The 115,343-nt window shown below is 58.9% G+C and carries 83 protein-coding genes and 4 pseudogenes (1 of these 87 running past the window's edge); 48 read left to right on the forward strand and 39 right to left on the reverse strand.

The window, feature by feature from the left end; all coding sequences use genetic code 11:
• Positions 1 to 30: 30 nt before the first annotated feature.
• A pseudogene (locus AC07R0_RS20690) lies at positions 31 to 330 on the reverse strand (IS3 family transposase); the annotation flags it as partial.
• Positions 331 to 894: 564 nt separating this feature from the next.
• Here AC07R0_RS20690 and AC07R0_RS20695 point away from each other — a divergent pair.
• From AC07R0_RS20695 to AC07R0_RS20785, 19 genes are all read left to right on the forward strand, one after another.
• Positions 895 to 2,256 (forward strand): PLP-dependent aminotransferase family protein, encoded by a 1,362-nt coding sequence (locus AC07R0_RS20695; RefSeq protein WP_495106252.1) that lies wholly within the window; start codon positions 895 to 897, stop codon positions 2,254 to 2,256.
• Positions 2,253 to 3,494 carry a TIM barrel protein gene (locus AC07R0_RS20700; RefSeq protein ID WP_495106253.1) on the forward strand — a complete coding sequence of 414 codons (1,242 nt, stop codon included), beginning with the start codon at positions 2,253 to 2,255 and terminating at the stop codon, positions 3,492 to 3,494. The genes AC07R0_RS20695 and AC07R0_RS20700 overlap by 4 nt, the downstream gene beginning before the upstream one ends.
• A gap of 4 nt (positions 3,495 to 3,498) precedes the next feature.
• The gene (locus AC07R0_RS20705) at positions 3,499 to 4,254 is read left to right on the forward strand and encodes an AzlC family ABC transporter permease (protein WP_495106254.1); all 756 of its coding nucleotides are present in this window, start codon (positions 3,499 to 3,501) and stop codon (positions 4,252 to 4,254) included.
• Between the two features lie 2 nt (positions 4,255 to 4,256).
• Positions 4,257 to 4,595 carry a hypothetical protein gene (locus AC07R0_RS20710; RefSeq protein ID WP_495106255.1) on the forward strand — a complete coding sequence of 113 codons (339 nt, stop codon included), beginning with the start codon at positions 4,257 to 4,259 and terminating at the stop codon, positions 4,593 to 4,595.
• A gap of 20 nt (positions 4,596 to 4,615) precedes the next feature.
• The gene (locus AC07R0_RS20715; RefSeq protein ID WP_495106256.1) at positions 4,616 to 5,821 is read left to right on the forward strand and encodes an ATP-grasp domain-containing protein; all 1,206 of its coding nucleotides are present in this window, start codon (positions 4,616 to 4,618) and stop codon (positions 5,819 to 5,821) included.
• 77 nt (positions 5,822 to 5,898) lie between these two features.
• The gene (locus tag AC07R0_RS20720) at positions 5,899 to 7,140 is read left to right on the forward strand and encodes an ATP-grasp domain-containing protein (RefSeq protein ID WP_495106257.1); all 1,242 of its coding nucleotides are present in this window, start codon (positions 5,899 to 5,901) and stop codon (positions 7,138 to 7,140) included.
• Positions 7,137 to 8,756 (forward strand): FAD/NAD(P)-binding protein, encoded by a 1,620-nt coding sequence (locus tag AC07R0_RS20725; RefSeq protein WP_495106258.1) that lies wholly within the window; start codon positions 7,137 to 7,139, stop codon positions 8,754 to 8,756. Before AC07R0_RS20720 ends, AC07R0_RS20725 begins: the two co-directional genes overlap by 4 nt.
• A gap of 32 nt (positions 8,757 to 8,788) precedes the next feature.
• Entirely contained in the window at positions 8,789 to 9,913 is a 1,125-nt protein-coding gene (locus AC07R0_RS20730) for a M14 family metallopeptidase (RefSeq protein ID WP_495106259.1), read from the forward strand.
• Positions 9,914 to 9,942: 29 nt separating this feature from the next.
• On the forward strand, positions 9,943 to 11,151 hold the full coding sequence (locus tag AC07R0_RS20735; protein WP_495106260.1) for an ATP-grasp domain-containing protein: 1,209 nt from the start codon (positions 9,943 to 9,945) through the stop codon (positions 11,149 to 11,151).
• A 379-nt stretch (positions 11,152 to 11,530) separates the two neighbouring features.
• A complete protein-coding gene (locus tag AC07R0_RS20740; protein ID WP_495106261.1) occupies positions 11,531 to 12,430 on the forward strand; it encodes a nitrilase family protein in 900 nt (299 codons plus the stop codon).
• A 90-nt stretch (positions 12,431 to 12,520) separates the two neighbouring features.
• Positions 12,521 to 13,642, forward strand: a complete 1,122-nt coding sequence (locus AC07R0_RS20745; RefSeq protein ID WP_495106377.1) for a substrate-binding protein — start codon at positions 12,521 to 12,523, stop codon at positions 13,640 to 13,642.
• A 275-nt stretch (positions 13,643 to 13,917) separates the two neighbouring features.
• Positions 13,918 to 15,615 carry a methyl-accepting chemotaxis protein gene (locus AC07R0_RS20750; RefSeq protein WP_495106262.1) on the forward strand — a complete coding sequence of 566 codons (1,698 nt, stop codon included), beginning with the start codon at positions 13,918 to 13,920 and terminating at the stop codon, positions 15,613 to 15,615.
• 20 nt (positions 15,616 to 15,635) lie between these two features.
• Positions 15,636 to 16,799 carry a substrate-binding protein gene (locus AC07R0_RS20755; protein ID WP_495106263.1) on the forward strand — a complete coding sequence of 388 codons (1,164 nt, stop codon included), beginning with the start codon at positions 15,636 to 15,638 and terminating at the stop codon, positions 16,797 to 16,799.
• Between the two features lie 619 nt (positions 16,800 to 17,418).
• Positions 17,419 to 18,252 (forward strand): branched-chain amino acid ABC transporter permease, encoded by an 834-nt coding sequence (locus tag AC07R0_RS20760; protein WP_495106264.1) that lies wholly within the window; start codon positions 17,419 to 17,421, stop codon positions 18,250 to 18,252.
• 49 nt (positions 18,253 to 18,301) lie between these two features.
• Positions 18,302 to 20,071, forward strand: a complete 1,770-nt coding sequence (locus AC07R0_RS20765) for an ABC transporter permease subunit (protein WP_495106378.1) — start codon at positions 18,302 to 18,304, stop codon at positions 20,069 to 20,071.
• Positions 20,068 to 20,778: a branched-chain amino acid ABC transporter ATP-binding protein gene (locus AC07R0_RS20770; RefSeq protein WP_495097873.1), complete on the forward strand. Its 711-nt coding sequence runs from the start codon at positions 20,068 to 20,070 to the stop codon at positions 20,776 to 20,778. Before AC07R0_RS20765 ends, AC07R0_RS20770 begins: the two co-directional genes overlap by 4 nt.
• A gap of 22 nt (positions 20,779 to 20,800) precedes the next feature.
• Positions 20,801 to 21,796 carry an asparaginase gene (locus AC07R0_RS20775; RefSeq protein WP_495106265.1) on the forward strand — a complete coding sequence of 332 codons (996 nt, stop codon included), beginning with the start codon at positions 20,801 to 20,803 and terminating at the stop codon, positions 21,794 to 21,796.
• Between the two features lie 9 nt (positions 21,797 to 21,805).
• Positions 21,806 to 22,954 carry a transporter substrate-binding domain-containing protein gene (locus AC07R0_RS20780; RefSeq protein WP_495106266.1) on the forward strand — a complete coding sequence of 383 codons (1,149 nt, stop codon included), beginning with the start codon at positions 21,806 to 21,808 and terminating at the stop codon, positions 22,952 to 22,954.
• Between the two features lie 4 nt (positions 22,955 to 22,958).
• Complete coding sequence (locus AC07R0_RS20785) at positions 22,959 to 23,585, forward strand: ANTAR domain-containing response regulator (protein WP_495097870.1); 627 nt, start codon at positions 22,959 to 22,961, stop codon at positions 23,583 to 23,585.
• Between the two features lie 420 nt (positions 23,586 to 24,005).
• On the opposite strand, the pseudogene AC07R0_RS20790 reads toward AC07R0_RS20785, so the two are convergent.
• From AC07R0_RS20790 to AC07R0_RS20805, 4 genes and pseudogenes are all read right to left on the reverse strand, one after another.
• Positions 24,006 to 24,122: pseudogene (locus tag AC07R0_RS20790) on the reverse strand (P-type conjugative transfer protein TrbG); the annotation flags it as partial.
• A 68-nt stretch (positions 24,123 to 24,190) separates the two neighbouring features.
• On the reverse strand, positions 24,191 to 24,400 hold the full coding sequence (locus AC07R0_RS20795; protein ID WP_495106267.1) for a hypothetical protein: 210 nt from the start codon (positions 24,398 to 24,400) through the stop codon (positions 24,191 to 24,193).
• Positions 24,397 to 24,612 carry an H-NS histone family protein gene (locus AC07R0_RS20800; protein WP_495106268.1) on the reverse strand — a complete coding sequence of 72 codons (216 nt, stop codon included), beginning with the start codon at positions 24,610 to 24,612 and terminating at the stop codon, positions 24,397 to 24,399. Before AC07R0_RS20800 ends, AC07R0_RS20795 begins: the two co-directional genes overlap by 4 nt.
• Positions 24,613 to 24,736: 124 nt before the next feature.
• Positions 24,737 to 25,174: an HU family DNA-binding protein gene (locus tag AC07R0_RS20805; RefSeq protein ID WP_495106269.1), complete on the reverse strand. Its 438-nt coding sequence runs from the start codon at positions 25,172 to 25,174 to the stop codon at positions 24,737 to 24,739.
• Positions 25,175 to 25,982: 808 nt separating this feature from the next.
• Between AC07R0_RS20805 and AC07R0_RS20810 the strand changes: the two are divergent.
• From AC07R0_RS20810 to AC07R0_RS20830, 5 genes and pseudogenes are all read left to right on the forward strand, one after another.
• Positions 25,983 to 26,120: pseudogene (locus AC07R0_RS20810) on the forward strand (IS3 family transposase); the annotation flags it as partial.
• An 85-nt stretch (positions 26,121 to 26,205) separates the two neighbouring features.
• The gene (locus tag AC07R0_RS20815) at positions 26,206 to 27,438 is read left to right on the forward strand and encodes a D-alanyl-D-alanine carboxypeptidase family protein (RefSeq protein WP_495106270.1); all 1,233 of its coding nucleotides are present in this window, start codon (positions 26,206 to 26,208) and stop codon (positions 27,436 to 27,438) included.
• 1,149 nt (positions 27,439 to 28,587) lie between these two features.
• Entirely contained in the window at positions 28,588 to 36,243 is a 7,656-nt protein-coding gene (locus AC07R0_RS20820) for a DUF7933 domain-containing protein (RefSeq protein WP_495106271.1), read from the forward strand.
• Entirely contained in the window at positions 36,233 to 39,583 is a 3,351-nt protein-coding gene (locus AC07R0_RS20825; RefSeq protein ID WP_495106272.1) for a porin family protein, read from the forward strand. Before AC07R0_RS20820 ends, AC07R0_RS20825 begins: the two co-directional genes overlap by 11 nt.
• A 28-nt stretch (positions 39,584 to 39,611) precedes the next feature.
• The gene (locus AC07R0_RS20830; protein ID WP_495106273.1) at positions 39,612 to 40,679 is read left to right on the forward strand and encodes an OmpA family protein; all 1,068 of its coding nucleotides are present in this window, start codon (positions 39,612 to 39,614) and stop codon (positions 40,677 to 40,679) included.
• A 26-nt stretch (positions 40,680 to 40,705) separates the two neighbouring features.
• Here the strand turns inward: AC07R0_RS20830 and AC07R0_RS20835 are convergent, their stop codons facing one another.
• From AC07R0_RS20835 to AC07R0_RS20935, 21 genes are all read right to left on the reverse strand, one after another.
• The gene (locus tag AC07R0_RS20835; RefSeq protein WP_495106274.1) at positions 40,706 to 42,964 is read right to left on the reverse strand and encodes a CHASE2 domain-containing protein; all 2,259 of its coding nucleotides are present in this window, start codon (positions 42,962 to 42,964) and stop codon (positions 40,706 to 40,708) included.
• Positions 42,965 to 43,099: 135 nt separating this feature from the next.
• A complete protein-coding gene (locus AC07R0_RS20840; protein ID WP_495106275.1) occupies positions 43,100 to 44,689 on the reverse strand; it encodes a FecR domain-containing protein in 1,590 nt (529 codons plus the stop codon).
• A gap of 104 nt (positions 44,690 to 44,793) precedes the next feature.
• Positions 44,794 to 45,522 carry a response regulator transcription factor gene (locus AC07R0_RS20845; RefSeq protein ID WP_495106276.1) on the reverse strand — a complete coding sequence of 243 codons (729 nt, stop codon included), beginning with the start codon at positions 45,520 to 45,522 and terminating at the stop codon, positions 44,794 to 44,796.
• Positions 45,523 to 46,028: 506 nt separating this feature from the next.
• Positions 46,029 to 46,415, reverse strand: a complete 387-nt coding sequence (locus tag AC07R0_RS20850; protein WP_495106277.1) for a SirB2 family protein — start codon at positions 46,413 to 46,415, stop codon at positions 46,029 to 46,031.
• A 7-nt stretch (positions 46,416 to 46,422) separates the two neighbouring features.
• A complete protein-coding gene (locus AC07R0_RS20855) occupies positions 46,423 to 47,616 on the reverse strand; it encodes an NnrS family protein (RefSeq protein ID WP_495106278.1) in 1,194 nt (397 codons plus the stop codon).
• Between the two features lie 10 nt (positions 47,617 to 47,626).
• Positions 47,627 to 48,034 (reverse strand): ribonucleotide reductase subunit alpha, encoded by a 408-nt coding sequence (locus AC07R0_RS20860; RefSeq protein WP_495106279.1) that lies wholly within the window; start codon positions 48,032 to 48,034, stop codon positions 47,627 to 47,629.
• A 53-nt stretch (positions 48,035 to 48,087) separates the two neighbouring features.
• Complete coding sequence (locus tag AC07R0_RS20865) at positions 48,088 to 48,849, reverse strand: carbonic anhydrase (protein ID WP_495106280.1); 762 nt, start codon at positions 48,847 to 48,849, stop codon at positions 48,088 to 48,090.
• A 31-nt stretch (positions 48,850 to 48,880) separates the two neighbouring features.
• Positions 48,881 to 49,822, reverse strand: a complete 942-nt coding sequence (locus tag AC07R0_RS20870) for a peptidylprolyl isomerase (protein ID WP_495106281.1) — start codon at positions 49,820 to 49,822, stop codon at positions 48,881 to 48,883.
• A 39-nt stretch (positions 49,823 to 49,861) separates the two neighbouring features.
• Positions 49,862 to 50,593: a respiratory nitrate reductase subunit gamma gene (narI, locus tag AC07R0_RS20875; RefSeq protein ID WP_495097820.1), complete on the reverse strand. Its 732-nt coding sequence runs from the start codon at positions 50,591 to 50,593 to the stop codon at positions 49,862 to 49,864.
• The gene (gene narJ, locus AC07R0_RS20880; protein ID WP_495106282.1) at positions 50,590 to 51,288 is read right to left on the reverse strand and encodes a nitrate reductase molybdenum cofactor assembly chaperone; all 699 of its coding nucleotides are present in this window, start codon (positions 51,286 to 51,288) and stop codon (positions 50,590 to 50,592) included. Before narJ ends, narI begins: the two co-directional genes overlap by 4 nt.
• A gap of 1 nt (position 51,289) precedes the next feature.
• Complete coding sequence (gene narH / locus AC07R0_RS20885) at positions 51,290 to 52,813, reverse strand: nitrate reductase subunit beta (protein ID WP_495106283.1); 1,524 nt, start codon at positions 52,811 to 52,813, stop codon at positions 51,290 to 51,292.
• Positions 52,810 to 53,178: a cupin domain-containing protein gene (locus tag AC07R0_RS20890; RefSeq protein WP_495106284.1), complete on the reverse strand. Its 369-nt coding sequence runs from the start codon at positions 53,176 to 53,178 to the stop codon at positions 52,810 to 52,812. Before AC07R0_RS20890 ends, narH begins: the two co-directional genes overlap by 4 nt.
• Positions 53,179 to 53,200: 22 nt before the next feature.
• Positions 53,201 to 57,115 (reverse strand): nitrate reductase subunit alpha, encoded by a 3,915-nt coding sequence (locus tag AC07R0_RS20895; RefSeq protein ID WP_495106285.1) that lies wholly within the window; start codon positions 57,113 to 57,115, stop codon positions 53,201 to 53,203.
• Positions 57,116 to 57,214: 99 nt separating this feature from the next.
• A complete protein-coding gene (locus AC07R0_RS20900) occupies positions 57,215 to 58,843 on the reverse strand; it encodes an MFS transporter (protein WP_495106286.1) in 1,629 nt (542 codons plus the stop codon).
• A 24-nt stretch (positions 58,844 to 58,867) separates the two neighbouring features.
• The gene (locus AC07R0_RS20905) at positions 58,868 to 60,124 is read right to left on the reverse strand and encodes an MFS transporter (protein WP_495106287.1); all 1,257 of its coding nucleotides are present in this window, start codon (positions 60,122 to 60,124) and stop codon (positions 58,868 to 58,870) included.
• 190 nt (positions 60,125 to 60,314) lie between these two features.
• Entirely contained in the window at positions 60,315 to 60,980 is a 666-nt protein-coding gene (locus tag AC07R0_RS20910) for a response regulator (RefSeq protein ID WP_495106288.1), read from the reverse strand.
• Positions 60,977 to 62,872: a type IV pili methyl-accepting chemotaxis transducer N-terminal domain-containing protein gene (locus AC07R0_RS20915; RefSeq protein WP_495106289.1), complete on the reverse strand. Its 1,896-nt coding sequence runs from the start codon at positions 62,870 to 62,872 to the stop codon at positions 60,977 to 60,979. The genes AC07R0_RS20910 and AC07R0_RS20915 overlap by 4 nt, the downstream gene beginning before the upstream one ends.
• Positions 62,873 to 63,676: 804 nt before the next feature.
• The gene (locus AC07R0_RS20920) at positions 63,677 to 64,483 is read right to left on the reverse strand and encodes an oxidoreductase (protein WP_495106290.1); all 807 of its coding nucleotides are present in this window, start codon (positions 64,481 to 64,483) and stop codon (positions 63,677 to 63,679) included.
• A 51-nt stretch (positions 64,484 to 64,534) separates the two neighbouring features.
• Positions 64,535 to 67,603: an efflux RND transporter permease subunit gene (locus AC07R0_RS20925; protein ID WP_495106291.1), complete on the reverse strand. Its 3,069-nt coding sequence runs from the start codon at positions 67,601 to 67,603 to the stop codon at positions 64,535 to 64,537.
• The gene (locus tag AC07R0_RS20930) at positions 67,600 to 68,709 is read right to left on the reverse strand and encodes an efflux RND transporter periplasmic adaptor subunit (RefSeq protein ID WP_495106292.1); all 1,110 of its coding nucleotides are present in this window, start codon (positions 68,707 to 68,709) and stop codon (positions 67,600 to 67,602) included. Before AC07R0_RS20930 ends, AC07R0_RS20925 begins: the two co-directional genes overlap by 4 nt.
• A gap of 84 nt (positions 68,710 to 68,793) precedes the next feature.
• Positions 68,794 to 69,411, reverse strand: coding sequence for a TetR/AcrR family transcriptional regulator (locus tag AC07R0_RS20935; protein ID WP_495106293.1), 618 nt, complete (start codon positions 69,409 to 69,411; stop codon positions 68,794 to 68,796).
• A 99-nt stretch (positions 69,412 to 69,510) separates the two neighbouring features.
• Here AC07R0_RS20935 and AC07R0_RS20940 point away from each other — a divergent pair, with 99 nt between their 5' ends.
• Positions 69,511 to 70,968, forward strand: a complete 1,458-nt coding sequence (locus AC07R0_RS20940; protein ID WP_495106294.1) for an efflux transporter outer membrane subunit — start codon at positions 69,511 to 69,513, stop codon at positions 70,966 to 70,968.
• Between the two features lie 339 nt (positions 70,969 to 71,307).
• On the opposite strand, the pseudogene AC07R0_RS20945 reads toward AC07R0_RS20940, so the two are convergent.
• Positions 71,308 to 71,459: pseudogene (locus tag AC07R0_RS20945) on the reverse strand (3-oxoadipyl-CoA thiolase); the annotation flags it as partial.
• Positions 71,460 to 71,960: 501 nt separating this feature from the next.
• Here AC07R0_RS20945 and AC07R0_RS20950 point away from each other — a divergent pair.
• Positions 71,961 to 72,707, forward strand: coding sequence for an SDR family NAD(P)-dependent oxidoreductase (locus AC07R0_RS20950; RefSeq protein ID WP_495106295.1), 747 nt, complete (start codon positions 71,961 to 71,963; stop codon positions 72,705 to 72,707).
• A 93-nt stretch (positions 72,708 to 72,800) separates the two neighbouring features.
• Positions 72,801 to 72,974: a hypothetical protein gene (locus tag AC07R0_RS20955; protein ID WP_495106379.1), complete on the forward strand. Its 174-nt coding sequence runs from the start codon at positions 72,801 to 72,803 to the stop codon at positions 72,972 to 72,974.
• Between the two features lie 441 nt (positions 72,975 to 73,415).
• Here AC07R0_RS20955 and AC07R0_RS20960 read toward each other — a convergent pair whose 3' ends face one another.
• A complete protein-coding gene (locus AC07R0_RS20960; protein ID WP_495106296.1) occupies positions 73,416 to 74,045 on the reverse strand; it encodes a response regulator in 630 nt (209 codons plus the stop codon).
• Positions 74,042 to 75,616, reverse strand: coding sequence for a PAS domain-containing sensor histidine kinase (locus AC07R0_RS20965; RefSeq protein ID WP_495106297.1), 1,575 nt, complete (start codon positions 75,614 to 75,616; stop codon positions 74,042 to 74,044). Before AC07R0_RS20965 ends, AC07R0_RS20960 begins: the two co-directional genes overlap by 4 nt.
• Before the next feature lie 384 nt (positions 75,617 to 76,000).
• Here AC07R0_RS20965 and AC07R0_RS20970 point away from each other — a divergent pair, with 384 nt between their 5' ends.
• The 18 genes from AC07R0_RS20970 to AC07R0_RS21055 all read left to right on the forward strand — a co-directional run bounded on the left by AC07R0_RS20970 (position 76,001) and on the right by AC07R0_RS21055 (position 99,983).
• Positions 76,001 to 79,672, forward strand: a complete 3,672-nt coding sequence (locus tag AC07R0_RS20970) for a PAS domain-containing protein (protein WP_495106298.1) — start codon at positions 76,001 to 76,003, stop codon at positions 79,670 to 79,672.
• 247 nt (positions 79,673 to 79,919) lie between these two features.
• Complete coding sequence (locus tag AC07R0_RS20975; RefSeq protein WP_495106299.1) at positions 79,920 to 81,089, forward strand: methyl-accepting chemotaxis protein; 1,170 nt, start codon at positions 79,920 to 79,922, stop codon at positions 81,087 to 81,089.
• A 9-nt stretch (positions 81,090 to 81,098) separates the two neighbouring features.
• Positions 81,099 to 81,467 (forward strand): response regulator, encoded by a 369-nt coding sequence (locus tag AC07R0_RS20980; RefSeq protein ID WP_495097802.1) that lies wholly within the window; start codon positions 81,099 to 81,101, stop codon positions 81,465 to 81,467.
• A 35-nt stretch (positions 81,468 to 81,502) separates the two neighbouring features.
• Positions 81,503 to 81,826, forward strand: a complete 324-nt coding sequence (locus tag AC07R0_RS20985) for an STAS domain-containing protein (RefSeq protein WP_495106300.1) — start codon at positions 81,503 to 81,505, stop codon at positions 81,824 to 81,826.
• A gap of 4 nt (positions 81,827 to 81,830) precedes the next feature.
• Entirely contained in the window at positions 81,831 to 84,038 is a 2,208-nt protein-coding gene (locus AC07R0_RS20990) for a chemotaxis protein CheA (RefSeq protein ID WP_495106301.1), read from the forward strand.
• An 85-nt stretch (positions 84,039 to 84,123) separates the two neighbouring features.
• Complete coding sequence (locus AC07R0_RS20995) at positions 84,124 to 86,592, forward strand: methyl-accepting chemotaxis protein (RefSeq protein ID WP_495106302.1); 2,469 nt, start codon at positions 84,124 to 84,126, stop codon at positions 86,590 to 86,592.
• Positions 86,593 to 86,717: 125 nt separating this feature from the next.
• Entirely contained in the window at positions 86,718 to 87,284 is a 567-nt protein-coding gene (locus AC07R0_RS21000; RefSeq protein WP_495106303.1) for a chemotaxis protein CheW, read from the forward strand.
• A 23-nt stretch (positions 87,285 to 87,307) separates the two neighbouring features.
• Entirely contained in the window at positions 87,308 to 88,846 is a 1,539-nt protein-coding gene (locus AC07R0_RS21005; protein ID WP_495106304.1) for a methyl-accepting chemotaxis protein, read from the forward strand.
• A 102-nt stretch (positions 88,847 to 88,948) separates the two neighbouring features.
• Positions 88,949 to 90,466: a methyl-accepting chemotaxis protein gene (locus AC07R0_RS21010; RefSeq protein ID WP_495106305.1), complete on the forward strand. Its 1,518-nt coding sequence runs from the start codon at positions 88,949 to 88,951 to the stop codon at positions 90,464 to 90,466.
• Positions 90,467 to 90,507: 41 nt separating this feature from the next.
• The gene (locus tag AC07R0_RS21015) at positions 90,508 to 92,148 is read left to right on the forward strand and encodes a methyl-accepting chemotaxis protein (protein ID WP_495106306.1); all 1,641 of its coding nucleotides are present in this window, start codon (positions 90,508 to 90,510) and stop codon (positions 92,146 to 92,148) included.
• A 10-nt stretch (positions 92,149 to 92,158) separates the two neighbouring features.
• Positions 92,159 to 92,725, forward strand: coding sequence for a chemotaxis protein CheW (locus AC07R0_RS21020; RefSeq protein ID WP_495106307.1), 567 nt, complete (start codon positions 92,159 to 92,161; stop codon positions 92,723 to 92,725).
• Positions 92,726 to 92,881: 156 nt separating this feature from the next.
• Positions 92,882 to 93,742, forward strand: coding sequence for a CheR family methyltransferase (locus AC07R0_RS21025; RefSeq protein ID WP_495106308.1), 861 nt, complete (start codon positions 92,882 to 92,884; stop codon positions 93,740 to 93,742).
• Positions 93,742 to 94,263 carry a chemotaxis protein CheD gene (locus AC07R0_RS21030; protein ID WP_495106309.1) on the forward strand — a complete coding sequence of 174 codons (522 nt, stop codon included), beginning with the start codon at positions 93,742 to 93,744 and terminating at the stop codon, positions 94,261 to 94,263. Before AC07R0_RS21025 ends, AC07R0_RS21030 begins: the two co-directional genes overlap by 1 nt.
• Positions 94,251 to 95,327 carry a protein-glutamate methylesterase/protein-glutamine glutaminase gene (locus tag AC07R0_RS21035; RefSeq protein ID WP_495106310.1) on the forward strand — a complete coding sequence of 359 codons (1,077 nt, stop codon included), beginning with the start codon at positions 94,251 to 94,253 and terminating at the stop codon, positions 95,325 to 95,327. The genes AC07R0_RS21030 and AC07R0_RS21035 overlap by 13 nt, the downstream gene beginning before the upstream one ends.
• Positions 95,328 to 95,959: 632 nt before the next feature.
• On the forward strand, positions 95,960 to 98,035 hold the full coding sequence (locus AC07R0_RS21040; protein ID WP_495106311.1) for a putative bifunctional diguanylate cyclase/phosphodiesterase: 2,076 nt from the start codon (positions 95,960 to 95,962) through the stop codon (positions 98,033 to 98,035).
• A 58-nt stretch (positions 98,036 to 98,093) separates the two neighbouring features.
• Positions 98,094 to 99,320, forward strand: a complete 1,227-nt coding sequence (locus AC07R0_RS21045) for an ABC transporter substrate-binding protein (RefSeq protein WP_495106312.1) — start codon at positions 98,094 to 98,096, stop codon at positions 99,318 to 99,320.
• 40 nt (positions 99,321 to 99,360) lie between these two features.
• Positions 99,361 to 99,549: a hypothetical protein gene (locus tag AC07R0_RS21050; RefSeq protein ID WP_495106313.1), complete on the forward strand. Its 189-nt coding sequence runs from the start codon at positions 99,361 to 99,363 to the stop codon at positions 99,547 to 99,549.
• A 227-nt stretch (positions 99,550 to 99,776) separates the two neighbouring features.
• The gene (locus tag AC07R0_RS21055) at positions 99,777 to 99,983 is read left to right on the forward strand and encodes a hypothetical protein (protein WP_495106314.1); all 207 of its coding nucleotides are present in this window, start codon (positions 99,777 to 99,779) and stop codon (positions 99,981 to 99,983) included.
• 299 nt (positions 99,984 to 100,282) lie between these two features.
• Here the strand turns inward: AC07R0_RS21055 and katG are convergent, their stop codons facing one another.
• The 4 genes from katG to AC07R0_RS21075 form a co-directional block, all read right to left on the reverse strand.
• Positions 100,283 to 102,451, reverse strand: a complete 2,169-nt coding sequence (gene katG, locus AC07R0_RS21060) for a catalase/peroxidase HPI (protein ID WP_495106315.1) — start codon at positions 102,449 to 102,451, stop codon at positions 100,283 to 100,285.
• Between the two features lie 218 nt (positions 102,452 to 102,669).
• Positions 102,670 to 104,676, reverse strand: coding sequence for an acetyl/propionyl/methylcrotonyl-CoA carboxylase subunit alpha (locus AC07R0_RS21065; RefSeq protein WP_495106316.1), 2,007 nt, complete (start codon positions 104,674 to 104,676; stop codon positions 102,670 to 102,672).
• 10 nt (positions 104,677 to 104,686) lie between these two features.
• Positions 104,687 to 105,475 (reverse strand): enoyl-CoA hydratase/isomerase family protein, encoded by a 789-nt coding sequence (locus AC07R0_RS21070; protein WP_495106317.1) that lies wholly within the window; start codon positions 105,473 to 105,475, stop codon positions 104,687 to 104,689.
• Between the two features lie 16 nt (positions 105,476 to 105,491).
• Positions 105,492 to 107,099: a carboxyl transferase domain-containing protein gene (locus AC07R0_RS21075; RefSeq protein WP_495106318.1), complete on the reverse strand. Its 1,608-nt coding sequence runs from the start codon at positions 107,097 to 107,099 to the stop codon at positions 105,492 to 105,494.
• Between the two features lie 109 nt (positions 107,100 to 107,208).
• Here AC07R0_RS21075 and AC07R0_RS21080 point away from each other — a divergent pair, with 109 nt between their 5' ends.
• A complete protein-coding gene (locus AC07R0_RS21080) occupies positions 107,209 to 108,243 on the forward strand; it encodes an AraC family transcriptional regulator (RefSeq protein ID WP_495106319.1) in 1,035 nt (344 codons plus the stop codon).
• Between the two features lie 51 nt (positions 108,244 to 108,294).
• Here the strand turns inward: AC07R0_RS21080 and AC07R0_RS21085 are convergent, their stop codons facing one another.
• From AC07R0_RS21085 to hmgA, 5 genes are all read right to left on the reverse strand, one after another.
• Positions 108,295 to 108,825 carry an SRPBCC family protein gene (locus tag AC07R0_RS21085; protein WP_495106320.1) on the reverse strand — a complete coding sequence of 177 codons (531 nt, stop codon included), beginning with the start codon at positions 108,823 to 108,825 and terminating at the stop codon, positions 108,295 to 108,297.
• A gap of 143 nt (positions 108,826 to 108,968) precedes the next feature.
• On the reverse strand, positions 108,969 to 109,772 hold the full coding sequence (hpaI, locus tag AC07R0_RS21090) for a 4-hydroxy-2-oxoheptanedioate aldolase (protein ID WP_495106321.1): 804 nt from the start codon (positions 109,770 to 109,772) through the stop codon (positions 108,969 to 108,971).
• Positions 109,773 to 109,790: 18 nt separating this feature from the next.
• Positions 109,791 to 110,429 (reverse strand): maleylacetoacetate isomerase, encoded by a 639-nt coding sequence (maiA, locus tag AC07R0_RS21095; protein WP_495106380.1) that lies wholly within the window; start codon positions 110,427 to 110,429, stop codon positions 109,791 to 109,793.
• 10 nt (positions 110,430 to 110,439) lie between these two features.
• The gene (fahA, locus tag AC07R0_RS21100; RefSeq protein WP_495106322.1) at positions 110,440 to 111,762 is read right to left on the reverse strand and encodes a fumarylacetoacetase; all 1,323 of its coding nucleotides are present in this window, start codon (positions 111,760 to 111,762) and stop codon (positions 110,440 to 110,442) included.
• Positions 111,759 to 113,093: a homogentisate 1,2-dioxygenase gene (gene hmgA / locus AC07R0_RS21105; protein WP_495106323.1), complete on the reverse strand. Its 1,335-nt coding sequence runs from the start codon at positions 113,091 to 113,093 to the stop codon at positions 111,759 to 111,761. Before hmgA ends, fahA begins: the two co-directional genes overlap by 4 nt.
• Positions 113,094 to 113,304: 211 nt before the next feature.
• On the opposite strand from hmgA, the gene AC07R0_RS21110 reads away from it, so the two are divergent.
• Both AC07R0_RS21110 and AC07R0_RS21115 read left to right on the forward strand, forming a co-directional pair.
• Complete coding sequence (locus tag AC07R0_RS21110) at positions 113,305 to 114,090, forward strand: IclR family transcriptional regulator (RefSeq protein WP_495106324.1); 786 nt, start codon at positions 113,305 to 113,307, stop codon at positions 114,088 to 114,090.
• A 315-nt stretch (positions 114,091 to 114,405) separates the two neighbouring features.
• Positions 114,406 to 115,029, forward strand: coding sequence for an outer membrane lipoprotein (locus AC07R0_RS21115; RefSeq protein ID WP_495106325.1), 624 nt, complete (start codon positions 114,406 to 114,408; stop codon positions 115,027 to 115,029).
• Here the strand turns inward: AC07R0_RS21115 and AC07R0_RS21120 are convergent.
• Positions 115,026 to 115,343: the 3' portion of a hypothetical protein gene (locus tag AC07R0_RS21120; RefSeq protein WP_495106326.1), read on the reverse strand. The gene runs 57 nt beyond the window's last position; only the last 318 of its 375 coding nucleotides appear in the window; the start codon falls outside the window, past its right edge; the stop codon is at positions 115,026 to 115,028. The two genes, AC07R0_RS21115 and AC07R0_RS21120, sit on opposite strands and share 4 nt — an antisense overlap.

Below are 115,343 nucleotides of genomic sequence, written 5' to 3' on the forward strand. Positions count from 1 at the left end.
TCACGAAACTCGATCTGCGCACAGGGCAACGCCATAGTTGCGCGTGTGGGAACCGGATTTTTTTACAGCCTCGTTAGCCCGGCGCAGCTCCTTGACCTCACGCTCCAGCTCCTTCACTCGCTGCGCTTCGCTGATCGCGACGCCTTCTCCAACGCTTGTCTCTAGCTCCGCGCGCTTGATCCGTCCGTTCAATGTCTTCGGTACACAACCAGTCTTGGGGGCAATCGATTCAATGGCAGCCCACAGAGATCGGCGCTCGCCTCGGTGCGCTGGCACCGTGTGCACGGCACGCTCGCGTACCTCGGGTGAAAACTTGTTTGACTTCGTCATGGCTCAATCCTCTCAGAATTTTGAGCCACCTCAAACCTGAGGCGATTCAGTAATCTTTGCCTAGCCGAGTGCATGTTGTTTTTTTGCTCAGAGTAGCAAGAGCTATTAGTTTCACTGGCTGCTTCAATTGCGTCTAGTACTTGTAGAAATGGCGCTTACGGCGAACACATCTTGATGTAACAAACTCCGTCTCGCACATCGTGTGCGCGGAACGGTATTCCCCAGCAATGGATTACTGACCCCGGTGCCAATGGCCAAGTCCTCTGCTACTTCTCATTACATAAAGTTCTGTAAACACCCCCAGTAATCCACCTTTGTGAGGATGGCCAAATTCTCCATCACCACTACGATGGAATCTTCTATCTGCGGGCTCTTTCAACCCAGCTTTGTCTGCACTTTGGGGACTGCATTTGGAATTGCGTGCGTCGTACTCTCTATGAGTTTCTATGCATGGAATTGGGGTGTCGATGGATATCAAATCGCCAACGACATATCAAATGCAGCAGGCTTGATGGCTTCACAGTCATTTGGGTCAACTGCTCAGTTTTAACGCATCAGGGAAACATGCTTTCAAATAAAAATATGTATGCAATGTCAACCGCATTGCGGGACTTGCTGTACGGCCTCAGGGACGAAGAACGTCGTGTGGAAAATTCCATTCCGCTGACGGCGAATGAAAACAGAATGTCTGCCCTGGCTTGCGGTATCCAGAGTACATCTCTATCCCATCGATACCTCCTGGGGGTCGAGGGTGAGCGCAGAGAACAGGGTCTGGACTTCGTCAAAGGTGACCTCATGCTGGACGGACTGCCGGCCGTGACTGCGCTTGAGCGGCGTGCAGCGTGTGCAGCGCGCGTGCTGTTCGGAGTCGAAGCGGTCGAGTTCCGACCGTTGTCGGGGCTGCACGCGACGCTCGGAACACTGCTGTCGCTCTCGAAGCCAGGCGCCGTCGTGCTATCGATCTCTCCATCGAACAACGGCCATTTTGCGACAAGTGGTCTGGTGACCGCACTCGGTCGTCGCTCGATGCATTTTGCTTGGGACGAAGCCGCATGCACGATCGATGCGGAGCACGCGGCGCGCCAAATTGAAGCGCTACCTGACGGTTCGCTCGTTTTCCTAGATCACAGCGCTCCATTGTTTCCGCAACCCGTGAGTGCACTGCGCGCCGCCGTGCGCAGCGACATTAAGATCGTCTATGACGCGTCACATACGCTGGGTCTCATCGCTGGCGGTCAATTCCAGGATCCCGTTAGGGAAGGTGCTGACGTTCTCCAAGGCAATACTCATAAGACCTTTCCCGGCCCGCATAAGGGAATAATCATGTCCGCCCGGTGGTCGGTCGGTCGGCTCGTCGAGCAGGCGATGTGCAACTACGTAGTCTCCAGTCAACATACGCATCATTCATTGGCGTTGCACGTGACATTGCTTGAGATGGAATCTCATGCGAAGAATTACGCGCGACAAGTCGTCGCCAATGCGCGCGCATTAGCTGATGCGCTTTCCGACTTGGGTTTTTCCGTCAGGCGGCGTGCAGATGGACAAGCTACCGCGTCGCACATGGTTCTGATCGGCGGCTTTAAGAATGGCGAAGCCTATAAGTACTGCGCACGCTTGCGAGATTGTGGAATTTCGGCAAACGCACGAACAGACAGCCAGGGAGAGTTGATCCGCATTGGCGTGCAAGAGCTGACTCGCAGGAGCCTTACCGAATCCGACATCCCTGTCTTGGCTGACCTGTTACGTCGCGCGTACAAGACCACCGAAGCGTCAGAGCATATCAATGCCGATGCGAAGGAGTTCCTCGGCAAATTTGAGACCGTCGGATATTCGTTCTCCGAGGCGACGAACCTTCATATTGCACAGTGTTCCAGTGTCAGCCGCTCCCTTGATCGCGTCTTACTTGCAGAAGGAGTTCATCTATGACGCCAACCTCCATCCCAGATGCCGCTATGCGAACCTACATGCCTACTATTGGTTTTTCAACAAACGTTCTACACCACCCGACCAACACCGCCATCGCAGTAGCCGATGTGGCGGCGGCCGTCGCGTTCCTCTGTGAGCGCTTCGATGCCGTTGAGATCGAATTGTCAGAGGACGCCCAGTCAGCTGTGTTCGAGTGCGACGATGCACGCTACGGACAAATCGTCGCCAGCATTCGTGAGACAGCTCGCCGCACTGGGGCTAGGCTGAGCGTGCACGCGCCTTGGTTCGGCGACGCGACGAACCTCGCTGCGAAAAGTGAGGAGGAGCGCCGCCAGTCGATCGAGTTACTCGGACGTGCCGTGCAGTTCACGGCAGACATCGGTTCCCGCCTCGTCACGTGTCATCCTGGCTATCACGAAGGGCAGACTGCGGAAATATTTAACCGCCATTTACACGACTCGCTATGTGTGGTCGTGCTTGACGCGGCCTCGAAGGGCGTGCAGGTCTGCCTAGAAAATATGGGCGACGAGCGTCCCTCCTACATAGTCCATTCCGTCGAGGAGCAGATCGCACTGTGCCTAGCCACCGGCGCGAAGGTGACTCTCGACGTTATCCACTTGCGCTCGCGTTACGACAATGAATCGGACTTCCTTGACTCGCTGGTCCGTATTGCACCGCATGTGGCAAACGTACACATTGCCGACATGAAGGGCCGCAACCACGCACACGTGCCCATCGGCGATGGTGATTTCCCGCTCGAGGAAGTCCTGCGGCGGCTCGGTGAGGCGGGCTACATTGGCGCGGCGATAGTCGAGGAGTTTGTTCGCACCTGTGATTTTCAACGTTTCCTGGACAAAGCGATCGATTTCCGCGGCCGCTACGACAGTAGCGAGCGCAAATTCGTGGATAGTACTCTGACAGTCGGTTCGGCCTGTTCGCAAATAAGGGGCGACGTTCGTACGGTCTCGCTCGGTACGGCGAACGGTGCCGGAACGATCATTGTCACTGGCCCCGCTGGTTCTAAAACCTTCGTCAACTCATGCCCGCACAACGGTGCCCGTCTGGACGCGTTGTCGCCGCTCAGTACGGAAGGCGACTATCTGGTCTGCAGCGTGCACGGCGCGCTTTTCGACGCCTCCGGCTTGTGCGTAAAGGGGCCGTGCGCCGGGCGTTCGTTGACGCCGTCGAGAGCTGAGGCGGCCGACGAGTCGTGGCTCAACGAGCCGGTTTCGTTCTGACGCCATGCGAACGACGCGGGCTCAATCTCGCTTCGATCTCGCCACGCTGCGCTCGGCGACTGAGCCGACGCTGCCACTGCTCGGCTCGATCATCGTATCGTTCATGACCGTGGGTGCGACCGCGCGCGGAGCGGGGTTTGGCTTGTTCGACGCCGTTGCGACGACTGCGCTGGTATTCGCGGCACCAGCGCAGCTTGTCATGATCGCCATGCTCAAGGCCGGAGCGGGCCTCTTGCTGGTCGGGTTGGCCGTATTGATCATCAACTTGCGGCTGCTGTTCATGTCCTTCTGCGTCGTCAGCTATATGCACGAGGTGCCGACACGCCGGCTTGCGATCTGGTGTTCTATGCTCAGCGGGTTGTCATTCAGCGGCTTCAAACTGCGACGTCAGACCGACATAGAGACTATAGACCCGGGTCGCGAGGAATTCGAACTCGCGGTGTCGTGCATCCTGCTGTATGGTGCCGCCGTCGTCTCCACGGCGATCGGCAACCTGTTGGGAAGTTTCGCCACTCCCGTTTGGGTCGACGGACTGGACGTGATGGTCGCAATGCTGTTAGTGGGCCGTATCTTTGACGCCAAGGGCGATGCCGCCTTTATAACGGCTGCGCTGATTTGCGCGACGATGACACCGATCGCCGCTGGCCTGAACAGCAGTTTCGGGCCATTGTTGATGGTGCTCGCGCTCTCCGGTCTGTTCGCTGTATTGCCTCGGCTTGCGGCGGTCGGACTGCGCCTGCGGCAAGCGAGGGAGCAGTAGTGATGACGGATCACCTCGCCGTATGGGCCGCGATCTGTCTCGCCGGAGGGCTGACGCTGGCGTTGCGCCTGATACCGCTGCTGGGACGACGTCGCAGGGATAGTGAGATCTCGCCCACCATGGATCGTTTCAACCGGGCATTCCTTGCATGCTGCATCGCCTCGATGGTGGTAGGGATGCTGTTTCCGGGCGGATTCTCGTCGTTGACGAATGGGCATCGCGAGGTGCTCATTGTCGCAATGCTTGCGGTTTATCTCGTCATCTCGCGCTTCTATACAGGCTTGCTGCTGGCGCCCGCGCTGGCACTGGTCTTTGTCGCCATTCGAAGCAATTTGTTCTGATCCGTTTTTTGACCCAATACATGACTACAAACGGCAAAATTCTTATCCTCGGAGGCCGTGATTCCAGCGTGGAATGGCTGGCCGAATTCGACTGCCGCGCTGACCTGATTCAGAGCACCAAGGGTCTTACAGAATGTCAGCGCGCATCTGTGAGCAACGTGTTCCTGGCGGAACATGACGATATCGAAAGCATCGTCGCCATCGCCCGCAACGCGCACTGTCACGAGCCGTATGTAAGCGTTGTGACGTTCCAGGAGCCCTGGCTGATCGCCGCTGCGGCGGTCGGCGAGGCCTTGGGTGTGTGCTGGAATCCCCCGGCCGTGATCCGCATCGCAAGCGACAAGGCTGCGACACGCGACGCCCTGAGCATCGCTGGGTGCAACGGCGTGCGCTACAAACGCTGCGCTAGCCTCGACGACGCGCGGGAGTTCCTAGAGCAGATCAATGGCCCGATTATCGTCAAGCCAGTAGGTGCAAGCGGCAGCCGCGGCGTGGCGCTCGTGTGTGCGGTTGACGAACTGGCACCCGCGTGGCGGCGTGCGTCCGACGCCCACGGCGGCGAAATCCTCGTCGAAGAGTTCGTTGAGGGACCCGAATTTAGCGTCGAAACGCTGAGCGCGGACGGTGTACACGAAGTGCTCGCTGTTACCGAGAAGCTAACGACCGGTGCACCGCACTTCATCGAACTCGGGCACGTAGTCCCGGCCCCACGCTCGCCAGCGGAGCTCGCTACGCTCGGCGCCGCAGCGGTCAACGTTCTCGATGCTATCGGACATCGGAACGGACCTTGCCACTCTGAATTCCGCCTGACTCCGTTCGGGGCGAAGGCCATTGAAACGCAGACCCGTCCGGGAGGCGACCAGATATGGGAACTTGTGCACCTCGTGACCGGCCGCAATGTCTATCGTGAAACGTTCGCGCGACTGCGCGGACAGCGTGTTGATCCGTTGTCGGTAAAAGCCGCGGCCGCGGCGATTCGCTTTCTGTCGAGCCCAAAGATTGGGGTAGTCGTGGAGATTGCGAACGTAGATCGCGCTGCGGCGCTGCCGGGCGTCATCTCGGTGCATGTCGACGCCAAGGCGGGCAGCCGCGTGGCGCCAGCTATGAGTTCCAGCCAGCGACTGGGCTATTGCCTGGCCGTCGGCACCTCCGCGCAAGAAGCAGTAAGCGCTGCTGAACAAGGACGCGACTTAATGCAAATTGTGCTTGAAACCGTCGAATCCTGAAATCAATGCGCTGAACGACCTGATTGACCTTGACCTATACACACTTTGGAAAGCGCGTCCGTTGACGCTGGATCGTTATGAGCAATCTTCTTTTCGTCACCCCGAAAGTCCTGATGTCTACCCCGGCCGCCGAATGGCGGCGTTCTGTGGGGCCGGCTGCCATTCTGTTTACTGGCGCCGACAACGACGAGGCTCGACGTCGCATCGAGGCGCATGCCAACGGCGCATTTGGTCGGGTTGAGACCTTCCGCAACTACGAGCATAGTGACTTGCCGGAAAAGCGTGCGCTCGAAATACACGCGACGACGCCGCTGCGTAATGTCGTTTCGCTTTCGGAAGTCGACGTGCTGCGTACGGCGCGTATCCGTGAACGCTGCGGCATCCCGGGTCACTCCGAAGCTAACGCTTGGGCTTGGCGCGACAAGCTGCTAATGAAGGAGCGAGCTCGTGCTGCCGGGCTGGGCACGCCGCTATTCGCACGTGTCGAGAATGCTTTTGACTTGCTGGACTTCGTCCGTGCTAACGGACTACCGGTCATTGTGCGGCCGATTTCAGGACGTGGCTCTGCGCAAGTCGGCGTATTACGGAGTGACACTGAACTCGACGAATATCTCGCCAGCGGCGCCATCGCCGCGACGGATTTCCGACCTCAACTTTTCGTTGAAACGTTCTGCGACGGTCGGATGTTTCGTATCGACGGACTCGTGGTGAAGGGCCGCCCGGCCTTCATGCAGGTAGCTAAGTACATCAACACGACACTTGATTTCATGAAAGGCCTTCCAGTCGGCACGTACTCTCTAGCGGCCGATGATCCGGAGCGCCAGGCGGTCGAAGCGTTTGTCTCGCGCCTGGTCGCGCTTGCACTACCTGCCGCACCGACGATGATGTTTCACGCGCAGTTGCTGCAGGACGGCGGCGATCTTCTGTTGTGCGAGGTGGCTGCGCGTATCGGCGGCGGCGCGATCAATGACGAGATCATCGCCGCCACGGGAATAGATCTGAAGATGGAATATGTCCGCTGCTGTTGTCTGCCCGGCTATGCAGACAACTGGAAGCCGCAGCGACAGGAGAGGATGGCCGGACGGATACTCATGCCGCCGCAGCACGCTGTGCTCAAGGCGATGCCACGCTCATGCGATATCCCTTGGGTGGTCAAATACACTCCTTACGGGGAGTCCGGCCGCGCTTATGCCGGCCCGGCGATGACAAATGCTGAGGTCGCGAGTTTCGTCTACCACGCTGACACCGCCGAAGAATTGCAGTCGCGCTGCGATGAGCTGGTGGCTTGGCATACCCAACGCACGGTCTGGGCTTCGTGAGCGCTGGACTGATCGAGCGAGAAGTCGGCGCTCGGCGCGAATTGTGTGACATCGTGCTCGTCGGTTGCGGCGCCGTGGGCGTGTCGTTTCTCGCGAACCTCGAAGCATCTTCCCGCTCATTTTGCGGCAGCATTGTCATCGCCGACCCGGCTGCGGAGCCAGGTCGGGGTATCGCCTACGGGCGCGACGCCAGCAGCAACCTACTCAATCGCTCAAACGCCTCGATTTCGGTGCGTGCCGACGACCTACAAGAATTTTTCAGATGGTTTGCCGATGAACGCGCCGCAGGTCGGCTCGCGCCGTGCCATGCCGGGGTGCCACTCGATCCGGACGGCTATGCACCACGGCCCCTGTTCGGCGACTACCTCGTCAGTCGCCTTCGACGTACAGTCGCCGCGCTGAAGGTCCAAGGGTGGAGTGTGCGGGAGGTGCGCGCTACGGTCATGGAAGTCGCGGAATCGGGTGATGCATACGCCGTGGAGCTGTCTACTGGCAAGAGCTTTCTGAGTCGTTCGGTCGTTTTCGCCACAGGCAACGGACCGTCAGCTACTTATCGTCGTTTCGAAGGACTTCCGGGCTATATCGCGTTGCCATATCCGAACGAAGGACTCTCCTGCCGCATTGGACCTGACGCACCGGTTGCGCTATTGGGCAGCCGCCTGAGTGCGGTCGATACCGCCATCGCTCTGTCACAACAGGGCCACCGGGGCCCGATCTTCATGGCGTCGCGCTCGGGGCAGCTGCCAATGGCCGGTGGCGGAAAGGGCGACCACGTGTTGTCGCCATCGACGCTCGAGGCCGCCCGCCTGGCGCGCATGGGCGGCGCGGGTACCCTTACGTTGAAGCGACTGATGCGGATCATGCTGCGGGAAGTCGCTCGCGCTGTAGGCGGAAGACTGCCTGTGAGTAGGATCACACGGCCAGAGTTATCACCCACGCAGGCATTTCTCGCATTCGTTGAAGAGCGCGAGGCCGGTCTGCGCAAGTCGTGGCAGGACGCACTCATTCCCTTCAACGACTACGTCTCCGATTTTTGGAACGCGCTGCCGGAAGGTGACCGGCGAACGCTGATGCGTGGCGCGTACGGCGCCTACATGGGATACCGCGTTGCCATTCCGATTGAGAACGCCCGCAAGATGGCCGACCTGCTGAATGCCGGTCGTATCAAGAATCTATGGCCGCTGGAGGACGTGCGACACGACCAACACAGTTTCGAGCTGCGATTCGGGTCTGAATTGCGGTCATTGACCCCATCGCGCATCCTGCGTGTGCCCGTGCTGGTTAATTGCACCGGTCTGGTCGGCGGCCCCGACACCAGCGGTAGTGACCTCTACCCTCGGTTGCTGGCCTCCGGTCTGGCACGACGGCACCCATTCGGCGGCGTCGACGTCGATCCGCGCACCAACCGCCTGCGCGGCGAACGCGGTATAGCACGGCGACTATTCGCAATCGGCAACAGTACACAAGGTGTTTTTCTATTGACAAGCAACCTGGTGCTCAATGCAGCGCATGCAGCGCGCGTTGCGCAACTGCTCTTGGACGATCTGGAAGGTACCGCGAGAGCAGCACAGGATATCCGGACATTGCGTGCAGAGACTCCAAACGTGGGGCTCTGACATGTTCACTCTAACCCACTAAACATCTTTTTATGCACATAGAAACAGACTTCGAAGCTGCGGCCATCGAACAGATCGGCGATACCGACGGCCCTGTGCTTCGCTTGCGCCTGCGCGCCGATAACGCCGCCGACATTACCCAATGGTTTGCCTTCGAGCTCGCAGATATCCCGGAACAAGGCATCGACGTTCGTATCGAAGGATTGTCCAAGTCGTCATACCCGAAGGGCTGGATCGACTACCGCGTCTGCATGAAAATAGACGAACAGATAAGCTCGGCATGGCATCGCATAACGACAGATGTCGAGGACGATGCATTGGTTTTCCATGCACCGGGCTCGCTCGGTCGTCTTCGCTTCGCTTACTACCCAACCTTTGATAGTGCTGCAGAAGATGCCGCCATTGCGCTGGCGACCGCTGTCGGAGCGCGTGTCGAATCACTCGGGTCGTCAGCGCTGGGTGAATCGATCCGAATGCTGACGTTCGCTCCCGCCGCTCCGCGCGCGCGCCTCTGGTTCATGGCTCGCCAGCACCCGGGCGAATCGCAGGGCGGCTATTGTGTCGAGGCCATCGTGCGCGCCTTGTGCGGAAATCTGCGCTCGGCTTGGGCAGATGGCGGTGTCGCGGTACACGTGGTACCAAATATTAATCCGGATGGTGTGCGCTTGGGCAATCTGCGCACCAACGCCCGCGGCGCCAACCTCAACCGATGTTGGGACCGTGACTACACCGAAGCCCCGGAAACAGGCTTCGTGCGCGCACGCATGCAAGCACTCGGAGTCGATCTGTTAGTTGATTTCCACGGCGACGAAGTCCTGCCTCACATCTTCTCCGTAGGTGCTGATGGAAGCCCAGCCTGGACACCTCGGCTACAGGCGCTGCGCCTTGCGTTCGACAACGCGCTGCTCGAGCGCTCGCCAGATTTTCAGACTGAACGCGGCTACCCCGTCGACCGGCCCGATCACGCCAGCTTACGTAAATGCATTCCGTGGGTAGTACAGCAGTTCGATGCACTGGCCTTGACCATCGAATTGCCTTTCAAGGAAATCGCCGATAGACCGCGCGTGGACGGCACCGACGCTACGGCGGCCACTCGAGCCTTCGGGTTAGCCGTGCTCGACGTAGCGCTGGCCCTGGTGCCCGACCTGCGCGGCTGACGTTGTCTTCCGTTTTCCACAAAGCAGCCATGTCCAAAACCATAACACGTCCTCTCCGTCTCCTCAGCATTGGCTGCAGCCGTGCTTTGGCCGAGCGTGCCCTCGCGCTTGGCGTCGACCTTTTCGTCGTTCATCGAGAATCGAAAATTCAGCAACTCGTGGGACTCGGCATTTCCAAGATGCTGGTTTGGAACTTCGAAATAGATGACGGTCATCTCGACATCCTCGAACTCCTACATGCTGCGGAGCCGTTCGACGGCATCCTCACGCTTGCCGAGACAGCGTTGCTGCCCACGGCGCGCGCCGCAGCTCGACTGGGCTTACGTTGCAATCCGGTCGACGTCGTGAGTGCGACCATTGACAAGGCGACGATGCGTGAACACTTGCATTCGCGTGGCTTTAGTCCTTTGGCCACGTCGCTTGGGTGTGGAATCGAGCATGTGCGGTGCTTTGGCCGGGCGCATGGGTATCCCATCGTCGTTAAACCTCGCGATGGCTCGGGCAGCGCTGGTGTCAGAATTCTGCATAACCCCCCCGACGACGCACAGGCCGCGCAGTACGAGGCAGAGCTGCTGCTGGAGGAGTTCGTTGACGGGCACGAATTTTCGGTGGAGGCCATCAGCCGCAACGGTCATGCCCGCACCTTCGGAGTCGTACAGAAGGGATTGTTCGGCGATCACGTCGGCGCCAACGTGCATGTGGAGCTCTCGCACCAGTTCCCGGCTTCCCTGAATGCGGAGCAGACGCGCGAGATTGAGATCTTCGTTGAGACCTTCCTCCTGGTGATGGGTATCACCGAAGGCCCCACACACACCGAACTGAAATGGGGGGCGAGCGGACCGCGAATCATAGAGACGCACACGCGCCTGGGCGGCGACTTTATCCAGGAGCTCGTGCGGCGCTCGACTGGCGTCGATCTTATAGGCGCCGCCGTGGCGGGAGCGCTGGGACTGCCCACGCCGGAACTTGATGTTGCGCCGACTCTGCGGGGCGGCGCAGCGATCCGATACTTCTCGCCTCGCCCTGGAACCGTGCGCGCGATCGTTGGGCTGGAGCGCTGGCAAGGCGAACAGGGTATTGCGCGTATAGAACTCCATCTCGCTCCGGGTGACGTGGTGGCACGGGTTGAAAGCTCTGCCGACCGCGTGGGCTACGTCATCGCCACAGCGGAAAACGGCGAGGACGCATTGCGCCTGTGCGAACGCGTGACGGACGGTCTGCAGATCCAGATGGGATGATGCGGCCTGCGCGCAACCTAGCGAATGAAAGGGGCCTCCATATTCGCCTCGGTGCTCTGTGTCATTCGGACAGTACGTTTGCAGACCTCGGTAGAAAATATTTTCGACTTCTTTATGGCTTAATCTTCACAGAGATTTGAGTCTGCTCAAGAGCCGGGGCGGTTAATCTCTCCATTCCTGCTGATGGCGTAGAAATTCTGAATATTTAAATACCCCTTGCAATTTGTTGACGCATTTTTTTTACGCTGTCATAATTCTTAGCACTTCCCAGGTTTAGCCAGAGAAGCCCTCAGCAATATTGCTGATTACATACCGGCTATGAAAGCCCCTGACATGCGCATACAGCGCGGTCAGGGGCTTTTTGCTTTTTGGAGTTTGAATGTCTGATTTGGGAACCACTCCCGCGCTGAATTCGGCTGAGCATCTCATCACCGTGGGGAGCGTTCAGATGGAGCCGCGTATCGGCTACAAGGATGCGAACGTGGCGCGCTCCGTAGCGTTGATCGAGCGCGCGGCCGCTGGTGGTGCAGCGCTCGTAGTGCTGCCGGAACTGGCCAACACGGGCTACGTCTTTACCAGTCGGGCAGAGGCCTTTTCGCTGGCGGAGTCTGTGCCGGAAGGTCCGGCCACTAGGGCATGGATAGATGTGGCACAGCGATGCAAGGTGCACATCGTCGCAGGCATTGCTGAGCGAGACGGGGATCGTCTCTACAACTCGGCAGTGATCATTGGCCCTAAGGGTTGGCTGGGCACCTACCGCAAGCTGCACCTGTGGGGTGACGAACATCTTTACTTCGAGGCTGGCAACAGAGGTCTGCCTGTGTTTCACACAGAGTGGGGGCGCCTGGGCGTAGTGATCTGCTACGACGGTTGGTTCCCTGAGGTGTATCGCCTATTGGCAATGCAAGGTGCCGACATTGTGGCCATGCCTACCAACTGGGTGCCAATGTCCGGACAGCCGGCTCACCGTCCAGCCATGGCCAATACGTTGGCCATGGCCAGCGCCCACAGCAATGCGCTGAATATCGTTTGCGCCAACCGGATAGGCAATGAGCGCGAGCAGCTATTCATAGGCCAGAGCCTGATCGTCGACTCCCAGGGCTGGCCAATAGCTGGCCCTGCATCAATAGACGCAGAAGAGGTACTCCTGGCACAGATCCGCCTGAAGGCTACGCGCCGGGAACGGCAACTCAATGCCTTCAACCACGTACTTCGAGACCGCCGCGACGACCTTTACGACCCGATGCTTGGCACCGGCTGGCCGTTGCCTAGGCATTGAAGTTGATGCCGACCTGTTTCTTTCACCCCCAAACCAAGGAGTCTTTTTATGAAAAAACTAACTTCCACTGTGCGCTTCGGTGCCATTGCGATGGCAGCTTCGCTTGCGCTGCAAGCCCAAGCGGCAGATCCGATACGCATCGGTGTAGCCGTAGGCCTGTCGGGCGCCAACAGCGTCGTGGCTCCTGCCGTCGTGCAGTCCTCGCAATTGGCGATCGAAGAAATCAACGCTGCTGGCGGTATTCTCGGACGCAAGGTAGAGCTTGAGATCGTGGACGATGCTTCGGGCGCAGTCGGTGCGCAGAAGGCATTTGACACCCTCGTCTTCCAGAAAAAGGTGGACGCCATCATTGCTATGGAAACCAGCGCTGCCCGCAATGCCGCGTTACCCATCGTATCGCGCGGCAAAGTGCCGTACATCTACACATCCTTTTATGAGGGGCGCTCGTGTAACGCCTGGATGTACGTAAACGCCTGGGTGCCGGAACAACAGGTCGCCCCCGTCGTTAACTATTTTTGGTCCAACCTCAAAGCTCGTAATTTCTTTCTCGTGGGCAATGACTACGCCTTTGGGCGCGGCATGTTGGACTTCACCAAGAAGTACATCGAAAAGAACGGCGGCAAGGTCGTAGGCGAGGAATACTTACCCATAGATGGCTCCGACTGGACCTCGGTGTTGAGCAAGATCCGTGCGGCCAAGCCCGATGCTTTGATCAGCGCCACGGCTGGCGGTGCACCTAATGTCTCGCTGGCTAAGCAGTTGCAAGGCTCTGGCCTTAACCTCCCGTATGGCAACTTGGCCATCGACGAAGCCACCGCGAAGAATATGGGCGATGTGGCATCCGGCATGTACATGTCGGCTTCGTACCTCACGACAATTGATACGCCGGAGAACAAGAAATTCATGGATGCCATGACGAAGAAATTTGGCACCGACCTGAAGACTCCGAATGAGCTTTCCGAGCCACAGTACGAGGCGTTCTATCTCTTCAAGGCGGCGGTAGAGAAAGTGGGATCCGTGGATAAGGACAAGATCATCAAGGCGCTGGGTGAGGTGTCCTACACCGGTCCCCGCGGCGAGGTCAGCATGAATAAGAGCCGCCACGCGCCGCTCGCTATGCGCCTGGGTCAGATTCAGACCGGCAGCACGATCAAGATTTTGCAGACTTTCAAGGGCGTCGATCCTGGTGCTCAGTGTCCTGACCTGAAGTAAGGCGGTTGCCGTCAGTGGTGTTCGCGCGCGAACGCCGCTGACTGGCCAGTGCCTATCGTAGGACTCAGTAGTCCAATACAAATCCATTTCCTTTTGGGTTCCCTTGGAACTCACAAGAACAAGACACAACCATGGCACGAGCCTGTAGCGCTATGTCTGCTTGCTTGGATCCGTGTATTCCACTACCCAGGACCATAGTACGCAGTAAGCGGTGCAAAGCATTGATGCGCACACTCGGCGCAGCAACGCAGCGTAGCCCAACCGAAGGATCTCCCATGCTGCCAACATACACCCACTCCATTGCGGCTCGACTAACCCTTGGCTTTGGATGTTTGTTGGCGTTGATATTGACGGTTGCAACTATGGATGCATGGTCCTCACATCAGGTAGGTCAGCAGGTAAAACAGATCGTTGAGGTGAACAATCAACGTGCCGCATTAGCCCGTGAGTTGCTAGACAACATTAATCTGATGACCGTGCAGGTTCGCTCCATCGTGCTGCTGACCGATGTTGAAGAACTCAAGGCAGAAGGTGCCACTCTAGAGAAGGCCCGTACGGAGTACATCCGCGCCGAGCAAGCGCTTTCGATGTCCATGACCGATGCCCAGGCAGACGAGCGCCAGCTTGCGGTCGCTATCGTTGAGTTGGGTGCACGGGGCATAGCGTTGGTGCAGCAGGCAGCCAAGCAAGGGCTAGCTGGTGCCAACATCGACGCCACTACAACGTTGACCCAGGAACTCCGTCCTGCCGAAGCCCAGTGGCGGGGCAAAGTCAATCAGCTCATTTCACTGCATACCCAGCGGAATGTCGCACTGGCTACGGAGGTAGGTAAGAATATCCAGCGCGCCACAGTCGTCGGCGCACTGCTCGCTCTGGCGGCCGTGGTAGTTGGCGTATTTGTCGCTTGGCGGATCGCACGTAGCATTCAGCGGCCGGTGGAGCGAGCGATGAGAATCGCCGAGCGCATCGCGGATGGTGCGCTGGACAACGTGATCGAAGACGCAGGTAAGGGAGAGATCGGTCGACTGCTAGAGGCCATTGATACCATGCAGCGCAGGTTGTGTAGCTTGGTTGCCGACATCCGTGACGCAGCCGTCAGTATCGAGACGGCCAGCTCCGAGGTCGCTGCCGGTAACCTCGATCTTAGCCAGCGGACTGAACAAGCGGCCTCGCAGTTGCAGGCGACTGCAAGCTCTCTCGATCACTTGGCGGGCAACCTCCTAAATAGTGCACAAGCGACGGAGCAGGCAAACCGATTAGCGGGCGATGCTGCTCAGGTTGCGCAGCGCGGCGGCAAGGCAGTGGCTCAGGTAGTCGCTACCATGCGTGAGATCAACGGCTCTTCCAAGCGGATTTCCGACATCATTGGTGTGATTGATGGGATCGCGTTCCAGACCAACATCCTTGCGCTCAATGCCGCGGTAGAAGCGGCACGCGCAGGGAATGCCGGCCGTGGTTTTGCAGTAGTCGCCGGCGAGGTACGCGCTCTGGCACAGCACAGTGCATCTGCCGCTAAAGAAATCAAGGAACTGATCTCAGAGAGCCTTTCACATGTGTTGACGGGCTCGCGGCTGGCCCAGGGCGCGGGTGACACTATGACGGAGATACTGACCAGTGTCGAAAAAGTGTCTGGCCTGATTGGCGAGGTAACTGCCGCATCCACCACGCAAAGCAGCGGCATCCGCAGTATTAATCAGGCGATTGCAGAACTCGACAACGCTACACAGCAGAACGCAGCCCTGGTGGAGCAGGGGGCTGCCGCCGCAGATAGTTTGCAAGACCAGGCTCGGCGACTGATCGGTTTGGTGTCTAGCTTTCATTTAGGGTCGAGTTCAGATGACCTCTCACATGCGCCCGATACTGGAATGGCCACCAGTAAGGCGGTGGTGGTTTCAGGTCATCAGCAGTTATGGCCTCACTCCCCCATCGCGCCTGAGCATGCACCACGGCTGCAAACCTCTGCGCAGCGCTAAGTCCGACACAGCTCATCCTCATGAACACACTTCGCAGCCTTCTTCTCATCGCGATAATGGTAAATTTGAGGGGGGTGGCGGCACAGTCCCAACCCGACTATCCCATCAGGATTGGCGTGGCCGTCGGTCTATCTGGTGCCAACAGTGTTATCGCTCCTGCGGTAGTGCAGTCTTCGCAACTGGCTGTCGAAGAGATCAATGCCGCCGGTGGCATCCTGGGGCGCAAAGTTGAACTAGTGATCGTAGACGATGCCTCTGGAGCCGAGGGTGCAGAGAAAGCAATCAACACATTGGTATTCCAAAAGAAGGTGAACGCCATTATTGCAATGGAAACCAGTGCAGCCCGAAGTGCCGCGCTACCCATCATTTCGCGCGGGAGGTTGCCGTACATCTATACCTCGTTCTACGAGGGACATTCATGTAACCCATGGATGTATGTGAATGCTTGGGTGCCGGAACAGCAGGTGGCACCTGTGGTTGACTATCTCGCCCGACATAGAAATGCAAAGACTTACTTTCTGGTGGGCAGTGACTATGCATTCGGACGCGGGATGCTTGAGTTCGCCCGACAGTACATACGGCGCAATGGGGGGCAGGTGGTGGGCGAAGAATACCTGCCGGTGGACAGCAGCTACTGGGCACCCATCATTGCGAAGATTCGAGCGGCCCGGCCTGACGCGTTGATTAGCGCCACTGCCGGCGGTGCGCCGAACGTAACGCTCGCCCAACAGATCAAGAACGCTGATCTCAGGATGCCTTTCGGCAATCTCTCCATAGATGAAAGTACCGCCTGGACAATGGGCGATGCAGCCAAGGGAGTCTTGATGGCGGGCTCTTACTTCCCATCTATCGATACTGCAGAGAATCGGTCGTTTCGCATGCGCATGCTGGTTCGATTTGGTGCGGAGCTGAAGGCTCCCAACGAACTTTCCGTGCCCCAGTACGAGGCCTTTTTCCACTACAAGGCAGCTGTTGAAGCAGTGGGCACAACGGATTCCATAAAAGTCATCAAGGCGCTGGGCGAGGTATCAATCACCGGCCCGCGCGGAACCCTACGCATGGGAAAGAGTCGGCACACACCGCTTCCCATGCGTTTAGGTCAAATTCGATCAGACGGAAGTGTTCGTATCCTGGAGACTTTTTCGAGCGTCGATCCAGGAGAACAGTGCCCCCAGATAGAGTGATTGAAGGTAAGAAAAAGCGAATGGAGGACACGCATGTTCGGCTCTGCGAAACTCACTTAGCGATGGCAGTAATGGGCTATTGAAAGTGCAACACTACAGCTATCTTGTCCTGGTTTGATTGTAGAAATTGCGAAGAATACACCTTCGCCATTGGTTGACGCCGGTGTGAACGGCTGTCATAATTCAGCGAGCTGTTCTGGTTTGACCACTGCAGTTTCTCAGCAACATTGCTGATTACATACCGGCTATAAAAGCCCCTGACATGCGTTCATAGCGCAGTCAGGGGCTTTTTGCTTTTTGGAGTTGAAATGTTTTCGGTGAAAACCCCGTACTTATCCGATCGTCAGGTCTGCACTCTGGTGGAGAACGTGGAGACGATGCCAAGCTGGAGGTACCCGGCGGGACGTCACCTGCATTCCTTGAGCCAAGCGCTCAAAGACCACTGGAGCCATTGCAGTGACCTGATGCCAAGCGCAGGCAATACGCGGTATGGACATATGCGTTGCTATCCATCCATTGTTTTTTAAAACCAAGGAGACTTTCAATGAAACAACCCGTTGCTGCGGCGCCTGCTGCCGCTGATTCCATCTGTCTTTTTCATCGTCGCTAGGAGTACGCCATGGTGCTATTGCTAGATTTACTCACAACGGCCGCAATGCTGTTTATCGTGACAGCAGGACTTATGATGATCTTCGGGGTGATGAAGATAGTCAACTTTGCGCACGGTGCGCTACTGACTCTTGGTGGCTACGCTAGCTATGTAGTTACACAACTCCATCTCACCCCATGGCTAGCCTGGCCCCTTGCTGTAGTGGTGGGCATTGCCGTAGGGATGCTCGTGGAGGGTCTTATCGTGCACCCACTCTACAAGCGGCCGCTCGATGCCATCCTGGCGACCTGGGGTCTAGGTATTGTGATCGGGCAAGTGATAGTGATTGCCTTCGGGCGCGAGGTGCAGTTTGTCAAGGCACCGCTGTCGGGCACTTGGTCGGTGTTAGGTGTGGACTATTCGGCCTACCGACTGGCGCTCGTTCCCATAGCGGCATTGCTGTGTCTGGCACTCACCGGCTTGCTCAATGGCACGCGCTTTGGTGTGCGCACCCGTGCTGTGATCATGAACGAAGATCTGGCAAGCAGCCTGGGCATCCACTCGGGAATGGTGCGTTTCATTACCTTCAGTCTTGGTGCCGGACTTGGCACGCTGGCCGGCGCCATGATCACACCGCTGTCCAGTGTGGACCCGAACATGGGTTTGCCGTGGCTTGTAAGCGCCTTCATGTTGGTCATGGTATCTGGCCATTCAATGGTCAGCTTACTGGTGACCTGCATCGTTTTTGGTGCGGCTCAAGTCCTTGTCAGCACCTACGCCAACCCGGTTCTCGGCGGGCTGACCATCGCTGTCCTCGCTGCTGTCACGTTGCGCATCCGTCCTAAGGGGTTTTCCCGTGGCTAACACTACCGCCACCAATATCGATCCGGAACGGCATGCCGGTGGACCCGCACTGCGCGGCCGATCCTTCAAAGGCATCATCTTGCTAGGGGGACTCGGGCTGCTGCTGATAGCGGTTGGCCCTTGGGTTTTCGACACCTATTTGCTGAACATACTCGTCAAGGCCTTCTTTTTTGCCGTTGCGGCCATCACGGTGGATATCTTGTGGGGCTACACCGGCTACCTGACTTTCGGCCAGTCGGCTTTCTTTGGTATTGGCGCATATGCGGCCGGCCTGGTATTCACACATGCCGGATTCAGTACGTACACGGTGCTGCTGGCTATCGGCGCAACGGTTCTAGCCAGCGCGGCCGTGGGTCTCCTGGTCGGGTGGCTGTCGTTCTATCGCGGTGCGTCGCCATTTTTTGCCACGGTGATTTCGCTGGTATTGCCCATCGTGCTCACGCAGTTGCTGCTATCCGGCGGCAACTGGACGGGATCCAGCTCGGGACTGACTGGGTACCAAACTTTTGACCTTTCCATCGAGGCCTGGTACTGGATTGCAGCGGGCATGCTGCTCGTTGCTGGCCTAATCGGCTGGGTGCTGGTACGCAGCGATGCGGGACGCATGCTGGCAGCCATACGCGACAACGAAGTTCGTTGTACCTACCTGGGCATTAACACCTCGCTGATCAAAATAGCGCTTCTGACGGCGATGGCTGTCATGGCCGCTTTAGCGGGTTTTGGCTACGGGTCTTTCAGCGGCGTAGTGGCCCCCGAACTCGCGGGCTTCGCGCTAGGCACCGAGCTCATCATCTGGGTCGCACTGGGCGGCCGGGGTACCTTGTGGGGGCCACTGGTTGGTGGCGTGCTGATCAATGTGGCCACCGCCTATCTCAGCAGCAGCATGCCCTTCGCCTGGCAGCTGATTCTGGGGGCGGCATTTGTCGTAGTCATTGTGCTGTTCCCTCAAGGTTTGATCCCTTTGCTGCTCAAGCCTTTCGGCATGGCGCAGGTCGCTGCTCGCAGCCCTGTATTGGAGGAACGTCAAAGCCCTGCGCTATCAGTTGCGGGCACCGCAGGTGTTGTGGCGATCCGCATGCAGGGCGTAACCAAGAACTTCGGTTTTCTAAAGGTCCTGCAGGGTATTGACTTGGAGGCCCGCTCAGGCGAACTGGTCGGACTCATCGGGCCGAATGGTGCCGGGAAAACCACGCTAATGCGCTGCATGAGCGATGGCGCGGAACGAAGCGGCGGCACGGTGGAGTTGTGCGGTCGCGACATCGGCAAGTTACCACCGGAGGCCTGCGTGCATCTAGGACTGGGGCGCAAGTTCCAAAATGCCAATATCTTTGAATCGCTGACAGTGGCGGAATGCCTGCGTATTGCAGGTGCGCGGTTGGAGCATCCCTCGATGGTGCGGCAGGAAAACGTTCTGCGTCTACCTCCCTACGCACTGCACGTAGTTCGTGCTACGGCGCTGGAAGACAAACTGACCACCGTTGCACGGGATCTGTCGCATGGCGAGCAACAGGCACTGGAACTGGCCATGGTGCTAGCCCTGGAGCCGCGCGTTGTACTGCTCGACGAGCCTACGGCAGGCCTCACCAAAACCGAGCGCATGCAGATTGGCGAGGTGCTTTCCTCTCTGGCGCACCAGTACGGACTGTGCTGCCTGCTGGTGGAGCATGACCTCGACTTTGTGGAGATGATCTCCACCCGCATCGTGGTGCTGCACCAGGGGGCTATCGCCATGCAAGGCAGTTTCCAAGAGGTGGTGAATTCGCCACTGGTGAAGACTATTTATTCGGGTAGTACCCACGCGACGAAGGAGGCAGCATGAATCCATCATCAGCCTTGGTGCTGAACGGCATTACCAGCGGCTACCGCGCATCCGTGGTGTTACGCGACCTGACTCTGAATATAGAAAAGGGCGAAGCGGTGGCCCTGCTGGGCAAGAACGGCATGGGCAAAAGCACCCTGCTCAAAACGGTGATGGGTTACCTCTCCAAAACGGCTGGCGTAATCCACCTGCACGGCGTGAATATCACCCGTATGCCGCCACACCGCATTGCGCGACAAGGTATGGCCTATGCTTCTCAGGAGCAGCCGTTATTTGCAGACCTCAGCATACGTGACAACCTGCGCCTGGGCTTGGCGCAGGAGTCCTTGTTTCACGAGCGTTTCGCTGCCGTTGAGATCCTGTTCCCTGTCTTTAAAAGTCGGCTGCAACAGTACGCCGGAACGCTGTCGGGCGGTGAACAGAAAATGCTGCTGCTGGCGCGTGCGCTGATGATGCGGCCTTCGGTCATCCTACTCGACGAAATCACGGAAGGCCTGCAGCCTTCGGTGATTGATAAATTGGCCAATGCACTACTGCAAGAGCGCGAACAGCATGGCACTACGATGCTGATTGTGGAACAAAACGTGCCTTTTGCTCTAAAGGTAGCAGACCGCTACGTGATCCTCAAGCAGGGCGAGCTGGTCGATGAGGGTGCGGCCAAGACCGATGGTGCTCTTGAATCTGTGTTCAACCATCTGCGCGTGTGACATGTCGCTAATTGGAGAACCGATGTCTACCTTGGCACCCTTACCCTTATGCCAGCTGATTTCGACCGGTGGCACCATCGCCATGAAGGTCGACCCCCATCGAGGCGGCGCGGTGCCCGCGCTGTCGGGTGACGATCTGCTGGCCGCGGTGCCTGCGATGTCTCGCTGGGCTCGGCTGGAGGTGCTGGATCTGTTCAACATACCCTCCGATTACATGGGGCCAGAGCGCTGGGTGGAGCTCAAGCACGCAGTGGAAGCTGCGCTGGAGCGCCCCGAAATCGTGGGGATAGTCATATCGCACGGCACAGACACGCTGGAGGAAACTGCTTGGTTTCTGGATCTGACCATCGCAAGTGACAAACCGGTGGTGCTGGTAGGTGCGCAGCGCAACGCGTCGGTGCCCGACTTCGATGGTCCGCGTAACCTTCTGAATGCGGTGCGGGTGTGCATTGCGCATGAGGCGCGTGGCCAGGGCGTGTTGATCGCTATGAACAACCAGATAAACGCGGCCCGCGAGGCAAGCAAGACTCACACAGCCGATGTCGAAACATTCAAGTCCGGCGACTTCGGCTTGCTCGGCGTGATCGACGAGGACCGGGTGGTGTTCTCGCGCAAGTGCACACGCCGCCACCATGTGCCGTTATGGGTAGGGGTTTTACCCCGGGTGGAGATCGTTCCCATGTTTGCGGGCGCCACTGGTGATCTGATGCGGACTGCGGTCTCGTTAGGCGCGCAAGGAATTGTGGTTCAAGCCCTGGGCTTTGGCAACGTAAACGCAGCCATGTTCAAGGCTATCAGAGAGAGCATTGCGCAGGGAGTACCTGTGGTCATATCCACTAGGGTTCCTAATGGGCGTGTGCAGCCGGCCTACGGCTTTGACGGTGGTGGCAGCACCCTCAAAGCTGCTGGTGCGGTTTTCGCCGACAATTTGAGTCCCTACAAAGCGCGCATTCTTTTGATGCTGTCGCTGCAAAATACGGTCAGTTCCCGGCAGTTGCAAGCCATTTTTGATCAGTGAAGGAATGCCATGTCTGACGACACATCCCTAGCGCAGGACGACGGCTGGCGCGTAGGCGTTCTATTCTCCCGCTCGGGCGCTACGGGCGTCACCGAGTCCGAACACTTCTACGGTACAGCTTTGGCCATAGAAGAGATCAACCAGCTCGGCGGTGTGCTCGACCGGCCACTCATTCCCATCGCATATGACCCTAAGGGAGACATCGCGGAATACCGTAAGCTGGCCACGCGGCTATTGCTGGAGGACGAGGTCATCGTGGTGTTCGGCTGCTCCCGATCATCGAGCCGGAAGGCCATCCTGCCGGTGATCGAGCGCAACAATGCACTGCTGTGGTACTGCTCCTTTTACGAGGGCTTTGAGTATTCACCCAACGTAATCTACACCGGGGCGGTGCCGAACCAGAATAGCGTGCAGCTGGCCGCCTACCTGATGCAGAACCGGGGTAAGCGATTCTTCCTGGTCGGGGCAGACTACATCTACCCGCGTGAATCGAACCGCATCATGCGCGATATGGTCGAGCAGCATGGCGGAGAGATACTCGAAGAGGTCTACCTACCCATCGAGGCCGGCGCGGCCGAACTAAAGGAAGTGCTGGCCGACATCAAGGCACAGCAGCCAGATGTGGTGTTCTCCACGCTGGTGGGGCAATCGGCTCGCCTGTTTTATCAACTGTACCGGGACTTCGGGCTCGACCCCAAAACCATGCCGATTGCCAGCCTGTCGATGGCCGAGGAAGAGATTAGGCTGATTGGCCCTGCGCTGTGCGAGGGACATATTACCTCGGCCACGTATTTTGGGTCGGTGCAGAACGAGAGCAATCGGCGCTTTGTGGAGCTGTGGCGCCAGCGCTTTGGCGACCGACCGACCAGCACCTGGTCAGAGATGGCATACACCCAGGTGCACCTGTTTGCCCGTGCCCTGCAGCGTGCGGGCAGTATGGACCGACGCAAGTTGGTGGAGGCCGTGCGGGCCGTTTCCTTCGATTCTCCCGAGGGATGTGTCACAGTGGACGCAGAGAACAACCACTGCGCGCTCACGCCCCGCATCGGCATCTGTCGTGCCGACGGACAGTTCGACATCGCATGGGAGGCATCAGAACCGGTGAAACCCGACCCATACCTGTCTACTTTCGGGTTTTCCGAATTCTGGTTGAGGTGAGGTCATGAGCTCCAGCCTTCGTCGCCTCTATGAGGACCTGCGCAGCATCAGCGTCACCGTCGTCTACCCGCCCGGGGAAGACCGCGACGTGGTCGTACAGCAATTGCAGCGCATCGGCTGCCGACTCAAGGTGGTCTGGCCATTCCCGGCCGAACCGCCCACTGGTATGGACGTGATCTTCTTCCAGGTCTCCCAAGACCTCGAAGGCAGCAGCGCCTGGAACGCCAGCGCGGTGGATGCCGCCCTCGTGGCGCTCTCGGACTACGAAAGTCCAACAACGCTAAAGTTGCTGCTGGATACAAAGTCCCATGGCGTCATCACAAAGCCGTTTCGATCGTCGGGCATTCTCAGCACTCTGGTACTGGCCAGGGCATCGCAGGGGTTTCAGCAACGCCAGCAGGGAAAGATCGACAAGCTCGAGTCCACCATCAAGTCACGCCGCCAGATTGAAAAGGCGATCCGCGTGCTGGTGGATTACCAGCGCATGACCGAAGCTCAGGCTTATGAGCACATGCGTGAACGTGCTACCGGCCTGCGAGTGACGGTGGCCGAGGTGTCCGCAATGCTTCTTGAAACCCATGAAGCTATGGAGAAACTCGGGTTTTCAAAGTCAACGCCGCGAGGTAAGTAGTACTGATGTTCTGGATGCACTCATCCAGCAAGGGGAGCGATGCTGCTGCCGCCGACTTAAGGCTGAAAAGTTGGACGGCGGTAGAAATATTGGACTTGTTTATGACTTTAAATTCAACTGTTGTGAAATCGTAACGCCGTAAACCCGCGTGGATGCTGGGTGGCCGTTTACGACTTTAATTGCACAGAACAATAGCACAAACTGCATATTCCATAAGCGATAGAGGTATTTATATACGGGAAAATACAGTTCGTCGAGGGCTTGCAAAAAAAGGGGCTACTGGCCCCTTTTTTGCGACGCTTGTATTCAGTGAGGAACCCACGTTCTACATCCTGAATGTGGCGGCTGGCGGATAGGCTGCATCTGGAGTCGATTGACTATCGGGCGTCATTCCGGCGCTTGGTGGGGTAGCGGCTTTCACGGCGGGTTGCTGCCACTGACCGCGTAGCGAAAGCGAATCTTCTCCAGCGATAGGCCCGACTCCACCCGTGCGGCAGCATTGGCCGCCTGCGCCTGATGCTGTAGGGCCAGCACCTGCCCTTCGGGTTGGGTCCAGTTGGGGGAAGTCGCCAAGGACCGGTGCAGGGAAATAGGCGGAATACTCATCAATCCTTGAGACTCACACCCAAGGCATCCAGCTTCTTTGCGTAAGAGTCCCTGCGTTTTGCTGCTTTTGTCGCTGCGTCGACGGCAGCTTCGATGGCCTTGGGCCCCTTTTTCGCAGCTGCTTTGATCAATCCGAATTTGTGAGCGGCATCTGCCTCCGCCCGCTTGAAAGTGGCGATGATTTCGGCATGGGCAACAGATGGATTCACAGGTGTACGGGCGGACGCGTCCGTGGCCCTTTGCTCTTGCGCTTACCCTTCGCGGTAGCGTTCCCAAAGAGGTCCTCTGCGGTGAGTCCATAGAAATCTATGGCAACCTTGATCCGCTCGATCACACCTCCGACTTCCCTCGTCCGGATGAGCGCGGCTTCTTTTTGCAGACTCTCAATTTTCTTGTGGATGCTAAGCAGAGTCTTTGTCATAGGGTTTCCAAAAGGGGAACGTTGAAGCATAAGAGAAAGGACGCTCAAGGCGTCCTTTGCGTGGGGCGAGTTCCCTGCCGCCTATGCCGCTGGCCATGCGGCAAGGGCAGTAGGGGCAGTAGGTTTAAATCGCTGCGTCCTTGAGCTTCTTGAAGAAAGTCGCGCGCAGTTTCACCGTGGCAGGCTTGGCTTTGAACACCTGTTCTTCCTTAGTGAAAGGATTGATACCCTTGCGGGCCTTCTTGGCCGGCACCTGGATGGCCGCTACACGTACCAGGCCGGGAATGGCGAATTCTCCAGCGCCCTTCTTGTGCAGCGATGCCAGCATCGTCGCTTCCAAAGCGGCCAGCACGGCACGTACGCCTTTGGGTTCCACACCAGATACTGCCGCCAGGTGCGCGGTCAGCTGGGTTTTGTTCAGCTTGTCTTTGAAAGGCTTGGCCTTGACTGGTTCGGCGGCGGCTTTGGCGGTAACCGCTTTTGCCGGCACGGTCTTCTTGGTTGCGGTGGTTTTCTTGACAGGTGCCGCGGTCTTGGCGGGCGCTTTTTTGGTGGTTGCCATGTGATTTCACTGGTTGTTGGAGGACACCGACCCGGTTGGGCCGTGAAAATATTTTAGGGGTAACGCATAGGAGCACCTGTTCGAGGCCAGCGGCACGGATTCGCCCATGGCCGTTGATGGACGCAATCTTGCCCTATGCCTGGGACAGAAACGACCTTGATTCCAATGCGAGTGAACGCTACGCTGGATGTATTTGCAGGAGTCTCGTGCTATATCCATCGATCGCTCTCACTACCCCGGTGTGCCAGACGACTTTCCCATCCACGCTACGCCCTCGGGCTTGGCCGGTGCACAGCCAAAGATGGATTTGGTGGAGGAAGACGGCAAGTACTATGTCCTGGGCACTTCGCCAGCAGAGGTACTTGAAATACTCCAAATGTGCGATGACTTGGTCGATTAGATGGGCGCGTACTGCACACGCAAATTGCCTGCTTCCAGGACAACCATGCACAGGTTATGGCGGCGGCATTCCAAGGGTTGCTGCACAAGCATTGGTGCACGGCGGAACAGTCCGTGTGGGTCATACTGGAGACTGTGAGGCGCTTGGGTTGGGACGTGCCACCCGAGACTTTCAGTGTGAAATAGTGGGGGCGAAATGGTCGACTCTGACAAATACAGCTTGCTTGGCGTCGTTTGTCGAAGCGTTGACGCGCGCCAAGGGGATCTGAACCACTGCCCCCGGTTTTGTTCGCAATTTCCAGCTGGATGGGTATGTGCGTTGGAAGGACGAGGATAAGCCGCGACGATCGATTGGGCTGGGGGCGAATATCTATCGCAGTGGGTCACCATTGAATCCATGGCTCCCAAGATTTGCAGGATCTTGCAGGTCGCCCCATCCGGCTACTGGCGATACGCAGCGCAGCAGCTGGATGCCACGCTGCTGAGCCGGTGCGCCAAGCGCGATGCAGAGCTGAAGCCGCACATCGTACGTGTCTGGCAGGCCAACTAGCAGGTTCCGCCGACGAAAATCTCCCCCATGCAAGAAAGCGGGGTACGCTCCGCCACAATGAACGATCACGACCATAAATCCCATGCAATCCACGAAATCTGCCCTCCTGCCTCTTGTATTCGCCATAGCCGCAGGTACCCTGGTACCCAGCTTGGCGACTTTTGCAACTGATCGCCCAGCAGCCAAGCTTGCTGCGCACAAAAAGTCCGCAGACGAAGTGCCAGCCCCAGCGCCGTTGGCCGGGCAATCCGTCGTGGCCGGTGGCGCGCCGGCCATCCCCGCCAAGGCATGGCTGCTGATGGACTTCGACTCCGGAGAGGTACTTGCCTCAGCCAACCCCGACGAACCGTTGCCACCAGCGTCACTGACCAAGATGATGACCAGCTTCCTGGTTGAGCAGGCCCTTCGCTCAGGCAAACTCAAAAAGGACGAGCTCGTTTCGGTCAGCGAGAACGCCTGGTGCCGGGGCTCGAGCACCGAGTCGTGCATGTACCTGCCGCTGAACAGCCAGGCCACGGTGATGGACATCCTGCGTGGCATCGTTATACAGTCGGGTAACGATGCCTCCAAGGCGATCGCCGAACACATGGCGGGCTCCGAAGAGGGCTTCGCCAAACTTATGAATGCCGAAGCCAAGCGCCTTGGGATGGCGAACACGAATTTTGTGAACCCCACAGGCCTGCCCGACCCGGCGCACAAGTCGTCTGCCCGCGATCTCGCCATCCTCGCGCGTGCAATCATCCGCGACAGCGCCGATTACTACCCGATTTACGCCGAACGCGAGTTCAAGTACAACGGCATCAAGCAAGGCAACCGCAACGCCTTGCTCTACACCGACCCCACTGTGGATGGACTGAAGACGGGCCACACCGAGGAAGCCGGCTACTGCCTGGTCACCTCAAGCAAGCGCAACGATATGCGCCTCATCACGGTCATCCTCAACACCAACAGCGCAAAGGCGCGTGCCGATGAGACCCGCACGCTGCTGGGCTGGGGATTCAGCCACTTCGAGAAGGCCACCCCCATTCAGCCGAACGCCGTGGTCACTAATGCCAAGCTCAGGTTTGGCAAGGCCGACACAGTCGCCGCAGGCCTGGGATCGCCATGGACGTTGACCGTCCCGCGCGGTCAAAAATTGCAGACCTCGGTGCAGGTAAAGCCCGACCTGGAGGCGCCGGTCGCCAAGGGTGCCGTGATCGGCAAGGTGATCGCAGAATCGAACGGAAAGCCGATTGGCGAGACACCGTTGGTCGCGCAGGCGGATGTGGAGCGCGCAAGCTTCATGCTGCGCATGTGGCAGCACTTGGTCAAGTAACTCGGGAGCGCCCCAATGGGGCTTCAGCCAAGACGACGGACACACAGGTGTGCATCGGACCGGTGTCCAGCAGGTCAGTGAGTTGGGCTGCTAGGAGTAAGAGTGATTGCATCGAGGTGCTGCTGCACGGAGCTGTTGGCCGGACAATGCGGTCTGTGAGGGTTTCTTCGGGCGGCTGAAGACGGAGCTGTTCTACCCTCGGGACTGGCAGGCGACAACCATTGAGCAGTTCATTCAGATCGTTGACGCCTACATCTACTGTCCGCCCATGCGGCGGCCCGTAAAGCCCCACATGGCTATGAGTCGTTTCGTGCGCGGCATCGCAGGTTTTCTGCGGCCGTGCGGAGCTTGGGGGAGCCGCAGTGGTTGGCTCACTCTTGGTGACTGTAGTTATCTGCGCGTGGATCTAGAAAAAGCTTGGTCAGGATGTGAAGGATTGCTTCTCCGGCCGGAGAAGTTCCAGGATTTCACACAGAGTGCGTCTCTCATAGGTACAGCTGGAAGTCGCAGCCGTCTGTGCCACCAGTGCCGCGTTCTGCTGCACTGGTTTCTACAGAAACCTCGATCTTGACCGTGAAGGTATTCGCAGCATCTTGATGCTTCGGTCCAAATACGGGCAGCCGCAGAAAACCTTGACCGGCCCATAGCTTTATATCGACGACACGTTCCGTAAGCGGGCTTTGGCGATAGGCTTCAGCAAGCCATCATGGTCGCAGCCCTTGGATGCCGGTTACAACAGTGCATCCTATTCACTCTTGACCTACCCCTCTTTCTCTGCGTTGCACTTCGTACTTGAATTCGCCCATATATTTAAGATTTAAGCGGAACAACCCAGGTTGTGACGGGCAAGTCCCGGCTGGAACAATCGGAAGGTAAACCGAGGCTGACGCAAGAACTCCTGTTTTATGAAGATTTATTAATGCTTTGTTAATTGTGTTGTAGATGTAACCCTCCAAAAAATAGACTCCCCGGCAGTTCCAACTATTCAAGGATTGCGCCGTGGGGAGTACATACCGGGGGGCCTGGACCGAGGCGGTTTGCAGGGAAAAATGGGCGCAGCTAGAGCGCTTATCGACATATCTGGGGCGACGATCGGGAGATCGCACAGGGTTATTGGTTGCTGCGCTGCGCGGAGCGCGTGCGCTGTGTTTGGCCCTGCTGTCCTTGGCTTTTGTGAACACGGCTTTTGCTGCCCTGGGCGCCTCGGTGACCCTGGTGGCGGGTGATCCGACACAGATCTATCCCGGCCAGACGACGCGCCTGCAGATCACGCTGTCGAACAACAATATTTCGGCGTCCATCAGCAATGTTGGTTTCAGTAATCTGCTGCCGGGTACCTTACCCGATGGTCTGAGCGTCGCCGGGGTTGCAAGTTATACCTGCACGGACCCTTCGGGCCCGAGCACTTCCGCGGGATCCGGCGTGTTGACGGCCACGGGGCAGAGCATCAGCCTGAGCGGCGGTGTGATCCCGCCAAGATCCGGGTCGGTGGATGGCTTCTGCGCCATCGTGATTCCTGTTACGGCGGGAACTTCTACCGGCAACGCTGCAGCCTATTCCTATTCCATCTCGGATGGCGCGGTGACTGGCGATGATGGCACGCCGGTGCAAAACGTGGGTGCGGTTCAGCAAAGCGTGAACGTGATTGCGCTTGCGCAGCCAGGCCTGTCCAAAGCTTTCGGTACGGGCACGGTGGTGCTTGGTGGCGCGGCCACGTCGCTTAGCGTGACTTTAACCAACACCAACCCCGTGGCCATCACGAATTTTCACGTGACTGACCTTTTCCCCCAGCTTGGCGGATCGTCGGTGATCCAGGTGGCTTCGCCAACGGGTGTAACCGCCAGCTGCAACAACGCCGGCGCCGCGCCGGTGGTAAGTGCCAGCGCGGGTGACAACAATTTCTCCGCATCGGGAACCTTGCCTGCCAGCTCGGGCGGTGTCAGCGGCAGTTGTACGTTCACTGTGAATGTGCAGGCTGCGCAGACCAATGGCAACTACAGCACAACGCAGACCAACACCATCAACCGCAGCACGCAGTTCACGAATGATCTAGGAATACCGGCGGCGGCAAATGCGACGGCGAACATCACCGTCAGATCGCCCTTGCAAGTGAGCAAGACGGTCGACGCCAGTTCCTTGGCGAGCGGCGGCACAGGGCGGTTCACCATCACCCTGGGTAATAGCAGCAGCAGCCCGTTAGCCATCAGCAGCTTTGTGGACGACCCGATTGACGGCACCACGGCAGGAAATCTGAATGTCTATGGTTTGAAAGTAACGGGACAGGCCACCACCTGCGGCGGTACGTTGGCAGCCACAACCAATAGTACCGGCGTTTCCTTGACGGGTGGCTCTATTCCCGCTGGGAGCAGTTGCGCGATCACGGTGGACTTCACCGGAACTGTACAAACGGCCAATACCCCCAGGGCCTACACCAACTCCCTCGTGGCAGGAGCCGTGGACGTGGGCAATTCCGCCATTGTGAGCCAGCCCGCATCCTCAACGGTGACAGTTTTCCAAAACCTGAACGTCAACAAAACGGTTGCGCCGAACAATCCGGAGCCAGGTAATCCGGTGCGGTACCAGGTCACGGTTCAGAACTGGTCCGCCTCGGCGATTACTGATTTGGGGTTTCCCGATACTTTGCAGCAGGGCCAGACCTTTCTGACGGGCAACATCGGCGGCTTCGACTACACCCCCAGCGGTTGCGGAGTCAGCGTGACCAATGGCGCCTCGGTGGGCGCCAGCGCGATCACCTTCGGCACGATCACAGTTCCGGCGCGCGCCAGTGTTAGCAGCCCTGGTACCTGCACCATCACCTTCTGGGCCATGGCGTCAAGTAGCGCGTCGGCAAACGCGAATTTTGACAATACCTTGAGCGCGGGCTCCGTCTGCTACGGCTCTGCGCCGCAGGTCTGTTATGGCAACGCAACCAGTGCCTCGGGCAACATCAATGCCGGCGCAGTGCTGTCGGCCAACAAGAGTTTCAGCCCCGCAGGCCCGCTATCGGAAGGTGCGGTATCACGGGTGACCATCCGTCTGGACAACTTGTCGGCAAACCCGCTGACCAATGTGACCCTGGGTGACAACCTGCCCTTGGCAGTGAGCGGCGGCGGGCAGATGCGCATTGCCAATCCGGCCAACGCAGCGACTACCTGCCTGGGCAACCCGGTGCTGACAGCTACGCCGAATGCTACATCCTTCTCGATAAATGGAGCGACGGTTCCGGCGCGCGCGTCCAACGGTATTGGCGCAGTGGGGTCGTGTGCGGTGCAATTCGATGTGGTCGGGCCGGCAGGTACCTTTAATAACATTGCCACGGTGACAGGCACGGAAACATATGGGAGCGGCCTGACGCACACGCTTACGCCGGTGAACTCGAACACGGCGACGCTGGTCTATACCTCGTCACTGGCGGCGAGTAAAAGTTTTTCTCCCACATCGGTATCTTCGGGCGGCAGCTCCCGGGTTACTCTGCGGCTGATCAACAACGGTGCTGTTGCACTCACGCAGGTGGCCGCTACCGATCCGCTGCCTGCGGGCATGCTGCTCGCGCCGGTACCCAATGCCTACACCACTTGCGCAGGCAGCACCGCTGTGAGCGCAACACCAGGCGCTTCCAGTATCAGCCTCACCGGGGCATCGATTGCCGGTGGCGGCAGCTGCGATTTGGTATTCGATGTAGTAGCAACCGGCAGCGCGAACTGGGTCAACAGCATTCCGGTGGGCAACATCAGTGCCGCGGGCGGCGTTTTCAACCAGACGGCGGTGAGTGCCACCCTGGCATTTAATGCGCCTTCGGGTCTGACGGTGGCCAAGGCAACCAATCCCAGCACACTGACGTTTCCAGGGCAGGTGAGCCAGTTGACGATCACCGTGAACAATGGGACGCAGAACGTCACTGGTCTGCATTTCACCGATTACTTCACCGCGAACGGCACGGCCGCTGCGGCCTCCAACGGCATGGTGATTGCGGCCAATCCGGCCAGTGTTACCACTTGCCCGTCGGGCGAGGTGACCGCAGTGGCGGGCGCGCAGTTCGTCTCGCTGTCCGGCGCAGCAATGGTCGCGAACACAGCCTGCACGGTGGTGGTCAACGTGACTTCGGTGGCTGTCGGTGGATTGACGAACTTCATCCCCGCGGCATCGATTGCAACCGACCAGGGCTTGAGCAACAGCGGCCAGGCCACCACCAGCCTGACGACGCAAAGCAATCTCGGCCTGACCAAGCAGTTCACCCCTAAGGTGGTTCAGCCCGGTAACCGGTCGCGCCTGCGCATCACGTTTTTCAACGCTACGGCACAGCCGGTATCGAATCTTTCTGTGGTCGATAACCTGCCGTCCGGGGTCACCGTGCCCAGCGGCTTCAATCCGGTCACGACTTGCACCGGAGCCACCGTCAGTGCCCCCACCATAGGGCAGGTCCAGGTGGCTGGTGGCAATCTGGGCGCCGCCAACGGGTCGGTATCCAGCAGCTGTTATGCCGAAGTGGATGTGCTCGTGTCAGCCCAGGGCGACTACACCAACACCATTCCCGCCGGTGCAATCTCCGCATCGTCCGGCGGGGTGGGGGTGAGTAACTCGCAGCCTGCCAGCGATGTGCTGCGTGCGAAGGCCCCGCTGGTCGTGCACAAGGCGATTGCCGGCCAGACCCTGGATGCGGGCAATCCAGTAGGCTTTACCACCGGCAGCGCCACCAGCGCGGCTGGCATCTCGTCTACGTTGATCATCCGCATTACCAATCCGAATGCGACGACGCTGACGGCAGCTTCATTCACCGACAGCCTGCCGTCCGGCCTGGTGGTGGCGACTACACCGAACACCTCAACTACCTGCAGCAACGGCGTGGTACAAGCCAGTGCATCCGGCACCTCGGTGCGCCTCACAGGTGCGACCTTGGCCGCGAATGCGTCCTGCAACGTTGTGGTGGACGTGCTCAGCAATATTGCGGGCACTTACACCAACACGATTGCGTCGGGTGCAATTACGACATTTGAAGGCGTCAGCAACGAAGAGCCGACCAGTGCCCGTTTGCAGGTCTCGACACCACCGGTGGTGTCCAAGCAGTTTGCGCCACCGGTCATTCCACCCAACGGCACGTCTACGCTGACGATCTTCCTGGGCAACGACAATCCGGGCGCGGTGACATTGAGTGCCGCGCTGGTGGATACCCTGCCTACCGCGCCAGGGCCGGTATTGGTTGCCGCGACACCCGGCATGCAGACGAGTTGCCCTGGCACGGTGACCGCTGTCGCAGCTTCGGCAACAGTTACCTACGCCAGCGGTGCCTCAATTCCCGCTGGCGGTTGCAGCATCAGCGTGCAGGTCACCGCAGCCACGGCGGGGACGCATGTCAACAGTATTGCGGCCGGTGCATTGCAGACCAACCTGGGCAACAACCAGCAGGCGGCGAACGCACCTCTTTCTGTCAGTACGCAGGGCTTTATCTCGGGCCGTGTGTTTCGGGACAACAACCTGGTGCCGAACGGTACGTTCGAAACTGCGGTTGATACACCGATCGCTGGAGTCAGCGTCGAGCTGCGTACCGGAAACTCCTGCGCTGGCGCATTGGTGACCCAGTCCGGATTGACGAATCCGGTGGCTACCGACGCACTGGGCAACTATGTGTTTGCCGGCCTTCCTGCGGCGACGTATTCGGTGTGCGAACTGGTGCAACCTAGTGCTACCGTCAACGGCATCACCACGGCGGGGTCTCTGGTGTCGACCAGCGGCAGCACCGGCGCGACAGGCACCGCCTCGAACTCGAGCGCCACTACCAGTCAGATCGTGGGCATCGTGCTCAATGGCGACGGTGCTGGCGGTCAAATCACGGGTTCTACGCAGAACAACTTTGCCGAGATCGTTCCGTCCGTTATCGCGGGTTCGGTATTCCTGGATATCAACAACAACGGTATCCGCAATGGTGCGGATGCACCGTTGAGCGGTGTGGTGATTGAGCTGCTCAACAGCTCGAATGCCGTGGTGGCCACGACCACGACTGCGGCAGATGGAGGCTACAGCTTCGGCAATCTGCTGCCCGGTACCTACAGCGTGCGCGAACCTGCACAACCTGCGGGCACTTCCAACGGCTTGACCTTGGCTGGCAGCGTATCTAACGGTGGCACGGCCGGAACGCCGTCTTCTGTGGCGGTGCTGCCCAGCGTGATCAGCAGCATCGTGTTGCCACCGAATACGCAGTCGGTCGTCAACAACTTCGCGGAGATTCCCAATGGCCGCAGCGTGTCGGGCCGGGTGTTCCTCGACTACAACAACAACGGCGTGTTAAACAGTCCACCTGACCATGGCATCAGCGGCCAGACGGTGGCATTGACGGGGACCGACATCAACGGCAACGCGGTCAACCTGACGACCACCACCGCGGCAGACGGCAGCTACAGCTTTTCCGCCGTGCCGGAAGGAGCCAACTACACGCTGACACAACCGGCACAGCCCGTCGGAACGAGCAATGGCATCGCGACGGCGGGCTCCACCGGCGGGGTTGCCAGCAATCCGACGACCGGCAGCAGTCGGATCACCGGCATTGTTTTGTCTGGCACGAACACGGTGTCCGCGGAGAACAATTTTGCGGAAATCCCGGGGGCGGCACCAGACCTCGCGCTGGCAAAGACGCATGCGCCATCGAACTTCGCCTCCGGCGGGAGTTCGGGCTATTTCACGCTCACGCCGCGCAATATCGGCACGGTGGCGACCAGTGGAACGGTGACGGTGGTGGACACCTTGCCCACAGGTATGACGGTGGCCGCTTTGGCCAGTGGCTCTGGCTGGACCTGTAGCGGCGGCGTTGGTGCGAGCGTGGTCACTTGCACCAGCACGTCTTCGATTGCAGCGGGCGCCAGTGGCAACCCCATCATCGTGCGCGTGGCAGTGGCCAACGGCCTGAACGGCCAGGTCCTGACCAATACCGCTCTGGTATCTGGCGGCGGTGAGCCGGCCGGCTTTGATGGCAATAACAGCGCCAGCGATTCAGTGGTGTTGGTCTCCGCAGCTAGCGTCAGCGGAAGTGTGTGGCGCGATGCCAACCACGACCGTGTCAAGGACGCGAGCGAGAAGACGGTCTCCGGCTGGACGGTGGAGTTGCTGAACAACGGCGTGCTGGTTGCTAGCACGCAGACCGACCTCAGTGGCGCCTACACCTTTACTTCGCTGGCACCTGGCGCGGGTTATGAAGTGCGCTTCCGGGAGCCCGGCACCGGCAGTTTCTACGGCAAGCCGGTACCCAACGAGAGTGGCCAGTCCTATACGGCAGGCGTGGTCGGCTCGGGCAATCCTGGCGGTGCAGACAACACCCAAGGGGTGCTGCAGAACATCAACCTTTCGCCGGGTGACAACATCCTGCAGCAAAGTCTGCCTCTCGACCCTGCAGGTGTGATTTATGACGCGGTGACGCGGCTGCCGGTGCAGGGTGCGGTGGTGACCTTGTCCGGCCCTGCAGGCTTCGATGCATCCCAGATCCTGGGTGGAGCACTTACGCAGACCACGGGCGCCGAAGGGGCCTACCAGTTCCTGCTGTTGTCCACCGCGCCAGCAGGGGTCTACACCTTGAGCGTGACTGCGCCTGCAGGTTATGCACCGGGAGCCTCCACATTGATTCCCGCGTGTACCGCCACCCTGGCCGTATCGGCCGGGCCACCCGATCCGGCTGTGGTGCAGAACAGCAATGCACCTCCCACGGCTGCGGCGGGGAATCCTCTGACGACGCCAGGTGCGTGCGCTTCAAGCTCAAGCGGGCTGTCGGCGGGTTCTGCTACGACGCAGTATTACTTCAGCTTCAACTTGAATCCAGCGTCGCCGGGCAGCTCCGCCAATGTGGTGAACAACCACATCCCGGTAGACCCGATGAATGCGGCCGGCTTCGTGTTGTCCAAGACCGGTAGCCGTCGTGTGGCGGAGGTGGGGGATACGGTGCTCTACACCATCATCGTGCGCCGCACGTCTGGTTCGTCATTGCCACAAGTCACGGTCCGCGATCGGCTGCCTTCGGGTTTCACCTACATCCGCGGAACGGCACGGGTGAACGGCTTGGCCGCTCCTGATCCTGCCGGTGGTTTGGGGCCGATCCTTGGCTTCACCGTTGGGGGTCTCACTCTGAACCAGAGCACGACGCTGACCTACCGGGTGCGCATCGGTGTAGGCAGCATGCAGGGCACAGGAATCAACTTTGCGCGGGCCTACGGCTGCGCAACGCCCGCGGGGTGCCTGACGGCGGCCCTGCAGCCGGTGACTGGCAGCATCGAGTCGAACGAGGGATCGCACCAAGTGCAGGTGACCGGTGGAGTGTTCACCGACGAAGCCTGTGTCCTGGGCAAGATTTTCGTGGATTGCAACGGAAACCATATTCAGGACCCGGAAGAGCTGGGGATTCCCGGTGTGCGCCTGTACTTCGAGTCGGGGCAGTACCTGGTCAGCGACAGCGAAGGCAAATACAGCCAATGCGGCATCACGCCCAACAGCCATGTGCTCAAGGTCGATCAACGCACCTTGCCCACCGGTTCGCGCCTGACGACTTCCAGCAACCGAAATCTGGGTGATGGCAACAGTCTCTTCATCGACCTGAAGAACGGAGAGCTGCATCGCGCCGACTTCATTGAGGGCAGTTGCGCCAACCCAGTATTGGAGCAAGTCAAGGCCCGACGAGCCCAGGGAGAAATCCGGTCGGTGGAAACCGAAAAACAGAAAGGACCCGCATTGCGATTCGAGAGCAAGCCCGTCCGTATGCCCAAACAGGCTACCGACAGCGCCAACCAACCCATCGTCCAACCGCGTGAAGGAGCCAGCGATGCACGTTAATCGCCTGCCCCAACGCAGTGCTGTGGCGCTGCTGATCGGTGCCATTCTGGCGCCAACTACCTGGGCACAGTCCGAGGATGTACGTTTCGCGCCTTTGACTGCTGTTGAACGCAGTTCGGTCACCGGTGTGGCTCAACCGCTGTATCCGTTATCGACCCCTGGGCAGCCTGTACCAGGGCAGACATCGACGGTTTTCCCAGGCACTGTGGGCGAAGTGGATTACAAGGTCAACCAGGCTGCGCAGCGCGTGGTCGTTGAGGTGGCACGCAATGCTGTGCCCGCCGACGGGCAGACGGCCGTACCGGTGACCATCCGCGTGCTGGGTGCCGACGGAAAGCCGCTGGCAACGCCGGTCTGGGCCACCATCGAGCACAGCGGTGGCCGTATTCTGCTGCCAGGTGCACGCACTGACGAGGCCGGCCCGCTGGCACGTGATGCCGACCGGGTGACACCAGGCGTTCAGGTCAGGGTCAGCGATGGCGTGGCTATGTTCTCGCTGCTGGCGCCGATGGCGCCCCAGGACGTGCAGTTGCGCATCACCGTGGGTGCACAGGAAGTTTCTGGCGTCGTCAGTTTCGTGCCGGAGATGCGCGAGATGGTTGCGGCAGGTTTGCTGGAGGGCATCATCAATTTCGGACGCAAGGAACACAGTTTGCTGGTGCGTCCCGAGCATGAGGATGCGTTCGACCGGGAAATTCGCGCCTGGGGTCGGGAATTCAATAACGGCAAAGCGAATCTGGAGGCGCGTAGCGCATTTTTTCTGCGCGGCACGATCCAGGGTAAATACCTTCTGACTGCGGCCTACGACTCGGACAAGGTCACGCGGGCGCGGCTGCTGCGTGACATCCAGACGGAAGAGTTCTATCCGGTGTATGGCGACTCCTCGCTACGGGGGACGGATGCATTGTCGGACAGCCGTCTTTACGTGCGGGTTGACAAGGACAAGAGCTATCTGCTGTGGGGTAATTTCGCCACAGGCGACGGCTTCAGCCAACGCAGCGGTGGCGGAAACGTGGCTACGCTGGCGCAGCGCAGCCTGGGCAACTACAACCGCAGCGCGACAGGCGTTCGATACCACCACGAGGATGGCGGTCTGGTCGGAAATGTGTTTGCCTTCCGCGACTCTCTGCGGCAGGTGGTTGAGGAGTTTTCCAGCCAGGGCAGTGGCCCTTACGGGCTGCGAAACAGTGCCGTGCTCGAAGGCAGCGAGAAGGTTGAAATCGTGGTGCGGGATCGCGAACAGCCCTCGCGCATTCTGAGCACTACGGCGTTGGCGCGGCTGGCCGACTACACATTTGAGCCCTTCAGCGGACGGATTCTGCTCAACACATTTTTGCCATCGGCGGATGCGAATCTGAACCCGGTTTCTCTGCGCGTAACCTACGAGGTGGACCAGGGCGGCGACACCTTCTGGGTGATGGGGGCCGACGGGCAAATGCATCTGACCGATTCGGTCGAGATCGGCGGCTCGGTCATGCGTGACAGCAATCCGTTGGCTTCTCAGGCCATGAGCAGCGCTAACCTGGGCTGGCGTATCGATGAGCATACGATGCTGGTGGCTGAAGTTGCGCGGACCACCACCGAGGTCAACACCAATGCCACCAACGTTTCCGTGCTGCCCGGCATGGCGGGCAAGACCGGCGATGTGTCAGGCAATGCCTGGCGGATTGAAATGGCCCATGAAGCGGAGCGCACGACGGCACGGGTGTTCGTCGGTCGCAGTGACACCACATTCAACAACCTGGCCGCACCGTTGACGGGAGGCCGTGGTGAGGCCAATGTGTATGGCGCCTACAAGCTGACGGACACCACCAAGCTTTATGTGCAGGGACAGCGCAGCGAGGACCTTAACCCGGGCGCGTCGGACAGCAGTTCGATCCAGGCCGGGGCCTCTTTCAAGCTCAGCGAACGGCTCACAGCCGACGTGGGCCTGCGTTCTATGCACCAGTCAGCAGGCAGTGTAACGGCTTTGTATTCGACGCCTTTCAGTTCCACAGCCGGCCTGACCAGCAGCATCGCCACGGGCTCGGGAGGCAGTGCCGTAGGTTTTGGCAACCAGGTCATTGACCCTGTCAGCGGCCTGGTGGTGATCAGTTCGGGCACCTCGCTGGCCGGCACGGCGGCCGACCAGACGACCGGGCTGAACAGCCAAACCGTGCGCGCCGGTCTGGGCTACCGGGCCAGCGACAAGTTCACGCTGGGCGGGGAGGTGGAGCATGACGTGAGCGGCGACGCGCGCAGGCGTTTTGCCTTGGGCGGCGACTACCAGATTGCTGAGCGTACCCGGCTCTACGGTCGCTATGAGCACCAGACCGGCTTGTCTGGCGTGGACAGTATTACTACCGAGGAGCGCAAGGCAAATGCCTTTGTCTTTGGGGTGAACTCCAGCTATATCCGCGACACACAGCTGTTCAGCGAATACCGACTGCGCGATGCCCTCAGTGGCCAGGATGTGCAAATGGCTTCCGGGGTGCGCAATGCCTGGGACTTTGCGCCAGGCATTCGTCTGAGCACGGCGTTCGAGCGTATCCAGGTGCTCTCCGGTGATGCGGCCGATGCTTATGCAGTGTCTGCGGGCGTGGACTACACCGCCAATCCTTTGTGGCGCGGATCTACCCGCATTGAATATCGCCATTCCGGTGACATTGAAAGCACGGCCAGTAACGAGGCATTCAATACGACGTTGTGGCAGGGTATGGCGGCGCGCAAGCTGGACCGTGACTGGACACTGCTGGCGCGTGACTACCTGCTTGCGACCCGTTACGACGCCCGTGGCAGCGTGCTGCAAAACCGGGCGCAGATCGGCGTAGCCTACCGCGAGACCGATACAAATAAGGTCAATGCACTGGCGAAGTACGAACTTAAAACCGAGCGGGACGCGAGTGATGCCACTGTTGGCCCCTTGGCGACCCGGGCCCATATCGTGTCGGCCCACGCGGACTACCATCCCAGCCGCCCTTGGTGGATGACCGGCCGTGTTGCTGCAAAGTGGCAGCATGACAACCTGGAAAACGGGGTGCAGGACTCTTTCCGTGCGCAGTTGCTTTCGGGTCGCCTTGTGTATGACGTGACGGAAAAATGGGACCTGGGCGTGATGAGTGCGGTGCAGTTCGGCCAAAACCAGGCCAAGCAATGGGCCTTTGGTGTGGAGGCGGGCTATCTGCTGAAGCAAAACCTGTGGCTTTCCGTGGGCTACAACAAGTCTGGTTTTTCTGCGGACCGCGATCTGGTTGGCTACGAATACACCCGCAGCGGCTTTTATATACGCCTGCGCTTCAAGTTCGATGAAGACCTGTTTGCTGGCGGCAATCGCAACGTCAATTCCACCCTGGACCGATAGGTATTCCATGATCAATCGAATGAACACCATGAACCATTCCTACTTTTCTCACCTGAGACTGCGTGCAGTGGCGAGCGCTCTGCTGGTATGCGTTGGCTCCCTGACCGGGTTGGATTCGAATGCGCAAACCGTCTTGACGCCAGCGAATGACCACATCACCGATGAAGCCCAACGTGCCGACCATGCGGTATATGCCCAAATGCAGGAACGTATCCATGCCATCAACGAAACGGGTGTGCCGGTGCGCAACTATTACTTGTCGAAGGCGCAATGCTGGCTGGATGTGTCCTTCCACGAATACACCCGTAACGACCGCAGTGCGTTTGTGCAGGAGTCATTGAACGAATCCGCCAAACTCATCGTTGCGCTGGAAGGCAAGCAGAACCCGATCTCGAACGACACACCGTTGGTCAACGGTGCTGCGCGTATCCGTCCCGACCTGTGGGAGCGGGCCGGCGCATTGCACGGGCATGCCGGGTTTGCCTGTGCGCAGCAAAGGGTGGCCTGTTCGGAAGTGGAGTTGGTGCATGCCGGCAATGAACTGAACCAGCAGCAATGGCGGCATGCAAAGCCCTATGTGCAGATAGCCGAAGACGATTTGGCGGATGCCGATGCGTTGGCTGCGTCCTGCCCCACGCCTGCGCCGCAGCTGGTGTCGGCTCCTGTGCCGCCGGCACCGGTGGTCGCACCCGAAATGGTCAGGCTGTCGGCCCAGGTTGTGTTCGAGTTTGACCGGTTTGGCCGTACCGATATCCGTGCCGCCAGCCTGGCATCGCTTGAGCAATTGCTGGCGCGTTTGAATACAGATGCGCTGGAAGTACAAAACCTGGTGTTGGTGGGCCATGCCGACCGGTTGAACTCCACCGGCAACCATGACTACAACCAGACGCTATCGCAAAAGCGCGTCATGACGGTGCGCGATCTGCTTTTGTCGCGCGGTGTGGTGGCAGCGCGGGTGCAGACGGATTTCAAGGGAGATACCCAGCCGGTGGACGATTGCACCGAACGGTTTGCGCACGAGGATGAGCTGAAGGAGTGCTTGCTGAGCAATCGTCGGGTAGACATCCGCATCGAAGGCCTGAGCCGTAAAAAGTAGCAGTGTGCTAGGTGAGGAGGCTGGGTTTACTCGGTGCTCTTTGCTAGTGAGAACTGCAGCACGGTGCCGTGCCCTGGCGCACTGCTCAGCTGGATGCGGCCGCCAAGCCGCTCCACTACAGTGCGTACAAATACCAGGCCCAGGCCAATGCCCTTGGGGGCCGATTTTCGGTCCGGCTGCAGGCGCACAAAGTGCTGAAACAGCAGTTCTTGCTGCGCCGTTGAAAGGCCGGGGCCGACATCTGCAATTGCCAACTGCCAGCGACCTGGCAGTTCTTGCACGCTACAGTGAACCTCGCTATGTGCCGGGCCGTACTTCACCGCGTTGGAGAGCAGGTTTCCGATGGCTCTGGTCAGCAGCCCACGGTCGGCTTCGCACCAGGCGGGCTGATCTGCGAGATGCAGCTTGAAGCGGATACCACGGGCTTGCGCTTGAGGCCAAACTTCATCGACTGCTTCGTTTAAGAGTTCGGATAGATCGACTGTCTGCATCCGATAGGCATTGGACTTGGCATGGGCCAACTGCACGAATTCTTCGGCTAAATGCAAGGTACGCTGGGCATAGCGCTCGATGCGTTGTAGTGTGTCGGGGCCGATCGCGGTAGCGGGCTGCATGCGCTGAAGTTCCAGCAAGGCCAGGATGGACGATTGGGGGGAGCGCATATCGTGCGAGATGAAGCGTAAGGCTTCATCACGTTGCTGCTCAGCCGCGCGGATCGCGCTGATGTCGACCAGGCTGGTGATCCAGCCGGTTGCTATGCCACCAGTATCAAAACAGGGTACGCAGCGCACCAATACAGCGTTTCCTGCTATATCTTTTGATTCAATTGTCCAAATGTCCGTCGTCTTTGCCAGAGAGTTGTCTTGCAACGCAGGAATGCCTGGCACCTGTAGATGGACATCGCGCAGCAGATCCGCAAGTGCTTGTTTGGCAACCTGCTGGATGCCCAGGTGCTGGAAATACTGGCCGGCGGCCTGGTTCGCCATCAACACTTGGCCAGCCGAGTCGCTAATGATGGTGGCATCTGGCAAATGGCTGAGCACGTCACTGACGAAGCGGTGCAGATTGCGCAATTGCGCCGACGCGTTCTGCAGTGCATGGATATGGCGCTCCAGTGGGTCGCCCAGGCTCTTGGCGGGCTGCATTGGGGGAAATTCGTGGCGCGTTTCCATGCGTCGAAACTCTTGTAGCAAATACCCTGTGGCTGCACTTAGTCTGCGCCACATCCATAGGGGATAGGCGGCGAGCAGGCCTATGAGAGCGGCGGTAGGCGCATAGCTGATACCGGCGTAGCGCATGGCCAGCCAGCTGGCGCCGAGCGTCAACAGGATGAGGGTAGCGCTAGCAAGCAAGGACGCGGTGGGCGACAGCCACAGAATAGCCAGTAAGCCCAATGCAACTGGTACCACGCAGAACGCCGCGTTGCGCCAGCCAGTGGCCCGCTGCACCCGCTGCTGCATTAGCAGCGCATTCATCACATTCGCCGAAATTTCCACACCTGCGGTAAGCTCGGCATTACCGGAGCGTGGGGTGGCGTATGCATCACCCATGCCTGCCGATGTGGCCCCGACCAGCACATACTTACCGGTAAATGTGGACGGCGGAACCTGGCCCTTCAGCACATCCACATAAGACACCTGCTGAAAATGCGTTGGCGCTCCAACGAACGGAATTTGCATCAAGTGGTCGCGCACCCATGGATGTGGCGTGCTATTGGTCGTTTGGACAGACGGTGTATCGCGATTGCCTGCAGTGAAGCCGCCAGCTTCCAGAGTGGCGACGCCCAGATGGCTCCACCAGTGCGCACCATCACCCTCACGTAAATAGGCGGTGCGGACTATGCCATCTGCGTCTAGCTGTAGCTGAATATGTCCTATGGCTGCGGCCGATGCGGCTAGCACCGGCACGGGAAGCAGCGGTGTGTACTTGCCGGCGCCATAGTTGTCCTGCAGTGCCAGCGGCAGAACGACTTTGCCGTTGCGTCGCATTGCGTCGGCAAGCACTGCGTCATCGGCGGCGTACACCGGGTCCTGCTCCGTAAGGATCAAGTCCATTCCGACTGCTTTGGGGCGGGCTGGTGTGAGTTGGTCGAGCAGCGCCGCGTGGAAGCCGCGTCGCCATGGCCAGCGCCCGATGGCGGCCAGGCTTTTGTCGTCGATGGCAATCAGCACAATCTCGTCCGATACCGGGCGATCCACCAGGCGCATGAGCTGATCTGCAATCACCAGATTCGATCGTTCCAGCGCGTTGTAACTGCCCAGCATGGCCACAACCGCCAGCAGCATTGTGGCTAGCAGCAACCATTCCCGCTGGCGCCTTCTCAAGCGGCGCGGATGCAACCCGCTATCCTGCCGTAAAAGTACCCTGCCGAGCCGCCATTTAAACAAGATACGACGCTGCCTGTCTGCGTGGCTGGGTCATTAATGACTGCCTGGACGCACCGGATTTCCATCGGAGCTGAGCACCGATTGGCTACCTGACGTCATCAGGCGTGCCGGTACGGTGAAGGACTGGGTGGAGGTAAATGCACTGGCATGACCCTCGCGGTCCAGTTGCTGCACCCGGACGTAATACACGCCGGCCGGCGGCAGCGGATGGCTGAAATTGGATGTTTCCACCACGCTGTCGTCCAGTATGTTGGCAAAGTTGGAGTCGTGCGCGATCTGTATATGAAAGCGTACGCCGTCCGTCATTGCCGTACCCCAATGTATCGATAGTGCTGTAGGGCCGTCGGCTGCCACGCGAGGTGCCTGCGGTGTGGGCGGCAGGGCTTCTACCCTGAAGCTGACCGGTTTGCTGAACGGCCCGCGGTCGCGTATGCCGTCTGAAGTGTTTTTTACCGATGCGACACGCCAGAAATACGTGCCGGGGACGAGATCACTTACAAACTGGCGACACTGGGGCAAGTCGTGTAAATCTTCGACCAGATTGCGGAATGCCGCATCGCGTGCCACTTGCAAATCGTAGGCTGTGATTCCGGTGTTTTCGGTACACAGCATTTCGATGCTGGACGAAAACCACTGGCTACCCTGCTGCGGTTGGCGCAGGAATGGTGCCTCGGGGCGCGCCTTGACCTGTATAGAGCGACTTGCCTCTACGCCAAGGACACCTCGTCCATCGACCGGGCGCACTGCCAATTGGTAAGTGCCATCGTCCAGGCCTTCAAAGCGCACGTCCGTCTGGGTAAATTGACCAAACCGAATTACCTGGTCCAGCGCGGTGTCGGTAGCGATCCGTACTTGGTATGCCGAGGCGGCGCCGAGAGCGGGGAGGGCGAACTCCACAAACGAAATATCTTCCGCGATGGCAGGCAACTGCGACAGATCAGGTGCGGGTAGCAGCGGCGCCACGATGACTTGGGTATCTGCCGTGCCTAAGCGGGTACCTTCACCTGCATGCACCATTGCTTGCACCGCAGGAGACTGAGCCGAGCGGACCAGTACCGCGCCTTCGGTCACATCGTTGATAAATGCGCCTTTGTCATCCAGGGCCACGCCGAAGCGGGTGCCCCGCACGCCACCCACGGCATGGGGTGTACGGATCTCAAATCGGCTGTTGGCTGAGGGCAATGGCGTTACCTTCGATTCCACGCGGCCGTGGTCCAGTTGGATCGTCGATCGAATGTCCTTAGACGCCGGCGCATAGAGCATTTCATTCAGCTGAATACGGGTATTGGCTGGCAGCCGAATTGTCGAACCATCGGCCAGGCGCAGCGTCACGAAGCCCTTGTCACCGATCGTCAACTGGCTGCCCTGTGGCAGATATTGGCCCATGACCAGCGCTTGGTCTTTGGGCTGACCTGGTGTTGAAGCGCTGGCGTCACCGACTACATGCACTACTTGTACATTCGCCGGCTGGGGGCGCAATAGATGTACGGGGATTGTCAGTACGGTGCCCGGCCGCAGATGTAAGGGGTCGTGCACCTTGTTCAATTGTTGCAGCAGCTTCCACTGCTCTGGTTTGTAGAGATAGCGCTGGGCTACCACATACAGGTTTTCACCCGGTTGCAAGGTGTAGTCGATATTTTGCGAAAAAGCGGCAGCGCTGGAACCCAGAAGAATCGGGGCAAGAATCCAAGGTGTGTGGCAAAGAATCTGGGATAAAAATCGGGCGATCATTCGGATTGTTGAAACGCGGTAGGTCCATAGTCTGGCGTGGTTGACTGGACTTTTTCCAGCCGGTAGCCATGGTTGTAGACAGAAGTCAGCCGGTAGCCGTTTTCGGCTCGTAACGCCAGCTTGCTACGGACATGGGAAAAGTAGACGTCGAGTGACCGGGAAGTGACATCGGCACCCTTACCCCACAGCGCTTCGATTAGGTAACCGCGCGACACTAGTTGGCCCAGGTGGGTAAACATGGTTAGCGCCAGGTCGAATTCCTTGTGTTTCAACACCACCGCGATGCCGTCCAGATATACGTTCCGTTGGGTCGTATGGAAGCGGTAACGGTCAAAGTTAAGTTCTTCGGTGGCGCGGATATGGCCGCCACGGCGCAGCAGGGCAGCAATGCGTGCACGCAGTTCCACCACGCGCTTGGATTTGACAATGTAGTCGTCGGCACCGCACTGCAGTCCGGTCACGATATCGCGTTCGTCGCTGCGATTGGTTAGCATCAAAATCGGTATTGCCGACGTTAAATGTGTCCGTACCTTGTGCACAATCGCTGTGCCTTCGATGTCTGGCAGCTCCCAGTCGATGATCAGAAGGTCAAAGGTTTCTCGCTCTACCGCATGCAAAAAGTCCTCACCCTGGGCGAAGACGTGACAGTCGTGGCCCATCGCAGCCACCACCGCGTGGATAAGGTCAAGTTGGGCAGGATCGTCATCAACAGCTGCGACGCGCATCGAGTCTATCTTGGCGAATGAAAGTTGCTGAGCTGGGATGCAAGCGATGTGCCCCAGTGTTTGGCATCTGTAGCACTTTGCAACAGGTGTTTAGTAGGGTAAATACTTTACCGCAAGCAAGCTGACATGAAATGATTCTTAATATTCCATTGGCAAATGGTGTGGTATACGATCCACTTTGTTGTTTTGGAGTCCTAAATCAAGGACGGTCGGCTCAAAACGAGGCTAGCCATAGAGGCTGTGAATGGCCGGCCCAGCTTGGTAAGACCATAGAGCAATATATTGCAGACCTGTAATTTAAGGCTGATGTCACGTAGGGTCAGGTAAAGCAGTTCGATCAACACGTGATCGATGGCAGCTCGAAAAAGTGGCGAGTCGAGATCGAGAAATTTTGTTTACGACTTTAACTATGGCCGTTGTTAAATCGTAACGCTGCAAACCCGCATGAATGCTAGGTCCCTGTTCACGACCTTAATTGCACGGAATAACTGGATTGTTCTGGGCAATTAAAGTCTAAACAGCCCCCATGGACTTTTGCTGATGGCTACCGCCACGATGTAGCCCACGCTGGTCAGCGCGCCCAGAAAGGCTATTGCACGCACTGGCCGGGAATGGTGGGGCTGTAACGCCACCATGCCCAGTGTTATATAGACCAGTAAACCGGCGATTTTGGCCAGCAGCCAGGGCGTCAGGAACGGGTTGAGCCGCAATGTCCACGCCAGGCTCAGCGCCGACAGCAGTAGAACCGAATCCACGGCATGCGGCAGGCTCTGGGCGATCCGGCCGCGCACCCAGGCAGCGCCGGACAGCGCGCCCAGGCCGCGGGTGAAAAAGCCCGCAACCGACAAGGCCACGGCGGTCTGGTGGATGGTCTTGAGTGCTAGGTAGTCCATGGTCGCTTCAACCGGGCCGGCCATCCAGGCGGGGCCGGGTCAGCACCGGCCAGTAGGCCACGGCATACACGGCAAAGCCGAGCGACCACAGCAGGCCGGAACACAGCACGGCGGGTACGGCGGCTGCTGGCACCGCCAGCGGTACGAACACCCGCACTAGCGCCGCGGCCAGCACACAGCCGTAGCTGATCATCTCCATGCGGCCCGCGCGCAGCGGCCTGCCGGTATGGCCCAGCGCCGTGCGTGTCACCATGCCGATGACCAGACCGCCGATGGCGCCCACCGTCAGTGCATGCGTGGCGGCCGATGCTGTCACCCAGCCGGGTATGGACAAGGCACGCAAGCCCAGGTGCAGCACGATCCACAGATAGGCCGCATGTAGCACCCAGACCAGCGGCGTGCGCCAGGTGGTCCATGGCTGCCACAACCACCAGCGCACCAGATGGGCGACGGCGGCCGCGCCTAGCAAGCCGGCCAGTGCGACGCCATGCCAGGGCAGTAGGTCGGCCACCAGGATGAGCAACACCAAGCCCAGGGCCAGCTTTTCCACGGCCGGGTGGCGCACCGCCTTGGCCCTCGGAATGCCGTTGTTGGTGAACATGGGAATGACGCGCCCGCCCATCACCACCATGATGAACAGCACCACATCCAGCCCGATCTGGATACCCAGCCAGCCCGGTAGCGCCAGCATCCCGAGCAGCACCAGGTGCACCATCAGCGCCGCTGCTGACAGCAGCACCAACAGGCCGATGAAGAAATAATTGCGCCGGTTGCGCGCGGCGAGGAAAGGAATCGCCAGCGCAATGGCCGCGGCCAGCGGAAACGCGGTATTGGCAACGGCCGCCGCCCAGCCGAACGGGGTGAGCACCAGCACGCGCGCAGCCACCCACAGTCCGGCCAGTGCCGCCAGCGGCAGACCCGTTGGTGTGGGATGGTTCGACCAGTTGCGCCCGGCGGTGAAGAGAAAGCCCACCACCACGGCCAGTGTGAAGCCGAACAGCATCTCGTGCGCATGCCACAGAGGACCCTGCAGATAAGGCCGGCCTAGCCAGCCCGCGTATTGCAGGGCCCACAAGGCGATGGACAGTGCAGCGAACACACTGGCCAGCAAATAGAACGGCCGAAAACCCATGCGCCACAACGCCAGACCGGGGTCGATGGCGGCCGGCTTGGGCTCTCGGATTTGGATGGCGTCCACCATGGCGGAGCCGTCAGCAGCCCAGGGACACCGCCTGGCCTTGGCGATCAAAGGGAACCATGGCTGCCAGTTGGCCCGCCTTGATGGACGCCACCATACGCTCAAGAGCCTGCTCCGTGACTGTGCTGCCGGGCGGTATCCCCTGTGTCCCAGACAGGCTGCTTGCAAACACCATGCTCCACGCCGACGCCATTTGCACCGACTCTTTCACCAGATCGGCGAAGCTGTGCAGTTCGTCGGGTGTCTTGTCCACGCACATCACTGGCACCAGCGCGCCGCCCTGGCCCGCCAGGAAGCGTTCGCGCTGCGCTGGCGTGCTGTCTTCAGGCAGGTCGGCATTCGCAAACACCAGCAGCAGGCGTTGTGGTAGCGGCTGTGCCCGCGCGGCCTGCAGCAAGTCGTCAAAACAGGAAATATCCATGGGTTGCTCTCTTTCAGATAAGGGCTAGGAGGTCACTGGTCCAGCGGGTGGTATCAGTGCGGGCTGTAGGCATCGTCTATCTCATTGAAAACCGGTTCGGTTAAATGCTCTCTGTACGGCCCATCCCCGCTGTGTGAGGCCGTGGATGCCGGGACGAACTGGCCGGTCTGGACATCAAATACGTGAACTTCACCGTCTTCAATGACGTAGTGCCAGCCGTGCAGCGCCAGGGCCCGCGCCTCGACCCGTTCGCGCACCATGGGGTAGTCCATGAGACGCTCCAGTTGCAGCACTACGGCACGTTGCTCGGTGCGGCGCAGGGCTTCGGGGCCGGGCTGTACCGGCAGCAGGGCCTCGGCGGCTAGGCTCAACCAGGCCTTGAGGTTGACGGCTTCATCCGGCACGCCCTCATAGGCCGCGCGGACGGCGCCGCAATGGCTGTGGCCGCAGACCACGATACGCGAGACTTTGAGGTTGAGTACCGCAAACTCTATAGCGGCAGAGGTGCCGTGGTAGCCGACCCAGCGGCGTGCGGTGTCCCGCGAGCCGTTCATCGGGTCATCGACATAGCCGTCGTAGGGCGGTACAAAGGCGCCGACATTGCGCACGATGAACAGCTCGCCCGGTCCCGCACCCGTCAGCAGGTAGGGCAGCAGCCGTGAGTCGGAGCAACCGATGAACAGGATGGTCGGGTGCTGGCCGTCGCGCACCAGGCTCTGGAACTGCGCTTGCGCACCGGGAAAGGTATGGTCGTGAAAGCGCCGCAGGCGCATCAGCAGGTCGTCTGGCCGATCATCTTGCAGGTTGGCTGGCATGGCGCTGGCGGAAGGCGAGACTATGGCCGCGTTATTGCACCAGCGGCGAGTCGCTGGCTTCCAGCGCCACGCCTACGAGGCTCGCTTGCCCAGCCAGGATGGTGAGGTATTGGCGCAGGGCCGTCGCCCAGGTCTGCTGCTTCAAGGCCAGGCGCACGGCCTCGCGCACGGTCTCAAAGGCTCGTGGCGTGCCGCTCTTGCGCGCCAGCACCTCCACCACATGAAAGCCGAAGCGGCTGTGCACCAGGCGGGGCAACACGCCCATGTCATTCAGGCCGAACAGTTCACGGCCAAACTCTGGCGCGCAGTCTTGCGGGCCTAGCCAGCCCAACTCGCCGCCTTCGGCGGAGCTGGGGCAGTTGGACCATTGCGAGGCCGCGGCTGCAAAGGCCGCTGCCGCCTTCGCATCATCGCGGTCATGGCAGCGGACTTGTAGCATCACGCCCTCGGCGCGGTTGCGTAGTGCCACCACGTCCACGCCCGGCGTCACCGCAAATAGGATGTGGCGGGCGTGGACTTGCTCGTCGGTGCGGTAGCGGGCCGCATGCGCGGCGTAGTAACGGGCGCAGGCCTCGTCAGAGGGTTCAGGCACCTTCAGTTCGCGCTCGAGCAGCGCCTCGATCGCTTCCGTGGCAGCTTCGCTTTGCACGCCGCCCGTCAGGGGCAGGTCGTCTGCGGCCAGCAGTCCGGCTGATTGCGCGGCCTGGCGCAGCAGCTCGCTGCAGGCCATCTGGCGCAGGCTTTCTTCGTTGGGGTATTCGTCCGCCAGGTGGAGCGGCACGCCGTTGACGCTGGCTATGCTGGCTATTGGGCCCGGCCCGCCGGTACGGGGCTCCAGCGGCACGGGCGGAGGGGCCGTCAGCGAGTTGACCAGCGCGGCGTCATAGCCGCCGGCCTGTGGCTTCACACTGAGAGCTGTTGCTGCGCCGCCGCTCTTGCAGCCGCAGGAGCCTGATCCACATCCGTTGTCCATGGTGATTCCTTGTGTTGTATGTTGCGCTGCGTGCCGCGTTCAGGGCCGGTCGCGTTGGGGCGGCAGGTTGTGGTCTTGCGGCAGGTTAAGGCGTCTGGCGCGCGACACCTGATAGGGCCGCAATACATAGAAGATCGAGGCAAAGCCGCTCCACACGTGAACCAGCCGGCTGAATGGAAACAGCAGGAAGATGGTCATGCCAAAGACGATGTGAAACAGATAGGGCCAGGGCAGTGCGGCCAGGGCCGTCGCATCCACCGGTCGCAGAGTGACGATGCGTTGGGCCCAGTCGGCCAGGATCAGCATCACACTGCCGTCGGAATGCTGCAGCGAAAAGGGCAGGGTGATCAGGCCTACGGTCAGTTGCACCCACAGGATCACCAGCACGGCGATGTCGGTGGGGTGGCTGGTGTAGCGGATGCGCGGGTCAAAGATGCGCCGGTACAAAAGCAGCGTGAGTCCGATGAAGCACAGTGTGCCCGCAATGCCGCCGGCAACCACCGCCATCAACTGCTTGCTGGCGGCGCTCATGAAGACGCCATACACGGCGTGTGGCGTGAACAGGCCCACCATATGGCCGAAGAACAAAAACAGCACACCGCCATGGAACAGGTTGCTGCCCCAACGCAGCGTGCCGGTGCGCAGCATCTGCGAGGAGTCGCTCTTCCAGCCGTACTGGCCGTGGTCAAAGCGGATAAGGCTGCCGACCAGGAATACTGTGAAGCAGACATAGGGGTAAACCTGGAACAGGAAACCATAGAGGCCGCTCATATCGATGCTCCTTGTGCCGGGCTGTTCCGGCGGACGATGTGGATTGGTTGCGGGTCGCCCGGCTTGGCCTGGCCCTGTGTCGAGCAGCCGTCAAACGCGGCGGGCTCGGCCCAGGCCACGTCCAGCGGCTCGTCGGGTGTGATGGTGATGGAGCGGGCTGCCTCACCCGCTATCTCCAGTAACGCGCCCAGCACGCTGGCATGCCGGCTCTCGCGCTTTTCCAGCGCGTTGAAGATGGCATTGAGGATGTGCGCCACTTCCGATAGCAGCGCGCGGACTTGCGCTGGCGGCTGGGTGGAGGCGTATTCCAGCAGCACCGGTAGGTAGTCGGGCAGTTCGCCCTCGGCCAGGAACAGGCCTGCGGCCTCGTAGGTTTTGGCCAGATCGATCATGGCCGGGCCGCGCTCGCGCGAGTCGCCATGCACATGCTCGAACAAATGCAGCGAGGTGGCGCGGCCGCAGTCGAACAACTGCACGTAGTCGGCCTCGGCGTCGATGGCGCTTTGGGCCAACTGGCTGTCGATCAGTGCGTCCAGTTCGGCCAGCCGTTCGCGGCCAACGGTGTGCGCGCTATGCAGTGCGGCGCGCATTTCCTGCAGGTGGGAGCGAATGCCTGCGTCGGGGTACTGCAGCAGGCGCGCGAGTACGCGCAGGGTCATGGACAGATCGTTGGCGGTTTGCTTGTGGGTGGTCATGTCAGATCTCCGCCTTGATAGGGATGGTTCTTTTCTTGTCGCTGCCAAAGAGGCTGACTTCGCTGGTTCCCTCCGAGCACCCGTTGCCAAACGAGAAGCCGCAGCCCCCGCGCACATTGAAGGTGTTCTCGGCATATTCACGGTGCGTGGTCGGGATGACGAAGCGGTCCTCGTAGTTGGCAATCGCCATCACGTGGTACATCTCCTCCACCATGGCGCGGGTGATGCCCACTTGCTCCAGCACCGCGTCGTCGACCACGCCGTCCACATGCTTGGCACGCTGGAAGGCACGCATGGCCAGCATGCGTTCCAGCGAGCGGATCACTGGCACGGTGTCGCCGGCGGTCAGCAGGTTGGCCAGGTACTTGACCGGGATGCGCAGCTGGTTAACGTCCGGAATCTGCCCGTTCTGCCCCAGGTGCCCGGCATTGGCTGCTGCACTGATGGGCGAGAGCGGCGGCACATACCAGACCATGGGGAGAGTGCGGTACTCGGGGTGCAGCGGCAGGGCCACCTTCCATTCGACGGCCATCTTGTAGACCGGGCTGTTGCGCGCGGCTTCCATCCACTTGTCGGGGATGCCGTCAACGCGGGCCTGGGCGATCACCATGGGGTCGTTCGGGTCCAGGAAGATGTCCAACTGCGCCTGGTACAGGTCGCGGTCATGCTCCACGCTGGCGGCTTCCTGGATGCGGTCGGCGTCATACAGCAATACGCCCAGGTAGCGGATGCGGCCCACGCAGGTCTCGCTGCACACGGTGGGCTGGCCGGCCTCAATGCGCGGGTAGCAGAAGATGCACTTCTCGGCCTTGCCGCTTTTCCAGTTGTAATAGATCTTCTTGTACGGGCAGCCGCTGACACACATTCGCCAGCCGCGGCATTTGTCCTGATCGATCAGCACAATGCCGTCTTCCTCGCGCTTGTAGATTGAGCCCGAGGGGCACGATGCCACGCAGGCCGGGTTCAGGCAGTGCTCGCATAAGCGCGGCAGGTACATCATGAAGGTGTTCTCGAACTCGCCGTACATATCTTTCTGGATGTCGTCGAAGTTCTTGTCGGCGCTGCGGCCCTTGAACTCACCGCCCAGAATCTCTTCCCAATTCGGACCCCAGACGATCTTGTCCATCTGCTTGCCGGTGATCAGGCTGCGCGGGCGCGCCGTGGGGCTGGCCTTCATCTCGGGGGCGGACTGTAGGTGGCCGTAGTCGAAGGTGAAGGGCTCGTAGTAGTCGTCAATCTCCGGCAGGTTGGGGTTGGCGAAGATCTTCATCAAGAGCTTCCACTTGCCGCCTTGGCGCGGCTCGATCTTGCCGTTGGCCTTGCGCACCCAGCCGCCGTTCCATTTGTCCTGGTTCTCCCATTCCTTGGGGTAACCGATGCCGGGCTTGGTCTCTACATTGTTGAACCAAGCGTATTCCATGCCGGGCCGACTGGTCCAGACGTTCTTGCAGGTAACCGAGCAGGTGTGGCAGCCGATGCACTTGTCCAGATTGAGGACCATGCCGATTTGTGCGCGGATTTTCATGTGTTGTTCTCCTTGAGGGGGACGGGCGGACTGACCGGCGCGTGGCCCACGACGGTGACCAGGGCCGACATGTCGGTGACGGCATGGACGGAATGCGGCGCGCCGGCAGCCACGTGGGTGAGGTCTCCGGCCTGCATGCGCAACTCGCAGCCCGGTGCGCGGAAAATGACCTCGCCTTCCACGCACTGGAAGACCATGGCACCGGGCACCGCGTGCTCGGCAAGATCCGCGCCGGCGCGCAGCACCAGGCGGAAGATCTGCAGGTTGTCGGTGCGCACCACCGTGAAGGTGTGTGTGTCGGGCAGCGCTTCGCCCAGGGGGCCAGCATGCGCGAGTTCACCGGGGGCCAGGTGTTTCAGTGCCATGGCGCGGCTCCCTGAATACGGCTCATGCGTTCTCTCCCTCGGCCTGCGTCGCGCGGACCTGTTCCTGCCCAACCGGTGTGTCCAACCAGTCAATCTTGTCCATCTTGCGTACCACCACGAACTCGTCGCGATTGGTGCCAATGGTTCCGTAGTAGTTGAAACCGTAGCTGAACTGTGCGTAGCCGCCGATCATGTGGGTGGGCTTGAGCACGATGCGGGTCACCGAGTTGTGAATGCCGCCGCGCACACCGGTGATTTCGGAGCCGGGCGTGTTCACGATCTTTTCCTGGGCGTGGTACATCATCACCATGCCGGGCTTGACGCGTTGGCTCACCACCGCCCGCGCCGCGATGGCGCCGTTGATGTTGAACAGCTCGATCCAGTCGTTGTCCACGATGCCGGCCAACTTGGCATCGTCCTCGCTCATCCAGACGCAGGGGCCGCCGCGGCTGAGTGTGAGCATCAGCAGGTTGTCGGTGTAGGTGCTGTGGATGCCCCACTTCTGGTGTGGCGTGATGAAGTTGAGTGCGATTTCCTTGTTGCCGTTGGGCTTGATGCCATGGATGCCGGCGGTGGTCTTCAAGTCCACCGGCGGGCGGTAGCTGCAAAAGCCCTCGCCAAAGGCCTGCATCCATGGGTGGTCCATGTAGAACTGCTGGCGCCCGGTCAGGGTGCGCCATGGGATCATCTCGTGCACATTGGTGTAGCCGGCGTTGTACGAAACGGTCTCGCTCTCGATGCCGCTCCAGGTCGGCGAACTGATGATCTTGCGCGGCTGCGCCTGGATGTCGCGAAAGCGAATCTTCTCGTCCTCGCGGTGGATGGCCAGGTGGGTGTGGTCCAGACCCGTCTGCTTGCCCAATGCTTCCCAGGCCTTGACGGCCACGTGGCCGTTGGTTTCAGGCGCCAGCATCAGCACCACTTCGGCTGCGTCAATGTCGGTCTCGATCTTCGGCATGCCGCGCGTCACGCCCTCGGCGGTGACCAGGCCGCTCAATTCACCCAGTTGCCGCACTTCGGTCTGCGTGTTCCAGCCAATGCCCTTGCCGCCATTGCCCAGCTTGCCCATGAGTGGACCGAGAGCCGTGAAGCGTTTGTAGACGTTGGGGTAGTCGCGCTCGACCACCTGCATGTTGGGGGCGGTTTTGCCGGGGATCAGCTCGCAGTCGCCCTGTTTCCAGTCGCTTACGCCAAAGGGCTGGGCCAGTTCGGCCGGGCTGTCGTGCATCAGAGGCGTCAGCACCAGCTCGCGCTCCACGCCCAGGTGGCCGACGCAGACTTCGCTGAACTTCTTGGCAAAGCCCTTGTAGATGTCCCAGTCGCTGCGGGACTGCCAGGCCGGGTCCACAGCGGTGCTTAGGGGGTGGATAAAGGGATGCATGTCGCTGGTGTTGAGGTCGTTCTTCTCGTACCAGGTGGCTGTCGGCAGCACGATGTCGCTGTACAGACAGGTGGTGCTCATGCGGAAGTCCAGCGTGACCAGTAGGTCCAGCTTGCCTTCGGGCGCCTTGTCGTGCCAGACGACTTCGGTGGGCTTGGCTTCTTCCTTGCCCAGGTCTTTGCCTTGCACGCCGTTGCTGGTGCCCAGCAGGTGCTTGAGGAAGTATTCGTGCCCCTTGCCCGACGAGCCCAGGATGTTGGAGCGCCATACGAACATGTTGCGCGGCCAGTTGTCCGGGTGGTCGGGGTCGGTGCAGCTCATCTTAAGCGAGCCGTCCTTCAGGCCCTTGACGGCGTAGTCCTTTGCGTCCAGGCCGGCTGCAGCAGCGTCGCGCACCACCTGCAGCGGGTTGGTCTGCAACTGCGGCGCGCTGGGCAGCCAGCCCATACGCTCGGCGCGTACGTTGTAGTCAATCATGCTGCCGGCGAATGCCTGCTTGTCGGCCAGAGGCGACAGCACTTCCTCCATACCCAGCTTCTCGTAGCGCCACTGGTCGGTATGGGCATAGAAGAAGCTGGTGCTGTTCATCTGGCGGGGCGGGCGTATCCAGTCCAGTGCAAAGGCCAGTGCCGTCCAGCCCGTCTGCGGGCGCAGCTTTTCCTGGCCCACGTAGTGAGCCCAGCCGCCGCCGCTTTGGCCTATGCAGCCGCACATCATCAGCATGTTGATGACGCCACGGTAGTTCATATCGCTGTGGTACCAGTGGTTCATGGCCGCACCGATGATGACCATGGACTTGCCATGGGTCTTGTGCGCGTTTTCGGCAAACTGCCGGGCCACAGTGATGAGCTGCGCGCGCGGCGTGCCGGTGATCTTTTCCTGCCAGGCGGGGGTGTAGGGTGTGTCGTCATCAAAGCTGGTGGCGGCCAGCTCGCCGGCCAGGCCGCGGGCCACGCCGTAGTTGGCCACTTGCAAGTCGAACACCGTGGCCACCAGGGCTGAGCGTTCCTCTCCGGCCTTGCCCAGCGAGATACGCTGCACCGGCACGGTGCGCACCAGCACGTCGCCAGCTGCGCTGTCGTTGCCGCCCTTGGCTACGTTGTTGGGAAAGCTCTCGTGCTGAATACCGCCGAAGTAGGGGAAGCCGACGCGGGCTGTCTCGGTGCTCGGCGCGTCACCTTCCATCACCGAGAGTTTCAGCTTGACCTCATTGCCGTGGCGCGCTTCCTTGTTCTGCAGGTTCCACTGCCCTTCATCGGCCCGGCCGTCTGCACCCCAACGGAAGCCGATGGCACCATTGGGCAGCACCACTTTGCCGCTCACGTCAAAGGCCACCGTCTTCCACTCGGGGTTGTTGGCCTGGCCCATCTTGCCGTTGAAGTCCGAGGCGCGCACGTAGCGGTCGGGCACGGTGATGACCTCGCCGCTCGGGAGCGTGTGTTCCTTGAGCATTACCAGCATCGGCATGTCGGTGTAGCGGCGGACGTAGTCGTCAAAGTAAGCGCTGCGCTCGGTACGAGCCCCCACGCCGCCTGCGGACGGCTGCCCCCCAAGGGGGCTCGAAGAATTTGGGGCGGCCCGGCATTCTTCGTTGTCGGGGAAGTAGAACTCCTTCAGGATCACGTGGCCCATGGCCATGGCCACGGCCGCGTCGGTGCCCTGCTTGGGGTTCATCCAGATGTCGGCCAGTTTGGCTACTTCGGAATAGTCGGGCGTGATGGCTACGGTCTTGGTGCCCTTGTAGCGCACCTCGGTAAAAAAGTGCGCGTCGGGCGTGCGCGTTTGCGGCACGTTGGAGCCCCAGGCGATGATGAAGCTGGAGTTGAACCAGTCAGCAGATTCAGGCACGTCGGTCTGCTCGCCCCAGACCTGCGGACTGCTCGGGGGCAGGTCGCAGTACCAGTCGTAAAAACTCATGCACACGCCGCCGATCAGGCTCAAGTACCGGCTGCCGGCGGCATAACTGACCATGCTCATGGCTGGGATGGGCGAGAAGCCGATGATGCGGTCTGGCCCGTGTTTCTTGATGGTGTAGACGTTGGCCGCCGCGATGATTTCGTTGACCTCGTCCCACGTGGAGCGGGCAAAGCCGCCCAGGCCGCGGATCTTCTGGTAGTCGGTGCGTTTGGCGTCGTCCTCCACGATGGAGGCCCAGGCCGCCACGGGGTCGTTGCCCAGCCGTGCTTCACGCCAGCTCTTGAGCAGCCGGCCGCGCACCATGGGGTACTTCACGCGGTTGGCGCTGTACAGGTACCAGCTATAGCTCGCACCACGTGCGCAGCCGCGCGGCTCGTGGTTGGGCATGTCCCAGCGGGTGCGGGGGTAGTCGGTCTGCTGGGTTTCCCAGGTGACGATGCCGCCCTTGACGTAGATCTTCCACGAGCAGGAGCCGGTGCAGTTGACGCCGTGGGTGGAGCGTACGATCTTGTCGTGGGCCCAGCGGTTGCGGTAGGCGTCTTCCCAGGTGCGGTCCTCGCCGGTGGTGACGCCGTGGTCGCCCGAGAACGTTTCCCGGGGCTGGGAAAAATAGCTGAGTCGGTCCAGAAAGTGGCTCATGGGATACCTCGGTGTAGCTGCTGTGTTATTGAGTAAAAATGGCCTCTAGCGCATATATCACCTGCGCAGTAAGCTATTAAATATGTAGCAATAGGTGTGTCATGGATTCTTGATTTCCGCGCCTGCGCGCAGGTAGAACCACCAGTTCACGAACAGGCACAGTGCGTAGAACACGGAAAATCCGTAGAAGGCAAACTGCGGCGTGCCAGCTTTGATTTGCTGTCCTATCAACACCGGAGCGATGAAGGCGCCGTAGGCCGCCACAGCCGAGGTCCAGCCCAGCACGGGGCCAGCTTGCTGGCGGTCAAAGATGAAGCCCACGCTACGGAACGTGGAGCCGTTGCCCACGCCGGTGGCGGCAAACAGCACCACGAACAGCAGCATGAAGGCGAAGAAGTACTGGTCGGGCGTGGCCGACTGGTAGGCCAACATCATCACGTAGCCCACAGCCGCTGACGCTGCAACCATCACCACCGAGACCCATTGCGTGACGATGGAGCCTCCAAGCTTGTCCGAGATCCAGCCACCGACGGGCCGGGTAGCTGCACCAATGAAGGGGCCAATCCAGGCATAGGTCAGCGCCGAGGGCGCGTTCGGGTTCTTCAGCGCATGGGTCATCACGCCGGACGCGTCCGCAATGTGCTGAAAGCCAAAAATCACGGTGATGGCCAGTGGCAGGGCCATGGAGAACCCGATGAAGGAGCCGAAGGTGACCACATACAGCGCCGTCATGGCCCAGGTGTGTTTGTTGCGGAAGATTTCAAACTGCTTGGCGACGTTTTCCTTCATCGTGCCGAAGGCGGCCAGCTTCATCACCAGCAGCGCAGCGACGATATCCAGTGGAATCGCCACCCACATATTGAGCACGCCCAGGCCGGTAGGGGCCGGCAGGTACAGGTACAGCATGAAGATCGACGGCACAAAGGCCAGCGTGTACAGGTAGGTGATCTTGGCAAAGGCCACCAGCGGACCACCGGAGGCCGGGGTCACCGTCTTCAGGTTGTTCATGCCCCACCAGCACAGCGCACCCAGCGGAACCAGCGACAGTACCCAGGCGAAACCGGCGTTCTGGATCCAGGTGGGCGTGCCCGCGGCGATCTTGCCGAAAATCCAGCCGCTGTCCTTGACCAAGGGCACCGATGCGCCACCGAAACTGCCAAACAGGCTGACCGTCATCACCAGCGGGATGACGATTTGCATGGTGGTCACGCCGAAGTTTCCCAGGCCGGCGTTTAGGCCCAGTGCCGTGCCTTGCAGGCGCTTGGGAAAGAAGGTGGAAATGTTGGACATGCTGGAGGCAAAGTTGCCACCGCCAACGCCCGACCACAGGGCCATCAGCTGGAATACCCACAACGGCCACTCGGGGTGCTGCAGCGCAATGCCAGTACCAATGGCTGGGGCCAGCAACATGGACGTGGTCAGGAAGATGGTGTTGCGTCCGCCCGCCAGCCGGATCAAGAAGGAAGCGGGGATGCGCATGGTTGCACCCGAGATGCCGGCAATGGCCGTCAATGTGAAGAGTTGCGCCTGGGTGAAGGGAAAGCCCAGGTTCAACATCTGCACCGTGATGATGCCCCACATACCCCACACAGCAAAGCCGCACAACAGGGCAGGGATGGAAATCCACAGGTTGCGGTAGGCGATCTTCTTGCCCGTGCTGTCCCAGAATTTCTCGTCTTCCGGGCGCCAATCGCCAATGTCGGCGGCGGAGGAAATTTTCGTGTCCATTGTTTTCTTTCAGAGAAGCGGTAATCAGGTCTGCAGGCCGAGAGTGGCCGCTTTGGGACCCATGACGTCACTGCGACGCACTTCGGTCCAGTACATCCAGATGAGGGAGACCCAGACCACGCCATACATCAGCATGAAGGCGCTGGAGCGGATGCCGGTCAGGTCCATCAGCGCGCCAAACAGGATCGGCAGCACAAAGCCGCCCAGGCCGCCGGCCAGCCCGACGATGCCGCTGATCGCGCCGATGTTGCTGGTGTAGTCGTCACTGATGTACTTGAAGACGCTGGCCTTGCCGAAGGCGAAGGCGATACCCAGTACAAACATCAGCCCGGTGAAGGCGTAGACGTTCAAGCCCAGATGGAAGGTCTTGGGGCCACTGGTGGTAGCAATGGTGAAATCGGTTTGCGGATAGCTCAGCAAAAACAGGCAGATCCAGCTGACCCACAGCACCCACCAGGTTACGCTGTGTGCTCCCCATTTGTCGGACATCCAGCCGCCCACGGCGCGCAGCACGCCGCCGGGCAGGGAGAAGCAGGCGGCCAGCAAAGCGGCGCTGCGGATCTCAAGTCCGAACTCGCCCACGTAGTACTGCACCATCCACAGCGACAAGGCGACATAGCCACCAAACACAATGCTGTAGTACTGGCAGTACTTCAGTACCCGCGGGTCTTTCAGCGCCTTGAGCTGCTCCTTGAATGTGACGTTGCTGGACACCAGGTGCGCAGGATCGCTGTAGCTGAGGAGCCAGAACAGCAGCACCGTGCCCAACATGATGGCGGCATAGACCTGCGGCACCATGGACCAGCCGAACGCCACGACCAGCGCTGGGGCGACAAACTTATTGACTGCCGCGCCGGAATTGCCTGCGCCATAGACGCCCATGGCAAAGCCCTGCTGCTGCTTGGGGAACCAGCGTGCCACATAAGGCGTGCCGACCGAGAACGATCCGCCCGCCAGGCCCACGAACAGGCCAATGCAGAGGAAGTGCCAGTACGCGGTGGCATACGACATGAGGTAGATGGCCGGGACCGTGATGGCCATCAGGATGGCCATCACGTTGCGGCCCCCAAATTTGTCGGTCCAGATGCCCAGGGGCACGCGGATCAGCGAACCGGTCAGCACCGGCGTTGCCATCAGCAGACCAAACTGCGTGGCATTCAGACCTAGCGCTTTCTTGATCGGAATGCCGATGACGCCGAACATCATCCACACCATAAAACACACGGTGAACGCCAGCGTGCTGACCATCAGCACCGAGAGCGCCTGCCCCTTTTTCGTCATGTCAAATCTCCTTCTGGACCTTGACTTGACTGTAGATTTGGCCGTCCGGGAACGGCATCCCTCTGAAGGATGGGCGCCCCTCCGCCTGAGGAACTAGGCGGGCAGCGGTGGGCGTAGTTCTGTAGAACTAAGCGGCCAGATAATTGATTTTGGTTTGCGCTGGATCAACCCGCGGGTTGCGCGGAAGGGGTTAAATCAGCCCTTTTTCCGTGGCGATGACGGCGGCATGGACCCGCGTACTGACATCCAGTTTGCGCAGTACATGCTGCACATGGATCTTGACGGTGGTTTCGGCAATGCCCAGGTCGCGGCCTATTTCCTTGTTGCTGGCGCCTTGTGCAATGGCGCGCAGAATGTCGCGCTCACGCGGCGACAGCGTGTCCAACAGTGAGGTTTGCGCCACGGGTGGCGCAGACACTCCGCGGTAGGCCGCCACCAGCTTGCTGGTCATTTCCGGGGCGATCACGCTTTCACCTTGCATGGCCCGGCAAATGCCGTTGATCAGCGCATCGCCCTCCGTGGTTTTCAGCAGATAGCCAGCCGCACCGCCACGCAGGGCGTGGGCCAGGTCGTTCGCATCTTCGCTGACGGTCAGCATCAGGATGCGGGCGCGCTGTGCGGCCTGCTGCAGGGCGGGCAGCGCGTCCACGCCACTTACGCCGGGCAGGTGGTTGTCGAGCAGGATCACATCAGGCTGCAAATCCTGTGCACGCCGCTGCGCCTCGCTGGCATCGCCCGCGTCGCCGACCACCAGCACACGGGCATCCCGTGACAACAGCGCGGCCAGACCACGGCGAAACAATGTATGGTCGTCCACGATCAGAACGCGGATAGGCAAAGCCGAGATATCGCTCATGGGATGGAGATAGTTTGCGCAGCCAGCGCTATGCCGGGGGCGGCTGGTGTGTGGGTGGGGGCCGGTAGCTTGGGCGTTGGCAACGTCAGAATCACAGAGGTTCCGTGCAGCGGAGTTGAAATAGTTTCCAGCACAGCATCCATACGCTGTGCTCGCTCCACCATGATGCGCATCCCCACATGCATTTCCTTCAACGGATGTTCATCCGATACAAAACCGATACCGTTGTCACGAACTTCAAATCGCCAGGTAGGTTGTTGCTGCACCTGCAGCCACACCTGGGAAGCGCGTGCGTGTTTGCGTACGTTGGAGAGTGCTTCCTGCACGATGTGCAACACCTGTATTTGTACATCGGGCGTCAACGGCAGGCCGTGGCCGGCGGCCATCGCCAGTTCGGTCTTGAGGCCGGTCTGGTGTTCGAACTTGCGCAAGGTGGTCGCCAATGCAGGTTCGATATCTTCGGCATTGGCCCGGGTGCGGAAGTGCATCAACAGCTCGCGCACATCGCCGTAGCACTCACGTACGCCGGTATCGATTTCTTCCAACACCAGTTGCACGTCCTCCGCCCTATTCGATTGCAAGGCATCGCGCATGAGCTGCACCTGGATCTTGAGAAAAGCCAGCGACTGCGCGATCGAATCGTGCAACTCCCGGGCAATAAGGTGGCGTTCTTCTGAAATGGCGGCTTCTTTTCCACTCGCATTGAGCCGTAGATTTTCCATGGCACTGGCCAAATGGCTGTTCAGTGCCTCCAGTAGAGACAGCTCGGCTTCGGATGGCGATACTTTGGCGTGGAACAGCAGATCCACTTCACCCATTAACCGGCCATGCAGGCGAATGGGCACATTGATCACGGTACTGAACCCTGCCTCAGCGCAATGTTTCAGCGCCGCCGGTTGCTGGGCATTGATCGGTATGACGCGCAACCTGCCATTGAAGATAGGCGTGCCGCAGTGACAATCACTGGCTTGCAGGCATTGTTCATCCTTCATCATGGAGGCGGGCAAACCGCTGGCGGCTAGCATCAGAAAGCGCTGGTTTTCCTGGTCGGACCAGCGTACCGCCACACCATCCGCATGGGCGATGCGCCGGATGCTTTGCGCAAAGTCTTGTGCCAGCTCGTCCAGAGATGTTGCCCGCGCCACCAATGCCGTAACTTCATACAGAGATTCCAGCCGCTCTCGTTTTTCCTCCAATTCAGCGGTTTTCTCCTGCACTTTACGTTCCAGGTTCCGGTACATCGATTGCAGATGTTCGGCCATACCGTTGAAGCCCTGTGCCAAAGTGCCAAACTCGTCGGACGTTACCGCTTCGACCCGTGCGCTGAGATCGCCAGCTTGGATTTTTTGTATCGCTTGTTTCAGATGATGAACGGGTTCAAGTACCAGCAGATAGCCGACAAAAAGCAATACTGCCGAGCCCACAACCGCGAGGCCCAAAATTCCAATCTGCAGCAGATGCAAGATGGCCGTCCAGCGCGTCAAATGCCTTTCAATTCCGGCCACAAAAACGTCGATATCGGCGGCAAATTGGACCGTGTCCGTACGCAAGGCTGGCATGGAGGCGGCTGGCTGGGACAGCCATTGGCTTTGAAAGCGCTTCCAATCCAGTTCTATCGTGGAAAAATGGGCAAGTATCTCCTTGTCCCAGGGTACAAAGAGCGGCCTCTCTGGCGCTCCAGTGCGCAATAGCGCCAGGCTTGTGTCAAATTCTTGAACCAGTTGTGCGAGTTCTTTCGATTCGCGTCTATCCACCACCAGGGCCAGGCGATATGCCTGCATGCGCATGCGGCCCGCTTCATTTACGGCCGCAGCCCCGCCGTCCAGCTGCCACGACACCCACAGCGTCGCAGCCGTTGACAGCAGTGCCATCAGCAGGAACGGTGCGCCCACCAAAGTCAGCTTGGCGCCCAGGCTCCAACGGCTACTTTGCGTGTTCATCGTGAATATCAGAATCAACGAGCATGGGTCTATTGTTAGGGAGTAATGCATTGCAGCATATACCCCCTAGGGAAGGTCCGCAAAACGCAATTCGTTGTGAGCTAATGTTGAACCTGTTTTACGGACGATGCCTGGCTCTCCACCACCCTCGACTATGTGCTGTCTTGCGACGGACTGCTGGTGTATCAAAGGAAGTGATTTGGAACTATGTCTATGAATCCCTCGGGGCAGCATGCTCAAGATTTTTTAAATGGTGGTTTCTGGATGTGAGTCGGGGTCACGCCTTTCTCGCTGTGACGGTGGGCAATGTATTAACGGGTAAATAGAAGGCAGCGGTTAACAGTGTCAAGCTCGCATGGCACAGATAGACTGCATCGAAGTCGACACGTTGCAAACTTGCGCCACTCAACAGCAGCACGGTAAAGGCCACGCCCTTGACGGAGCCTATTTGTCGCGTTGCCTGGTTGATGGCACTGCCTATGAATGGTTTGCGGAAAGCGTGGCCGGAAGGCGCCGAATGCAGCGAACAGCATGGTGCCATCCAGGGAGGCAAGAAGCGCCGCCATGCGGGCCACCCATAACACCGGCTATGGCGAAGCCGGGTTTGGGTGCAAGCTTGGCAAAGCCTGTTCCAGGCTGGCAAGCAAAAAATGATGGTCTTGTTGTCCGAGGCGGTGGGTTACCGATCAATTGATGCGCATGCCCCCTTAGAGTCAAGCCCCTTGATTGCTTGCAACGGGTAGAGGGGGAATCGATTCAGGTGAGTCCGAATGTCTTGCGCAGACCTTTTTCCACGGGGCCAGCGGGCATGAAGCGGCGCAGCTTGGCCAGAAGAGACGCCTCGCCTTTGGGTGTACGGCGCATCTTCCATGCTCCCAAAGCGGCATCGACAATCGTGGCGGCGACTCCATCGGGACTGGGTGCCTTTTGGACATTGTTCTGGATTGCCTTCGAGACGACGCCTAGTTCTTTGTCGTAGTCCGGGATTTTGGCCACGGTCTGGGGCGCGTTGAGATCCAGGTTGGTTTTGGTGAAGGATGGTTCGACAAGTGCCACGCGGATGCCGAATTGGCGAACCTCGTGGCCCAGAGTCTCGGACAGCCCTTCAACGGCATGCTTGGAGGCCGAATAGAGCGCCATGTACGGTGCAGGCAGAAAGCCCAACACCGAGCTGACGTTGACAATGCGGCCAGAACGCTGCTCGCGCATGTGCGGCAGCACGGCCTTGATGGTACGCAAGAGGCCGTAGAGGTTGGTGTCGAACAGCGTCTGAGCTTCGGCAATCGAGGTTTCTTCCGTCGCACCCAGTAGCGTCACACCAGCGCTATTGACCAACACATCGATGCGCTGGGCTTGGGCAATGATGGTCTGGATTCCGCGCTCAATCGATGCTTCGTCGCGGATGTCCATCTCAATGAGGGTAACACCAGGTATTGCCTGGGCTTTTGCCGTGTTGCGCACGGTGCCAAATACTCGGCAACCCTGCTGGGCAAACTTGATTGCGGTGGCGCGTCCAATGCCCGACGACACGCCGGTAATAACGACAACTTTAGAGTTCGACATGGCTGTTCCTTTTAGCTATTTAGGTAGGGGTGAATAGAGATAAATCACAGATCACTGGTGCGATGGGGCCGGCCGGATCTTGAACCAGATGGAATACATGGCCGGCAGGAACACCAGCGTCATGACGGTTCCCGCCAAGGTGCCGCCGATCAGCGTGTAAGCCAGCGTGCCCCAGAACACCGAGTGCGTCAGCGGCATGAAGGCGAAGATGGCCGCCAAGGCTGTCAAGATGACGGGCCGGGCGCGTTGCACCGTGGCCTCGACGACTGCTTGAAACGGCGCCAGCCCCTCCTGCTCGTTGTGGTGGATTTGTCCGATGAGAATGAGCGTATTGCGCATCAAAATGCCGGACAGCGCAATCAACCCCACCAGCGCATTGATGCCAAACGGTTGCTGGAACAGCAACAGCGTTGGTACCACGCCAGTCAGGCCCAATGGGCTGGTCAAGAAGACCATCACCATCGCGGACATGGACCGCACTTGCAAAATGATGATGAGCAAGGTGATCGCGAGCATGAGCGGGAACAGCGGCAACATGGCTTTGGTTGCTTTGGCGGATTCTTCAATGGAGCCAGCCTCCACTATGTGATAGCCACTTGGTAGCTTGTCCACGATGGGCTGGAGCTGCTTGGTGATGGCGGTCGACACGTCTGGCGGCTGCAAGCCATCGGCAATGTCGCCCCGCACGGTGATTGTCGGCACGCGGTCGCGCCGGCGAACGATAGGTTCCTCCATGTGCACCTCCACCTTGCCGACTTGTGACAGCGGAATGCGTTGTTCGTTAGCGCCGGCCAGCGTGAAGTCGCCAATCTTTGCCGGGTCGAGCCGGATAGCGCCAGCCGAACGGACCACCACCTGCACGGTACGAATGTCCTCGCGCACCGCAGTCACTGGCACACCGCTCAACAAGAATTGCAGCTGTTGCGCTACCGCGCTCGAGCTCAACCCCATCGCCTGCAAGCGGTCTTGCTGCAAGCTGAAGTGCAGCGTGGGTGTGCGTGTGCCCCAGTCGGAGTTGACCGTGCGCATCATCGGGCTGGCCGTCATGACTTGTTGCACCTCCGCAGCAATGCCGCGCAGCTTTTCCGGGTCTGGACCCGTCACACGGTAAGCCACAGGGAATGGCGAATACGGGCCGAATACCAGCTGGGTGACGCGAACCCGTGCTTCGGGCGCCAGTCCGTCGGCAATGGCCTGGCGCAGCCGGGTTTTCAGTGCGTCGCGCTCGCCCTGGTTGTCCGTACGGATGACGATCTTGGCAAACGACGGGTCGGGAAGCTCCGGCCCCATCGAGAAGAAGAATCGCGGCGCGCCCTGGCCGATGTAGGAGGTGACGATCTTGGCTTCCTCTTGCTTGGACAGCCAGGCTTCCACCTTCGCCGAAGCATCGCTGGTTTGCGTGATGGCCGTGCCATAGGGCATTTGTACTTCGACCAGCACTTCTGGCCGGTCGGAGATCGGGAAGAACTGTTTCTTCACCACGCCCATACCCAGCACGGACAGGACAAACAGTGCCACGACCGAACCAGCGACCAGCCATTTGCGGGCGATGACCTGACCCAGAACTTGGCGGAAACGGTTGTAGCGTGGTGTGTTGTACAGCGCCTCGTGTCCGCCTTCGACCTTTTTGACGTCGGGCAGCATCTTCACGCCCAGGTAGGGTGTGAAAACCACAGCCACCACCCAGGACGCGATCAGGGCAATGCCGACGATCCAGAACATATTGCTGGTGTATTCACCCGCAGATGACGGTGCGAAACCATTGGGCATGAAACCGACCGCCGTTACCAGCGTGCCCGAGAGCATGGGCGCCGCGGTGTGGCTCCAAGCATAGGCAGAGGCGGCTACACGGCTGTAGCCCTCTTCCATTTTCACTACCATCATTTCGATGGCGATGATGGCGTCGTCCACCAGCAGGCCCAGCCCCAGAATCAACGAACCCAGGGTGATGCGGTCAAAGTTTTTGCCAGTTGCCATCATCACTATGAATACCACCGCCAGCGTCAACGGTACGGCAGCAGCGACCACGACACCGACGCGCCAGCCCATGCTCACAAAGCACACCACCATGACCACCAGCAGCGCGGCAAAGAACTTGACCATGAACTCATCGACCGACGACTTGATGTTGACGGCTTGGTCCGTCACTTTGGTCAGGCCCATGCCCAATGGCATCTCGGCGTTGATGGCACCTACCTCGCTGTCCAGCGCCTTGCCCAAATCAAGCCCGTTCCAGCCGTCGCGCATCACGACGCCCAACAGCAAGGCTGGCTCGCCGCCATTGCGCACCATGAAGGTTGCCGGGTCTTCATAACCACGCCTAACGGTGGCGACGTCCGACAGCTTCAGCGTGCGGCCTTGTGCAACTACTGGCGTGTCGCGGATCTTTTGCAGTTCATCGAAAGCGCCATCCAGGCGAATGAATACCTGCGGGCCCTTGGTTTCAACCGACCCGGCCGGCGTCAGGGCATTCTGGCTATTGAGCGCGGTGAACACATCTTGCTGGCTGACCCCCAGCGTTGCCAAGCGTTCATGCGAGAACTCGACATAAATGCGCTCGGGCTGTTCGCCGATGATGTTGACCTTCTTTACACCCGCTACGTGCAGCAGCCGCTGGCGTAGCGTCTCTGCATCGCGTACCAGCAATCGCTGCGGCTCGCCCTTGGACTTGAGGGCGTACAGCCCAAAGGTGACGTCCGAATATTCGTCGTTGACCATGGGCCCGATCACACCGGAAGGCAGGTTGCCTGCCTCGTCGCCGAGCTTCTTGCGGGCCTGGTAGAACTCCTTTTCTACCTCCGCAGGGGGGGTGTTGTCCTGCAAGTTCAGAATAGTGAAGGCCAAACCAGGTCGCGTAAAGGTCTCGGTACGGTCGTACCAGCGCAATTCCTGCATGCGCTTTTCAAGCTTCTCAGTGACTTGGTCCTGCATTTCCTGCGCAGTGGCTCCTGGCCAGGCGGTGACGATGGTCATCGTCTTGATCGTGAAGGACGGGTCTTCTGCCCGCCCCAGCTTGAAGAATGAAAAAAGCCCCGCTAGCGAGATCAGGCAGATCAGAAACAAAGTGATGGAGCGCTCGCGTACAGCCAGCGCTGAGAGGTTGAAGCGGCCTTCGCTCATGGCCACACTCCCGCGACGGTGGTGACGGCCTGACCTGCCACCCGTACCGACTCACCCTCACGTAACAGGTGTGCGCCCAAGGCAACGATTCGGTCGCCTTGCTTGAGTGAACCCGTGACACGCGCACTATCGTCGTCCAGGTGCTGGACTTTGACCGACCGCCAGGCGACCTTTGCCGGCTCACCTGCGATAACCCAAACCCCCGGCCCTTTGCCAGCATCGAACAACGAGCCCATCGGAACCCGCACGCTTTCTTGCGCAGCGGACTGCACCTCAGGAATCTGGATCGTGACCGTGCTGCCCAAGGGGGCGTTGGACAGCTCCCCCTCGAGCACATACCTGGCTTCGAAGGTGCGGGTCTGCCGGTCTGCGGTATCCGACAACTGCCGGAGCTTGCTTGGAACGGTCACACCTTCTTTGCCAAAAAGCGCGGCCTGGCCGACGGAGCCGACCGCAGGGCGCAAGGTTTCTGGCAGCTGGACGATGGCTTCGCGGCGTCCGGCATGGGCCAGGCGTACCGCCACCTGTCCCACATTGATGACCTGGCCGGGTTCGACCAGCGTTTCCATGACGACACCATCGGCATCCGCCAGCAGTTCGGTGTAGCGGCTCGCGTTGCGCGCAACTTCGGCCTGGGCTTCCGCCGCATTCAGCTGGGCTTTGGCGGTATCGGCAGCCGCCTTGACCTGGTCGTAGGCTGACGCCGATATGGCACCGGTGCCGCGTAGATCGCGGTAGCGGGCCTCGTCCTCCGCTGTTTGCTGCGCCCGCGCCCGGGCGGCAGCGACAGCCTCCTGCTGCGCATGGACTGCCAGCTTCAGATCGACCGGATCGATGCGCATCAGCAGCTGCCCGCGCTTCACGGCTTGCCCGGCATCCACCAGCCGCTCCAATACCTTGCCGGCGACGCGGAAGCCCATATCGCTTTGCACCCGGGCGGCAACGCTGCCGGTGAAAGCACGGGACGCGGAGGCCGCGTTTTGCACGCTAGCAGCGCGCACCAGCGGGACTGCGGTGCGTGGGTCAGGTGGCGTCTTCTCGTTGCATGCGATCAATGCAAACGGCAACGCGGAAACAAGAACAGTGAAAGCGAGGCGGCGGCGCATAGAAATCCCGTAAAAAAACTAAACAGGATTTCATTGTGTTTCTAGTGACTAATATTGTCAATGGTCACAAACAATTTAGTCTTCTTATGGCGACAGACTGCGCAACACCAAGCTGGAAAGTTGGGTCGGTGCGGCTGCGGCGTAATCCAAGCTGTGCTGCAGCAACACCGGATTCAGGTAGGGCCGCAGGACCAATTGAATGGCCATAGCGGTCTCATCCAGCGGCGTTTTGTGCTCGAACTCCTCGCTCTCGCGCCCTTGGCGCAGGATGTCTTGCAGAATGGCCTGGATGCGCCCCTCGAACACGCGTACCGCCTCCCAGTGTTCGCTGGCGGCCGAGGCTGCAATGTCATGCAGCTTGCGGTTTTCAAAGAACAGGCGAAGGCTGGACTCGACCACGGCTTTGAACATACGCCTCAACTTTTCGGGGGCGCGGTCGGCCCCGTCCACCGCCGTCATGACATCTGCTTCGATCTGCTGCAGGCAATTTGCACAAATCACTTCGCCGATGGCCTGCTTGGATTCAAAGAACTTGTAGATGTAGGCCTTGGAAAACCCGATGGCTTTGGCGAGATCGGAGACTGTCGTCTTCTCGTAGCCATACAGGCGGAAGTGGTCGGTGGCCGCGGTGACGATCTGGTCCCGCACATCGTGATCGACCGGGCCGCGCCCCGTGCTCGCCGCAGTAGTTGCTTTATTCATATCCAACAGCTTAACCCTTGTCGTAAACTTGCACAGCCAGTGACCATATTGTAATATAGTCACAATCCAATTATTCAATCCACTTAGCGGAAGATGCCCATGCTAAAACGCACTCTCCTCATGCTGGCCATCGCCAGTCTTTCAGCCGGTTGCGCTGTCGGGCCGGACTATGCCCGACCCGACACGCCCATGCCAGATCGCTACCTGGGTGAAACGGCAGTCGCGCAACGGCATGCCAGCACGACAGCTGACCTGATTGTGTGGTGGGAGGGCTTTGGTGACCCGCAGCTGACTCGCTTTGTCACGCTGGCACTGGAGCAGAATCTGGACCTCGCGCAGGCGTCTACCCGCGTCGCCCAGGTGCGCGCCGGGCTCGGCGCCGCGAATGCCGCGTTGCTGCCTTCCGGCACCATCAGCGCCCAGGGTGCCCGGGCTTACCAATCGGTTGAAACGCCATTGGGGCAGGTCTTGAATGCAAGACCTGGGTTGGACCGTTATGGCAATGCCTATGAGGCCAATCTGGGCCTCGGATGGGAACTGGACCTATTCGGTGGCCTGCGCCGCGAGCGGGAGGCGGCCGTTGCCGAATACCAGGCATCGGAAGCCGGCGCGGCGGCAACACGCCTGGCGGTGGCGGCACAGACCGCCGATGTCTATATAGGCATCCGCGGACTGCAAACCCGCCTCGAGATTGCTCGGAAGCAGGTGCAGACACAGCAAGACCTGCTGTCCACTCTCCAACTGCTCTACAACAAGGGACTGGCCGCCGCGCTTCAAGTGCGCCAGGTCGAAGGCGCTCTGGCCCAGGTACGGGCATCTATACCAGTGCTCGAAGCGGGGTTGGATACCGCGATGAACGCGCTGGATGTAATGCTGGGCAAGTCGCCCGGTACATACCGGGCCGAGCTTGCCAATACAGGCGCTATCCCCAGCGCCCCGCAGATCGCGTCCACTGGCTCGCCGGGCGATCTACTCCGGCGCCGGCCCGACCTGATCGTGGCCGAACGCCGCCTCGCTGCGTCCAACGCGCGCATCGGCGTGGCCATCGCCGAGTATTACCCCAAGCTCTCGTTGAGCGGACTAATAGGCAGCGCAACCTCGGTGTCCAGCGGTAACCTGTTCACCAGCGGCGCCAGCCAGGCCGCCGGTGTGCTGGGCCTGCGCTGGCGCCTGTTCGACTTTGGCCGCATCAACGCGCAGATCGATCTGGCCAAGGGCCGGGAGGCCGAGGCGCTGGCCAGCTATCGGCTGGCCATCCTGCATGCGACGGAAGATGTGGAAAACGCGTTTTCGGCCCTGGTAAAACGCGAGGACCAGGCCGGCATACTGGCTGGGGGTGTGGATTCGTTCAGCCGAGCCCGGGGGGCATCGTTTGCGGCGTACCAGAAAGGCGTGGTCAGCATTGTCGAAGTCCTGCAAGCAGACGAGAGCCTGCTGCGTGCCTCCGATATGCGGGCGCAAGCGCAAACCGAATCCGCACGCGCGGCGGTCGCGGCATTCAAGGCGCTCGGCGGCGGCTGGCGCCCCCAGGAATCCGAGGCTGTAGCAACCCGATAGCGCTATACGTGTCGACCAAGAAGATATCTACATGTGAATGATTCATCACACGGCTACAACATGTGTCTCAGACTTCTGCGTTAATTTCCCGGTCGATCCTCTGTAGAAAAAACTTGTCTACGTCTTCTCTGTGCTCTATTTCAAATTTGAAAGGCTGCAAATCCGCATGGATCCTAGGAGACTGCTGACGACTTTAATTGCCCAGAATAACTGTTCTTTGTTATTAACATCGCGGCCATCGCACTAGCTTTTGGGCGTGTACTCGCCCCTCGAGGGAGTTTTTGAAATGGCTTGTCGCTGTGCCGTATGGGTTGTCCATAGTAATGCGAAGGCCAAGCAGATTCTTTCAAGAATTAGTGCAATACCTTGGTCCGTACCGATGCACATAGTGCTAAGTGCATAGCGCCCACCTGTGGCATGTAGGCGGTTGATGGCAATGATGGCTAGGAGGCGCTTGCATTCAGCGGGTGATCGATTGCAATGGCGCCGCCTCCCCAGCTCTGCGGCTATGTGCACAGAGGGATACCTTGGCGTTTGAGCTGGTGGATTTGGCATCGTTCTTCTTGGGCCAAGTGCGTATAGCAATGATGCAACGTTTGGGGCTGGCCGGTCACAACAGTACATCCAATTCACTCTTGACCCAACCCTCTTTCTTTGCGTTGCACTTCGTACTGGAATTCGCGTGATGCTGAATTCCTCCAAATACACACATCGACCAGCGGAGCGGAAGCCATTGACTTCCAGGAAGCGTGGGCCGAAGAAGGTGGGGAATCGGCTCTCAACAGTATTGCTTGCATGAAACCGAGTTCGCGCACCGTCTGGCGTGAAACTGCATAGACACATTCAGCAAGTACCGGATCTCAAAAAAATTTCATTTTCTTTTCTTTGATATTGGTTGTACCATGCAACTAGTTAAATCAATGACCTAGATGGGGTGAGTTGGTATGGAGGTACTTCAGCAGCAGAACGGCTTGCCTGTAAGGCGTGGTCGCATGGCGGGGCGCGTTGGATTGGTCACGGGTGGCGGCAGCGGTATTGGTCGTTCCACCGCGATCTGTATGGCGGACGAAGGCGCTGTGGCTGTTGTGATCGCTAATCGTCGTGTACATGAGGGGAGGATGGTGGCTGCCGAATGCCGTTCTTTAGGTGTGCAATCACTGTTTGTACAAACAGATGTCACGCGGGAGGAAGATGTGGCACGGCTTATCCAAACAACTGTGGAGTGCTTCGGCAGCCTGGACGTGGCGTTCAACAATGCGGGCTTTCAGGAGCGGCGCGCTCCAATTGAGGAGCAAAACAATAGTGTGTACGACAGTGTCTTTAATGCCAACGTGCGCTCGGTATTCTTGTGCTTGAAATACCAAGTGCCGGTTATGGCCGCACAGGGTGCTGGCCGCATCGTCATCAATGCCTCGGTCAGTGGTCTGCGCAATCCTAATCCGGGTCTGTCGTTGTATTCCGCCTCCAAGGCTGCCGTGATCTCCCTGATGCGTTCGGCTGCCATGGAATGTGCGCCGCGCGGTGTCCGCATCAACGCAGTGGCACCTGGGCGTGTGGTAACCGAAATGATGCTGGCGTCGGGTATCGCGGACATGTCGACCGTGGCCGCCTCTCTGCCACTGCGGCGCATGGGGAAACCAGAGGAAGTCGCCGAAGCTGTGGTTTGGCTGGCTTCGGATGAGGCTTCGTATGTGGTGGGGCATGTCTTGGCCACGGATGGTGGTTTCACCGCGTCTTGAGTCGTAGCCAGTGTTGACCTTGGGCGCCGCCGCAAATGGCCGAGCTGGAATGGGCTGAACATCGTTAGCGATGGCAGGGAGGGTTCATGTTTTCTGTTTGCAAGCGCGGAGGACACTGCCTTCGTGGCGCTCTCTGACTACGAAAGTCCGAAAACGCTAAAGTTGCAGAGGGACACAAAGTGCCCTGGCGTCATCAAAAAACCATTTCGCTCGTCGGGCATTCTCAGCATCATGGTACTGGCCAGGGCACCGCAGGGGTTTCAGTAACGCCAACATGGGAAAATTGAAAACCCTGAATCCACTATCAAGTCACGTCGCCAGATCGAAGGGGCGATCCGCGTGTTGGTGGACTACCAGCGCATGACCGAAGCTCGGGTGTACAAGCATATGCGTGAACGTGTTAACGGCCTACGCGTGACGATGGCCGAGGTGTTTGCAATGCTTCTTGAAACCCATGAAGCTACGGAGAAACGTGGGTATTCAAAGTCAACGTCGCGCAGTAGGCAGCGCTGATTGGTCAGCGTGTATTTCTTAGGGCAATGCTGAACAAGCGACTGAATTGAAAACTGATGCGCCGATTCGGGGCAGCAAGCTGCGGCGGAGGTTTACAGCATGTATCTTCATACAAATGAATCGACCCTCGTGGGGCCTAAGAATTGCATGTGGGTTTGTTCTGGATTCTCTTGTTCTTTATCAGAACATGGTTGCCTATTCAATCAAATTGAATTCGACGGCATAGCGAACTATTTCCGAGTTATTTTGAAATCCCATTTTCTGCATTAAACGCGCCTTATGGGTACTTACGGTTTTGTTGCTAATAGCCAACTCTGCTGCTGCTTCATTCACACTGAGGCCGTGTGCCAGTAGTTTAAGAATATGCAACTCCCGTTCGGAAAGTAGCTCATGTGGAGGTCGCTGTGTGTTGCCACTGCCTTCGAATACCATTTTTTCTGCCAACACTGGATCGATGAAGCGTCCGCCTAAGGTTACTTTGCGCATTGCCGCCAGCAAAATATGAGGGTGGCTGTCCTTGGTCAAATATCCGGAGGCGCCTGCTGTTAAGGCTCTGCGGGCAATTTGTGCCTCGTTGTGCATACTCAGTACCAAGATGGGCGGTGCTCCATCTTGCGCGCGAATGCGACTGATCAAATCGGCACCATTGATGCCTGGCATCGTCATGTCAAGCAATACTAAATCCAGTCCCCCCGCACGCACCGCGTCAAGCACTTGCCCGCCGTCTACGGCCTCTGCGACAACGTCCACCTCTCTGCTTAACGCAAATAATTGTTTCAAGCCTTCGCGTACCAAGGTGTGATCATCTGCAATCAATATTTTCATGCTGCTTCATACATTATTTTAGGAATGGGGAAATGCACTTGTATGGCCGTGGCGTGGCCTGGGGCGCTTGATATGCAAAGGTCCCCCCCCAGCATAAGTGCTCGCTCCCGGATGCTGAGTAGGCCAAATGATTTTTCTTTGCGTATGGTCGGATCAAAGCCTTGGCCATTGTCCCGCACCTCAAGTAGGTAGTTGCCTGCATTGCGTTTCAAGGTCACCTTTACTTGGTCGGCTTGAGCATGTCTTCCGATGTTGGTGAGAGATTCTTGCACGATGCGAAAGAGGGCAGTGGCGCTCTTATCGTCTAGATGAATGTCTGCATCGGCGATGTGCAGATTGCATTGCAGTCCCGTTTTTTCGGAGTACTCGCCTACGAGCCACTCTAGCGCAAATATGATCCCCATATCGAGTGCAGCCGGGCGTAGCGATGTCACCACGTTGCGAACTACTTTGATGGTGGAATCCACCATTGCGATTAAGCGTTGTGTTCTTTCCCGTAACGCGGGGTTATCGCCGCCGAACTGGAGATTTATTACGGAAACACCCATACGCAATGCCAGAAGATATTGCCCCATTTCGTCATGGATTTCGCGCGTCAGGAATTTACGCTCTTCTTCTCTCGCAAACTCGTTGCGGGCCGCTAATTGACGCAACAAACGTTGCGATTCCTCAAGGTGACTTTCCATTCGTTTGCGCTCGGTGATATCGCGGGCGACGACGACGAAACGCGATTCCTGCCCTGAGTATGTTGGTTTGCGAGACACGGAGAGTTCGAACCAGCATGTGCCATGCGTTAGAGATAATTTAAATTGCTTACCTGTTGATCCCCCGTTTTTATAAGCTTCGTTCAATGCTGACATACAAATATCTGCAGCATCAGGTGGAAGTACATCACGCACAGTTTTGCCAATGAGAATTTCTGCGGGTGCTATCAGCAAATCGGTGCGAGGAGAATGAAAATCGTAGTATCGACCATCCAGTCCTAACACGAACAACGGGTCCGGGATTGCATCAAGCGTAGCCAATAATTGGTTTTTGGATCGCTGCACCTGCATGTTGAGCTCTTCCAGCATGCGATGGGAGCGCCGCATGCGCAGAAAAAAATATAAGGTACCGAGAAGTGCGAAGCTGCCGCCACAAAGGGCTGTCCAATGCAGGCGAGAGTAGAGCACACGCTGCCGGAGTTCCGCATCTAGTTCTTTGTTGCGACGCGTCAATTCGTCGACTTCTCGCTGCTTGCTTTCGATTGCGTAGCGCTGAGCAGGGTCCATCATGCGCGTGTCCGTTTTTTCTTTGTCCACTTCGACAGCAGGATCGGATGCTTCAACGGAGCGTTGATAGGTTATTTCCGACGCGCTTGTGGTTGCGATGGAGGCGGCCTGTTTGGTCCGTGTGTAAGCCTGTTTCGTATCAGTCAGTCCGGTAGTGACATTGACCTGCGATTGGTTGTATGCATGCTGGCTGTTTGCTAGGACCGAGCTGGAAACATAAAGGCTAGAGGTCCCAGTTAACGAAAACCACAACACGAGTAAAACATTGCTCCTGCGGCTTCGTCCTAGAGGGGTGGACATTCCTGTAGGAGTTGGGAGGGCAGCATTATGAAAATTATCCATTCTTCAGCATGGCGGAGGGTGGCGAATTGTTTGAAGTGCCTAATGTGGCCCGTATATCGGAGCGATAACAGGGTGAGTTCTTCCCAGAGGACTCGCCGCGCGAGTTGTATATTCTCTGTTTTTGGTGTGTTGCTTTAGCTGTAAAAAATCACACAATTGCGCTCAATCGACTGTAAGGTGGTCAACGCGCATAAAGCGGATGCTAAAAATGTGCGCCCAGCTCTATGCGGGTCGGTATGCATCGGAATTTTTTAGGACTCGTTAGAAGTTGTTCAACAAGCGGCCATATGATCGTCCAGCGCGCGACACCTATGCGCCGAGATTTCCGATCTTTAACTGGGTTTGGAATCCTTACAATCCATCCAATCTTTGTTTCAAGAAGAAGACGAACTGATCATGACGACGCGGCCTTCTTCTCGCCTGTGGAGTTTGGCTTTCGTTTTTTCCATGCTGGCGCTTGGCATCGGGCTAGTGGCGCTTGCTCTGGTGATATGCGTCTTCTTGTTTTCTCGTTCCACCGGCGGCATGGTCGCGCTGCTCGGGCTTGTAGCCCTACCCGTTTTGAGCATGTGGCTGTTGTATGTTGCAATCGTCCGGTATACGGGGCGTGTTACTGCATATCTGGATGCGCTGTCAACCGAAGGGGGCATTCAGTCGCCGGCTTTGCCGCCGATTCTGGAACTTTGGCGCTTAAGTGACTGGGTTGTAGAGCGTCAACGCATGGAAGTAGAGTTGCGGCGTAGCGAACAGGGCTTTCGCACGCTGGTCGAGAATCTGCCTGACCCCATTTTCCGTTACGACAGCGATGGCCGCCGTACCTATGCCAGCCCGGCGGTAGAGCGCATTACCGGCAAGAAGTCGGCTCAATTGGTGGGGCATGCCCCCCAAGACGTGCCACTTGCCACCGTGCCGGAGAACGAGAAGTTGCTGCGGGATATCCGCTATGTTCTCGCCACCGGTTTGTCGATTGTGGGCGAAGTGGAATACTGGGCACCGGATGGTCGGCTCATACACTTTCAAAATCATTTTGGCCCGGAGTTTGCCGCTGATGGTTCCGTGGTGGGCGTGCTTTCGATCATGCGCGATGTCACCGAACACCGCAGTCTGGAAGACGCACTGGCCGTGCGTGAACGCAGTTTCCGCACCCTGGCGGAAAACTCGCCTGATTTCATCTGCCGTTACGACCGGGGTTGTCGTCGCCTGTATATGAATCCGGTAGTCGGCAGAATGACCGATAGGCCGGTCGAAGAGTTAATCGGCAGTTCACCCGCTGATGGCGCGCTACTGGTTTCCGAGCAAAGCCGGAATCTGATGCAAGCGATCCACCAGGTATTCGACAGTGGCGAGTCCGCATATACCGACCTTGACTATGTCGACCGGGACGGTCGGCACCACGATTACCACATGCTTCTGGTACCCGAGTGGGGCGCAGAGGGGCAGGTGGAATCCGTGCTGACCCTGGCCCGCGACATCACAGAGGTGCGCGATGCCGAGCGCCGGATGTCCCGGTTTTTGTTCAAGATGCCCGGTTTTGCCTATTCCCTGCGCGTCTCGCCCGAAGGCCATTTCAGTATGCCCTTCGCTAGCGCTGGCATCAATGAACTTTATGGACTGCAGCCCGCAGATGTACGGGACGACATAGCATCACTGCTGAAAATGACGAGCCTCGAAGACCTGCACCGGGTTAAGAGCGCTTACGCGGATGCAGCCTATACGATGGCGCCGATCCAGGTGGAGTATCGCGTGCGGCGCCCTGGTTGGCCGGAGCGCTGGCTGGAGACGCGCTGTACCCCCGAGCGCGAAGCCAACGGCGGTCTCCTTTGGCATGGCATTGCGCTGGAAATTACCGAGCGCAAGCGTATGGAACAGGTGCTCGCTATCCGCGAGCGGGAATTCCGTACCCTGGCCGAGAACTTGCCTGACCACATTGTTCGCTACGACCACCAACTCCGCGTACAGTACGCCAATCCGGCAATGGCATCGGGTGTTGCCGCGGACCTCCTACCGGCACGGGGCAACACGGTTTGTGACGTCGGAGAGACGACTGCATACCGGAGCCTGCTTGAATGTGTCATGGCCACGGGCGAGCCTGCCGAGTTGGAGCTTCCAGTTTCGCACCCCAACGGCGAAATCCGTGTTCACCATGTCCGCATGGTCGCTGAGTACGACGATGATCAGATCGTCGGCGTGCTGACCATTGGGCGTGATGTGAGTGAACGCGTGAAGGCCGAGCAAACCATCCGTAATCTGAGCGCCGACTGGAAGGCCACCTTGCAGGCCCTTCCTGATTTGCTGTTTGAAACGGATATCAACGGCACCTACCTTCAGGTATGGGCGCACACCCCTGAGTTATTGGCGCAGCGCAAAGAACTTTTGCTTGGGCGCACTTGCGCCGAAGTTCTGGCTCCTGATGCGACAGCGGTCGTCATGGCGGCCCTGCGCGAAGCGCATGAGACTGGTACATCTTATGGTCAGGTCATGCGCCTAGCACTTCCTGATGGCGAGCACTGGTTTGAATTGTCCATTTCCAGGAAAGCCCACCCCCAAGCGGATAGTCCTCGTTTCATCCTGCTTTCGCGAGATATTAGCGAACGCAAGAATACCGAACGTGCTCTTGAGGAAGCCCGCAACCGTTTGCTCGGTGTGCTTCAGAGTATTCCCGACCTCGTCTGGCTGAAGGATGTGGAAGGGCGGTATCTTGTGTGTAACCATGCATTCGAGCGTTTTTTTGGTGCACCAGAGGCGGACATTATTGGTAAGACCGATTATGAATTCGTTGATTCCACGTTAGCCGACTTCTTCCGCAGCAAGGATAGGGCGGCAATGGAAGCGGGTTGTGTTTGCTTGAACGAAGAATGGGTCACCATGGCAGACGATGGTCGTCGGGCACTACTCGAAACTCGCAAGGTGCCTTTGTACGCATCCAATGGTGAGGCCGTTGGCGTGTTGGGTATCGGGCGGGATGTCACCGAACGTAAGCGCCTTGAGTCCGAGCTGGTCCGTCGGGAAAGTGAGTTTCGCTCCCTGGTCGAAAACTCTCCCGACGTCATCGTCCGCTACGATGTAGAAGGTCGTCGCATCTACTGCAATCCGTCCTATTCGGGTGTATCGGGCGTGCCCAGTGCAGAACTCCTGGGCAAGACCATGGCCGAATACTTCCCCTTTCCAGTGGATGTTGCCAGCACCTACAGCGACTTGGTCCGGCGGGTGATTGACAGCGCACAAGTCGGCGAATTGGAACTGAACTGGCGTCAAGAGGACGTTCCTGTCTGTTTTCATATCCGTGTCAATCCTGAATTCGACACCACTGGACGGGTGATGAGCGTACTTGCGGTCGGGCGCAATGTTTCCACTCTTAAGCAAGCCGAGGAGCGTTTGCGCAAGTCTCACGATATCCTGCGCGCGTTGGCGGCGCACCAGGAAACGGAGCATGAAAAAGAACGTCAGGACCTAGCCCACCAAATTCACGAAGATTTGGCCCAGAATCTCTCGGCGCTACGCATGAACCTTGCATTGTTTGAGATGAGTGGTGACGTCAGTCTGTTATCCGCGATGCGTGGCATCGCGAATAGCAGCATTGCCCGCATTCGGGATATTGTTTCAATGTTGCGCCCTACCGTGCTTGATTTGGGGCTGATCCCTGCGCTGCGCTGGCTGAGCGATGATTTCAAGGGCATTGGGCTGCAGTTCGAGCTGGATCTGCAGGAGGATATTCAGCTGTGCGGAGAGGTATCCGTCTTCTTGTTTCGTGCTGCGCAGGCAGTCCTGATTAACGTGGTTCTGCATGCTGTCGCGACGCGGGTCCATATGTTGTTCCAAGCTAGCTCGGATCTCTGTTGCCTGACAGTCCGAGACAATGGCTGCGGCTTCGACACAAGTGCACCGCGCTCTGAAAAAGCTTTTGGCCTGATAGGTTTATCCGAGCAGGCGCGTCATTTGGGCGGAGAACTCTCGATTGACTCCGCACCCAGCATGGGCACCGTGGTGAAGATCTGTGTTCCGTGTCGGGCGTAAAGTCCACAGCATGACGGGATGATCCTGCTAATCGCTGCTGATGGGGAGCCGGCAGGTCTGATTCGAAGGTTTCCTTGGTGATGCAAGCCCATCATTCGGAATGCCCTGATATTTCCTAAGCATTTCCTTACACTCAAATCAAGAGTGCCTGATAGCGCATTCTTTTGAGTTCGTTCATCCTCCGCATTTGGGGGTTGTCCGACAGCCCCACTAAACGACCACGTAAGGTAATGGGGACTGGACGAGCATGCGAATGAAGGTAAGTGGGCGTGGTTATTACAAGGCGATGCTGCCCTGTTTTTTGTGTGGTGCTGTAGGTGTAATCGCCCCTTGGGCACCTGCCGGCATCTCGCCGCTGGTTCTGACAACTGGCGTAGCCGTGGTCACGGTTGTTTCGGCTTGGTGGGCGGTCCGGCTAAGCAAAGCGGTGAATCGGTACCAGCAGACAAAGATTCGGGCCCAGTCTATTGATGGCTTGAAGCAGCTGTGCATGGAAGTCCTGCCCATCTGGTCGAGCCAGATCGAGATGGCGCGTGACCAGACCGAGCAAGGCATCAATGATTTGGCAACCCGCTTTGCGAACCTGTCCCAGCGCCTCGAAGCCGCGGTATGCGCATCACACGTCAGCGCGGATGGTGACGGTGCAACCAAAAGCATCGTGACACTTTTGATCGCCAGTCAGACCGAACTCAACTCCATCGTCGCCTCACTTCGCCTCAGTCTCAAGGAAAAAGACGAGCTTCTACACGAGGTGCAAGGACTTTCCCGCTTTACCGAAGCGCTCCAGCAAATGGCGAAAGACGTAGGCGCCATCGCCCAGCAGACCAATTTATTGGCTATCAATGCCGCCATTGAGGCGGCGCGTGCTGGCGCAGTGGGGCGTGGTTTTGCCGTGGTCGCCACGGAGGTGCGCATGCTGTCCCAGCAGTCAGGCGAAACTGGAAAGCGGATCGCTGACACCGTTGAAACAGTCAATAAGGCGATAGCTAACACGCTCAAGATATCCAACCAATACGCTGAGCAGGATGCGCAGATGGTGTCCCATTCGGAAGGGGTGATCGAGCGCGTACTGGGGCAGTTTCGTGGCACGGCGACCGACCTGGACGAATCTGCCCAGGTATTGCGCCAGGAGAGTCAACTCATCCAGGGTGAGATCAGCGAAGTGCTAGTGGCGCTCCAGTTCCAGGACCGTGTCAGCCAGATGCTCAGCCATGTCCGGAACGACCAGGACAAGCTGAGCGTCGCGCTGGACGAGAGCGCAAAAAATCTCGCCGTAGGCGTCATGCCGCAGCCCGTGGATTCCGTCGCCTGGCTGGAAGCGCTCGCCAGTACGTACACCACGCAGGAGCAGTATGCGGCGCACAGTGGCGGTAGCGGACAGGCTCCAGCAAGTTCAACCGAAATTACTTTTTTCTAGGAGATAGATGTGGCCAAGACCATTTTGATTGTGGATGACTCCGCCTCTTTGCGGCAAGTTGTCAGTATTGCCCTCAAGGGGGCTGGCTACGATGTCATTGAAGGCTGTGATGGCCGTGATGCCCTGGGCAAACTCAAGGGTCAGAAAGTTCACCTCATCATCAGTGACGTCAACATGCCCAATATGGACGGCATTACCTTTGTCACCGAAGTCAAGAAGTTGCCTGCCTACAAATTTACACCCATCATCATGTTGACCACCGAAGCGGGTGAAGCTAAAAAAATGGCAGGCCAGGCTGCAGGAGCAAGGGCATGGGTGGTCAAACCCTTTCAGCCCGCGCAAATGCTGGCCGCAGTCGCGAAACTGATCTTGCCCTGAGCGGCATGCAGCCATCCCATCCTGAGGAGCTCTGCATGGAAGTGACCGTGGAACTTGCCGCGGGCGGCCTATCCCGCATCACCATAGTCGGTGAGATGACGATCTACAACGCTATGGAGTTGAAAGACAAGCTCCTGCTCTCGTTGGCACAGTGCGAGACCGTAGAGATGAACTTGGTTGGCGTCAGCGAAATCGACTCCGCTGGCTTGCAGCTGCTGCTCATGCTCAAGACCGAAGCGGCGGTGCGCAATAAGACCCTGAGTATTACCAGTCATAGCCCGGCGGTACTGGATGTATTGGACCTCTGCGAGCTTGAAGGTTTTTTTGGTGACAACGTTCTGGTCTATCCACAGAAATAACAACATGAATTTCGACGACGCATTACAGACCTTTATCGCCGAATGCCGTGACCTGCTGGAGCATATGGAAGAGGCGTTGTTGTGCATTGAGCAAAACCCGGACGATGCCGACACCATTAACGCTATTTTTCGTGCAGCACATACCATTAAAGGCTCGGCTGGTTTGTTTGGGTTGAACGGCATCGTCGCCTTTACCCATGTGGCCGAGAGCGTGCTCGATAGAGTGCGTAGCAATGAATTGCTGGTAAGCCCGGAACTGGTGGCGTTGCTGCTCCAAAGTGGTGACCATATGAGTGCACTGGTGGACAACATCGCTATGGGCGGCGAGCTTGCTGGGCCAGTCGCTGAGCAAGGTCTGTCCTTGATTGAACAGCTGGGTTCGTATTTAGATGACGAGCTTGCGGTGGATGTAACTCCTGCCGCCGCTGTGCCTGCTGAATACGTGCTGCCATATACCGCCCAGGGGGGAGGCGAGGTGGAAACCGACCATTGGCACCTGTCGCTGCGCTTTGGACGGGATGTGCTGAAGAACGGTATGGACCCGCTGTCCTTCATCCGTTACCTTGGAACACTGGGGGAAATTGTTCATATCGTCACGTTGACAAGTGGGATTCCACCCGCTGTCGAGATGGACCCTGAAAGCTGTTATCTTGGATTCGAGATTGGCTTCAAGAGCCAGGTCGACAAGGCGGCCATCGAAGGCGTGTTTGAGTTTGTGCGTGAAGATTGCCGCATCCGTATCCTTCCACCACACAGCAAGATTACAGAGTACTCAAACCTGATCTTTGAGCTGCCACAGGAGCAAGACATCCTGCTCGGCGATATGTTGGTACGCTGCGGCACATTGACGCAGAATGAGTTGGATACCGCACTACGCATTCAAAAGGCCCAGGGCCAAATGCCGGGCCAAACCCAGCGCCCGATTGGCGAAGTGCTGATAGGCGAACACATGGTGCAGCCACCGGTAGTAGACGCCGCGCTGGAAAAACAAAAACAGCGTAAAAACAGCAAGGTCGCCGAAGCCAATCTTATCCGGGTGGATGCAGACAAGCTTGACGTCCTGATCAATCTCGTAGGTGAACTCATCATTGCCGGAGCCGGTGCCAGCCTCGCGGCTCAACGTGCAGGGTTTCCTGACTTGCTGGAAGCTACTGCCACTCTTTCCAGGTTAGTGGAAGAGGTGCGTGACTCCGCGCTCAATTTGCGCATGGTGCAGATTGGCGCTACCTTCAGCCGATTCCAGCGCGTGGTTCGTGATGTCGGAAAAGAGCTGGGTAAGGACATTGAACTGGTCATCAGTGGAGCCGATACCGAGCTCGACAAAACCGTGGTCGAGCGCATTGGCGATCCGCTCACCCATCTGGTGCGCAACTCGATGGATCACGGTATTGAATCGGCCGAGGTCCGCCTGGCGCGCGGTAAATCACCCAAGGGCATGCTCAAACTCAATGCATACCACGATGCAGGCAGCATAGTGATCGAAGTCGCGGATGATGGCGGTGGCCTGAACAAGGAGCGAATTCTTAAGAAGGCCCTGGAACGCGAGCTGATCACCGAAGGTCAAAATCTGAGCGATAAAGAAATACACAACCTTATTTTCGAGGCTGGTTTCTCCACCGCCGATACGGTTAGCAACTTGTCCGGACGCGGTGTCGGCATGGACGTGGTGCGCCGCAATATCACCGATTTGCGTGGCACGATAGAGCTGGACAGCACCGAAGGTCAAGGCAGCACGGTACGCATCCGCCTACCACTCACCCTGGCCATCATTGACGGCTTTCTGGTGGGGGTGGGTAATGCTGCTTATGTCATTCCGCTAGACATGGTGGTCGAATGCATCGAGCTCAGTGACGTAGAGCGCGACAGCGGCGAAAAGCGCTACCTCAATCTGCGCGGCGAAGTGCTGCCCTACTGCCGCCTGCGCGAGCACTTTGAGGTGGTGGGCGAGCCCGTGCGCCGTGAGAGCATCGTGATCGTGCGCTACAGAGACCACAAAGTTGGGCTGGTGGTGGACAAACTCATGGGCGAATACCAGACCGTCATCAAACCATTGGGCAAGGTGCTGCAACAGATCCGGGGTATCGGTGGCTTCACTATTCTGGGTAGTGGCGAAGTGGCCTTGATTCTGGACGTGCCCGGTCTTATGCGCCAGGTGGTGACCAGTGAGGAACCAGCAGAAGAGCGGGGACGTGTGCTGGCCTTGAATCGCTAATTGCTATCAAATTAATAGCTTCTTTCGCCTATATCTATTGAGCTACAGGCATTAGGCGTGAATAGAAATTTCAAAAGGCAATTAAATGAAACTTACCGTTGCAAAAAAAATGATTCTGCTGGCCGGCTCTGCGCTGCTTGGCATTGCTGTGCTAACTGGTCTAGGTCAGCAGCAGGTTGACAAGGTGTATGAGGCTGCCAATTACGCCAACGCCAATACAGTGCCGAGCCTGGTCATTTTGGACGACTTACGCCGGAATGTTTTGCGTACCCGCCTGATGGTAGCCCGACATGTTCTGAATACCGACGATGAGAAGATGGTTGAGCTTGAGGCCAGCCTCAAAAAGAATATCGAAGGTGTTCACGATGATATCAAGAGGTATGAGAAGGATGGTTGCTTGGGAGGTTCGTGTATCTGCGACGATAAGGACAAGGAGCTGCTGCGCCAGGTGAGCAGCTTGTTTGCGGAATACGAGTCCCATATTGAACCTATCCTGGTGGAGTCCCGCAAAGGAGAGGCCGGCCTGGCAAAGGCCCGTGCCCTCATAGACAAAAGTCGTCCCGTTGCCGATAAGTTGGGTACGGTCATCGACGATCAGTTCCAATACAACGTGGATCTGGGAAAGAAGGGTTCCGATGAGGCAGCGGCTACCAAGGCCCATGCGCTCAATCTCGCGCTATTAGTTTCTGCCCTCACGTTGGCTGCGGTCGGCATCATCGGGTTTACGGTCACACGAGCCTTACTGCGCCAGTTGGGTGGTGAGCCGGATGCGGTGACAGCCATTGCCAACCAGATTGCTGCAGGCGATCTGAGCGCTAAGGTCGAACTCCAGGCCGGTGACCGCGGCAGCTTGATGGCGGCGATGAAGAACATGTCGGACACGCTGCAAGGCTTGATCGCACAGATGAACCATATGTCTGCCGAACACGACAAGGGCGACATCGATGTGGCAATGGACGGCGCCAAGTTTGGCGGCTCTTTCAAGGTCGTGGCCGAAGGCGTGAACACCATGGTCTTCGGCCACGTTGCGGTCAAGAAGAAAGCCATGGCTTGCATCCAGGAATTCGGTGTAGGCAATTTTGATGCACCGATGGAGAAGCTGCCTGGCAAGAAGGTATTCATCAACGACACCATTGAGCAGATACGCGGAAATCTCAAGGGACTTATTGCCGAGATGAACCATATGTCTGCCGAACACGACAAGGGAGACATTGATGTCAAGATCGACGAGGGCAAGTTCAAGAATGACTTTGCATTGATGGCCAAGGGTGTCAATACCATGGTATTTGGACACATTGAAGTGAAGAAAAAGGCCATGGCCTGCGTCAAGGCGTTTGGTGAAGGTAACCTTGATGCTCCCATGGAGACGTTGCCTGGCAAGAAAGTGTTCATCAATCACACCATCGAGCAGTTGCGCGGCAACCTCAAGGGCATTGTTGGTGAAATTCAGAACATGGTTGCCTCGGCCAACATGGGAGACTTCAGTACCAAGATGCTCTTGGAAGGCAAGGCGGGCTTTACAAAGGAACTCTCCGAACTGCTCAACCAGCTCTCCGACACGGTTGACACCGCGTTCAAAGATACCATCCAGGTGGCGCAGGCGCTGGAGCATGGTGACCTGACGCAGGTCGTGACCCGCGACTACGAAGGTGCTTTCGATCGGGTTAAGCAAGCCCTCAACAACACGGTGGCCAAGCTCTCGCAAGTTATCGGTGAAGTCAATGCAGCGGCCAGCAGCATTGCTTCGGCCAGCGAACAAGTCTCAACCACGGCGCAGAGCATGAGCCAGGCCACCAGTGAACAAGCAGCGAGTGTGGAGGAAACCAGTTCTTCCATCGAACAGATGAGCGCCAGCATCAACCAAAACACCGACAACGCCAAGGTCACAGACGGCATGGCTTCGCAAGCGGCCAAACAGGCGGTGGAGGGTGGCGCTGCCGTGAAAGACACCGTAGCAGCGATGAAGAGCATCGCGGGCAAGATCGGCATCATCGATGACATCGCCTACCAGACCAACCTCTTGGCGCTGAACGCCGCAATCGAGGCGGCACGGGCGGGCGAGCATGGCAAGGGCTTTGCTGTGGTGGCCGCCGAAGTCCGCAAGCTGGCCGAGCGCAGCCAGGTGGCGGCGCAGGAAATCAGCGAACTGGCCAGCGGCAGCGTGGACAAGGCTGAGAGCGCTGGCAAGCTGCTCGACGCCATTGTGCCCGCGATTGGCAAGACATCCGAGCTGGTGCAGGAGATAGCCGCGGCATCCAGCGAGCAATCCACGGGCGTGGGCCAGATCAACGCCGCCATGGAACAACTCAACCAGATCACCCAGCAGAACGCCAGCAGCAGTGAAGAGCTGGCGGCCACAGCGGAAGAGATGAGCGGCCAGGCGGCACAGCTGCAGGAAGCGATGGGCTTCTTCAAGGTGGAGGGTGGCCAGATGAAGGCTGTGACCACACCCAGAGCAGCCATTGCGTCCAGAGTGCCTTCAGTCCGCCTGAGCAGCAAAGCTACTGCAACCAAGAATGCAGCGGTCAACGAAGCCAGTTTCGTGCATTTTTGAGTAACAGCGCGCGGTGGCCACTTGCATGGGCAAGACCGGAGCTGCACTGTTGATTGTCAGCAGGATGGTTTCCAAGATTGCAGAAGCCAACGAAGCTAGCTTCGTCCGCCTCTAAGGAGATTGACATGAGTGCCATGATCTCAGCACAACAAAAAACGCCTGCCGTGCTGAGTGCCACCATCGGGCACAGCCAGCTCGACCAGCACCAGTACCTGACCTTCATGCTCGGTGGCGAGACCTACGCCATGGGCATCCTGGCCATCAAGGAAATCCTTGAATACGGCAACCTGACCGAGGTGCCGCGCATGCCCAGCTTCATCCGCGGGGTCATCAACTTGCGTGGTGCGGTGGTGCCGGTGATTGATCTCAGCGCACGCTTTGGCGAAGGCGCGACCACCGTTACGCGGCGCACCTGCATCGTGATCGTGGAAGTGGCCGGTGGCAATGGCGCCCAGCACGACACCCAGGTGGTGGGCGTGATGGTAGACGCAGTCAATGCCGTGCTGGAGATACCGGCTGCCGAGATTGAGCCACCGCCGTCCTTTGGCGCCCACATCCGCGCTGACTTCATGTGCGGCATGGGCAAGGTGAACGGCAAGTTCGTGATCATCCTCAACATCCACCATGTGCTGTCGGTGGATGAGATGGCCGCACTGGCTGGAGCCGCGGGTGGCGACGTGGCAAGCTCCTGAATGGCAATTTTCTGCAACGCAATATGAAATTTCTTCGCCAATTTTTTCGGAATTTGAGGCTACGTACCAAGCTCGGTGGCAGCTACGCCTTGCTGGTGCTGTTGATCGCGCTGTGCACGGTGATCAGCTGGATGGGGCTGGCGAAGGTTGACCAGCATGCCGACACCCTGACGAGCGAGCTGTGGCCCAAGGTGCAGCTATCGCAACGTGTGATCAACGTGGTCAATGAAAACGCGCAGGATATTTTAGCCGTGATGTACCTGGATGACCGTGCGCAGGTGCGTCAAGCCATCGAGCGCATGAGGGAAAAATCTGCAACCCTGACCCAGCACTACACCGAGCTCGCCCAGCGCATGCTGACCAGCCCGCAAGGTAAGGCCACGCTGGCCACGGTGATGGCAGCCCGCAAGGAGTATGTAGACAGCCGTACCAAGGCGCTTGAATTGCTGGTAGTAGGGGATCAGTCCTCTGCGCGTGCAAAGCTGATGGCCGAGACCATGCCACTGAAGGGTAAGCACATCGAGACCATCAGAACGGGTATTGATCGCGAGGAAGAGGCTATGGAGCAGACGCTGGTCGCACAACGAGCCGAGGTCGTCACTATCCGCCATGCCTTGGTGCTGGCCACGCTGTTCGCCATCGGCGTCGCGTTGGTCGCGGGCATCGCGCTGACGCGCTCGCTGGCGGGCAATATCCATCGCGCGTCGTTTGCGGCCCAGCGTCTGGCCGAAGGCGACTTTACGGTCCGGCTGGAGTCGAATTCGAACGACGAGGTCGGGCAATTGATGCTGGCGATGAAGACCATGACCGAGAGACTGTCGCAGGTGGTCACTGAGGTGCGCTATACGGCGGACAAGCTGTCGTTCGCGTCTGCGGACATCAGCACGACCGCGCAGAGTCTGTCGCAGGGCGCTGGCGAGCAGGCCGCCAGCGTGGGGAAAACCTCCGCGTCGGTTGAACAAATGAACGCCTCCATCACGCACAACACGGATAACGCCAAGGTCACCGACGATATGGCCGCCAAGGCCGCCAAGGCCGCGAAGGAAGCGGGGGAGGGCGGTGAAGCGGTGAAACGGACGGTGGCTGCAATGAAGAGCATCGCCGGCAAGATCGGCATCATCGACGACATCGCCTACCAGACCAATCTGCTGGCGCTGAACGCGGCGATTGAGGCGGCACGGGCGGGCGAGCACGGCCAGGGCTTTGCCGTGGTGGCCGCCGAAGTGCGCAAACTGGCCGAGCGCAGCCAGGTAGCGGCGCAGGAAATCAGCGAGCTGGCCGGTGGCTCGGTGGTGATGGCTGAGCGCGCAGGGCAGTTGCTGAATGCGATGCTGCCCAGCATCCAGAAGATCTCGGAATTGGTGCAGGAGATTGCGGCGGCATCCAGCGGGCAGTCCAGCGGCGTGGGCCAGATCAACACCGCCATGGCTCAGTTGAACCAGATTACCCAGCAAAACTCCAGCAGCAGCAAAGAGCTGGCGGCCACCGCCGAGGAGATGAGCAGCCAGGCTGCGCAACTGCAGCAGGTGGTGGGCTTCTTCAAGGTCGGGGCGATGGCCTGACTGCAATTGACTGTGGGCGCAATCAAATGCGTAGAGCTCTTTGCGTCCATGTTTAGTTGTCTGAAGTTAAAAAATACTAACGTAATGGGGGGAGTCAACGTCATGTTCAAGAATATGAAAATCGGTTTGCGTCTCGGCCTGGGTTTTGGCCTGGTGTTACTGCTCATGGCAGTTCTTATCGCCATCGGCATCAGTGGCATGAACGAGATCAACGGACGTCTCGAAGGCATCGTGAACGACAACAACGTCAAGATTGAACTCATCAGCAAGATGCGTGGAGACGTCCGCACGATGGCCACTGCGGTCCGCAACGTGGTATTGCTTGATGATGTGGCGGGTATGCAGGTGGAGGCCAAGCGCAATGATGATTTGCGTCAGACGTACGACGATGCCGAGCGAAAGCTGACAGGCATTGTCCGCAGCGAGCAGGGAAAAGCTTTGCTGGCTAAGATCAAAGAAGGAGAGGTGACGACCAAACCGCTGGTCGACAAGGTGCTCAAACTTGCACTCGCGAACGAGGACAAAGAGGCCACCAATATTCTGCTAAGGGAGGTGCGACCGGTTCAGAATAATTGGCTCGCAGCCCTCGGAGAAATGTCGGAATTCCAGGCTAAGAACAGTCAGGCAGATGCCGAGGCTGCCATGCAGGTTTACGCCAGCGCACGCCGTTTTTCGCTCATCGTCGGAGTGCTGGCGCTGGCTGTAGGGGGCATTGTCGGTTTTTTGCTTACGCGCGGCCTGGTTAAACAGCTCGGTGGCGAGCCGGCTTACGCGGCGGAAGTGGTCTCAAGGATTGCCGGCGGCGACATGACCGTGGTGGTGCAGACCCGTGCCAATGACACCACCAGCATGCTGTTTGCCATCCAGAGCATGGTGGGCAAGCTCTCGCAGATCATCGGCGAAGTGCGCGGCGCGGCCGATGGCCTCTCCACGGCGTCCGAGCAAGTGTCCACCACCGCGCAATCGATCTCACAGGCCACCAGCGAACAGGCCGCCAGCGTGGAAGAAACCAGCGCCTCCATCGAGCAGATGAGCGCGTCGATCAACCAGAACACCGACAACGCCAAAGTCACCGACGGCATGGCCTCGCAAGCTGCCAAACAGGCGGTGGAGGGTGGTAGCGCGGTGAAGGACACCGTGGCGGCAATGAAGAGCATCGCCGGCAAGATCGGCATCATCGACGACATCGCCTACCAGACCAATCTGCTGGCGCTGAACGCAGCGATCGAGGCGGCACGCGCCGGTGAACACGGCAAGGGCTTTGCCGTGGTGGCCGCCGAAGTGCGCAAGCTGGCCGAGCGCAGCCAGGTTGCGGCGCAGGAAATCAGCGAACTTGCCAGCGGCAGTGTGGACAAGGCCGAGAGCGCCGGCAAGCTGCTCGACGCCATCGTGCCCGCAATTGGCAAGACCTCGGAGCTGGTGCAGGAGATAGCCGCGGCCTCCAGCGAGCAATCCAGCGGCGTGGGTCAGATCAACACCGCCATGGAACAACTCAACCAGATCACGCAACAGAACGCCAGCAGCAGCGAAGAACTGGCGGCCACCGCTGAAGAGATGAGCAGCCAGGCTGCGCAGCTGCAGGAAGTTATGGGCTTCTTCAGAGTCGGAGTAACGGCCTGATTGGCTTGGGTAATAGGCAATTTAAAACGAAAGAAATCGATATGGGAAAAAAACAACTAGGTATTGCCACCAAGCTGGCACTGAGTTTCGGCACCGTCGTGTTGCTGCTCATCGTAAGCATCGTGCTCGCGCTGTCCAACATGGCGACGATGAACGACACGACGGCAGACATCATCAATGACCGCTACCCTAAGATCGACACGGCGGGCAACGTCCAGGTTGCTCTGCTCGATATCGGGCGTTCCATGCGCAACCTGTTGCTCGTCAGTTCCGAAGACGAAATAGAACAGAACAAGGCCAAGATCCAGAAACTGCGCGGTGTCGCCAACGACGGTATGGCCCAGCTCGACAAGACGATCGACTTGCCCAAGGGGCGCGAGCTGTTCAATGCGATGCGTAAGCCCTATGAGGAAATGGCGCCCAAGTACGACCAGTACTACGCCCTGATCAAGGCCGACAAGGCCAAGGCCACGGAGTTTCTGTTGAAGGACTTCGCGGTCAGCAACACCGCGACCGTCAACAGGCTGGAAACGTTCCAGAGCTTCGTCGACGAGCAGATGAAGGCGTCCAGCGCGCAGGCCGTGGAAAGCTACCGCTCCGCGCGGACTTGGATGCTGGGTATCGGCATCGGCGCCGTACTGATTGCGGTGGTGCTAGCCGTCCTGATCACCCGCGGCCTGGTTAAACAGCTCGGTGGCGAGCCGGCTTACGCGGCGGAAGTGGTATCGAAGATTGCCGGCGGCGACATGACGGTGGTGGTGAAGACCCGTGCGAATGACACGGGTAGCATGCTGTTCGCCATCCAAACAATGGTAAGCAAGCTCTCGCAAGTTATCGGTGAAGTCAATGCAGCGGCCAGCAGCATTGCTTCGGCCAGCGAACAAGTCTCAACCACGGCGCAGAGCATGAGCCAGGCCAGCAGTGAACAAGCAGCTAGTGTGGAGGAAACCAGTTCTTCCATCGAACAGATGAGCGCCAGCATCAACCAGAACACCGACAACGCCAAGGTCACAGATGGCATGGCCTCGCAAGCGGCCAAACAGGCGGTGGAGGGTGGCGCTGCTGTGAAAGACACCGTAGCAGCGATGAAGAGCATCGCGGGCAAGATCGGCATCATCGATGACATCGCCTACCAGACCAACCTCTTGGCGCTGAACGCCGCAATCGAGGCGGCACGGGCGGGCGAGCATGGCAAGGGCTTTGCTGTGGTGGCCGCCGAAGTACGCAAGCTGGCCGAGCGCAGCCAGGTGGCGGCGCAGGAAATCAGCGAACTGGCCAGCGGCAGCGTGGACAAGGCTGAGAGCGCTGGCAAGCTGCTCGACGCCATTGTGCCCGCGATTGGCAAGACATCCGAGCTGGTGCAGGAGATAGCCGCGGCATCCAGCGAGCAATCCACGGGCGTGGGCCAGATCAACACCGCCATGGAACAACTCAACCAGATCACCCAGCAGAACGCCAGCAGCAGTGAAGAGCTGGCGGCCACAGCGGAGGAGATGAGTGGCCAGGCGGCACAGCTGCAGGAAGCGATGGGCTTTTTCAAGGTAGACGCGGGTTATACACCTGCCGAGACCGGCAGGACCCAGGCCTCCGCTAGTTTCAAAGCCGCACCACCCTTGTTGAGGATTAACAAAGCTGTCGCAAAAAAAGCGGTAAACAACGAAGCTAGCTTCGTCCGCTTCTAAGGAGATTGACATGAGTGCCATGATCTCAGCACAACAAAAAACGCCTGCCGTGCTGAGTGCCACCATCGGGCACAGCCAGCTCGACCAGCACCAGTACCTGACCTTCATGCTCGGTGGCGAGACCTACGCCATGGGCATCCTGGCCATCAAGGAAATCCTTGAATACGGCAACCTGACCGAGGTGCCGCGCATGCCCAGCTTCATCCGCGGGGTCATCAACTTGCGTGGTGCGGTGGTGCCGGTGATTGATCTCAGCGCACGCTTTGGCAAAGGCACGACTACCGTTACGCGGCGCACCTGCATCGTGATCGTGGAAGTGGCCGGTGGCAATGGCGCCCAGCACGACACCCAGGTGGTGGGCGTGATGGTAGACGCAGTCAATGCCGTGCTGGAGATACCGGCTGCCGAGATTGAGCCCCCGCCATCCTTTGGAACCCATCTTCGTGCGGATTTCATGACCGGGATGGGCAAGGTGAATGGCAAGTTCGTGATCATCCTCAACATCCACCATGTGCTGTCGGTGGACGAGATGGCCGCGCTGGCCGGAGTGGGGAGCGGCGGCGTGGTTGGGGTTTGATGCTATTTCATGCAGCTTCAAGTAGGTTGCATATAGGTTCTGGGCTTGAATGAGCGATCGCGGATCTGATGGAGTGAATCGCGACGTCAAGCCATTCTTATCCTGCCATTCACCCTTTCAGGGAGGGCATATTGGAGCAACAGAGGAAAAATGGTATTGACGAAGGAATACTCAAGGGCATTGCCCGGTAGCAGCACTGGTTCGTTGGCAGGCGCTGTTGCATTGCTCGACCGGGAATTCGCACAGTTCAGCGAGCTGATTTACCGCATCGCAGGCATTAGCATGGCTCCGGCCAAGAAATCGCTGGTTTCCAGCCGTTTGGCCAAGCGGCTCAAGCATTTCCGTCTAGACAACTATGGCGACTATTTCCGTCTGATCACTTCACTCCAAGGCAAAGACGAATTGCAAATAGCGGTGGACATGCTGACTACCAACGAGACGCATTTTTTCCGCGAACCCAAACATTTTGATTTTTTGCGCCAGCGCATTGTTCCTTTCCGGCGCTTGGGTACACCTTTTCGAGCATGGAGTGCAGCCTGTTCTAGCGGCGAGGAGCCCTACAGCATTGCCATGGTGCTGGAGGAGTTGCTGGGTAATCAACCATGGGAGGTGTTGGCTTCGGATATCAGCACGCGCATTGTGGACAAGGCGCGTAACGGCTTGTTTCCGCTGGAGCGCTTGCCGGAAATTCCCAAGCAGTATCTGCGCCGCCATTGCCTCAAAGGCATTGGTGAGTTTGATGGCACCTTGCTGATTGACAAAGCTTTGCGCGAACGGGTGCGCTTCATGCTGCACAACCTGATGGAAGCGCCGCCGAAGCTGGGTGAGTTCGATGTGATCTTTTTGCGCAACGTAATGATCTATTTTGACCAGGGAACCAAGCAGAAAGTGGTGTCGCATTTGTTGCCATTGCTGCGTCCCGGCGGGTATTTTCTGATCGGACATTCAGAGAGCCTGAACGGCGTGACCAATGTCATGAAATCGATTGCGCCGGCTATTTACCAAAAGTCGGACTGATGCGTAAACCGGCGCATACAGTTGAGATATTCCTGCAGCCTGGTGAGGTGTATTTTGGCGTGCGCGACACACGCATACGTACGCTGTTGGGTTCTTGTGTCGCCATCGTAATGTGGCATCCCGGCATGCTGACGGGAGGCATGTGCCATTACATGCTGCCAAGTGCACCGTCTGGCAGGCGTGCAACCCTGGATGGGCGTTACGCTGACGAAGCGTTGGAGTTGATGCTGCTGGAGATCCGCAATGCCTGTACTTCACCGGCGGAATATCAGGTCAAGCTATTCGGCGGTGGGCATATGTTTTCCGGAAATCAAACTATCCGCGTGGACCACGTGGGGGCCAAGAATGTCGAGATGGCGCGCGTCTTGATGAAGCGACATGGTTTTTCAGCCCAGGCCGAGCATCTTGGCGGCACAGGGCATCGTACGGTCATGCTGGATATCTGGAGCGGCCATGTCTGGGTGCGGCACCAGCCGCAAGGCCCTTTCAAAGACAAAAATGAAACGCTATGCACAAAGTGAAGGTATTGATCGTCGACGATTCCGCTGTAGTGCGTCAAGTGTTGACTGCCAAGCTACAGGAGGATCCGGGTATCGAGGTGATTGGTGCGGCATCCGATCCGGTATTTGCAATGGATCGCATGCGTGCACAGTGGCCCGACGTGATCGTGCTGGATGTGGAAATGCCGCGGATGGATGGCATTACCTTTTTAAAGAAACTGATGGCAGAACATCCAACGCCAGTGGTGATCTGTTCTACGCTGACTGAAAAAGGCGCGGAAACCACGGTGCAGGCGCTGGCGGCTGGGGCCGTCAGTATTGTCACTAAACCAAAGCTGGGCCTCAAACAGTTTTTGCAAGACAACTCTGATGATTTGATCAGTGCGGTCAAGACGGCGGCGCGCGCCAATGTGCGGCGACTGATGCCTGCTGGAACCGCTGTTATTCCTCAACCCAAGCTCTCGGCGGACGTGATTTTGTCAGCGTCGACCCACGCGATGGTTCAGACGACCGATCGTGTCGTGGCCATCGGGACCTCCACGGGCGGAACGCAAGCTCTTGAAGCAGTGTTAACTGCGCTGCCCCAAATGTGTCCGGGTATCGTCGTCGTGCAACATATGCCGGAAAAATTCACGGAAGCTTTTGCCAATCGCCTTAATGGTTTGTGCAAGATGGAGGTGCGTGAGGCGAAGAGTGGAGATAGGGTTATGCCCGGACGGGTGCTGATTGCCCCGGGAGGTCGGCATATGCTGTTGAAGCGGAGTGGAGCGCAGTATCGCGTCGACGTCATGCTAGGGCCGCTGGTGAGCCGCCACCGACCATCTGTGGATGTATTGTTTCGTTCCGTGGCCAAGTGCGCTGGACGGAATGCGCTGGGCATCATCATGACTGGCATGGGTGACGACGGCGCGCGCGGGCTGAAGGAACTGCGCGGCATGGGCGCACGTACGTTGGCGCAGGACGAGGAAAGTTGCGTGGTGTACGGCATGCCTAAGGAGGCTGTAAAGCTAGGCGCGGTGGATCGGGTACTGCCGTTGGGAGAAATTCATATGGAGATTCTCCGGGCTATGCAGAGTACCGTTTGACGCAAATCGTACCCACACAACTTGTTTGGTCGGATTGAATGGCCAGAGAAACGGGTGCTCTCCAGGCTCGATGTATTGAATATTGAATTCAATTCTGCCCCTGCAGATGAGTGGAGGTCCCGTTTGGCACTGCGGGGCGTCGCTGGTGGGACTGCATTATTGTGCTACGTCCGAAAATTTTCATCGACGGTACGGTTATCCCGCTGGGCAACCTGCTGTTGCCGGTGCAAATTTGAGCGATAGGGCAGAAATCGGAGATCACCCAAGGCACCTCGAATGAGACTCTTTTTTGGGGATGTAGGGCGGTGATAGTGAGTCGTGGTCAACTAGGTATGGGTGTTCGTGGGTAAGGTAATTCTTATATTCATTCGGTTGATTCCTAGGGGTAAATCGGAATTGGCTGATGGTTGGAGTTGTCAAAATGGAACATCATCTTGTATCAAATTGTGAGGTTGGTATTTCTTAAAATTTTGACCTCAAATATTCGTTGCGTGATCTTCTTATTTGGTAAGTGTAATTGTGGCGGACTCAATTCGCCCCCTGATGTTTTGTGTTGATCGAAAAATATTTTTTATGCATTAATAGATGACGAGTCTTTTATTTAATGTGATGTGCATTAAATATATATTGCTGTGTGGGCATTTGATTTGTTTCTACAAAAAATGAAATTGGGTAATTTTGATAGCGTTGATCGAATTTCGCTCGGTTGGCGTATTAAGGCTATATCTCGCTATTACAAGGGAGCCTTGATTTTGGTTGTGGTGGTTGCATTGGTTATTTATGCAACCATGCAGTTTGTTCTTGAACGCCACTCTGTTCAACAAAGTGTCAGTTTCCTTACAAGCAATCAGTTCATTAAGTTTCAGCAGCTGGCCAATACCACGCGTGCATTGATGCGTGCATCTGCAGATAAAGCTATCTCAGTTAATGTGCTTGATCGGCTGATCGATGAGATGAACCATGAAATCATAGAGATTAAGGATATTAATGCACAATTGCTTCTTCTGCGTGGTCGTCTTGGCGATGATGCTGCGCCAAGCGATCTTGATCTTCGAATTCAAGGTTTTCTGGAGCGGGCGGAAAAACTAGGGAAAATTGATAATATTAGCCGGGGGCGTCGTTACTCCTTTTGGGGGCCCATTGATTTTGCCGCCGCGTCGGATGGTTTCATTATGCGGGGTTTCCAGGAGGCTATTCGGCAATCTTTTGCTAAGAGCGAGGCGAGCATTGCGATGGCAAAGCGGATCAGTGCTTTATTAGTCTTGTCTCTTCTTCTTGGTTTACTCATTGTGGGTATATTTATTCTTAGCCCGTTGCTTAAGAAGCTACGCATTGAATATGAAAAAAAGAAGGTTTTCGAACAGAAATTATCGATTCTTGCCCATAGGGACGGTTTAACCGATCTTCCTAATCGCATGGCATTCAATCGAATATTGGATCGACTTATAGCGGCTCGCAGTTCAAAAAACCCATATTCAGAAACCGGCTCATTCGTCCTTTTCCTGATTGATCTGGACCATTTTAAAGCAGTCAACGACACTTTCGGACATCAAGCCGGCGATGGGTTATTGATTGAGGCGGCGAAGCGAATCGCATTAGTTATTGGGCCCGACTCCATCGCAGCGAGATTGGGTGGCGATGAGTTTGCTATTTTGGTTCCGAATCTTTCAGATAGCAATGAAGCTGAAAAAATTGCTACAGGGATACGTGAAAGCTTGTCTCAATCTTGCATTGTTGATGGACATGCTCTTAATGTATCGAGCAGTATCGGTGGCGCTATTTTCCCAGATCACGGCAGTAATGCACAAGAGATTATACGGTGCGCTGATTTGGCGCTATATGCCGCAAAAACGATGCGCAACAACCAAGTAATCTTCAACGAGGCGATGATGGCAGATCGACTTGCTGAAAGTCAGCTTCGTACAGCCCTGTTCAATGCGGTCGAAAACGATGAGTTCCTTGTTTATTACCAGCCCAAAATAGATGCCCGAAGTGGTCGGCATGTTGCATTTGAGGCACTTGTACGGTGGCGTCACCCTGATCTCGGTATTTTATCGCCGGGGAGTTTCTTGCATCTCTTCAATACGGCTGCATCAATTTCGTCAATGACCGAGTGCGTTATTAACAAGGTGGCCTACGACATACGAGTCTGGCGTGATGCGGGCTTGTTTCCTGGAAGTGTAGCAATAAATATGCCCGAAGCCATCTTGATTTCTGAGGTTGGCTACGATATGTTTGCGAATGCGATTAAGCGATATTCGATTGAATGGAATGATTTTTCTATCGAAATCACTGAGGATGTATATATGAATAAATATACGGAGCAGATATTTGCAACTGTCATAAAACTGCGTGAACAGGGGGTGTCGATTGCACTCGATGATTTTGGTACCGGTTTCGCATCGTTGACGAATCTCAGAAATTTTCCGTTTGATGATGTAAAAATTGATCGCAGCTTTATTTCTGACATAGGTGTTGATAATAAATCAGAGCAGATTATTAAGGCCATGATTGATCTTGTTGAAAATTTGGGGAAAAACTGTGTTGCCGAAGGTGTAGAGACGGAAGAGCAGCTCATGTTTTTACAGCAAGCTGGTTGCGGTATGGTGCAAGGTTATTTCTTTGCAAAGCCTCAACCGTTTGAAATGGCTACATCTCGACTGGTTGCTAGACGCGATGCTCAATGTGAATCTCTGATGGTTTCTTGATAAAGTAGGTTTAACAATGATAATACGTGGACATTATTCGCCTTTGAGATGCCTCAGTTTGACGTTGGCAATATCCTTTCTTTCACTCGCACACGCTGAATCCACGAGCAGCGTATTTCAACCGACCGTGGAGGTGATACATTTTTGGATTTCGCCAAGCGAGAGCAAGGCTCTCGATGTTTATCGCCAGGCCTGGAAGAGCCTTGGTGGTAAATGGAACGACGTACCGGTCAAGAACAAGGATGCCGAACTGAAGTCGGTCACTGACAGAATTGCCAACGGCTATCCTTCCACGGTAATGCAGTGGAATGCCAATGAGGGCAGCAAGGAACTACCGGCGATGGGTGTCGTGCAGGATATTGAAGAGGTCGCAGCCGCTGATCATTGGCGGGATTTCCTGCCCGGAAATGTGATTGATCAGATCAGCTACAAGGGGCGCATCTATTTTGCGCCGACCAATATTCATGCGGAAAACTGGCTGTGGACCAATAAGAAGATATTCGATAAATTGAAATTACCGTCGCCGACAAGTTGGGACAGCGTTCTCGACAGTGCCGCCAAGATTAAGGCCGCCGGTTATACACCCATCGCACTCGGATCTGGCACATGGGAAATTTCTCTCATTTTCAATGACATTGTCTATTCAATCTATGGCCCTGAGGCTTATGCACGCCTGATGAGTGGAGGGGACCCGCATGCCGTAATGCGACCAGAGATGTTGAAAGCGCTCGGCATTTTGCGGCATCTCAGCGCTTTTGCCGAGCCTGTTCGAACCGGCAAGACTTGGGCCGATGCGACGCTTTCTGTCGGCCGAGGCCGGGCAGGCATGCAGTTCATGGGCGATTGGGCAAAGGGTGAGCTGACCGAGGCAGGACTCGTCTCAGACAAAGATTTCCGATGCACGTTGGCACCGGGGACAGAATCGGTCTATTTTGTTGTGGTTGATGCGTTTGCCTTTCCGATCACGAACAACGGGCAGGATCGCCGCTCCCAGCTTCTCTTTGCACGCCAGATCATGGATGTCGATAATCAACTCGCCTTCAACCGCATCAAAGGGTCGATTCCCGTTCGAACCGACGTTCAACGCAAAAATCTTGATGCATGCGGGAAAGTTGGCCTGGACTTGATTTCGCGCAAGGGCGCGCAAGTTGCCGCCCAATCGATGACCATGCCCTCGCAGATGTCACAAGGATGGATTGATATCGTTGCCGACTATTTCAACGATCCCAAGATCTCGGCGGTGCATGCCCAGCACCAGTTGGCGGATGTTTTGTCGCAAAAATGAATAGGCTGATACAAACCTCATCGCCAAAGCCGCTCCGACCATGACCGAGGTGGAGGGATCAGGCAAACAAGTGATGGATCTTATGGATGAAATTAGTGTAGCCAGCTCTGAGCAAAGTATCGGTGTGTCGCAGGTTGACGAAATGGTGGCACAGGCGGACCAAGGCACGCTACAGAATGCAGCTTTGGTATGTCAAATGGCGGCGGTGGCTGGCAGTCTCAACATCTAGGTGGAGGAATTGGTGAGCATGGTCGCGGTGTTCAAATTACGAGCTGGCACCAACGGGGATGCATACCGTTCTCGCTCGGTGGAGTCTATTGCCGGGACTGCACAACATGCCCTTGCCGGTACCCGCAAGTTAACAGTAAAGCCCAAGACCGTGCCGTCATCCCAGATAGGTACGGTACTACCAAGAACTTCATCACCGCACGGCGAAGGCGAGTGGGCGAGCTTTTGATGGCGGAACAAAAATCACAAGAGGACGCAGGTAGTGAAAAGGCAGTGCTGTTGGAGCTTGCTCAGTCCTTGATTGTCATGCGCGATGCATTGATGGAAACTTCGCTAATGCTGCACGATGCCTATTTTGATTGCGCAGTAGAGCATCGCGATGCTGCAGCTGAACACCTGAAAACTGTGATTCAAAAAATCATTACCCGCTGGTAGGCGGGTTTCGATGGTTCAGCAAGCGTCACTGCATAGGATCTACCGTGAAATTGTCCTTGCCCTCTGAACGCAGCATCTACCGGTTGCACAGTGTGTCCTGGCTTCACGGCTGCAATACTGACGACCCAAGTCGCTATGGATATGAGTCCTACGCCGCTGCAGCGACTTAAGACTGTCAGGCTGGGCCAATTTGGGGAGGCAACAACAGCATTTTTTGCGTAAACCCAAAATTGCCCCGAACGGAGAGGGCTGTGCCTTTCCGATTGGGGCAATGGAGATCGTCGGTTCGACTTACGTGCTTACGCCAGGTCGAAGCGATCCAGGTTCATGACTTTAGTCCAGGCTGCGACGAAGTCAGTCACCAGCTTTTGTGCGCCGCCGGCGCTGGCATAGATCTCGGCGTAAGCGCGCAGCACCGAGTTGGAGCCGAAGATCAGGTCGTTGCGGGTGCCGGTGTATTTCACCTGGCCGGTCTTACGATCGCGGCCTGCGAATACTTCAGCCTCACCGTCCACGGCTTTCCACTCGATACCCATGTCCAGCAGACGTACGAAGAAATCGTTGCTGAGCACGCCTACCTGGTCTGTGAATACGCCGTGCTTGCTGCCGTCGGCATTTGCGCCCAGCACGCGCAGACCACCGACCAACGCGGTCAGTTCGGGTGGGGTCAGGGTCAGCAACTGGGCCTTGTCAACCAGCAGGGCTTCGGTCGGCGCACCGATCTTGCCCTTTTTGTAGTTGCGGAAGCCATCGGCCAGCGGTTCAAGAACTGCAAAGGACTCGACATCGGTCTGCGCCTGCGTCGCATCGACGCGGCCCGGCGTAAATGGCACCGTGACGTCCACGCCTGCTGCCTTGGCCGCCTGTTCGACGCCCACGCTGCCGGCCAATACGATGATGTCGGCCAGCGAGGCCTTGCCAGATGCCTGCTGGATCTCAACCAGCTTGGGCAGTACCTGGACGGCGATCTTGTTGACCTCCCAGTCCTTCTGCGGGGCCAGGGCCAGCCGTGCGCCGTTGGCACCACCGCGCTTGTCTCCGCCACGGAAGGTGGAGGCGGAAGCCCAGGCCACGGACACCAGTTCGCTTACCGACAGGCCGGAGGCGGCGATCTTGGCCTTGAGCTCGGAGATATCCGCCGCCGTAGGCCGGTAGGTTGCAGCCGGCAACGGGTCTTGCCAGATCAGGTCTTCCTGGGGCACTTCGGGGCCGAGGTAGCGCGCCTTCGGGCCCATGTCGCGGTGCGTCAGCTTGTACCAGGCGCGGGCGAAGGCTTCGGCAAAGGCCTGTGGGTCTTCGTGGAAGCGCTTGGAGATCTTGCCGAACTCCGGGTCGAAGCGCAGCGTCAGGTCGGTGGTCAGCATGGTCGGCTTGTGGAACTTGCCCGCCACATGCGCGTCAGGGATGATCTCTGGCCCGTTGGTGGCCACCCACTGCTTGGCACCGGCGGGCGAATGGGTCAGCTCCCACTCGAACTTGAACAGGTTTTCGAAGAAGTTGTTGCCCCACTGCGCCGGGGTGGTGGTCCAAGTGACTTCCAGGCCGCTGGACACGGTGTCTTTGCCGTGGCCGCTGCCAAAGCTGCTGTTCCAGCCCAGGCCCTGGGCTTCGATGCCCGCGCCTTCGGGTTCTGCGCCTTTGTGCGACTCGGGTGCTGCGCCGTGTGCCTTGCCAAAGGTGTGGCCACCGGCGATCAGGGCGACGATTTCTTCATCGTCCATCGCCATGCGGTTGAAGGTGGTGCGGATGTCCTTGGCTGCGGCCAGGTAGTCGCCGCTGGCGTTCGGGCCTTCGGGGTTCACGTAGATCAGACCCATGTGGGTGGCGGCCAGGTTGCTGTCCAGCTCGCCCTCTCCCTTGTTGCGGTCCCCTCCACCGCTGAAGCGTTTGTCGGCCGCCAGCCAGGCGGTCTCTGCGCCCCAGCTCACGTCCATATCGGGTTCCCACACGTCTTCGCGGCCGCCGGCAAAGCCGAAGGTGCGAAAGCCCATGGACTCCAGCGCCACATTGCCGGCCAGGATGAGCAGGTCGGCCCAGGAGATGCTCTGCCCGTACTTCTGCTTGATGGGCCAGAGCAGGCGACGCGACTTGTCGATGTTGACGTTGTCGGGCCAGGAGTTCAGCGGCGCAAAGCGTTGTTGACCACGACCGCCGCCGCCACGGCCGTCTTGGGTGCGGTAGGTGCCAGCGCTGTGCCAGGCCATGCGGATGAACTGAGGGCCGTAGTGGCCGAAGTCGGCCGGCCACCAATCCTGGCTGTCGGTCATCAGTTTGACCAGATCCGCCTTGAGTGCCTTGTAGTCCAGTTTCTTGAATTCTTCTGCGTAATTGAACTTCTCGCCCAGCGGGTGGGACTTGTTGGAGTGCTGGTTCAATACGTCAACCCGCAGCTGGTTGGGCCACCAGTCTTTGTTGGTTGTGCCGCCGCTGGCAGCATGGTGGACGGGACACTTGGCTTCATTGGACATGGGGTTCTCCTTTGTCAGTTGGTGGCTGTATTTGTGGATACATGGTGCAGCAGCAGGCAGAAATATGCATGTGCGGCCATTGTTTGCAAATGACAGCCTGGGACATTCATAGTAATTAATTACTATGAATCCAAGAACTCAATAAAATTTATGTATTGAATAGAGTTTTTCAAAGATGCCCTCGGATTTTCTGCCCCCAAAGCTCTTTTACTCTCCCGCTAGGACGTTTCATCATCGAATTCGACTAGCTCCGCGTCCTCTGCCACCTGCTCTCCGACTGCGCAGTAGAACGCTTTGACCACGCCGTCACGTGGGGCGGTGATCGTGTGCTCCATCTTCATGGCTTCCATGACCAATAGGGCCGAGCCTTTATCTACCTGTGTGCCTGTGGCGACCAGCAGTGCTAGTACCTTTCCGGGCATTGGTGCTTTCAAATGGCCTTCAACTGCGTGATCCGTGGCCGTGTATACGGTGGGCACTATGGCCAAAGCCCAAGTTCTTCCCTTGAAGAACACATGTCTTTTGTCACCGACCGGCACTACCTTTGCGTGTAGCTGGCGTTCACCTATGCAGGCCTGTAGCTGGCCTTGTATATCCAGTGTGGCGTGCGCGGGCAGGCGTTCTGCATGCAGCCAAAGCGTATATCCGCCGTTCGTTCCCAGGCTTTCGACCTCTATAGCTTGCACGGTATCCCCCATACGCAGCTGTATCGTGCGTCTAGCCCGTCCGTTCAGGCGCCAGCCGTCTTGTGCGCGCCAGGGCGAGTCTGGATACGCATCACGCTCAGCCTCGCGCGCTGTCTGTTGGGCGTGGTTCTGTAGTTCGGCCAGCGTTGCCAGCAACCATACCTCGTCAGGCACGCGGGTGTTGGATGGGAATAGAAGTGTTGTTTCGCGCTCTATCAGGCCGGTATCAAGATCGGCATGGCTGAACGACGGGCTTGTCACCAGACGCGAGAGGAACTCGATGTTGGTCTGAACGCCCACTACCTGGTATTGGCCCAGTGCCTGGTGCATGCGCGCAAGTGCCTGGCTGCGGTCTGCACCCCAGACGATCAGCTTGGCGATCATGGGGTCGTAGTGGGGCGTGATCTCGTCGCCTTGCGTTACACCCGTGTCTATACGTACATGGGCCGATTCCGGTGGTGCGGCCAAATGCAGCAGCCGGCCGGTAGAGGGCAGAAATCCTTTGTTGGGGTCCTCGGCATAGATGCGGGCCTCCAGCGCGTGGCCGTGGAGTGTGAGCTGCTCTTGCCGCAGTGGCAGTGGCTCGCCGCACGCCACCCGTAACTGCCACTCCACCAGGTCCAGCCCCGTCAGCATTTCGGTCACAGGGTGTTCGACCTGCAGGCGGGTATTCATCTCCATGAAGTAGAAACTGCCGTCCTGCTGGGCAATGAACTCCACCGTTCCTGCACCCACGTAGCCGACGGCTTTGGCCGCTTCTACGGCCGCCTGGCCCATGGCCGCGCGGCGCTCTGGCGTCATGCCGGGCGCGGGGGCTTCTTCCAGTACCTTCTGGTGACGGCGTTGCACAGAACAGTCGCGTTCGAACAGGTACACCACATGCCCCTGCATGTCGCCAAATACCTGGATCTCGATATGCCGCGGCTTGAGCACATATTTTTCGACCAGCACATGGTCGCTGCCAAAGGCGTTCAAGGCCTCGCGCTGGCAGGAGCTGAGCGCGGCAGCAAAGTCGGCCGCCTGGTCTACACGGCGCATGCCTTTGCCGCCGCCACCGGCGCTGGCTTTGATCAGCACGGGGTAGCCGATGGTGTCTGCCTGCCGGGCCAGGAATAGCGGGTCCTGGTTGCTGCCGTGGTAGCCGGGCGTCAAGGGTACGCCGGCCTTCTCCATCAACTGTTTCGCCGCAGACTTGCTGCCCATGGCCTGGATCGCTGCGGCCGGCGGACCAATGAAGACAATGCCTGCCCGTTCGCAGGCTTCGGCGAAGTCGGCGTTCTCTGACAGAAAGCCGTAGCCCGGGTGGATTGCCTCGGCGCCGCTGTGCTGTGCGGCCGCCAGTATGCGGTCCGCACGCAGATAGGAATCAAGCGCGGGCGCTGCACCAATCCATAGGGCCTCGTCGGCCAGGCGGACATGGCGTGCATGGGCATCTGCATCGGAATACACCGCGACCGTGGCAATACCGAGTTGGCGTGCGGTCTTGATGACGCGGCAGGCGATTTCGCCCCGGTTAGCAATGAGGATCTTTTTGAACATCTTCTCCTCCTTATGCGCAGTTCCAGACGGGCGCGCGCTTTTCCAGAAACGCGCTCAACCCCTCCTTGGCTTCGGGGGTCGCGCGCAGCACCGCAATACGCTGCGCGGTCTCAGTGGCTAGTGCCGTGTCTATCGGTTGGTGCGCGATACGGCGTATCAGCTGGGTTGCAGCTGCCTGCGCAAGTGGGCCGCCGGCCAACAGTGCATCGACGATCTGCTGCACGCAGGCGTCCAACTGCTCGGGTTCAACCACTTCATGCGCCAAGCCGATATGCTGTGCGCGCACGGCATCGATGCGCTCCGCCGTTTGGAAATAGCGGTAGGCCTGCCGCTCGCCGATGGCTCGCACAACATAGGGGCCAATCGCGGCGGGAATGATGCCGAACCGGACTTCGGTGGTGGCAAATGTGGCCTTGGTAGATGCAATGCAGATGTCGCATGCTGCAGCCAATCCCATGCCACCGCCCAGGGCTGCGCCGTGTACGCGTGCAATCGTAGGCGAGGCGCATTGCGACAGGGTGCTGAAGAGTGCTGCCAGCTTGTGCGCACTGGCCAGGTTATCTTTCAGGGGCGCCTCGCCCTGGCGCCGCATCCAGCCCAGGTCGGCCCCGGCCGAGAAGCTTTTACCGGCACCCGCCAATACGATGGCGCGCACAGCAGGCGCGGCGTCAAGCTCTGCGATACAGCTTGTCAGCTCCTGGATCAGGATTTCGTCGAAGGCGTTGTGGACTTCGGCACGGTTCATCCAGATCCAGGCGCAGTCGCCGCGGTGTTCGATCTTCAGGTATTGGTAGTGCATAAGAGCCTCACATGCCTTACATACGAAATAGGCCGAACTTCGTCGGCAGGATGGGCGCGTTCAGCGTGGCCGCCAAAGACAGGCCCAGCACGCGCCGGGTCTGGGCTGGGTCGACCACCCCGTCATCCCACAGGCGGGCGGTGGCGTAGTAGGGGTGGCCTTGCTCTTCGTATTGCGCCCGGATGGGGGCTTTGAAGTCTTCTTCCGCTTGTGCGGACCATGTACCTTGCTTGGCCTCGATGCCATCGCGCTTGACGGTGGCCAGCACGCCGGCAGCCTGCTCGCCGCCCATCACGCTGATACGTGCGTTGGGCCACATCCACAGCAAGCGCGGGGAATAGGCGCGGCCGCACATGCCGTAGTTGCCGGCGCCAAAGCTGCCGCCTATGAGCATGGTCAGCTTAGGCACGCCGACGGTGGCTACCGCCGTGACCATCTTTGCGCCGTCCTTCGCAATGCCCGCGTTTTCATACTTGCGGCCCACCATGAAGCCGCTGATGTTTTGCAGAAACACCAGTGGCACACCACGCTGGCCACACAGTTCTATAAAGTGCGCGCCTTTTTGTGCCGATTCGCCGAACAGGATGCCGTTGTTGGCGATGATGCCTACCGGCATGCCGTACAGGTGCGCGAAGCCTGTGACCAGGGTGGCGCCGTAGCGCGCCTTGAATTCGTCAAAGCGGGACCCGTCCACCACGCGTGCTATGACTTCGCGTACGTCGTAGGGCTTGCGCGTGTCCTGCGGGATGATGCCGTAGATATCTTCGGCGTCGTACAGCGGCTCTTCGCTGGCTTGCAGCCGCAGGGTCAAGGGTTTTTGGTGGTTTAGGTTCGCCACGATGCTGCGTGCAATGGACAGCGCGTGGTGGTCGTTCTCCGCCAGGTGATCGGCTACGCCCGATATGCGGGTGTGGGTATCACCCCCACCCAGGTCTTCTGCGCTGACCACTTCGCCGGTGGCCGCCTTTACTAGCGGTGGGCCACCCAGGAAGATCGTGCCCTGGTTCCGCACGATGATGGTTTCATCGCTCATGGCTGGCACATAGGCACCGCCGGCCGTGCAGGACCCCATGACCACCGCGATCTGCGGAATGCCCTTGGCCGACATTTGCGCCTGGTTGTAGAAGATGCGGCCAAAGTGCTCCCGGTCGGGGAACACTTCGTCTTGCAGTGGCAAAAATGCCCCCCCTGAATCCACCAGATAAATACAGGGCAGGTGGTTTTGCTCGGCGATTTCCTGTGCGCGCAGGTGTTTCTTCACTGTCATCGGAAAGTAGGTTCCGCCTTTGACCGTGGCGTCGTTGGCCAGCACCATGCAGTCCACCCCATGGATGCGCCCTATGCCCGCCACCAGGCCCGCAGATGGGGCTTCTCCGCCGTACATGCCGTAGGCGGCCAGTTGGCCTATTTCCAGGAATGGGCTGCCCGGGTCTATCAGCTGGTCCACACGTTCACGCGGCAGCAGCTTGCCCCGTGCGGTGTGGCGGCTGCGCGCCAGCTCGCCGCCACCCAGTGCGGCTTCATCCGTTTTGGCGCGCAGGTCTGCGACCGCTGAACGCATCGCCGCGGCATTGGCCTGGAAGTCGGCCGCGCGCGGATTGATGTGTGTGGCCAAGGCGTGCATGTAGTGTCTCCTTGCGATAGCTGCTTGTGTCTGCACTCTATGCCTGGGCTTTGCACATGTCTTGCCAGTCAGGTTGCAAATACTGCCATCCGTGCTTAGACTTTTAACAATGCATATTTCGTCCAGTTCGGCATCTTCACGCCCGGCAGTAACGCCCATGGCTTTTGTGCGAGCCATATTGTTGGCCTACCAAAAATACGGTATCGACCCCACAAAGGCCTTGCAGGTGGCACAAATTACGACAAAAAATGTGGATCGTGCCGATGTCCGGGTCACGGCGGCACAGATGGAGGCCATCAGCGCCCACGCCATGCACGAGCTGGACGACGAAGCCCTGGGCTGGTTCTCGCGCAAGCTGCGTTGGGGCAGCTACGGCATGTTGAGCCGGGCATCCATTACCGCCCCGAATCTCGGTGTGGCCTTGAAGCGCTGGTGCCGCCACCACGGCTTGCTGGTGGACGACATCGTTTTGAGGCTGGAGGTGGCTGCGGGTGTGGCCACGCTGTCCATAGAGGAGCAGCGTGATTTGGGCCCGTTCCGCGAGTTCTGCCTTGTCACCTGCCTGCGCAATGCACATGGTGTGGCCTGCTGGATGGTGGATTCACGCTTGCCCTTGGCCCAGGCCTGTTTTCCGTTCGAGGCACCTGCGCACGCAGCCGTGTATCCGCACATGTTTCCTGGGGCGGTAGAGTTTGGCGCCGCAAGTGCGTGCATATGTTTCGACGCGCAGTACCTGGCGCTGCCCATACGCCGTGATGAGAAAGCCCTGGGCGTGATGTTGCGCCGCCCCTTGCCGCTGATTGTGTTGCCCTACCGGCGTGACAGGTTGTTGGCGCAACGCGTCAAAAATCTACTGCAGCAACGGCCGGCCGACTTCACCCAGGCCGAGGCTATCGCCACGGAGCTACGGCTTTCTGTGCGCAGCTTGCACCGCCAGTTGCTGGCAGAGGCGGTTTCGCTGCAAGGTTTAAAGGATGAAGTGCGGCGAGACCTCGCCACGCAGCAGTTGTTGCGCACGGCCAAGCCGGTCAAACAGATTGCTCTGGCGGTGGGTTTTACCAACGAGAAGAGCTTTTCCCGTGCATTCAAGGGCTGGACGGGACAGGCCCCGGCCGATTTCAGGGCTGCAGGACATACGGTGTAGTGCGGGGTTAAAACCGCTTCTACCGCAGATAAATACTGCGCAAGTAGCTACTTAAAGTGTAGCAACGCCTCTGCGGCGCAGCATTTCCCGCACCATGGCCGAGAACTGGGCCGCGGTGTCGTGCCGCACCAGGGATGGGCCGATCAACGGCGGGAACCAGAAGCCCGCCAAGGCTTCCACGTGGTAGACCAGCTTGGTGCCGCTACCCTCGGGGTGCAGCTGCATTACGCTTTCCAGATGCTGCAGATTGCCACCCACTCCGTGGGCGTGGATTTCGGTTTCGGGCGTCAGCGTGATTTCGCGGATGGACTCAAAGTTGGCTGAAAACACGCCGTACTTGGCTACACCGGTCTGGCTGACCTTGAGCTCGGTATCGCTGCGCTTGTCGACGTGGCTGCTGGTCAGGTTGGGCAGAAACTCCGGCATGTGCTCGAAGTCGGTCAATACGGCCCAGGCCTGGGCCGGGGGCACGGGGGCATAAAAGCTCAGGTCCACGGTGAAGCCTTGCCCGGAGCGCTGGACTTGCACGTCCTCCTCTGCGACGGCCTGTGGCGGGTCTGCCGCCAGCGCGAATGGAGCCACAGCCCACAGGACTGTTGCTGTGAAACCAAGCAAACATGCACGGCGCAACATAGAAATCACTTTCCTCAAACTGAAGTCCAGTGTGCCATGCGCTGCGCCGTTGTGCAGGGAGTTACCCACTAATACAGCGGGGCTGTGGGGGCTCAATAACCAGACGCAGCGCCGCTGGCGGAGGTGCTGGTTGCCTTGAAGATGGCCAGTTGCTCCTTGGCTGCCTTGACCAGCAGGCTGGTGTCCACGCCCACGGCCACAAACAGGGCGCCCAGGGCCAGATATTTCTTGGCCAGCACCGGGTCCACGGCCAGAATGCCAGCTGCCTTACCAGCCGCCTGGACTGTCGCCATGCCTTCGGCAATCGCCTGCTGCACGTCCGGGTGGCCGGGCTGGCCTAGCAGCCCCATCGAGGCGGATAGGTCGGAGGGGCCGAAGAACACGCCGTCTACTCCGTCCACTTTGGCAATGGCTTTCAGGTTCTTCAGCGCGGCCAGGGTTTCGACCTGTACCAATACACACATTTCGGCGTTGGCCTTGTGCAGATAGCCTTCGATCTGGTTCCAGCGCGATGAGCGGGCCAGTGCGCTGCCCACGCCGCGTATGCCGTGCGGCGGGTAGCGCGTGGCGGCTACCATCTGGGCGGCCTGCTCGGCCGTGTCCACCATGGGGATCAGCAGGGTTTGGGCGCCGGTGTCCAGCAGCTGCTTGATCAGCGCCACGTCGCCTATGTGCGGGCGCACGATGGCGTGGCCGGGGTAGGGTGCCACGGCCTGCAGCTGGGCCAGGATGCTGCGCACATCGTTGGGGGCGTGTTCGCCGTCGATCAGCAGCCAGTCGTAGCCGGCGGTGGCCAGTGCCTCGGCCGCATAGGCGTCGGCCAGGCCCACCCATAGGCCAATCTGGGCGCGGCCTTCGCGCAGGTTCTTCTTGAAGGTATTGGTGGGCATGTGCATGCCGAAATCCTACGCTACTTAGCCTGCGTCGGGCTGCATCTCCGGTGCAGCCTGCTGGAAAGCTGGCAATGCGCTGCAGCGCTTATGTACCGCCATCACGGTGGGGAACTGGTCCAGGCTGCAAGCGAAGCGCTGGGCGTTGAATACCTGGGGGACCAGGCAGCAGTCGGCCAGGCTGGGGCTGTCGCCCACGCAGAACTGGCCTGCGGTGTGCGCCAGGCGGGCCTCTACCGTGGCCAGGCCGGTTTCGGTCCAGTGGCGGTACCAGCGCATTTTTTGCTCTTCATCCAGGCCCATCTCGTCTTTGAGGTAGTTCAGCACCCGCAGATTGTTCAGCGGGTGGATTTCGCAGGCGATATCCAGCGCCAGTGCGCGGATGTGGGCTCGCTCCAATGGCGTGCTGCCCAGCAATGGGGGCTGGGGATGGCATTCCTCCAGGTACTCAATGATGGCCAGCGACTGGGTGAGGATGTGCCCGTCGTCCACCAGGGCCGGCACCAGACCTGCGGGGTTGATGGCGCGGTAGGCGGCACTACGCTGCTCGCCGCCGTTCTTGAGCAGATGCACCGGCAGTATCTGGGCGTCCAGGCTTTTCAGGCCCAGCGCGATGCGCACGCGGTAGGCGGCCGAGCTGCGGAAGTAGCTGTGCAGTTGCAGCATGCCGGCCTCAGGGCAGGGTGGGAGCCGCCAGCACCGTGCCGCTGGCTTCGCCAAACCCGATGCGGGCGGCGCCGGGGCGTTCGCAGTAGGCGCGCAGCGTGAGGGTGTCGCCGTCTTCCAGGAAGGTACGCGACTCGCCACCGGGCAGCGCAATAGCCTGCTTGCCGCCCAGCGAAAGCTCCAGCAGCGAGCCGCCCTGGCCGGCCGCTGGGCCGGACTGGGTGCCTGTGCCGAGCAGGTCGCCCGGCTGCAAATTGCAGCCATTGCTGGCGTGGTGCACCAGCAGCTGGGCCAGGGTCCAGTAGGCGTCACGGAAGTTGGACTGCGACAGGCGCAGCGCCGCCAGGCCGGCCTCGCGCATGGCGCGGCTTTGCAGCCAGACTTCCAACGTGATGTCGATGGCGCCTTGCGCCCGGTTGCTTGCCGCATCCAGATAGGGCAGGGGCTGCGGGTCGCTGGCGGGCCGCTCGAAGGCAACGCGGTAGGGCTGCAGCGCCTCCATGGTAACGACCCAGGGCGCCAGGGTAGAGCCGAAGTTTTTGGCCAGGAACGGGCCTAGCGGCTGGTATTCCCAGGCCTGCAGATCGCGGGCCGACCAGTCGTTGAACAGTGCCAGGCCGAACAGCCGGTCTTCGGCCTCGGACATGGGCACGGGCTCGCCCAGCGCATTCGCCGGGCCGACAAAAGCGCCCAGCTCCAGCTCGTAGTCCAGGCGGCGGCAGGGGCCGAAACTGGGCGTGTCTTCCGCACCCTTGAGCTGACCCAGCGGACGGCGCACCGGCTGGCCGCTGACCACGATGCTGGAGGCTCTGCCGTGGTAGCCGATAGGCACCCATTTGTAGTTGGGCAGCAGCGGGTTGTCGGGGCGGAACAGCTTGCCTACCGTGGTGGCGTGGTGGATGCCGGTGTAGAAGTCGGTGTAGTCGCCGATGTGGCAGGGCAGGGCCATTTCTGCATCTTGCTGTGCCACCAGGCAGGACGTCAGCGCTGCGGCCTGCGGGCTATTCGCGCTGAGGGCGGCAGAGAAGGCTGCCCGCAGGGCTTGGCGCTGGCTTTTGGGGGCTGCCATCACGCTGTTCAGGTCACCGGCTGCAAGGGCCGCCAGCGGCGCAGCCAGGGCCTGGGGCCAGCCGGGCTGGCTGTGGGCGCACTGCAGGTCCAGGATCTGGTCGCCAATGGCGATGCCTATGCGCCAGGTCTCGCCGCTGCCGGCGCGGCGAAAGCGGCCATAGGGCAGGTTCTGGATGGGGAAGTCGCTGCCGGCCTGGTTGGCTGAGGCGACCCAGCTCTGCAGTGTGGGGGCGTGGGTGTGGTCGGGTGCGGTGCTCATGGGGTGGCTTTCTTGAAATGGTCTTGCAGGCCTTGCCAGCATTGGGCGTAGGCGGGGTCCAGGCTGCTGCCCTGCATGGCGTAGGCGGTGGGCACCATGCGGTAGCGGCTCTCCAACATGAAGGCCAGGGTGTCGTCCAGCTTGTGGGGCGCCAGCGTGGCGTGGCTGGCCTTGTCGAAGGCGTCGGTGTCCGGGCCGTGCGGCACCATGCAGTTGTGCAGGCTGGCGCCGCCGGGTTTGAAGCCTTCAGGCTTAGCATCGTACTGGCCGTAGACCAGGCCCATGAACTCGCTCATCAGGTTGCGGTGGTACCAGGGCGGGCGGAATGTGTCCTCGGCTACCAGCCAGCGCGGCGGGAAGATCACGAAGTCGCAGTTGGCCGTGCCCGGCGTATCGCTGGGGCTGGTCAGCACGGTGAAGATGGACGGGTCGGGGTGGTCAAAGCTGATCGAGCCAATCACCATGAAGTGGGCCGTGTCGTACTTCAGCGGTGCCAGGTTGCCGTGCCAGGCCACCACGTTGAAGGGCGTGCCCTGGTGCATGTTGCGCCACAGCCGGCTGCCAAATTTCTTGATGATTTCGTAGTCGCCGGTGGGTTCTTCAAAAGCCGCCACCGGGGCCAGGAAGTCGCGTGCATTGGCCAGGCCGTTGGAGCCTATGGGCCCCAGCTCGGGTAGGCGGAAGGCGGCGCCGTAGTTTTCGCATACATAGCCGCGAGACGGCCCCGCGCCAGCTTCCGAGTCAGGCAGGGCTACCTTGAAAGCCATGCCGCGTGGGATCAGCGCGATCTCGCCGGGGCGCACGTCCAGCACGCCCAGCTCGGTGGTGATAACGAGCCGGCCCTGCTGCGGGATCAGCAGCAGCTCGCCATCGGCATTCACCAGCGCGCGTTGCTGCATGGAGCTGTTGGCGGCATAGACCAGGGCGCCCATGCCGGTCTGGGTTTCCGGGTCACCATTGGCCACCACCGTGGCCAGGCCGTCGATGAAGTCCACCGCCGTACCCACGGCAGGCAAGGGGAAGGGGTTCCAGCGCAGCGGGTCGGGCGGCATGACCACGCCAGTGGCGGCGCCGCTGGTCCAGCGCGGCTGGGCATAGGGCTGGTAGGCACCGGTGACCACCGAGGGCTGGCGCCGGTACAGCCAACTGCGGCGGTTTTCGGCGCGCGGCGCGGTGAAGGCCGAGCCGGAGATCAGCTCGGCGTACAGGTTCAGCGGCGCCCGCTGCGGGCTGTTGCGGCCTAGCGGCAGGCTGCCGGCCACGGCTTCGGTGGCGTGTTCGTTGCCAAAGCCATGCTGGTACTGGCGTGTGGCCAGGTTTGTCTCCGTCATATCGCTCTCGCTTTCTATAGCGTTGCTATGTTTTATGTAGCTTCTTGCGCAGATGGATATTGCGCTGTAGGCATTTTTTTCATACATCTGCACAAAGCTGCATCACGCCAGTCTGTATTTGAATTCGCTATTTGCAAATTGATTTGTTAAATCATAGCCAAAAATTAGCGTATGGCAAAATTCTTTGGCATTAACGAAATTTGGACCCACCATGCAGGAACCTCGAGAGCAACGCGCCGTACAGTCGATTGAGGTGGGTGGCCGCTTGCTACTGGCCCTGGCCGAGAATGCGTCGCCCATGACGCTCAAGGACCTGGCCGCTCAGGCTGGCCTGCCAGCTTCGCGGGCCCACCCTTATTTGGTCAGTTTTGCCAAGTTGGGACTGGTGGAGCAACGCCGTGCCGACGGGCTGTATGCCCTTGGGCCGGCTGCGCTCCAGCTAGGGCTGACCTATTTGCACCAACTGGAGCCCATGCGGCCGGTCAACGATGCAGCCGAGTCGCTGGCCCAGGCCACGGGGCATGCGGTAGCCGTGTCCGTATGGGGCAATCTGGGGCCAACCGTGGTTCGGATGGTGGAGGCGCGCCGGCCTTTGCATATTGCTCTGCGGCCGGGCTCGGTGGTGTCCTTGCTGGGTTCGGCGACCGGTCGCGTGTTTGCGGGCGTACTGCCACGTGACAAGATTGCCGCAGCCTTGAACCATCCGGTGGAGGTTTTGCTGAGCGCGCCCGGCACGCCGCTGGATTTTGAGAGTGAGCGGGTACACATTGCGGCGGACCTGCAAGCCCATGGCATGACCCGGTCTGATGGAAACACCCAGCCTGGCATCAGCGCGTTCAGCACGCCGGTGTATGGTCTGGAGCGGCAGCTCGTGGCCGTGCTGACACTCATCGGCCACAAGGATTATTTGAGTGCTGCCTGGGATGGCCCGGATCCGGCCTCCTTGCTGGACGCCGCACGGCAAGCTGCCAGGCGCCTAGGGCACTTTGATGTGTAAGTGGGCTAGGGTCGCAGCACTCCGCAGCTAGCAGATGGAAACGGCGCGTTATGCGGGCCGCGCCACTGAACGTAAAAAGCGTAATAAAGGGCATGGCAGGGGTGCGCAGCAGGTGGCGCTTTGGATGCATCTCAGCTTCGTTTGCGGGGACAAAACCTGGCTGCAAACCTTGCCAGGGTGAACTTGTAACAATCACTGTTACCCGCCAAGGCCGGTTTCGTGTCATCTTTACAGACAAGGGCTGCGTTATCCAAATAGCTTTTCATGCCTTGTGCAAGCTTGGCCCGTCAACAATCAAAAACAAAGGTGATCGTTATGAATACGCCCCTGGACGCTGTTTCCAAATCCCGTCTCCACCCCATGATCCTGGTGGCCTGCGCCGCTGTGGTGATGGTCTGCGCAGTCGGCACCGCCGCCATTCTGGGCTGGTTGCCTTCCTCCACTGCCAAGAATGCCGAGATGAGTGAGCTGGCCCAGACGAACCCACCCGTGGTGGTGGCGCCTCCGGTGCAAACATCGGCACAGAACATGACCCCCGTGGCCAAGCCGGTGGTGCAGCATGCGACCCCGCGCCCTGCTGTTCAACCCGTGGCGGTGGCACAGCGCTGCGGCGACTGTGGTGTGGTGGAATCGGCCCGTGAAGTGACTACGCCAGCACAAGGCAGCGGCGTGGGTGCTGTGGGTGGTGCCGTGGTCGGTGGTGTGCTGGGCCACCAGGTCGGCGGTGGCCGTGGTCGCGACGTAGCGACGGTGCTAGGTGCTTTGGGTGGCGCGTTTGCGGGCAACCATATTGAAGGCCAGGTCAAGGCCACGCACAGCTACGAAGTGGTGGTGCGCCTGGATGACGGATCGACCCGCACGCTGCACCAGTCTGAACAGAGCGTGCGCCCTGGCGACCGGGTGAAGATTGTGAATGGCGTGGCGCGTTTGAACGGTTAAAGACTGGACGGATAGGCCGCATCGGCAGGCTCGCCGCGTAAACCCAAGCCGGCCAGTCCCAGCGGCAGCAGCAAGGTGAGGCTGGTAAAGCCAGCGGCCACGGGGCCGAACATGGTGCCCACGCCCACTACCACGGCGGCCACCAGCAAGGCGCCCACCATGTGCTGGGTTTCCGCATACTGCAAGGGGCTCAGCGATGCATGGAAGCAGGCCCATGCCAGGCTCGCACCCAGTGGCCACCAGAGTGCCCATAGCAAGCCTATCAAGGCCGCCATCAACACCGCCAGTGCGATGGCCAGGCTGGCCGGGTGACT

This window comes from Rhodoferax sp. GW821-FHT07F03 (assembly GCF_059418745.1).

What these genes read in the sequence shown, in the direction of transcription:
- AC07R0_RS20695 (WP_495106252.1), top strand. Translation starts at nt 895, where the DNA reads ATGCTTTCAAATAAAAATATGTATGCAATGTCAACCGCATTGCGGGAC.
- AC07R0_RS20700 (WP_495106253.1), top strand. Translation starts at nt 2,253, where the DNA reads ATGACGCCAACCTCCATCCCAGATGCCGCTATGCGAACCTACATGCCT.
- AC07R0_RS20705 (WP_495106254.1), top strand. Translation starts at nt 3,499, where the DNA reads ATGCGAACGACGCGGGCTCAATCTCGCTTCGATCTCGCCACGCTGCGC.
- AC07R0_RS20710 (WP_495106255.1), top strand. Translation starts at nt 4,257, where the DNA reads ATGACGGATCACCTCGCCGTATGGGCCGCGATCTGTCTCGCCGGAGGG.
- AC07R0_RS20715 (WP_495106256.1), top strand. Translation starts at nt 4,616, where the DNA reads ATGACTACAAACGGCAAAATTCTTATCCTCGGAGGCCGTGATTCCAGC.
- AC07R0_RS20720 (WP_495106257.1), top strand. Translation starts at nt 5,899, where the DNA reads ATGAGCAATCTTCTTTTCGTCACCCCGAAAGTCCTGATGTCTACCCCG.
- AC07R0_RS20730 (WP_495106259.1), top strand. Translation starts at nt 8,789, where the DNA reads ATGCACATAGAAACAGACTTCGAAGCTGCGGCCATCGAACAGATCGGC.
- AC07R0_RS20735 (WP_495106260.1), top strand. Translation starts at nt 9,943, where the DNA reads ATGTCCAAAACCATAACACGTCCTCTCCGTCTCCTCAGCATTGGCTGC.
- AC07R0_RS20740 (WP_495106261.1), top strand. Translation starts at nt 11,531, where the DNA reads ATGTCTGATTTGGGAACCACTCCCGCGCTGAATTCGGCTGAGCATCTC.
- AC07R0_RS20745 (WP_495106377.1), top strand. Translation starts at nt 12,521, where the DNA reads ATGGCAGCTTCGCTTGCGCTGCAAGCCCAAGCGGCAGATCCGATACGC.
- AC07R0_RS20750 (WP_495106262.1), top strand. Translation starts at nt 13,918, where the DNA reads ATGCTGCCAACATACACCCACTCCATTGCGGCTCGACTAACCCTTGGC.
- AC07R0_RS20755 (WP_495106263.1), top strand. Translation starts at nt 15,636, where the DNA reads ATGAACACACTTCGCAGCCTTCTTCTCATCGCGATAATGGTAAATTTG.
- AC07R0_RS20760 (WP_495106264.1), top strand. Translation starts at nt 17,419, where the DNA reads ATGGTGCTATTGCTAGATTTACTCACAACGGCCGCAATGCTGTTTATC.
- AC07R0_RS20770 (WP_495097873.1), top strand. Translation starts at nt 20,068, where the DNA reads ATGAATCCATCATCAGCCTTGGTGCTGAACGGCATTACCAGCGGCTAC.
- AC07R0_RS20775 (WP_495106265.1), top strand. Translation starts at nt 20,801, where the DNA reads ATGTCTACCTTGGCACCCTTACCCTTATGCCAGCTGATTTCGACCGGT.
- AC07R0_RS20780 (WP_495106266.1), top strand. Translation starts at nt 21,806, where the DNA reads ATGTCTGACGACACATCCCTAGCGCAGGACGACGGCTGGCGCGTAGGC.
- AC07R0_RS20785 (WP_495097870.1), top strand. Translation starts at nt 22,959, where the DNA reads ATGAGCTCCAGCCTTCGTCGCCTCTATGAGGACCTGCGCAGCATCAGC.
- AC07R0_RS20800 (WP_495106268.1), bottom strand. Translation starts at nt 24,612, where the DNA reads ATGACAAAGACTCTGCTTAGCATCCACAAGAAAATTGAGAGTCTGCAA.
- AC07R0_RS20805 (WP_495106269.1), bottom strand. Translation starts at nt 25,174, where the DNA reads ATGGCAACCACCAAAAAAGCGCCCGCCAAGACCGCGGCACCTGTCAAG.
- AC07R0_RS20815 (WP_495106270.1), top strand. Translation starts at nt 26,206, where the DNA reads ATGCAATCCACGAAATCTGCCCTCCTGCCTCTTGTATTCGCCATAGCC.
- AC07R0_RS20825 (WP_495106272.1), top strand. Translation starts at nt 36,233, where the DNA reads ATGCACGTTAATCGCCTGCCCCAACGCAGTGCTGTGGCGCTGCTGATC.
- AC07R0_RS20830 (WP_495106273.1), top strand. Translation starts at nt 39,612, where the DNA reads ATGAACCATTCCTACTTTTCTCACCTGAGACTGCGTGCAGTGGCGAGC.
- AC07R0_RS20835 (WP_495106274.1), bottom strand. Translation starts at nt 42,964, where the DNA reads ATGCTGCTGGCGGTTGTGGCCATGCTGGGCAGTTACAACGCGCTGGAA.
- AC07R0_RS20845 (WP_495106276.1), bottom strand. Translation starts at nt 45,522, where the DNA reads ATGCGCGTCGCAGCTGTTGATGACGATCCTGCCCAACTTGACCTTATC.
- AC07R0_RS20850 (WP_495106277.1), bottom strand. Translation starts at nt 46,415, where the DNA reads ATGGACTACCTAGCACTCAAGACCATCCACCAGACCGCCGTGGCCTTG.
- AC07R0_RS20855 (WP_495106278.1), bottom strand. Translation starts at nt 47,616, where the DNA reads ATGGTGGACGCCATCCAAATCCGAGAGCCCAAGCCGGCCGCCATCGAC.
- AC07R0_RS20860 (WP_495106279.1), bottom strand. Translation starts at nt 48,034, where the DNA reads ATGGATATTTCCTGTTTTGACGACTTGCTGCAGGCCGCGCGGGCACAG.
- AC07R0_RS20865 (WP_495106280.1), bottom strand. Translation starts at nt 48,849, where the DNA reads ATGCCAGCCAACCTGCAAGATGATCGGCCAGACGACCTGCTGATGCGC.
- AC07R0_RS20870 (WP_495106281.1), bottom strand. Translation starts at nt 49,822, where the DNA reads ATGGACAACGGATGTGGATCAGGCTCCTGCGGCTGCAAGAGCGGCGGC.
- narI (WP_495097820.1), bottom strand. Translation starts at nt 50,593, where the DNA reads ATGAGCGGCCTCTATGGTTTCCTGTTCCAGGTTTACCCCTATGTCTGC.
- narJ (WP_495106282.1), bottom strand. Translation starts at nt 51,288, where the DNA reads ATGACCACCCACAAGCAAACCGCCAACGATCTGTCCATGACCCTGCGC.
- narH (WP_495106283.1), bottom strand. Translation starts at nt 52,813, where the DNA reads ATGAAAATCCGCGCACAAATCGGCATGGTCCTCAATCTGGACAAGTGC.
- AC07R0_RS20890 (WP_495106284.1), bottom strand. Translation starts at nt 53,178, where the DNA reads ATGGCACTGAAACACCTGGCCCCCGGTGAACTCGCGCATGCTGGCCCC.
- AC07R0_RS20895 (WP_495106285.1), bottom strand. Translation starts at nt 57,115, where the DNA reads ATGAGCCACTTTCTGGACCGACTCAGCTATTTTTCCCAGCCCCGGGAA.
- AC07R0_RS20900 (WP_495106286.1), bottom strand. Translation starts at nt 58,843, where the DNA reads ATGGACACGAAAATTTCCTCCGCCGCCGACATTGGCGATTGGCGCCCG.
- AC07R0_RS20905 (WP_495106287.1), bottom strand. Translation starts at nt 60,124, where the DNA reads ATGACGAAAAAGGGGCAGGCGCTCTCGGTGCTGATGGTCAGCACGCTG.
- AC07R0_RS20910 (WP_495106288.1), bottom strand. Translation starts at nt 60,980, where the DNA reads ATGAGCGATATCTCGGCTTTGCCTATCCGCGTTCTGATCGTGGACGAC.
- AC07R0_RS20920 (WP_495106290.1), bottom strand. Translation starts at nt 64,483, where the DNA reads ATGTCGAACTCTAAAGTTGTCGTTATTACCGGCGTGTCGTCGGGCATT.
- AC07R0_RS20925 (WP_495106291.1), bottom strand. Translation starts at nt 67,603, where the DNA reads ATGAGCGAAGGCCGCTTCAACCTCTCAGCGCTGGCTGTACGCGAGCGC.
- AC07R0_RS20930 (WP_495106292.1), bottom strand. Translation starts at nt 68,709, where the DNA reads ATGCGCCGCCGCCTCGCTTTCACTGTTCTTGTTTCCGCGTTGCCGTTT.
- AC07R0_RS20935 (WP_495106293.1), bottom strand. Translation starts at nt 69,411, where the DNA reads ATGAATAAAGCAACTACTGCGGCGAGCACGGGGCGCGGCCCGGTCGAT.
- AC07R0_RS20940 (WP_495106294.1), top strand. Translation starts at nt 69,511, where the DNA reads ATGCTAAAACGCACTCTCCTCATGCTGGCCATCGCCAGTCTTTCAGCC.
- AC07R0_RS20950 (WP_495106295.1), top strand. Translation starts at nt 71,961, where the DNA reads ATGGCGGGGCGCGTTGGATTGGTCACGGGTGGCGGCAGCGGTATTGGT.
- AC07R0_RS20960 (WP_495106296.1), bottom strand. Translation starts at nt 74,045, where the DNA reads ATGAAAATATTGATTGCAGATGATCACACCTTGGTACGCGAAGGCTTG.
- AC07R0_RS20965 (WP_495106297.1), bottom strand. Translation starts at nt 75,616, where the DNA reads ATGTCCACCCCTCTAGGACGAAGCCGCAGGAGCAATGTTTTACTCGTG.
- AC07R0_RS20975 (WP_495106299.1), top strand. Translation starts at nt 79,920, where the DNA reads ATGCGAATGAAGGTAAGTGGGCGTGGTTATTACAAGGCGATGCTGCCC.
- AC07R0_RS20985 (WP_495106300.1), top strand. Translation starts at nt 81,503, where the DNA reads ATGGAAGTGACCGTGGAACTTGCCGCGGGCGGCCTATCCCGCATCACC.
- AC07R0_RS20990 (WP_495106301.1), top strand. Translation starts at nt 81,831, where the DNA reads ATGAATTTCGACGACGCATTACAGACCTTTATCGCCGAATGCCGTGAC.
- AC07R0_RS20995 (WP_495106302.1), top strand. Translation starts at nt 84,124, where the DNA reads ATGAAACTTACCGTTGCAAAAAAAATGATTCTGCTGGCCGGCTCTGCG.
- AC07R0_RS21000 (WP_495106303.1), top strand. Translation starts at nt 86,718, where the DNA reads ATGAGTGCCATGATCTCAGCACAACAAAAAACGCCTGCCGTGCTGAGT.
- AC07R0_RS21005 (WP_495106304.1), top strand. Translation starts at nt 87,308, where the DNA reads ATGAAATTTCTTCGCCAATTTTTTCGGAATTTGAGGCTACGTACCAAG.
- AC07R0_RS21010 (WP_495106305.1), top strand. Translation starts at nt 88,949, where the DNA reads ATGTTCAAGAATATGAAAATCGGTTTGCGTCTCGGCCTGGGTTTTGGC.
- AC07R0_RS21015 (WP_495106306.1), top strand. Translation starts at nt 90,508, where the DNA reads ATGGGAAAAAAACAACTAGGTATTGCCACCAAGCTGGCACTGAGTTTC.
- AC07R0_RS21020 (WP_495106307.1), top strand. Translation starts at nt 92,159, where the DNA reads ATGAGTGCCATGATCTCAGCACAACAAAAAACGCCTGCCGTGCTGAGT.
- AC07R0_RS21030 (WP_495106309.1), top strand. Translation starts at nt 93,742, where the DNA reads ATGCGTAAACCGGCGCATACAGTTGAGATATTCCTGCAGCCTGGTGAG.
- AC07R0_RS21035 (WP_495106310.1), top strand. Translation starts at nt 94,251, where the DNA reads ATGCACAAAGTGAAGGTATTGATCGTCGACGATTCCGCTGTAGTGCGT.
- AC07R0_RS21050 (WP_495106313.1), top strand. Translation starts at nt 99,361, where the DNA reads ATGACCGAGGTGGAGGGATCAGGCAAACAAGTGATGGATCTTATGGAT.
- AC07R0_RS21055 (WP_495106314.1), top strand. Translation starts at nt 99,777, where the DNA reads ATGGCGGAACAAAAATCACAAGAGGACGCAGGTAGTGAAAAGGCAGTG.
- katG (WP_495106315.1), bottom strand. Translation starts at nt 102,451, where the DNA reads ATGTCCAATGAAGCCAAGTGTCCCGTCCACCATGCTGCCAGCGGCGGC.
- AC07R0_RS21065 (WP_495106316.1), bottom strand. Translation starts at nt 104,676, where the DNA reads ATGTTCAAAAAGATCCTCATTGCTAACCGGGGCGAAATCGCCTGCCGC.
- AC07R0_RS21070 (WP_495106317.1), bottom strand. Translation starts at nt 105,475, where the DNA reads ATGCACTACCAATACCTGAAGATCGAACACCGCGGCGACTGCGCCTGG.
- AC07R0_RS21075 (WP_495106318.1), bottom strand. Translation starts at nt 107,099, where the DNA reads ATGCACGCCTTGGCCACACACATCAATCCGCGCGCGGCCGACTTCCAG.
- AC07R0_RS21080 (WP_495106319.1), top strand. Translation starts at nt 107,209, where the DNA reads ATGCATATTTCGTCCAGTTCGGCATCTTCACGCCCGGCAGTAACGCCC.
- hpaI (WP_495106321.1), bottom strand. Translation starts at nt 109,772, where the DNA reads ATGCACATGCCCACCAATACCTTCAAGAAGAACCTGCGCGAAGGCCGC.
- fahA (WP_495106322.1), bottom strand. Translation starts at nt 111,762, where the DNA reads ATGAGCACCGCACCCGACCACACCCACGCCCCCACACTGCAGAGCTGG.
- hmgA (WP_495106323.1), bottom strand. Translation starts at nt 113,093, where the DNA reads ATGACGGAGACAAACCTGGCCACACGCCAGTACCAGCATGGCTTTGGC.
- AC07R0_RS21110 (WP_495106324.1), top strand. Translation starts at nt 113,305, where the DNA reads ATGCAGGAACCTCGAGAGCAACGCGCCGTACAGTCGATTGAGGTGGGT.
- AC07R0_RS21115 (WP_495106325.1), top strand. Translation starts at nt 114,406, where the DNA reads ATGAATACGCCCCTGGACGCTGTTTCCAAATCCCGTCTCCACCCCATG.